113 protein-coding genes and 3 pseudogenes are annotated in these 106,679 nt (G+C 39.9%); 64 read left to right on the top strand and 52 right to left on the bottom strand.

The annotated features are described in order from the left end of the window. The 4 genes from BA81_RS15530 to BA81_RS15515 all read left to right on the top strand — a co-directional run. Positions 1-497, top strand: a 497-nt coding sequence (locus BA81_RS15530) for a CdiA family toxin C-terminal domain-containing protein (RefSeq protein ID WP_162176182.1), incomplete at its 5' end; no start/stop codon positions are given. Between the two features lie 19 nt (positions 498-516). Next, positions 517-876, top strand: coding sequence for a ribonuclease toxin immunity protein CdiI (cdiI, locus tag BA81_RS15525; protein WP_226340878.1), 360 nt, complete (start codon positions 517-519; stop codon positions 874-876). Between the two features lie 143 nt (positions 877-1,019). Then, positions 1,020-1,382 carry a hypothetical protein gene (locus BA81_RS15520; protein ID WP_034283531.1) on the top strand — a complete coding sequence of 121 codons (363 nt, stop codon included), beginning with the start codon at positions 1,020-1,022 and terminating at the stop codon, positions 1,380-1,382. Positions 1,383-1,514: 132 nt separating this feature from the next. Next, positions 1,515-1,934 carry a hypothetical protein gene (locus tag BA81_RS15515; protein WP_034283530.1) on the top strand — a complete coding sequence of 140 codons (420 nt, stop codon included), beginning with the start codon at positions 1,515-1,517 and terminating at the stop codon, positions 1,932-1,934. Positions 1,935-2,187: 253 nt separating this feature from the next. Here the strand turns inward: BA81_RS15515 and BA81_RS15510 are convergent, their stop codons facing one another. After that, positions 2,188-2,652 carry a hypothetical protein gene (locus tag BA81_RS15510; RefSeq protein ID WP_034283526.1) on the bottom strand — a complete coding sequence of 155 codons (465 nt, stop codon included), beginning with the start codon at positions 2,650-2,652 and terminating at the stop codon, positions 2,188-2,190. Between the two features lie 21 nt (positions 2,653-2,673). Next, on the bottom strand, positions 2,674-3,153 hold the full coding sequence (locus BA81_RS15505) for a GyrI-like domain-containing protein (protein WP_034283524.1): 480 nt from the start codon (positions 3,151-3,153) through the stop codon (positions 2,674-2,676). A gap of 108 nt (positions 3,154-3,261) precedes the next feature. On the opposite strand from BA81_RS15505, the gene BA81_RS15500 reads away from it, so the two are divergent. The 16 genes from BA81_RS15500 (at position 3,262) to BA81_RS15425 (ending at position 22,345) form a co-directional block, all read left to right on the top strand. Beyond that, positions 3,262-4,224 (top strand): helix-turn-helix transcriptional regulator, encoded by a 963-nt coding sequence (locus BA81_RS15500; protein WP_034283523.1) that lies wholly within the window; start codon positions 3,262-3,264, stop codon positions 4,222-4,224. Positions 4,225-4,313: 89 nt separating this feature from the next. Next, entirely contained in the window at positions 4,314-4,754 is a 441-nt protein-coding gene (locus tag BA81_RS15495) for a hypothetical protein (RefSeq protein ID WP_034283522.1), read from the top strand. A 269-nt stretch (positions 4,755-5,023) separates the two neighbouring features. Further along, positions 5,024-7,096, top strand: a complete 2,073-nt coding sequence (locus tag BA81_RS15490) for a BglG family transcription antiterminator (RefSeq protein WP_108909007.1) — start codon at positions 5,024-5,026, stop codon at positions 7,094-7,096. A gap of 15 nt (positions 7,097-7,111) precedes the next feature. Continuing rightward, positions 7,112-7,378: a PTS sugar transporter subunit IIB gene (locus BA81_RS15485; RefSeq protein WP_034283517.1), complete on the top strand. Its 267-nt coding sequence runs from the start codon at positions 7,112-7,114 to the stop codon at positions 7,376-7,378. 25 nt (positions 7,379-7,403) lie between these two features. Continuing rightward, a complete protein-coding gene (ulaA, locus tag BA81_RS15480; RefSeq protein ID WP_034283515.1) occupies positions 7,404-8,666 on the top strand; it encodes a PTS ascorbate transporter subunit IIC in 1,263 nt (420 codons plus the stop codon). A gap of 17 nt (positions 8,667-8,683) precedes the next feature. After that, on the top strand, positions 8,684-9,376 hold the full coding sequence (gene alsE, locus BA81_RS15475) for a D-allulose 6-phosphate 3-epimerase (protein ID WP_034283513.1): 693 nt from the start codon (positions 8,684-8,686) through the stop codon (positions 9,374-9,376). Positions 9,377-9,562: 186 nt separating this feature from the next. Further along, positions 9,563-10,603, top strand: coding sequence for a LacI family DNA-binding transcriptional regulator (locus tag BA81_RS15470; protein ID WP_025093198.1), 1,041 nt, complete (start codon positions 9,563-9,565; stop codon positions 10,601-10,603). A 218-nt stretch (positions 10,604-10,821) separates the two neighbouring features. After that, positions 10,822-12,078, top strand: a complete 1,257-nt coding sequence (locus BA81_RS15465; protein ID WP_034283512.1) for an ABC transporter substrate-binding protein — start codon at positions 10,822-10,824, stop codon at positions 12,076-12,078. Positions 12,079-12,108: 30 nt separating this feature from the next. After that, positions 12,109-13,041, top strand: coding sequence for a carbohydrate ABC transporter permease (locus BA81_RS15460; protein ID WP_034283543.1), 933 nt, complete (start codon positions 12,109-12,111; stop codon positions 13,039-13,041). Then, positions 13,041-13,871, top strand: a complete 831-nt coding sequence (locus tag BA81_RS15455; RefSeq protein ID WP_034283511.1) for a carbohydrate ABC transporter permease — start codon at positions 13,041-13,043, stop codon at positions 13,869-13,871. Before BA81_RS15460 ends, BA81_RS15455 begins: the two co-directional genes overlap by 1 nt. Before the next feature lie 31 nt (positions 13,872-13,902). Next, positions 13,903-15,243, top strand: coding sequence for an alpha-glucosidase/alpha-galactosidase (gene melA, locus BA81_RS15450; RefSeq protein ID WP_034283510.1), 1,341 nt, complete (start codon positions 13,903-13,905; stop codon positions 15,241-15,243). 327 nt (positions 15,244-15,570) lie between these two features. Beyond that, on the top strand, positions 15,571-17,031 hold the full coding sequence (locus tag BA81_RS15445; RefSeq protein WP_034283509.1) for a CoA-acylating methylmalonate-semialdehyde dehydrogenase: 1,461 nt from the start codon (positions 15,571-15,573) through the stop codon (positions 17,029-17,031). A gap of 220 nt (positions 17,032-17,251) precedes the next feature. After that, positions 17,252-18,790 carry a glycoside hydrolase family 43 protein gene (locus BA81_RS15440; RefSeq protein WP_034283506.1) on the top strand — a complete coding sequence of 513 codons (1,539 nt, stop codon included), beginning with the start codon at positions 17,252-17,254 and terminating at the stop codon, positions 18,788-18,790. Positions 18,791-18,825: 35 nt separating this feature from the next. Beyond that, positions 18,826-20,091, top strand: coding sequence for a glucuronoarabinoxylan endo-1,4-beta-xylanase XynC (gene xynC, locus BA81_RS15435; RefSeq protein WP_034283503.1), 1,266 nt, complete (start codon positions 18,826-18,828; stop codon positions 20,089-20,091). Positions 20,092-20,231: 140 nt separating this feature from the next. Beyond that, positions 20,232-20,939, top strand: a complete 708-nt coding sequence (locus BA81_RS15430; protein ID WP_034283500.1) for a response regulator transcription factor — start codon at positions 20,232-20,234, stop codon at positions 20,937-20,939. Between the two features lie 2 nt (positions 20,940-20,941). Next, positions 20,942-22,345: a HAMP domain-containing sensor histidine kinase gene (locus BA81_RS15425; protein WP_034283497.1), complete on the top strand. Its 1,404-nt coding sequence runs from the start codon at positions 20,942-20,944 to the stop codon at positions 22,343-22,345. Between the two features lie 55 nt (positions 22,346-22,400). On the opposite strand, the gene BA81_RS15420 is transcribed toward BA81_RS15425, so the two are convergent. Next, positions 22,401-22,709 (bottom strand): magnetosome magnetite crystal formation protein family, encoded by a 309-nt coding sequence (locus BA81_RS15420; RefSeq protein WP_034283494.1) that lies wholly within the window; start codon positions 22,707-22,709, stop codon positions 22,401-22,403. Between the two features lie 263 nt (positions 22,710-22,972). Between BA81_RS15420 and BA81_RS20215 the strand changes: the two genes are divergently transcribed. The 21 genes and pseudogenes from BA81_RS20215 to BA81_RS15315 all read left to right on the top strand — a co-directional run bounded on the left by BA81_RS20215 (position 22,973) and on the right by BA81_RS15315 (position 45,142). After that, positions 22,973-23,182, top strand: a complete 210-nt coding sequence (locus tag BA81_RS20215) for a MerR family DNA-binding transcriptional regulator (protein ID WP_051149979.1) — start codon at positions 22,973-22,975, stop codon at positions 23,180-23,182. Further along, positions 23,172-23,500 (top strand): annotated as a pseudogene (locus tag BA81_RS20110) (alpha/beta hydrolase); the annotation flags it as partial. The gene BA81_RS20215 and the pseudogene BA81_RS20110, both read left to right, overlap by 11 nt. 686 nt (positions 23,501-24,186) lie before the next feature. Then, positions 24,187-25,083, top strand: coding sequence for a myo-inosose-2 dehydratase (gene iolE, locus BA81_RS15405; protein WP_024427121.1), 897 nt, complete (start codon positions 24,187-24,189; stop codon positions 25,081-25,083). 22 nt (positions 25,084-25,105) lie between these two features. Further along, positions 25,106-26,527, top strand: a complete 1,422-nt coding sequence (locus BA81_RS15400) for a sugar porter family MFS transporter (protein WP_024427120.1) — start codon at positions 25,106-25,108, stop codon at positions 26,525-26,527. Between the two features lie 16 nt (positions 26,528-26,543). Beyond that, complete coding sequence (locus BA81_RS15395) at positions 26,544-27,377, top strand: sugar phosphate isomerase/epimerase family protein (protein ID WP_024427119.1); 834 nt, start codon at positions 26,544-26,546, stop codon at positions 27,375-27,377. Between the two features lie 37 nt (positions 27,378-27,414). Beyond that, positions 27,415-28,272 carry a class II fructose-1,6-bisphosphate aldolase gene (gene fba / locus BA81_RS15390; RefSeq protein WP_024427118.1) on the top strand — a complete coding sequence of 286 codons (858 nt, stop codon included), beginning with the start codon at positions 27,415-27,417 and terminating at the stop codon, positions 28,270-28,272. A gap of 60 nt (positions 28,273-28,332) precedes the next feature. Next, on the top strand, positions 28,333-29,097 hold the full coding sequence (locus tag BA81_RS15385; RefSeq protein ID WP_024427117.1) for a DeoR/GlpR family DNA-binding transcription regulator: 765 nt from the start codon (positions 28,333-28,335) through the stop codon (positions 29,095-29,097). A gap of 104 nt (positions 29,098-29,201) precedes the next feature. Next, positions 29,202-31,127, top strand: coding sequence for a 3D-(3,5/4)-trihydroxycyclohexane-1,2-dione acylhydrolase (decyclizing) (iolD, locus tag BA81_RS15380; protein ID WP_024427116.1), 1,926 nt, complete (start codon positions 29,202-29,204; stop codon positions 31,125-31,127). A gap of 30 nt (positions 31,128-31,157) precedes the next feature. Beyond that, positions 31,158-31,985 carry a 5-deoxy-glucuronate isomerase gene (gene iolB / locus BA81_RS15375; RefSeq protein ID WP_024427115.1) on the top strand — a complete coding sequence of 276 codons (828 nt, stop codon included), beginning with the start codon at positions 31,158-31,160 and terminating at the stop codon, positions 31,983-31,985. 2 nt (positions 31,986-31,987) lie between these two features. After that, on the top strand, positions 31,988-32,998 hold the full coding sequence (iolC, locus tag BA81_RS15370; RefSeq protein WP_024427114.1) for a 5-dehydro-2-deoxygluconokinase: 1,011 nt from the start codon (positions 31,988-31,990) through the stop codon (positions 32,996-32,998). A gap of 25 nt (positions 32,999-33,023) precedes the next feature. Then, positions 33,024-34,484, top strand: a complete 1,461-nt coding sequence (locus BA81_RS15365) for a CoA-acylating methylmalonate-semialdehyde dehydrogenase (RefSeq protein ID WP_024427113.1) — start codon at positions 33,024-33,026, stop codon at positions 34,482-34,484. A 49-nt stretch (positions 34,485-34,533) separates the two neighbouring features. Continuing rightward, on the top strand, positions 34,534-35,724 hold the full coding sequence (locus BA81_RS15360; protein WP_024427112.1) for an MFS transporter: 1,191 nt from the start codon (positions 34,534-34,536) through the stop codon (positions 35,722-35,724). 27 nt (positions 35,725-35,751) lie between these two features. Continuing rightward, positions 35,752-36,786 carry a bifunctional inositol 2-dehydrogenase/D-chiro-inositol 1-dehydrogenase gene (gene iolG / locus BA81_RS15355; RefSeq protein ID WP_024427111.1) on the top strand — a complete coding sequence of 345 codons (1,035 nt, stop codon included), beginning with the start codon at positions 35,752-35,754 and terminating at the stop codon, positions 36,784-36,786. A 32-nt stretch (positions 36,787-36,818) separates the two neighbouring features. Next, positions 36,819-37,685, top strand: coding sequence for a sugar phosphate isomerase/epimerase family protein (locus tag BA81_RS15350; RefSeq protein ID WP_034283486.1), 867 nt, complete (start codon positions 36,819-36,821; stop codon positions 37,683-37,685). A gap of 588 nt (positions 37,686-38,273) precedes the next feature. Further along, complete coding sequence (locus BA81_RS15345) at positions 38,274-38,939, top strand: helix-turn-helix transcriptional regulator (protein WP_034283483.1); 666 nt, start codon at positions 38,274-38,276, stop codon at positions 38,937-38,939. Then, positions 38,936-39,310, top strand: a complete 375-nt coding sequence (locus tag BA81_RS15340) for a RidA family protein (RefSeq protein WP_024427108.1) — start codon at positions 38,936-38,938, stop codon at positions 39,308-39,310. The genes BA81_RS15345 and BA81_RS15340 overlap by 4 nt, the downstream gene beginning before the upstream one ends. A gap of 72 nt (positions 39,311-39,382) precedes the next feature. Continuing rightward, positions 39,383-40,486 carry a threonine synthase gene (locus tag BA81_RS15335; RefSeq protein ID WP_034283481.1) on the top strand — a complete coding sequence of 368 codons (1,104 nt, stop codon included), beginning with the start codon at positions 39,383-39,385 and terminating at the stop codon, positions 40,484-40,486. A gap of 28 nt (positions 40,487-40,514) precedes the next feature. Continuing rightward, positions 40,515-40,856 carry a hypothetical protein gene (locus BA81_RS15330; protein WP_034283479.1) on the top strand — a complete coding sequence of 114 codons (342 nt, stop codon included), beginning with the start codon at positions 40,515-40,517 and terminating at the stop codon, positions 40,854-40,856. A gap of 181 nt (positions 40,857-41,037) precedes the next feature. Beyond that, the gene (locus BA81_RS15325; RefSeq protein ID WP_034283477.1) at positions 41,038-43,200 is read left to right on the top strand and encodes an MMPL family transporter; all 2,163 of its coding nucleotides are present in this window, start codon (positions 41,038-41,040) and stop codon (positions 43,198-43,200) included. 101 nt (positions 43,201-43,301) lie between these two features. Next, the gene (locus tag BA81_RS15320) at positions 43,302-44,486 is read left to right on the top strand and encodes a sensor histidine kinase (protein ID WP_034283474.1); all 1,185 of its coding nucleotides are present in this window, start codon (positions 43,302-43,304) and stop codon (positions 44,484-44,486) included. A gap of 5 nt (positions 44,487-44,491) precedes the next feature. Then, positions 44,492-45,142: a response regulator gene (locus BA81_RS15315; protein ID WP_034283472.1), complete on the top strand. Its 651-nt coding sequence runs from the start codon at positions 44,492-44,494 to the stop codon at positions 45,140-45,142. Between the two features lie 581 nt (positions 45,143-45,723). Here the strand turns inward: BA81_RS15315 and BA81_RS15305 are convergent. Beyond that, positions 45,724-46,068 (bottom strand): winged helix-turn-helix transcriptional regulator, encoded by a 345-nt coding sequence (locus BA81_RS15305; RefSeq protein WP_034283468.1) that lies wholly within the window; start codon positions 46,066-46,068, stop codon positions 45,724-45,726. Between the two features lie 122 nt (positions 46,069-46,190). Between BA81_RS15305 and BA81_RS15300 the strand changes: the two genes are divergently transcribed. Beyond that, complete coding sequence (locus BA81_RS15300) at positions 46,191-46,772, top strand: NAD(P)H-dependent oxidoreductase (protein WP_034283466.1); 582 nt, start codon at positions 46,191-46,193, stop codon at positions 46,770-46,772. Between the two features lie 353 nt (positions 46,773-47,125). On the opposite strand, the gene BA81_RS15295 is transcribed toward BA81_RS15300, so the two are convergent. Then, positions 47,126-47,713 carry a TetR/AcrR family transcriptional regulator gene (locus tag BA81_RS15295; RefSeq protein WP_034283465.1) on the bottom strand — a complete coding sequence of 196 codons (588 nt, stop codon included), beginning with the start codon at positions 47,711-47,713 and terminating at the stop codon, positions 47,126-47,128. A 226-nt stretch (positions 47,714-47,939) separates the two neighbouring features. Here BA81_RS15295 and BA81_RS15290 point away from each other — a divergent pair, with 226 nt between their 5' ends. The 4 genes from BA81_RS15290 to BA81_RS15275 all read left to right on the top strand — a co-directional run bounded on the left by BA81_RS15290 (position 47,940) and on the right by BA81_RS15275 (position 50,777). Continuing rightward, complete coding sequence (locus BA81_RS15290; protein WP_034283464.1) at positions 47,940-48,584, top strand: NAD(P)-dependent oxidoreductase; 645 nt, start codon at positions 47,940-47,942, stop codon at positions 48,582-48,584. A 155-nt stretch (positions 48,585-48,739) separates the two neighbouring features. Next, positions 48,740-49,360 (top strand): FMN-dependent NADH-azoreductase, encoded by a 621-nt coding sequence (locus BA81_RS15285; protein WP_034283463.1) that lies wholly within the window; start codon positions 48,740-48,742, stop codon positions 49,358-49,360. An 89-nt stretch (positions 49,361-49,449) separates the two neighbouring features. Continuing rightward, entirely contained in the window at positions 49,450-50,163 is a 714-nt protein-coding gene (locus BA81_RS15280) for a DsbA family oxidoreductase (protein ID WP_034283462.1), read from the top strand. Between the two features lie 179 nt (positions 50,164-50,342). After that, positions 50,343-50,777 (top strand): VOC family protein, encoded by a 435-nt coding sequence (locus BA81_RS15275; protein WP_034283460.1) that lies wholly within the window; start codon positions 50,343-50,345, stop codon positions 50,775-50,777. A 136-nt stretch (positions 50,778-50,913) separates the two neighbouring features. Here BA81_RS15275 and BA81_RS15270 read toward each other — a convergent pair whose 3' ends face one another. Further along, on the bottom strand, positions 50,914-51,483 hold the full coding sequence (locus BA81_RS15270; RefSeq protein ID WP_034283458.1) for a sugar O-acetyltransferase: 570 nt from the start codon (positions 51,481-51,483) through the stop codon (positions 50,914-50,916). Positions 51,484-51,708: 225 nt separating this feature from the next. On the opposite strand from BA81_RS15270, the gene BA81_RS15265 reads away from it, so the two are divergent. From BA81_RS15265 to BA81_RS20090, 3 genes are all read left to right on the top strand, one after another. Then, positions 51,709-52,881, top strand: coding sequence for an MFS transporter (locus BA81_RS15265; RefSeq protein WP_034283457.1), 1,173 nt, complete (start codon positions 51,709-51,711; stop codon positions 52,879-52,881). Positions 52,882-53,075: 194 nt separating this feature from the next. Continuing rightward, complete coding sequence (locus BA81_RS15260; protein WP_034283456.1) at positions 53,076-53,411, top strand: hypothetical protein; 336 nt, start codon at positions 53,076-53,078, stop codon at positions 53,409-53,411. 43 nt (positions 53,412-53,454) lie between these two features. After that, positions 53,455-53,580, top strand: a complete 126-nt coding sequence (locus tag BA81_RS20090; protein ID WP_255222231.1) for a hypothetical protein — start codon at positions 53,455-53,457, stop codon at positions 53,578-53,580. A gap of 53 nt (positions 53,581-53,633) precedes the next feature. Here the strand turns inward: BA81_RS20090 and parC are convergent, their stop codons facing one another. The 4 genes from parC to BA81_RS20085 all read right to left on the bottom strand — a co-directional run bounded on the left by parC (position 53,634) and on the right by BA81_RS20085 (position 58,952). Continuing rightward, positions 53,634-56,072 (bottom strand): DNA topoisomerase IV subunit A, encoded by a 2,439-nt coding sequence (gene parC / locus BA81_RS15255; protein ID WP_034283455.1) that lies wholly within the window; start codon positions 56,070-56,072, stop codon positions 53,634-53,636. A 2-nt stretch (positions 56,073-56,074) separates the two neighbouring features. Further along, on the bottom strand, positions 56,075-58,042 hold the full coding sequence (gene parE / locus BA81_RS15250) for a DNA topoisomerase IV subunit B (RefSeq protein ID WP_034283454.1): 1,968 nt from the start codon (positions 58,040-58,042) through the stop codon (positions 56,075-56,077). A gap of 417 nt (positions 58,043-58,459) precedes the next feature. Next, positions 58,460-58,873 carry a CoA-binding protein gene (locus BA81_RS15245; RefSeq protein ID WP_034283453.1) on the bottom strand — a complete coding sequence of 138 codons (414 nt, stop codon included), beginning with the start codon at positions 58,871-58,873 and terminating at the stop codon, positions 58,460-58,462. Next, positions 58,824-58,952: a hypothetical protein gene (locus tag BA81_RS20085; RefSeq protein ID WP_257995200.1), complete on the bottom strand. Its 129-nt coding sequence runs from the start codon at positions 58,950-58,952 to the stop codon at positions 58,824-58,826. Before BA81_RS20085 ends, BA81_RS15245 begins: the two co-directional genes overlap by 50 nt. Positions 58,953-59,027: 75 nt before the next feature. Here BA81_RS20085 and plsY point away from each other — a divergent pair, with 75 nt between their 5' ends. Next, entirely contained in the window at positions 59,028-59,609 is a 582-nt protein-coding gene (plsY, locus tag BA81_RS15240) for a glycerol-3-phosphate 1-O-acyltransferase PlsY (protein WP_024425146.1), read from the top strand. Positions 59,610-59,706: 97 nt separating this feature from the next. Beyond that, positions 59,707-59,994 carry a HesB/YadR/YfhF family protein gene (locus tag BA81_RS15235; protein WP_024425145.1) on the top strand — a complete coding sequence of 96 codons (288 nt, stop codon included), beginning with the start codon at positions 59,707-59,709 and terminating at the stop codon, positions 59,992-59,994. A gap of 39 nt (positions 59,995-60,033) precedes the next feature. Here the strand turns inward: BA81_RS15235 and BA81_RS15230 are convergent, their stop codons facing one another. The 7 genes from BA81_RS15230 to acnA form a co-directional block, all read right to left on the bottom strand. Beyond that, a complete protein-coding gene (locus tag BA81_RS15230; protein ID WP_034283451.1) occupies positions 60,034-60,345 on the bottom strand; it encodes a hypothetical protein in 312 nt (103 codons plus the stop codon). A 3-nt stretch (positions 60,346-60,348) separates the two neighbouring features. After that, complete coding sequence (locus BA81_RS15225) at positions 60,349-60,771, bottom strand: acyl-CoA thioesterase (protein WP_034283449.1); 423 nt, start codon at positions 60,769-60,771, stop codon at positions 60,349-60,351. Positions 60,772-60,878: 107 nt separating this feature from the next. Next, on the bottom strand, positions 60,879-61,121 hold the full coding sequence (gene tlp, locus BA81_RS15220) for a small acid-soluble spore protein Tlp (RefSeq protein ID WP_024425142.1): 243 nt from the start codon (positions 61,119-61,121) through the stop codon (positions 60,879-60,881). A 13-nt stretch (positions 61,122-61,134) separates the two neighbouring features. Next, on the bottom strand, positions 61,135-61,278 hold the full coding sequence (locus tag BA81_RS15215) for an acid-soluble spore protein N (RefSeq protein WP_008357830.1): 144 nt from the start codon (positions 61,276-61,278) through the stop codon (positions 61,135-61,137). Positions 61,279-61,328: 50 nt separating this feature from the next. After that, positions 61,329-61,454 (bottom strand): FbpB family small basic protein, encoded by a 126-nt coding sequence (locus BA81_RS19400; protein ID WP_003211002.1) that lies wholly within the window; start codon positions 61,452-61,454, stop codon positions 61,329-61,331. A 73-nt stretch (positions 61,455-61,527) separates the two neighbouring features. Continuing rightward, complete coding sequence (locus tag BA81_RS15210; protein ID WP_024425141.1) at positions 61,528-62,031, bottom strand: TlpA family protein disulfide reductase; 504 nt, start codon at positions 62,029-62,031, stop codon at positions 61,528-61,530. 67 nt (positions 62,032-62,098) lie between these two features. Continuing rightward, positions 62,099-64,828 (bottom strand): aconitate hydratase AcnA, encoded by a 2,730-nt coding sequence (gene acnA, locus BA81_RS15205; RefSeq protein WP_034283443.1) that lies wholly within the window; start codon positions 64,826-64,828, stop codon positions 62,099-62,101. 220 nt (positions 64,829-65,048) lie between these two features. Between acnA and sspO the strand changes: the two genes are divergently transcribed. The 4 genes from sspO (at position 65,049) to BA81_RS15185 (ending at position 66,553) form a co-directional block, all read left to right on the top strand. Further along, positions 65,049-65,195, top strand: a complete 147-nt coding sequence (gene sspO, locus BA81_RS15200; protein ID WP_034283440.1) for a small acid-soluble spore protein SspO — start codon at positions 65,049-65,051, stop codon at positions 65,193-65,195. 16 nt (positions 65,196-65,211) lie between these two features. Beyond that, positions 65,212-65,358, top strand: a complete 147-nt coding sequence (locus BA81_RS15195) for a small acid-soluble spore protein P (protein ID WP_003211331.1) — start codon at positions 65,212-65,214, stop codon at positions 65,356-65,358. Between the two features lie 102 nt (positions 65,359-65,460). Further along, positions 65,461-65,862 carry an Hsp20/alpha crystallin family protein gene (locus BA81_RS15190; RefSeq protein WP_034283437.1) on the top strand — a complete coding sequence of 134 codons (402 nt, stop codon included), beginning with the start codon at positions 65,461-65,463 and terminating at the stop codon, positions 65,860-65,862. Between the two features lie 262 nt (positions 65,863-66,124). Further along, the gene (locus tag BA81_RS15185) at positions 66,125-66,553 is read left to right on the top strand and encodes a DUF2621 domain-containing protein (RefSeq protein ID WP_024427086.1); all 429 of its coding nucleotides are present in this window, start codon (positions 66,125-66,127) and stop codon (positions 66,551-66,553) included. A gap of 222 nt (positions 66,554-66,775) precedes the next feature. Here BA81_RS15185 and BA81_RS15180 read toward each other — a convergent pair whose 3' ends face one another. Next, positions 66,776-67,258 (bottom strand): CcdC family protein, encoded by a 483-nt coding sequence (locus BA81_RS15180; protein ID WP_024425136.1) that lies wholly within the window; start codon positions 67,256-67,258, stop codon positions 66,776-66,778. 94 nt (positions 67,259-67,352) lie between these two features. Further along, positions 67,353-68,060: a cytochrome c biogenesis CcdA family protein gene (locus tag BA81_RS15175; RefSeq protein ID WP_034283434.1), complete on the bottom strand. Its 708-nt coding sequence runs from the start codon at positions 68,058-68,060 to the stop codon at positions 67,353-67,355. Positions 68,061-68,268: 208 nt separating this feature from the next. Between BA81_RS15175 and BA81_RS15170 the strand changes: the two genes are divergently transcribed. Beyond that, on the top strand, positions 68,269-68,442 hold the full coding sequence (locus tag BA81_RS15170; RefSeq protein WP_369810454.1) for an aspartyl-phosphate phosphatase Spo0E family protein: 174 nt from the start codon (positions 68,269-68,271) through the stop codon (positions 68,440-68,442). Positions 68,443-68,703: 261 nt separating this feature from the next. Here the strand turns inward: BA81_RS15170 and BA81_RS15165 are convergent, their stop codons facing one another. The 6 genes from BA81_RS15165 to yneA all read right to left on the bottom strand — a co-directional run bounded on the left by BA81_RS15165 (position 68,704) and on the right by yneA (position 73,119). Continuing rightward, a complete protein-coding gene (locus tag BA81_RS15165; protein ID WP_003212379.1) occupies positions 68,704-68,922 on the bottom strand; it encodes a YneF family protein in 219 nt (72 codons plus the stop codon). A gap of 84 nt (positions 68,923-69,006) precedes the next feature. After that, positions 69,007-69,453, bottom strand: coding sequence for a sporulation inhibitor of replication protein SirA (gene sirA, locus BA81_RS15160; RefSeq protein ID WP_024425134.1), 447 nt, complete (start codon positions 69,451-69,453; stop codon positions 69,007-69,009). A gap of 198 nt (positions 69,454-69,651) precedes the next feature. Further along, a complete protein-coding gene (gene tkt, locus BA81_RS15155; protein ID WP_024427083.1) occupies positions 69,652-71,655 on the bottom strand; it encodes a transketolase in 2,004 nt (667 codons plus the stop codon). 187 nt (positions 71,656-71,842) lie between these two features. Continuing rightward, positions 71,843-72,073: a DUF896 domain-containing protein gene (locus BA81_RS15150; RefSeq protein ID WP_034283429.1), complete on the bottom strand. Its 231-nt coding sequence runs from the start codon at positions 72,071-72,073 to the stop codon at positions 71,843-71,845. Between the two features lie 69 nt (positions 72,074-72,142). Further along, the gene (locus BA81_RS15145; protein WP_034283427.1) at positions 72,143-72,790 is read right to left on the bottom strand and encodes a YneB family resolvase-like protein; all 648 of its coding nucleotides are present in this window, start codon (positions 72,788-72,790) and stop codon (positions 72,143-72,145) included. A 17-nt stretch (positions 72,791-72,807) separates the two neighbouring features. Next, positions 72,808-73,119, bottom strand: a complete 312-nt coding sequence (yneA, locus tag BA81_RS15140) for a cell division suppressor protein YneA (protein ID WP_034283425.1) — start codon at positions 73,117-73,119, stop codon at positions 72,808-72,810. Between the two features lie 158 nt (positions 73,120-73,277). On the opposite strand from yneA, the gene lexA reads away from it, so the two are divergent. Beyond that, positions 73,278-73,898 (top strand): transcriptional repressor LexA, encoded by a 621-nt coding sequence (gene lexA / locus BA81_RS15135; protein WP_034283422.1) that lies wholly within the window; start codon positions 73,278-73,280, stop codon positions 73,896-73,898. A gap of 45 nt (positions 73,899-73,943) precedes the next feature. Here lexA and BA81_RS15130 read toward each other — a convergent pair whose 3' ends face one another. Continuing rightward, complete coding sequence (locus BA81_RS15130; RefSeq protein ID WP_034283419.1) at positions 73,944-74,387, bottom strand: hypothetical protein; 444 nt, start codon at positions 74,385-74,387, stop codon at positions 73,944-73,946. A gap of 296 nt (positions 74,388-74,683) precedes the next feature. On the opposite strand from BA81_RS15130, the gene BA81_RS15125 reads away from it, so the two are divergent. Beyond that, entirely contained in the window at positions 74,684-75,226 is a 543-nt protein-coding gene (locus BA81_RS15125) for an IseA DL-endopeptidase inhibitor family protein (RefSeq protein ID WP_034283416.1), read from the top strand. A 31-nt stretch (positions 75,227-75,257) separates the two neighbouring features. Here BA81_RS15125 and BA81_RS15120 read toward each other — a convergent pair whose 3' ends face one another. The 7 genes from BA81_RS15120 to BA81_RS15090 all read right to left on the bottom strand — a co-directional run bounded on the left by BA81_RS15120 (position 75,258) and on the right by BA81_RS15090 (position 84,957). Further along, complete coding sequence (locus tag BA81_RS15120) at positions 75,258-76,106, bottom strand: STAS domain-containing protein (protein WP_034283414.1); 849 nt, start codon at positions 76,104-76,106, stop codon at positions 75,258-75,260. A 145-nt stretch (positions 76,107-76,251) separates the two neighbouring features. After that, positions 76,252-76,680 (bottom strand): NucA/NucB deoxyribonuclease domain-containing protein, encoded by a 429-nt coding sequence (locus BA81_RS15115; RefSeq protein ID WP_034283541.1) that lies wholly within the window; start codon positions 76,678-76,680, stop codon positions 76,252-76,254. A gap of 211 nt (positions 76,681-76,891) precedes the next feature. Further along, a complete protein-coding gene (locus BA81_RS15110; protein WP_024425124.1) occupies positions 76,892-77,800 on the bottom strand; it encodes a trypsin-like serine peptidase in 909 nt (302 codons plus the stop codon). A 193-nt stretch (positions 77,801-77,993) separates the two neighbouring features. Further along, positions 77,994-81,137, bottom strand: coding sequence for a bifunctional cytochrome P450/NADPH--P450 reductase (locus tag BA81_RS15105; protein ID WP_034283410.1), 3,144 nt, complete (start codon positions 81,135-81,137; stop codon positions 77,994-77,996). A gap of 21 nt (positions 81,138-81,158) precedes the next feature. Continuing rightward, positions 81,159-81,737: a TetR/AcrR family transcriptional regulator gene (locus tag BA81_RS15100; RefSeq protein WP_034283407.1), complete on the bottom strand. Its 579-nt coding sequence runs from the start codon at positions 81,735-81,737 to the stop codon at positions 81,159-81,161. A 228-nt stretch (positions 81,738-81,965) separates the two neighbouring features. Further along, the gene (locus tag BA81_RS15095) at positions 81,966-82,676 is read right to left on the bottom strand and encodes a DUF421 domain-containing protein (RefSeq protein WP_034283404.1); all 711 of its coding nucleotides are present in this window, start codon (positions 82,674-82,676) and stop codon (positions 81,966-81,968) included. Positions 82,677-82,740: 64 nt separating this feature from the next. Continuing rightward, positions 82,741-84,957 (bottom strand): RNA ligase, encoded by a 2,217-nt coding sequence (locus BA81_RS15090; protein ID WP_034283402.1) that lies wholly within the window; start codon positions 84,955-84,957, stop codon positions 82,741-82,743. 110 nt (positions 84,958-85,067) lie between these two features. Here BA81_RS15090 and BA81_RS15085 point away from each other — a divergent pair, with 110 nt between their 5' ends. Next, complete coding sequence (locus BA81_RS15085) at positions 85,068-85,259, top strand: hypothetical protein (protein WP_034283400.1); 192 nt, start codon at positions 85,068-85,070, stop codon at positions 85,257-85,259. Positions 85,260-85,271: 12 nt separating this feature from the next. On the opposite strand, the gene BA81_RS15080 is transcribed toward BA81_RS15085, so the two are convergent. From BA81_RS15080 to BA81_RS15050, 7 genes are all read right to left on the bottom strand, one after another. Beyond that, entirely contained in the window at positions 85,272-86,180 is a 909-nt protein-coding gene (locus BA81_RS15080; protein WP_034283398.1) for a DMT family transporter, read from the bottom strand. 145 nt (positions 86,181-86,325) lie between these two features. Then, positions 86,326-87,048 (bottom strand): LutC/YkgG family protein, encoded by a 723-nt coding sequence (locus BA81_RS15075; RefSeq protein ID WP_034283395.1) that lies wholly within the window; start codon positions 87,046-87,048, stop codon positions 86,326-86,328. Continuing rightward, positions 87,048-88,469 (bottom strand): LutB/LldF family L-lactate oxidation iron-sulfur protein, encoded by a 1,422-nt coding sequence (locus tag BA81_RS15070; RefSeq protein ID WP_034283393.1) that lies wholly within the window; start codon positions 88,467-88,469, stop codon positions 87,048-87,050. The genes BA81_RS15075 and BA81_RS15070 overlap by 1 nt, the downstream gene beginning before the upstream one ends. 15 nt (positions 88,470-88,484) lie before the next feature. Next, positions 88,485-89,207: a (Fe-S)-binding protein gene (locus tag BA81_RS15065; protein ID WP_034283390.1), complete on the bottom strand. Its 723-nt coding sequence runs from the start codon at positions 89,205-89,207 to the stop codon at positions 88,485-88,487. Between the two features lie 189 nt (positions 89,208-89,396). Then, positions 89,397-90,248 (bottom strand): SDR family oxidoreductase, encoded by an 852-nt coding sequence (locus BA81_RS15060; RefSeq protein WP_034283387.1) that lies wholly within the window; start codon positions 90,246-90,248, stop codon positions 89,397-89,399. Positions 90,249-90,347: 99 nt separating this feature from the next. Next, positions 90,348-90,761 carry an Rrf2 family transcriptional regulator gene (locus BA81_RS15055; RefSeq protein ID WP_034283385.1) on the bottom strand — a complete coding sequence of 138 codons (414 nt, stop codon included), beginning with the start codon at positions 90,759-90,761 and terminating at the stop codon, positions 90,348-90,350. A gap of 48 nt (positions 90,762-90,809) precedes the next feature. Then, positions 90,810-91,283, bottom strand: a complete 474-nt coding sequence (locus BA81_RS15050; RefSeq protein ID WP_051627366.1) for a VOC family protein — start codon at positions 91,281-91,283, stop codon at positions 90,810-90,812. 160 nt (positions 91,284-91,443) lie between these two features. Between BA81_RS15050 and BA81_RS15045 the strand changes: the two genes are divergently transcribed. Then, the gene (locus BA81_RS15045) at positions 91,444-91,887 is read left to right on the top strand and encodes a DUF2188 domain-containing protein (protein ID WP_034283382.1); all 444 of its coding nucleotides are present in this window, start codon (positions 91,444-91,446) and stop codon (positions 91,885-91,887) included. Positions 91,888-91,908: 21 nt separating this feature from the next. Here BA81_RS15045 and BA81_RS19390 read toward each other — a convergent pair. Both BA81_RS19390 and ku read right to left on the bottom strand, forming a co-directional pair. Further along, positions 91,909-92,043 (bottom strand): annotated as a pseudogene (locus BA81_RS19390) (spore germination protein); the annotation flags it as partial. Positions 92,044-92,192: 149 nt separating this feature from the next. Continuing rightward, entirely contained in the window at positions 92,193-93,041 is an 849-nt protein-coding gene (gene ku / locus BA81_RS15040; protein WP_034283380.1) for a non-homologous end joining protein Ku, read from the bottom strand. Positions 93,042-93,156: 115 nt separating this feature from the next. Here ku and BA81_RS15035 point away from each other — a divergent pair, with 115 nt between their 5' ends. Together BA81_RS15035 and BA81_RS15030 are read left to right on the top strand one after the other, a co-directional pair. After that, on the top strand, positions 93,157-94,989 hold the full coding sequence (locus tag BA81_RS15035) for a DNA ligase D (RefSeq protein WP_034283377.1): 1,833 nt from the start codon (positions 93,157-93,159) through the stop codon (positions 94,987-94,989). Between the two features lie 67 nt (positions 94,990-95,056). Then, positions 95,057-95,752, top strand: a complete 696-nt coding sequence (locus BA81_RS15030; protein ID WP_034283375.1) for a YoaK family protein — start codon at positions 95,057-95,059, stop codon at positions 95,750-95,752. A 34-nt stretch (positions 95,753-95,786) separates the two neighbouring features. On the opposite strand, the gene BA81_RS15025 is transcribed toward BA81_RS15030, so the two are convergent. Next, on the bottom strand, positions 95,787-96,020 hold the full coding sequence (locus tag BA81_RS15025; RefSeq protein ID WP_034283372.1) for a hypothetical protein: 234 nt from the start codon (positions 96,018-96,020) through the stop codon (positions 95,787-95,789). A gap of 454 nt (positions 96,021-96,474) precedes the next feature. Further along, positions 96,475-97,587 (bottom strand): response regulator aspartate phosphatase, encoded by a 1,113-nt coding sequence (locus BA81_RS15020; RefSeq protein ID WP_034283371.1) that lies wholly within the window; start codon positions 97,585-97,587, stop codon positions 96,475-96,477. A 543-nt stretch (positions 97,588-98,130) separates the two neighbouring features. On the opposite strand from BA81_RS15020, the gene BA81_RS15015 reads away from it, so the two are divergent. Then, positions 98,131-98,502 (top strand): iron chaperone, encoded by a 372-nt coding sequence (locus BA81_RS15015; RefSeq protein ID WP_034283369.1) that lies wholly within the window; start codon positions 98,131-98,133, stop codon positions 98,500-98,502. A 52-nt stretch (positions 98,503-98,554) separates the two neighbouring features. Here the strand turns inward: BA81_RS15015 and BA81_RS15010 are convergent, their stop codons facing one another. Beyond that, positions 98,555-99,136, bottom strand: a complete 582-nt coding sequence (locus BA81_RS15010) for an undecaprenyl-diphosphatase (RefSeq protein ID WP_034283366.1) — start codon at positions 99,134-99,136, stop codon at positions 98,555-98,557. Between the two features lie 228 nt (positions 99,137-99,364). Here BA81_RS15010 and BA81_RS15005 point away from each other — a divergent pair, with 228 nt between their 5' ends. Beyond that, positions 99,365-99,826, top strand: a complete 462-nt coding sequence (locus tag BA81_RS15005) for a macro domain-containing protein (RefSeq protein ID WP_034283365.1) — start codon at positions 99,365-99,367, stop codon at positions 99,824-99,826. A gap of 63 nt (positions 99,827-99,889) precedes the next feature. Here BA81_RS15005 and BA81_RS15000 read toward each other — a convergent pair whose 3' ends face one another. The 7 genes and pseudogenes from BA81_RS15000 to BA81_RS19670 form a co-directional block, all read right to left on the bottom strand. Beyond that, positions 99,890-100,372 carry a TIGR01741 family protein gene (locus tag BA81_RS15000; protein WP_034283363.1) on the bottom strand — a complete coding sequence of 161 codons (483 nt, stop codon included), beginning with the start codon at positions 100,370-100,372 and terminating at the stop codon, positions 99,890-99,892. 4 nt (positions 100,373-100,376) lie between these two features. Next, positions 100,377-101,105 (bottom strand): annotated as a pseudogene (locus BA81_RS14995) (DNA/RNA non-specific endonuclease); the annotation flags it as partial. 170 nt (positions 101,106-101,275) lie between these two features. Beyond that, on the bottom strand, positions 101,276-101,758 hold the full coding sequence (locus BA81_RS14990) for an antitoxin YezG family protein (RefSeq protein ID WP_034283361.1): 483 nt from the start codon (positions 101,756-101,758) through the stop codon (positions 101,276-101,278). Positions 101,759-101,763: 5 nt separating this feature from the next. Next, entirely contained in the window at positions 101,764-103,689 is a 1,926-nt protein-coding gene (locus tag BA81_RS14985) for a T7SS effector LXG polymorphic toxin (RefSeq protein WP_034283359.1), read from the bottom strand. Between the two features lie 125 nt (positions 103,690-103,814). Continuing rightward, positions 103,815-103,949: a hypothetical protein gene (locus BA81_RS20080; protein ID WP_257787571.1), complete on the bottom strand. Its 135-nt coding sequence runs from the start codon at positions 103,947-103,949 to the stop codon at positions 103,815-103,817. Between the two features lie 2 nt (positions 103,950-103,951). Next, complete coding sequence (locus BA81_RS14980; protein WP_034283357.1) at positions 103,952-105,043, bottom strand: Rap family tetratricopeptide repeat protein; 1,092 nt, start codon at positions 105,041-105,043, stop codon at positions 103,952-103,954. A gap of 871 nt (positions 105,044-105,914) precedes the next feature. Next, complete coding sequence (locus BA81_RS19670; protein WP_080701235.1) at positions 105,915-106,514, bottom strand: hypothetical protein; 600 nt, start codon at positions 106,512-106,514, stop codon at positions 105,915-105,917. Positions 106,515-106,679: the final 165 nt, after the last annotated feature.

Here is a 106,679-nt window from a genome sequence, read left to right as displayed (position 1 = left end):
CGGCTCTGGGGATGCTTTTGCCGTTTGGGGCGAAAGGCTTTCGGGGGAAGATGGGAATTACGGGTAGGGAAAAAGTTAAGTTCTCATCTAGCTTAGAAGATCATATAAGAAAAGTTGATCCCAATGTTCCAAGGAGAAGAGGAATTGGTGGGGCGCATAACAAAGATGAATTTATGAAAAATGATGTAAATATATTAAATGTTAAGAAGCATGATGCTTTGCCAGGAGTGGAAAAAATAACTTACCAAGTTCCTTCTTTAGATGCTAAAACAGGTCAAAAAATTGGATGGAAAGCAAAGCCATTTGATAAAACTGTTTATGATCCTAAGTTAATTTCTGATGAAGATTTTATTAAACGAGGAAAAGAAGCTGTAAATAATGCTTCTTCAAAAGGTGTTTTAGGGAGAGAATGGGAAGGTTATGATGGACAAGGTATAAAATGGAGAGGTTATACAGATAAGGATGGGGCAGTGACCTCGTTTTATCCTGAATTATAGGTAGGAGGATTCAGATAGTATGTTAAAAAAAATTTTAGAAACTCAAATGTTAAGAGATGAACACTTTCCTGTGGTGGCTTTTTTCAATGCCATTACTGATGATAGCTTTGTAAATATTGTTCAGCATTTATCTACGGGGGTAGGTTATGGAATTAACGATGTGGATTGCACATTTCCAAATGATCTGGAACCCGACGAGGAGCCCTTTCATGGAGTACTATTTGCACTTCATGATGATGAGGTTATTGTTGATTATCAGACATTCTACTATTATCTTGAGCAAGCCTGTAACACGTACATTACAGAGTATCCTCAGGATAAGAAAACTATTAGCGAGGTGTTAAGGAAGGTTTTTGAAAAATATAGATTGGCCAATTGACAGAAGCAACCTCTGAAAATAGTTGAGCAACTAAGTATTGAAATTAGTAGAATGATTAAAGACAATTCTAATTGATAATTTATAGGCTAAATAATAAATTAGGACTTAAATTACTATCAAATTTATGAATAAGTTGGAGAATAATGAGAAGAAATATAAAACTCGAAGTCCCTGTATTCAACATTCATCCTTTAAGAATAACTGAAGGTTGGATTGTACGTTATAATAACTTCAGGGAAATTGACCCTAAAAAGTTAGAAACAGAAGATGATAGATGGTTTATGTTCACTGAAAGTTTATTACAACTTTATCATGAGAAATCATCAATAACGTTGGATTTAGGGTGGTATCCCGATTTATCTTCTGATGGTAACTATATTGTTCTAATAGTTAAAAATACAGATTGGGACAATCCTATTCAGGAATTCAGCTCGGATGACTATACCAAAGTGATTGATTTTATAGAATTTCATTTGAAAGAAATTACATCCAACTGGTGGAAATAAAATAGTAGATACTTAATTACTAACAAATTAACATCGCTAGTTTCTTCAGTTTTTACTCGTTTATGATCAATTTTTGGGGCTGTAGGTACTCGAATGTGTCCTCAGAGTAATTTCATAATTAGGGGATTCAATATGTTTAGAGAATTAGATAATCTTTTATCTGTTGATACAACAGTAGATTCATGGTATGATGACGGGTGTTTGATTGCTAGTGAGATACTCTCTGATTTTAGCCTAAATGACTGGGAAGAACTATCAAATCAGGTGCTTAATAAACCAATAGAGTGGCAGCGTAAAATTGCTTATTGCCTGGATAATGAGTGCAATGAATATGAGTTAAATATTTTAATAGATTTGTTGAATACTAATGATAAAGAATTATTTGAGATTTGTATTGATACATTGAGAAGTTTCCCAATTGAAGAAGGAAAGAAATTGATATTGAAGCATCCTCAAATTTTAGAACGTGTAAATCATGTAGTGGCTACTACTGAGAATTCACTAGTAAAAGTAATTTTTCAAGACTTTCTTTCAAAGATGAATTCAAATTAGTTCGTTTTTAATGAGATTACGCAAAAAAAACTTGATTGGCTTAATGCCTTACAAGTCTTTTTGTGTTATTGGACTTCAAATTAAAAAAACGACCAAAAGGGGATCGACCTCATCGTATAACTTCTTCATAAGAAAATAAAGTTGGTACAATAAACAGAAAAATATCCTCTAATAATGCATAGAGAATGCTGCTCTGTTTAGAAGGGGGAAATAATTTTAATTTATTTGTTTCATCAGATTCACAAATTCGAGTTCAATATTCCCCTTTAATTTTAAAAAATGACCCACGAATCGTTCCAGCTAGTTTAGACTTCTGCCTAGCAAATTTAAATTTCCCTTCTAATTCCTTTGGTACTTCCATCCCTTCAGAAAGCTTAAAACCAACAGCACGTTTTTTCGGGTCATCCACTGTATACAGGACGTTAATTGCAAGACCATCTTCATAAAAGACGTAGGTCCATTTGATATTTTCTACTTGAAAACTTGCCGTTTCTAAAGGTTTGGCTGCAAACTCTAGTTCACGTTCTTCTTTTAACACTCGGTTCACATAATCAAGGGTCTCCTGACTTTCGCTGGCAGGTAATACTGTCAATTCATGCTTATATTTGTTCATAAAGTAACGAGCCTCATTCGCTCGTAAGCCAGCAAGTGCGTCTGCTACAGGTGAAGACTCTAAACCAATCGTAGACACATTTTTAAAATCAACGATATAGGCCATTTCTATCCCTCCATATCCTTCTTATTTTCGTACAACAGGAATCCACATCTCACCAAGTAATAAGCCGTTACGCTGCCCCATCTCTACCACTGCATTTGGTCCACCAACATAGGCGAAATTCTTTGCTTCAGGCAAGACTTGACCAAATGCAATACCAGTAAGCGTTTGATGCAAGTCATCAGCGGTTTTAGCTTCCCCTTTAACGATTAGATATTCCCCTTTAGGAAATTGAATCACTCTGTCCGCTTCTGGTAACGATTCCTCTGTCATGACCCCGACATAATGCATCAGCTTGTTATTTATCGCTTCGTTTACGATAAAAATATAGTCATTTGAGGCAATGGCTTTTAAGGTGTCAAGCTTACCTTCTTTTGTGACTGCTTGCCAAAAGTCTGCTTTTTCCTTCGTTATGCCCGCATAGTCTGTGTAATGACTCTTAAGTTCAGTTCCAATACCTAACACGTGAAAGCTGTCTTTTTGTTCTAGTATATAATCTGTCATATTCTACACATCCTTTTGAAAAATTGATCAAATGTTTTTTCTTTTCACTTGATAAATATATAATAGGCTTAAACCATGTCAAAAAATGATACTGTTTAGGGGGGCCAGATGAAAAAAGTTGAACGGATTAATACCATCATGCGGTATATCAACAACCGCGCCAACTTTACAATTTCTGAAATCATGAGAGAATTTAATATCTCTCGTTCGACAGCAATTAGAGACATCAGAGAAATTGAAGCTATGGGGATGCCGCTTGTCGCAGAAGTCGGAAGGGACGGGGGGTATTTTGTGATGAACAATTCCGTCCTGCCAACTGTTCGTTTTACCGATAATGAGATTAAAGCTCTTTTTATTGCCTTTATGGCCACAAGAAACCAACAACTCCCTTATTTAAAGAGTCGCCAGTCTTTAGCTGAAAAATTACTAGGACTCATCTCAGAAACCCAGCAAGATGACCTTGTTCTGTTAAATCGCCTCTTGCTATTTGAAGGGACTAATCCAAATAATCCTGATCTGCTTGATTTGACAGATCTCCCTCATCCCATGTTAGAAAAATTAATCCAACTGCTTATTTTGGATCGATATTTACTGATTACCATGAGAGAGGAGAACGTGATAAAGTCCTATCCTATTTACCTCTTGAATCTTTATCGTGAAAAAAGCCTTTGGCTGATTGAAGGCTTTGATTTAAAGGAAGAGAAGAAACGGATTTTGCCTGTCGACAACCTCACAGATGTAGAACCATGCTCTACAAAAAATAGATTAAGCAGGAAAAAGATTTTAGAAAAACTAAGTAAACAGGAGGAAGTAATCAACCTTGTCCTTGAACTTGGTCCAAAGGCAATTGCACAGTTCAAAAAATACCATCCTTTCAAAATGTCAATTTCTTATACGAATCCTTACCAAACTACAGCCATTTTAAAGACTTTTATCGATGTTAATCATTCAGAAGAAATAACCGAAATAACAAATTGGCTATTTTTCCTAGGCGATGATATCAAGGTCAGGGAAATGCCTGTAGAAATCTTGGAAGGTTTACAAGAGAGACTCCTCCTATATTGTCCATAATCAATGCTGGTTAGACCTCACAGCGATTCCTATGAATTTTGACAAGAAGGTAGTTAAATAAATACATTTAGATAAAGGGGTTCATTTTATTGAATTCTTATGATGAAGATCTAATAAAGGATTTGGAATTAAAAGACCTACTTAAATATGTCAAAGTACATGAAAATCCAGAAATTTATTTAGATTTAATAGAACAAAAATTTGTTTTTGCTGTTTCAAAAATAAATTGGTTACAAACCAATAAACACCATAGTAAGAGCTCAAATAATGAATCGTTACTTTCTGATGCTCCTCTATTTATAACTGAATTAAAAGAAAAATATTTAGCTAATGACTTACAAGTAATTTACATAGGGGATAACCTTACAGAGTTTGGGTACCAGTTTGAATTAAAACATTTAAAAGAGTTACTAGTCTATTTTTTAGATATCCCACAGCATCACTACTTTATATCATTAGAAGGGGATTGGTGTATCTGTCTTTCATTTGAAAACTATTTGGATTTCGGATTTAGTTTAAACAACAAATAATTTTGATCGTCACGTATAGGAAAAATAAAAGATGATAAGAAGTGAAAAAACCTTGAATGGCTTTATACCAATCAAGGTTTTTTGCTTTTATTGCTCCTTAAACACGTAAAAAAGACAAAGGACTCTTTGTATACAAGCCTTATAGTGTGTTTTTCTTAATGAAAAGAGCACACAATCGCTGCACAGCACGTGCTGAAGACATTTGGGCTTCTTTGATGCATGTGAGTTGATTAGACTTATAACCAAAGGGAAGAAGGGAGGAATTCCAACTGTACTTAACCAAAAGGGGCACGACGTTACTATCTATGCTGCTTCATACGACATCTTATCTATCAATAGAAGATTTACAGAATCGAATGAATGTCTCGACTCGAACCGTTTACGCTGAAATCAAACGAATGAACAGCTGGCTGGAAACTCATCAGCTTAGTGGTGTGCAGCGAAAAGGCCAACTTGGCTATTATTTAAACCCTCATGAAAAAGAAGTCATTATTCAAAAAGCTGATACCATTCTTATTGGTCACGATTATGAACCATGTGTAAAGGAACGAAGGGCCATTTTGCTTTTATCCATTGCATGCAGCGAGCATTGCCTAAGAATTGATGATTTTATGAAGATGACAAAGGTGAGCCGAAATACATTGCTCGAGGATATGAAACAGCTAAAAGAAGCGCTTTCAAAGCAGGAGATCACACTCCGCTATCAATCAGCAAGCGGCTATGTAATGTCAGGAGACGAAAGGGCCATTCGATTGGCACTCAAACCTTATATACATTTCATTCGCACCATGATAAAAAACGAAAAAACGTTTCCGTCGTTTTGGTTAAAGGGACCTATTTCATCCAAACGGGTACACCATCTCCTCCAGCAGTCAGAACAAGAACTTAAGCTTGAATTTGCAGATGAGATGCTGGAACAGCTCTCTTTGGATCTCTTTTTCTACTTCAAGCGGATGAAGCTGGGGCATGCTGTACACATTTCAAACGAAGAAAAGCGAACATTGCAGGAAACAGAGGAATGCTTGGCTGCTATTCGTTTCATGGCGCAGATTCAAAAAGAGGCCAGTCTCATTGTTCATGATGATGAGATCTATTTTCTTAGCACCTTATGGCTCAGTGCCAAAAAACAAAAACTTCCATCAATTAAAAAACCAGAAGAACATCTCATTCGCACCATCGCCAGACAAATGATACTTGACTTTCAGAGATATGCTTGTATTACCTTTCAAGAACCAAAAGCATTGGAGCAAAACTTAACAATGCATTTAATTCCAGCTTATTACAGGCTCATCTATCACATTGGTATCATCAATGAATTGACGGATTCTATAAAAAAGGCACAGCCAGAAGTGTTTGAAATCACTCAAAAAGTTGCTTGTCATTTAGAAAAGGCGGCCTGTTCAAAGTTGAGTGACCATGAAATTGCATATCTCGCCATGCATTTTGGCAGCTGGATGAGAAGAGAAGGAATTTCATCCATTGTCAGGCGTTCTGTATACATTGTCTGCGGAGAAGGAATCGGCACAAGTAACATGCTGAAAACTCAGCTTCTCGAATTAATCGGCTACATTGAAGTACGCGGACTGTTATCAAAGCGTGCATATGAAGAATTAACAGCCGTTGATGCAGATTTCGTTGTGTCCACAACACCTATTTCGTTTAAAGGAAAACCAGTTCATCTCGTTCATCCTATTTTAACTGCCTATGAGAAAAAAACATTACTTCAATACGGGAAAGGCTCAGAAACGAAGATTGAAGAGAAGCATGTAAACGCTTTATTTAACATCATTCAGCAGCATACCATCGTACAAAATAAACAAGCACTGCTTCATGATATTCGGGAGCTGCTTTATCCCACATATGTATCCTATCAGAAAGGGTGGAATCCAGTGTTAAATGATTTATTAACAGAACAAACCATCAAGCTCCACCAAACAGCAGACACATGGCAAGAGGCGATTACAAAAGCGGCGCAGCCTTTACTTAATCAACATGCTATTAAACCAAGTTATGTAGAAGCCATGATACAGTCTGTTCATCAAAATGGTCCTTATATTGTCATTGCACCACAAGTGGCCATTCCACATGCAAGGCCCGAGGACGGCGTGAACAAATTGAGCATGACACTCATGTCATTCAAACAGCCCATTTCGTTTTCAAAGGATGGAAAAAAGCAGGTGCGGCTCGTCATAGTGCTAGCGGCTATTGACAGCATGAGCCACCTGAAAGCACTCAAACAGCTGACCATGCTGTTAAGTGAAGAGAAACGGACGAAACAATTGATTGAAGCAGAAGATTTAGCATCGGTTCAAAAACTAATCGACCAATTTTCACAAGTATAAAGGAGGAGTAAGAAAATGAAAAAAATTCTTGTTGTATGTGGAAACGGGTTAGGAAGCAGCTTTATTGTAGAAATGAATGTCAAAAAAGCATTAGAAGAATTAGGTCTTAAAGCTAAAGTGGATCATACCGATCTCAGTACAAGTAAAAATGAACAAGCAGACCTTTATATCGGAGCAGCTGATATTATTGACCAGCTGAATGACGGCACAAGAAATGTGGCTGGCTTAAACAATTTGTTAGACCAGGAAGCCATTAAAGACGTCCTTCGTCAACATATTTAAGTCATGAAAAAGGGGGATTCACATCATGATAGAACTGATCATGAACGATATATTGGGCACACCTGCCATTCTCATCGGTTTGTTTGCACTAGCCGGTTTACTTTTACAGAAAAAATCAGCTGCAGACACTGTGTCAGGCACCTTGAAAACAACCATGGGTTTCTTAATATTAGGGGCGGGCGCTACAGTCGTCTCTGATTCACTCGGGGTTTTTCGAAAGATGTTTGAAGCAGCCTTTCACATTCAAGGGGTTGTCCCAAATACAGATGCTATGGCCGCCATTGCTCAAAAGGAATTCGGTACACAGACAGCACTTATCATGATTTTTGGTATGCTGGTCAATTTGTTACTTGCAAGATTCACACCCTTTAAATACGTCTTTTTGACTGGTCACCACACGTTGTATATGGCGGCGATGCTCGCCGTCGTTCTCTCGACAGCCGGCATGCACGGGTGGCTGCTCATCTCCACTGGCTCAATGATATTAGGTGCAGCTATGGTCATTGCACCCGCAATCCTTCAGCCGTTTACGAGGAAAGTCACCGGAAGCAATGATCTCGCGCTCGGACACTTCAGTACTTTCGGTTATTTTACTGCGGGAATGATCGGCAAATGGGTTGGATCTCCTGAAAAATCAACGGAAACCATTCAAGTGCCTAAATCACTCGGTTTTCTAAGAGATACATCTGTTGCCATTTCGATTACGATGGCTTTACTGTTCTTTGCAATTGCACCGTTTGCAGGAATTCCTTATATAGAACAAATTAGCGGGGGCACGAACTTCGCTGTCTTCATTCTCATTCAGGCGATTACGTTTGCTGCTGGTGTGTACATTATTTTAGCAGGGGTACGGATGGCCATTGGCGAGATCGTGCCTGCATTTAAAGGGATTGCCGATCGATTCGTGAAGGGGGCAAAGCCGGCACTTGATGCGCCAACCGTTTTTCCATTTGCGCCTAATGCGGTCATTATCGGTTTTTTATGCAGCTTTGCAGGAGGCATTGTATCCATTTTTCTTTTACCTTTGTTTGGTTTAACTGTCATTGTCCCTGGTCTTGTCCCGCACTTTTTTTGCGGTGCTACAGCAGGCGTGTATGGCAATGCAACAGGAGGGGTAAGAGGTGCAGTCGCTGGGGCCTTTGTAAATGGATTGCTTCTTTCCTTTTTACCTGCCTGTTTATTACCTGTGTTAGGAACCCTTGGCTTTGAAGGGACAACGTTTGGAGATACAGACTTTGGTATCATCGGAATCTTGATTGGATTGATCAAGTTTTTATTTCAACTGTAAAAAGGAGGAGCCTGAGAATGACAGCCGTTTTTTCACCTTCACTGATGTGCATGGATCTAACGCATTTCCGTGAACAAATTCATCTTCTCAACACGAGAGCAGACCGGTACCATGTTGACGTGATGGATGGGCATTATGTGAAGAATATTACGTTATCACCCTTTTTCATTGAACAGCTTCGGAAACTGACAAATTTACCGATTGATGTTCATCTAATGGCCGAACATCCGCAGGAATTTTTAATCGATGCATGTATTGATGCAGGCGCAACGATGATTTGTTTACACCCAGAAGTCGTGCAAAAAGATGCCTTTCGAATCATACGCCATATTCACCAAAGAAAATGTGAGGTTGGCTTTGTTCTAAATCCCGCCACACCTGTTGCAGCATTAGATTCCTTTATTCATTTAATAGACAGAGTGACGATCATGACGATCGATCCAGGCTTTGCCGGACAGCCTTTTATTAAAGAAATGCTTCAGAAAATTAAACAGGTGAAAGATATCAAAAAACACGAAGGATACTCGTTTTCAATTGAAGTAGACGGCTCTTGTAATGAGAGCACGTTCCGGCTGCTTGCTGAGGCTGGAAATGAGATCTACATCATCGGCACCTCAGGTTTATTTGGACTTCATAAAGAACTCGACACTGCTTGGGAAAGAATGAAGCAAATATTTGCAAAAGAAACAGCCTCAATCGAATCACGTTAGTAAAAGAGAGGATGAAAACCATCCTCTCTTTTTACGCAAATTTTACTAAAACACAATTCATTCACCAAAACTTACCCAAAAACAAAATAAAAATCAAAAATTCATAATTGAAAGCGCTTTATTTATGTGTTATCCTTCATATATCTTTAGTAAATATTTAGTCAAATAACGATGAGGAGTTTGCCTATGACCACACTCAAAGATATTGCTCATGATGCAAAAGTGTCCGTTTCCACTGTATCCCGTGTGTTAAATGGCGATCAAACGCTTGCCGTTTCACACGCAACGAGACAAAACATCCTCGACATTGCTAAGAAGTTAAACTATACCCCAGTGAGAGCAAGAAAAGCCGATCAAGCAGAAGAAAAAAGCCCATCTGAATCCCCAGTCATCGGTGTCGTTGTCGCTCAATCCATTGACGAAGAATTAAATGATCCCTTTTTTTCATCGATTCGAAAAGGAATTGAAAAAGAATATGCCAAACAAGGCCTGTCCACTCTCCATACCTTTCGCCTAAGAAGCATGGATAAAGGGGCGATGCTAAAGGATATTGACGGCTTGATCGTCATTGGACGAATCAGCCCCGATACGGTTGAAAAAATGACAAATCGAATGGAACACATTGTTTTTATCAATCATTATGCGGATGAAGATCTGTATGATTGTGTACATGTGGATTTTGTCAGAGCGGCAGATCGCGCCATTCGTCATCTGCAATCTCTCGGCTATACACATCTAGGCTATATTGGCGGGAAAGAGCGGGAGCATTATTTTGAAGGTAATGCTGTGATTGAGGACGAAAGACAAACGACGTTTATGAAAAGAATGCAGGAGGCGGGCGCTCTTCATATGGAAGACATCCACATTGGTGAATACTCCATGCAAGAAGGCTATACGCTTATGCAGCAAGCGATCAAAAAGGGAAAACTGCCGCAAGCCTTTTTCATTGGAAGTGACTCTATGGCAATCGGCGCAATGCGCGCTCTGCATGAAGCCGGTCTACACGTACCTTCAGATGTATCCATTGTTGGGTTTAATGACATTGAAGCCGCGTCATTTTCAAGCCCGCCGCTTACGACCGTCAAAGTATATACAGAAGAAATGGGGGAAGTCGGTCTGAAGCTTTTGCTTGAGAGAATAAACGGAAGAAAACTTCCTCTGAAAGTCGTCGTGCCAACAACACTCATCGAGCGAGGCAGTACATGTCTCATCCATGAAAGGGGGTGAACCATAGATTTCAGAACACAAAAAAGAGACAAAAAAGCAGAAAGCAAGCTGCTTAGCATGATGGCCAGATCATGCTAAGAACAAGGCAGCCTGCCGCTATGCTCTCTTATCTCTTTGAAAAGAATAGAATTCCAGTATAATGGACTTCCTTTGTTTCCGCAACTGCATGAATTCTACCGATAATCGTCTGAATTTTCAGTGATCAAAAGGAGGAAACCATGAATAAAAAAATCATGCTGCTGACTGCAGCCATGTTCTTGACCATGATTTTGTCTGCTTGCGGTAATAACAGCTCATCTGAAGCAAATGGAAAGGTCACCTTGACGCTATTTTCAACAATGAGCAACAGCGGGGAAAGAAAAGCGTTTGAAGAAGTCATTCGTGAGTTTGAGAAGAAGCATGAGCAGATTCGAATCGATGCTAATTTCCCAGGCAACAGCTATGAAGATATGATCCGCGTCAAAATGGGAGCAAACGATATGCCAGACCTGTTTGATACACATGGCTGGGCCAAACTGCGCTATAGCGAGTATGTGGCTGATTTAAAAGAGATGGATTGGGTCAAACAGCTTGATCCTTCACTCGACCAAATTTTAAAAGACCAAGATGGGAAAGTGTACGCTTACCCGCTGAATCAAGCAAAAGACGGGCTTAGCTTTAATGCCAATCTATTAAAAGAATATGGCATAGAAGTCCCTAGAACACTTGATGAATTAAAATCTGCTTTGCTGACAGTGAAAGAAAAGAGCAAAGGAGATGTTGTGCCGCTCTGGATACCAGGAGGAGATAACTCAAATATTGCCCAAGTCTTTGATGAGCTGGCGACGCCTTTATTAATCACCGATCAAAAGCATCAATACGGAAAGGAACTTGAAAACGGATCATTTGATTGGTCTCTCTATACCCCGCTTGCACAATTCATGAAAGATCTGAAGGATCAAGACCTTTTAAACAAGGATGTCCTGACAGCGAAACTCTCTCAAGCGCCTGAACTCATGGCACAAAACAAAATCGCCTTCACCTTTGTCGGAGGATCCTTAGGACCTGAAGCAACAGAGCTGAATTCATCGATCAAAGTAGGCACGATGCCTGTTCCAGCCATTCATGAAGGAGATGAACAAAGCTGGATTGGCGGAGAACGTTTTACTGTTGCTGCTTGGAAAGACTCTAAGCATCTAAAAGAAGCAAAACAATTCATCGATTTTTTAGCAAAACCTGAAAACGCAAAAAAAATCGCCGAGGGCACATCCTCTGAAACAGCTCTAAAACAAGTGAAAGCGAAAAACTATTACTCTGCAATTTACGATCAATACGAACAGGTGAAGATTGAACCGTATTTCGATCGAAAATACTTACCAAGCGGAATGTGGGCGGTCATGGCAACAACGGGTCAAGAATTATTAGCAGGCTCCATCACACCAGAACAGTTATCAAAGAAAATGGAAGAGGAATATAAGCGTTTGAAAAAACAATAGCCGATGGATGCTGAAACAGGAGTGAAGCCAATGAATGACATCACAAAAGCAAAGCAGCCAGCCGCATTCACCTCTTTACCAAAACAAAAGATACAAAAACGCCAGAATTCATCACTTTGGTGGATGTACATGCCAGCTGTTCTCGTCGTCAGTACCTTTATCATTTATCCTTTTTTGAACGGCATTCAGCTTTCTTTTACGAATTGGAACGGTTTCTCACAAACTTATCAATGGATTGGTCTTGGGCAATATGGGCGGCTGCTTCAGGATCAAACGACATGGCTTGTTGTCAAAAACACGCTTCTCTATGGAATCGGGAGCACTGTCTTACAAAATATCATCGGACTTGGATATGCTCTTTTATTAAATCAAAGCTTAAAGATGAAAGCCATCACAAGAACGGTCATCTATTTACCTGTCATGATCAGCCCGATTGCGATGGGCTATATTTGGTATTTTGTGTTTGCTTACCAAGGCGGTGCCTTAAATGATGTGGTGACGCTTTTTGGATTTGATCAAATAAATGCGCTCGGCAACCCGCAATTCAACACATGGATCATTGTGCTTGTCAACACATATCAATTCGTCGGGATTGCGATGATCATTTATTTAGCAGGACTTCAAAGTATTCCTAAGGATTATTATGAAGCGGCTCAATTAGACGGCGCATCGAGCTTCCAGCAATTCAGGCGGATTACATTGCCGCTGCTTATGCCGTCGATCACCATTAATGTTGTGCTGAATGTCATTGGCGGGCTCAAGCTCTTTGATGTCATTGTAGCACTCACGGGCGGCGGACCTGGAGATTCCTCGCAATCCATGTCGACCTTTATGTATGATCTGTATTTCAAACGTCAGGATGCAGGCTATGCAGCGACGCAAGGGGTGTTTATGGCGGTCATCATCCTTGTCATTAGTGTCGCAGCGCTGATTTATTTCAAACGAAAGGAGACCGAGGTGTGATGGATAACGCCTACAAACGCAAGAAAAGATGCTACTCCTTCCTCGCACTATTGATCACATTGCTGCACCTCATTCCATTTTATATTTTGGTGACGACATCATTAAAGGGGATAGGAGATTTCAGTTCAAAATGGCTGTTTCCGAAAGCACTGCATCTTGAAAACTTCCGCACAGCATGGACAGAGGCTCAGCTTGGCCAGTCCTTTTTGAATACAGTGATCATTACGTTCAGTTCCGCTGTATTGCTTATTATGTTTGGATCTCTTGCAGCCTATCCGCTCGCAAGAAGGAACACAAAGCTGAATAAAGCAGTCTATGTTTTATTTATTGCCATTATGGTCATTCCACCGCTTACAGCCCTTGTCCCGCTCTATAAAATGGTCGTTCAAATCGGGATGATGAACACCTATCAAATTGCTGTTTTAAATAATGTGGCTGCTTTTTTGCCGCTGACAATTTTCTTATACGCAGGCTTTATCCGGTCGACAATTCCAAAGGAGCTTGAAGAAGCTGCCCGTATTGATGGTGCAGGGACACTCAGAGTTTTTTTCACAGTCGTTTTTCCGCTTCTGAAGCCCATTACCGCTTCTGTATTAATTATTGCCTGCGTGTATATTTGGAACGACTATCAATTTGCTATCTTCTTTTTGCAAGATAAAGAGATGCATACACTCACAGTCGCCTTATCCCATTTTTTTGGTCAAAATCAGCATCAGCTTCAGCTCGTTGGGGCAGCTGCACTCATTGCGATGCTGCCAATGGTCACGATGTTTTTACTTTTGCAAAAATATTTTATCGCAGGGCTTTCACAAGGCTCTGTCAAAGGCTAGCCCAATATAGATGTAAAAAGGAGAATCGTCTATGTCTAAAATTACATTTATCGGTGCAGGGAGTACCGTGTTTGCTAAAAATATATTAGGAGATTGTCTGTCTGTTCCCGCCCTTGCAGGCTTTGAATTCGCATTATATGATATCGACCACAACCGGCTGAAAGAATCAGAAACGATGCTCCGGCATTTAAAAGCAAATTACGGTGCAAATGTGACCATCCAGTCCTATCACAACCGGAAAGAAGCCTTAAAGGATGCGAAATATGTTATCAATGCCATCCAAGTTGGAGGCTACCGGCCAAGTACTGTCATTGATTTTGAAATACCAAAAAAATACGGATTAAGACAAACGATTGCGGATACGGTAGGGATCGGCGGCATCTTCCGCTCCCTTCGAACGATTCCTGTCATGCTGGAATTTGCAAAGGACATGGAAGAGGTTTGTCCAAATGCTTTATTGTTAAATTACACGAACCCAATGGCCACACTGACAGGTGCGATGCTGCGCTATACTCAGGTTCAAACGATTGGTCTCTGTCATAGTGTGCAAGTCTGTACAAAGGACCTATTTGAATCTCTTGAAATGGAACATGAAGGCATTGAAGAAAAAATCGCCGGCATTAACCATATGGCATGGTTATTAGAGGTAAAACGGGATGGAAAAGACTTGTATCCAGAAATCAAAAGACGAGCAAAAGAAAAACAGCAATCGAGGCATCATGATATGGTACGCTTTGAACTGATGGATAAATTCGGCTACTATGTCACAGAATCCTCAGAGCACAATGCCGAATACCATCCATATTTCATCAAATCACGGTACCCAGAACTAATCGGTCAGTTTAACATTCCGCTCGATGAATACCTGAGACGCTGCGAGGAACAAATCAACAATTGGAATACAATGAAGCATGATCTAGTGGGGAACACACAGATCACACATACCCGCTCAAAAGAATATGGTTCACGTATCATTGAAGCGATTGAAACGAACGTTCCCTTTAAATTTGCCGGGAATGTGCTGAACACAGGTGGCCTCATTCACAACCTGCCTGAAAAAGCGTGTGTCGAAGTGCCGTGTGTTGCAGACCGGAGCGGGATCATGCCATGCTATGTCGGAGAAATACCTGAACAACTGGCGGGACTGAACCGGACCAATATCAGTTCACAGCTCATGACCATCGAAGCAGCAATCAGCGGAAAAAAAGAACACATTTATCAAGCGGCATTACTAGATCCACACACAAGTGCTGAACTGTCGATTGATGACATCATCAAATTATGCGATGAACTCATTGAAGAACATGGTGAGATGCTCTCGCATTTTGCAGATCCGAATCAATATGCCGCATCAACCAATTTACAGAAATAAACCAGCCTCTACCTGATGCAATGCGCATCAGGTTTTTTTATGCTGCAAATAGAGGATTGACTGAAAGCGTTTTTAATATTATGATTTTTCTAAAGTTAACCAAAAGTTAATCAAAAACAAATCATGAGTGAATCACATTCCGGAATCATTTCTCACAAACAAATGGCTGGGCGGCAACCTATCACACGTTAGAGCAAGCTTTTATCACAACGTAAACCAAAACAACAATAATATTTGACAAAGAGTGTATACAGATGGGCGCCCGTTAGATGAGACAATGACAACTAAACAAATCCTACATTTTTTCATAAAAAGGAGAGAGGGAACATGACCAAAACAGATGTACAAATGTTGAAAAATTATATTGGCGGACAATGGATTGAGGCAGAAACTAGTCAAACAGAGGAAGTATATAACCCAGCTACTGGCGAGATCATCGCAGAAGTGCCGCTTTCAACAAAAAAAGATGTCGAACATGCGGTACAGGCAGCACAAGAAGCATTTGCCACTTGGTCGAAAACTCCCGTTCCCCGCCGTGCACGCATTTTATTTAAATACCAACAGTTACTCGTTGACAAATGGGATGAGCTGGCTGAACTCGTAACGATTGAAAACGGAAAAAGCATCACAGAAGCAAAAGGAGAAGTGCAGCGCGGAATTGAATGTGTCGAATTTGCCGCTGGTGCACCAACCTTAATGATGGGAAAACAATTACCAGATATCGCATCTGGACTCGAATCTGGCATGTACCGCTATCCAATTGGCGTCATCGGCGGAATTACACCATTTAACTTTCCGATGATGGTTCCTTGCTGGATGTTCCCGCTTGCCATTGCCTGCGGAAATACGTTTGTTTTAAAACCTTCAGAGCGCACGCCGATTCTTGCCGCACGATTAGCCGAATTATTTGAAGAAGCTGGTCTTCCAAAAGGGGTTCTCAACATTGTCAATGGAGCTCATGATGTCGTCAATGGTCTGCTTGAACACCAAAAGGTCAAAGCCATTTCATTTGTCGGCTCTCAGCCAGTTGCAGAATACGTCTATAAAAAAGGCACAGAGCATGGCAAACGTGTCCAAGCACTTGCTGGCGCAAAGAATCACTCCATTGTCCTCAAAGATGCAGATTTAGACGCGGCAACGAAACAAATCATTGGTGCTGCCTTTGGATCAGCAGGAGAGCGCTGCATGGCCGCGGCCGTTGTCGCAGTGGAAGAAGAAGTGGCAGATGATCTCATTCAAAAATTAGTTGATGAATCGAATGAGCTTGTCATTGGAAACGGAATAAATGAAGAGGTCTTTCTTGGTCCAGTCATTCGAGAGGAACATAAGGAGCGAACGCTTCAATACATTCAGTCAGGGATTGAAGAAGGCGCAAGTCTCATTCGAGATGGCAGGAAAGATAACGAAACAAATGGAAAAGGGTATTTCGTTGGACCAACGATCTTTGACCATGTGACAAATCAAATGAAAATTTGGCAGGACGAGATTTTCGCCCCAGTCTTATCAATAGTTCGTGTCTCTTCACTGACAGAAGCGATCGACCTGTCTAATCAATCAAAATTTGCGAACGGTGCCTGCCTGTACACAGACAGTGCATCAAGCATCAGAGAATTTCGCGAAAATATTGAAGCAGGGATGCTCGGCGTCAATATCGGTGTTCCCGCACCAATGGCATTCTTCCCGTTTTCCGGCTGGAAGGATTCTTTCTACGGGGATTTGCACGCCAATGGAACAGACGGAGTGGAGTTTTACACAAGAAAGAAGATGGTGACCGCTCGTTATATGTGATCAACACTCATCAATTAACTTAGAAAATGCAGTTCCAAAAGGAGAACTGCATTTTTTGTTGTCTTCTAGTCAAAAAGTAAGGGTTTTCATCGTGATTCTAGCAAGGATTTGCACTAGAAATCATTCTTTCTATTCATTCTTCATCAGTATCTATCAACATATTTTGAAATTGGGCCTAAACCCCAATATTAGGAAGATGAAAACAGGAGGAAATGAAACGATGAGGACGAGGATGAAGTGCGGCGTTGGTTTATTGATTTTTGTTTTGGTACTGAGTTGTTTACCGGTATATGATGCGAGTGCGGCAAGCACAACAATTGCAAAACGTGTAGGAAATGCAAACCCGCTCATAGACCACCACTTGGGCGCTGATCCGTTTGCGCTCACCTATAACGGAAGAGTGTACATTTATATGTCGAGTGATGACTATGAATATCACAGCAACGGTACGATTAAAGATAATTCTTTTGCCAATTTGAATAGGGTCTTCGTCATCTCTTCAGCAGATATGGTGAACTGGACAGATCATGGCGCGATTCCAGTAGCCGGTGCAAATGGGGCAAATGGCGGCAAAGGGATTGCTAAATGGGCAGGTGCTTCCTGGGCTCCATCAGCGGCGGTGAAAAAAATCAATGGGAAAGATAAATTTTTTCTTTATTTTGCGAACAGCGGCGGAGGGATTGGTGTTCTGACAGCAGATTCCCCAATCGGTCCATGGACAGATCCTATCGGAAAAGCGCTTGTCACGCCAAATACACCAGGAATGTCCGGGGTTGTATGGCTGTTTGATCCAGCCGTTTTTGTAGATGATGACGGCACTGGTTATTTATATGCAGGTGGAGGCGTACCAGGCGGTTCTAATCCAACGCAGGGACAATGGGCCAATCCTAAAACAGCAAGAGTCTTAAAACTAGGGCCTGATATGACAAGTGTTGCCAGTAGCGCCTCGACCATTGATGCTCCTTTTATGTTTGAAGACTCAGGGATGCATAAGTATAACGGAACCTATTACTATTCCTATTGCATCAACTTTGGCGGCTCCCACCCAGCAGATAAACCACCTGGTGAGATCGGTTATATGACGAGCTCAAGTCCGATGGGTCCCTTTACGTATAGAGGGCACTTCCTGAAAAATCCGGGTGCATTTTTTGGCGGCGGCGGTAACAACCATCATGCGGTGTTCAATTTTAAAAACGAGTGGTATGTCGTGTATCATACCCAAACGGTCAGCTCTGCTTTATACGGGGCAGGAAAAGGCTACAGATCTCCGCATATTAATAAGCTTGTGCATAATGCTGACGGCTCCCTTCGAGAGGTTGCAGCCAATTTTGAAGGGGTCAAACAGCTTTCCAACCTGAATCCTTATCAGCGGGTAGAAGCTGAAACATTTGCATGGAATGGACGCATTTTGACAGAGGCCTCTTCAGCTCCAGGCGGACCGGTCAATAACCAGCATGTCACAAACATTCAAAACGGAGATTGGGTGGCTGCCAGTAACGTCGATTTCGGATCAAACGGCGCAAGAACATTTAAAGCGAATGTAGCATCAAATGCAGGCGGAAAAATAGAAGTACGCCTCGGAAGCCCTGACGGCAGACTCGTCGGAACATTAAATGTCCCTTCCACAGGCGGAACGAACAACTGGCGAGAAGTAGAAACAACTGTAAACGGAGCAGCTGGCGTGCACAACGTATTTTTTGTCTTTACTGGAACAGGTGCAAACCTATTTCAGTTTGATTCCTGGCGGTTTACTCAATAACAAAGGATGAGAAAATGATAGGAGAGTGGAAAAATTTGATGTCAATGATCAAAAAAACAATCTGTACTTTATTGATCTGCTTCACCATGCTGTCTGTCATGTTCATCGGACCTGGCGCAACTGAAGTTTCAGCAGCAGATGCCAATATTAATATCAATGCAGAAAGACAAGTGATTCGCGGCTTTGGCGGAATGAACCACCCGGCTTGGATTGGTGATTTGACCGCACCTCAAAGGGAAACCGCTTTTGGCAATGGGCAGAATCAATTAGGGTTTTCCATTCTAAGAATTTTTGTAGATGAGAACAGAAATAATTGGCACAGAGAGGTCGCCACAGCCAAAAGAGCAATAGAGCATGGAGCTTTAGTGATCGCTTCACCTTGGAATCCTCCAAGCCATATGGTCGAGACTTTCAACCGTAATGGTACAACTGCAAAGCGGCTGAGATACAATCAATACGCTGCATATGCTCAGCATCTGAACGATTTTGTGACGTATATGAAAAATAATGGCGTCAATCTCTATGCGATATCAGTACAAAACGAGCCTGATTATGCACATGAATGGACATGGTGGACTCCTCAGGAAATCCTGCGTTTCATGAGAGAAAATGCCGGCTCCATTAATGCCCGCGTGATTGCGCCAGAATCCTTTCAATACCTTAAAAATATATCAGATCCTATCTTAAATGATCCGCAAGCGCTTGGAAATATGGACATTCTCGGAGCCCATTTGTACGGAACTCAAATCAGCCAGCTTCCATATCCTCTGTTCAAACAAAAAGGAGGGGGGAAGGAGCTTTGGATGACAGAGGTCTACTACCCGAATAGCGATAACAATTCAGCGGACCGCTGGCCTGAGGCATTAGGGGTTTCAGAGCATATTCACCATTCGATGGTAGAAGGGGACTTTCAGGCATATGTTTGGTGGTACATCCGCAGATCCTACGGCCCTATGAAGGAAGATGGCCTGATCAGTAAACGCGGTTACAACATGGCGCATTTCTCCAAGTTTGTACGCCCAGGATACGTCAGAATTGATGCAACGAAAAGTCCTGAACCAAATGTTTTCGTATCTGCCTACAAAGGAAACAATCAGGTTGTCATTGTCGCGATTAACAAAAACAATACAGGAGTCAATCAGCACTTTGTGATGCAAAATGGAACTGCTTCGCAAGCATCAAGATGGATTACAAGTAGCAACAGCAACCTTCAGCCCGGTACAGACTTAAATATATCAGGTAATCAATTTTGGGCTCATCTCCCGGCTCAAAGTGTGACAACATTTGTAGTCAAACGCTAGAATCAATTGAATCACCAAAAGCCAATTTTCTCATTTCAAAAGAAAATTGGCTTTTTTTATGCAAATAGGAAGTTGATTTTTTCACTATGTTCTTACATTGGGTATAATAATGGCAATGACTTCAGGAGAGTGATCAATGTATGCCAAAGCATCAAAGCAAAGTATTAATGATCGATGACGAAAAAGAAATTTTAGAATTAATCAACACAGTATTAACAAGAGAAGGCATTGATCGCGTTATAACAGCTTCAACTGCCCGTGATGGGCTCACGAAATTCCATCAAGAACAGCCTGATCTTGTCATACTTGATATTATGCTGCCAGACGGTGAAGGCTATGATATTTGCAGACAAATTAGAGAGACCTCCCATGTTCCGATTATCTTTTTATCAGCAAAGGGAGAGGAAACAGACAAAATTGTAGGACTTGCCATCGGCGGGGATGACTACATTACAAAACCGTTCAGTCCAAAGGAAGTTGCCTACCGGGTGAAAGCGCAGCTAAGACGGCTCTCATACTTGCAGTCATCTCAAGCGGATCCCGTCATCAAAAAAGGGCCGTTTGAGTTAAACGAGCAGCAAGCAGAACTGAAGAAAAATGGCGCGGTCATTGAGCTCACGCCGAAAGAGCTTCTGCTGATGACCTACTTCTTGCAGCACCCGAACCGCATCATCAGTAAAGAAACGCTTTATCAAACTGTTTGGGGGGAAGACTTCTTCGGTTCTGACAATACGGTGATGGTTCATATCCGAAGACTTCGGGAAAAAATAGAAAATTCCCCGTCCACACCAGAGTTTCTCGTCACAGTCAAAGGGCTTGGCTATAAATTTGTTGTAAAGGATGCGTAAGGATGAAATGGCGATTAACAGGCAGGTATATGGTCTCTGTCATTATCGTGACCATTATCACGGTCTTTATCAACTTATTCGTATTTATGATTTGGCTCGTACTTCAGGCAAACAGCCAGCATAACGAGGAAAATACGCCCGAAACCTTCACAAGATCATTTGAACAATACATCTCTTTTTCTGATCAAGGGATAACCGTAAACAAAGAAGGGCAGAAAGCCTTAAAACAACAGAATGCATGGATTCAAATTTTAGACGAAAATGGCCAAAACGTGTATCATGCGCAGGCACCTAAAGGATTAAAGAACAAATATACACCGATAGAAATCGTGAACTTACATAAATATAAAGATAAGCAATTATTATCGACCATTTATGCTGGCGGAAAAAAAGTAAAGGGCAAAGAATACAGCTACTTTATCGGTTTTAAAGACCCTTCCATCGGAAAATACCTATTCTCGTTTGACACGAAGGATTTAGTAACAAGATTCAATATCGGGACGATGATTTTATTATCAATTGATGCCATCATAGCATTACTCATTGGTTACTTATTCAGCCGGCAGCTCACAAAACCGCTCGGCCGTGCCATTCATAGCATCCAGCGGCTGGCAAATGGAGATTACACGACAAATCTGCCTGCTAAAGGAATTTATAAAGATGTCTTCTATAATGTCAATCACTTATCAGAGCAGCTCGCTTCAAGCAAAAAAGAAAAAGACAAACTAGAACAAATGCGTGAAGAATGGATCAGCCATATTTCTCATGATATTAAAACGCCATTATCCTCTATTCAAGGCTATGCTGAAATCATGAAGGATCGAAATTATCCTCTTTCAGATCAAGAGATGATGCATTATGCCAGCATCATAGAGAATAAATCACTGTACATTAAAGATGTCATGGAGGATCTAAATTTAACAACAAGGCTGAAAAATAACGACGTGATGCTACATAAAGAGCTTGTGAACATTGTGCCGTTGCTGCGTAAAACGTTAATTGATATCCTAAACGATTCGAGATATGCAGATCAAAGCATTGAGCTGCAAACGAATGTAGACAAGCTCATGCTGAATATTGATACGGTCCTCATACGAAGAGCAGTCACCAATCTCATTTTAAATGCCCTTGTCCACAATGATGCTGATGTGAAAATCATTGTACAGCTTGAGCAAAAAGAACATACCCACATCACAATTAAAGACAACGGCAAAGGAATTGAAGAGGCAGAGCTAGAAAAAGTGTTTGACCGCTACTATAGAGGGACGAATACAGCAGGGACACATGCTGGCTCTGGTCTTGGAATGGCGATTGCAAAAGATATTATCCAAAAACACGGCGGAGATATTACGATACAAAGTATAATTGGAGAAGGAACAACGATTGATATCCAATTACCCACTTGAATAGACATACAAAAAACGGTTCTGCTCAATGACAGAACCGTTTTTTCATCTATTATTATTCTGAAAACACTTTAATGCCTTTCACAATGTTCCAAATGAAGAAGTAAATCGCCACAAGGAATGTCAGAGCATACGTAGCAATTAAGAACGGACCAGCATGACTGATATCGTTCATGCCAAGTAAACCTGAACCGACAATACCAATACCGAAAATCAAATAAGGAATAACATGCGTCCATAGTGACTTTTTCGCATGATATTTCACTTCATCCTTTCCTAAGAAGTAGACGATAATCGGAAACAGAAACGGTGCAAAAAAGATACTGAAGTAACATAATGAAGACAAAATTTTATTTTCTCTCAAAACTTTTCACCTCTATGATTAATTTAGAAGGGAGGAGAATCATTCGACTCATCCCTCACTTCCTTACAAACCCATTGTACAACCTCAACCTTAACCTGTATTAATCCGAACCTTACAGCAACCTTAAAAATGAATAAATAGTGGCATTTCCGTTTCAAAAGGCTAAATTGAAAATCACATATCTATATTTTTGACCTTATTCTTGACCTTGTAGTATACTTCAACCTTTATAATGGAAATATCAACAGGTGACTAACCTATACATGAAAAATACGAACATAGGAATAGAGCTGATGACAAAAGGTGAACTTGCAAAAAGAACAGGAATAAGCGCTGCTGCCATTCGGTACTATGAAGAAAACGGCATTTTACCTGTCCCAATACGCTATTCTAATGGTTATCGATTATATACAGAAGATGACCTATTAAAAATTGAATTCATAAAAGGGGCTAAATCGTTAGTTACTCCCTGAATATGCTGAAAAAAATCAGATGCTGGCTCGTGAAGGAATGGAAGTCATTACAAACATATGGGCTGCTGATAAACACCCAACAGACTCATTGATCAGCCCAATCTACGGAGATTTTAAAGGACTGGGGAAAATCACTCATTTATTGGCACACACGAAGCTTTATATCCAGATGCGATAAAACTTGATGAAAAACTAACAGAGCAAGGAATTGAGATCAACACCTACGTTTATCTGGAAATGCTTCATGTGTTTGTTGTCATGCTAATCCCAGAAGCAAAAGATGCTAAACAAAAAATCATTCAGATCATTAATAGCTAGGTATCGTCCTTTTATGTCACGAAATAAATGAAACACACTCAATTCAATATTTGATGGAAACACCTTTCCCGAATCCTGAAAAAATTAAATCAGTGTACTCCGATAGAATACCGTCACACACTGGCAATTTTAAGTTTTTTATATTCGCCAAGTTGACAAGGCTAAGAACAGATTAGTGATCTTTTTCAATGAATATTCACAAGTAAAGAAAACCTGTAAAAATTGCAGGAAAATGAGACATGCATAAGTTTTCAAGTGTTGTTTGCGTTTTCATGAAGAATGTTGGCGCATACATTGACTTTGCCAAACGAAATCATCATCTTCATAATGAAAAGAGAATGAAGCATAAAGGGGTCATGAACTTTGAAAAAAAATGTTCAAGCTATGCTGAAAGAACTCAATCGTGCCATGAAACAATATGGAGAAGCTATCATTAAAATTAAATCCAATGTATAGCCTTTAATTTTAATAGGTGTCTAGTCTGGTGCAATTGCATCAGGCTTTTTTTCGTGATGAATAGTTAAAATAATGAAAAAATTTCGAAAAACAATTGACTGAAAGCGCTTTTGATATTATGATTATTTCAAAGTTAACCATAAGTTAACCAAAAATATGATTATTTTTTGAAAAACTTATGGTTAACTCTATTTTTCAAGTATTTAGTCATAAAGGAGGCTGACAAACGCGTGACCAACCCGAACTGTATTTCGTGGGGCATTGCTCCGATTGGCTGGAGGAATGATGATATTCCAACGATAGGAGCTGATAATACATTATCTCACTTATTAAGCGATATATGTGTCGCTGGTTTTCAAGGAACTGAAGTAGGTGGTTTTTTCCCCGAACCCAACATTTTAAATAAAGAGCTTCAATTACGTAATCTAAAAATTGCAGGCAAGTGGTTTAGTAGTTACATCATACAAGACGGACTAGAGATGACGAAAAAAAAATTTACTGATCATTGTCGATATTTACAAGAAGTAAATGCAAGTGTAGCGGTTGTATCTGAACAAACGTACTCTATTCAAAAAAAAGAAGTGAGTGTTTACAAAAATCAACCCACTTTTTCGGATAAAGAATGGGACTTACTCTGCACAGGAATAAATGAGTTAGGCAAAATTGCTAACGCTTTCAATCTGAAACTTGTGTACCATCATCACCTTGGCACAGGGGTTCAAACCTTATCAGATATTACTCGTTTATTAGAAGGAACGGACGAAAAATATGTTCATCTTCTATATGATACTGGTCATATTTTCGTATCAGATGGCGATTATATGCCCCTATTGCATACACATATTGACCGCATACATCATGTTCACTTTAAGGATGTTAGAAAAGAAATAATGGACCTTTGTAAGCAAGAAGATTTGCCTTTTCTACAATCCTTTCTTAAAGGTATTTTCACTGTTCCAGGTGACGGATGTATTAATTTTGAAGAAGTATACCGCGTTCTATTAGAAAATGGTTATAACGGATGGATTGTGGTTGAAGCTGAGCAAGATCCTTCAATTGCACATCCACTTGAATATGCGCTGTTGGCTCGTAAGTATATTGATGAGAAATTAGTGATCCATACTTAAAATAGAACAGGAGAAAACGAGCATGAATAAACAAGTCAACCAACACCAAAATCTTAGGGCGATTATTTTAATTTCGACTTTTGGCGGACTTCTTTTCGGATATGATACTGGCGTCTTAAATGGGGCATTACCATATATGTCACAACCAGGGCAGCTCAATTTAACAGCGCTTACACAAGGTTTAGTGACAAGTGCATTACTTTTTGGGGCAGCATTTGGGGCAGTGATATGCGGTCGGTTATCAGACCGTTATGGCAGGCGTAGAACGATTTTTTCTCTCGCAGCGATGTTCTTTTTTTCCACGATCGGTTGTACAGTTTCACCGAATGCAGAAATTATGATTATTTTCCGATTCCTCCTTGGCCTAGCAGTTGGGGGAGCATCTGTTGCAGTGCCAACTTTCTTAGCAGAAATGTCACCTGCGAATCAGCGCGGAAGAATCGTTACACAAAATGAATTGATGATCGTAACAGGTCAATTACTTGCGTTCGTTTTCAATGCTATCATTGGTAACTTATTAGGAGAGAACCCATTTGTATGGCGAATTATGCTACCGATTGCTGCTCTTCCAGCGATCATTTTATTCTTTGGCATGTTGAGAGTCCCTGAAAGCCCAAGGTGGCTTGTCACTAGTGGGAAAAGAGATGAAGCCCTGCAAGTGCTACAAAAGATTCGCTCAAAGGTAGATGCAGAAAGAGAGCTTAGTGAGATTGAAAATGCCTATGAAAAAGAAAAGAACCTTGACAAAGCAACCTTTAAAGATTTCTCTATTTCTTGGGTTAGAAGACTTGTACTCATCGGAGTAGGGATTGCGATTGTCCAACAAATAACTGGTGTCAACTCTATTATGTATTATGGAACCGAGATATTAAGAGGTGCCGGCTTTGATACAAAAGCAGCGTTGATTGGTAACATTGGAAATGGTATTATTTCGGTTATCGCGACAATTGTAGGAATTGTCTTGCTAGGCAAAATCGGACGCCGCCCTATGCTCATTACAGGATTAATCGGTACAACGACAACATTACTTTTTATCGGAATTTTTTCAAATCTTTTTGCTGGGTCAGAATTACTTCCATATATCGTGTTATTATTAACCATTACCTTCCTTGCGTTCCAACAAGGTGCAATTTCTCCAGTGACTTGGCTCATGTTGTCTGAGATATTCCCACTCCGCCTTAGAGGGCTCGGCATGGGTGTCACAGTTTTCTGCCTTTGGATTGTTAATTTCTTAGTCGGTCTAACGTTCCCTATTCTACTATCTCAACTTGGGTTGTCTGTGACATTCTTTATCTTCGTTGGATTCGGTATCTTGTCAATATTGTTTGTTACTAAATTCTTGCCAGAAACGAAAGGGCTTACATTAGAAGAACTTGAAGCGAATTTCCGAAATCATGGTCATTCAGGCGTTGATGTTACATCAAATAATAAAACGATTTCTTAATGAAAGAGGTATATAAATGAAACTTGCATTTAACCAAGCGACAACTCTCAAAAATTCTAATTTATCAAAAGATTTAAACCTTTGCGAAAAACACGGTTATGATTTTATTGAAATTCGAACAATGGATAAATTACCAGAATACCTTGAGACTGCTTCACTTGAGGATCTAAACAACTATTTTCAATCAACCACAATTAAACCACTTGCCTTAAATGCTCTCGTCTTCTTCAATAATCAATCAAAAGAACAATACGAAGCGACAATTCAAACATTTAAAGACATGCTTGAAACGGCCAAAACAATTGGTGCACCTTACATAGTTGCAGTTCCACTTGTAACAAAAGAAAAATTTCTCAAATCAGAGATTCATAAAAGTTGTGTAAGCGTGTTAAAGGAACTTTCTACGCTCGCTTCTCCTTATGAAGTAAAAATCGCTTTAGAATTCGTAGGTCACCCTGAATGTACTGTCAACACATTGTCTCAAGCATACAAAATCATTGAAGAGGTTAATTGTGACAACGTAGGGCTTGTTCTAGACTGTTTTCATTTCCATGCAATGGGCTCACGTTTAGAGGATTTACAAAAGGTTGATATTTCAAAAATTTTTATCGTCCATATCGATGATACAGAGGATTTCCCAATCGGCTTTTTAACAGATGAAGATCGCGTATGGCCAGGTGAAGGCGCCATCGATCTTCAAGGGATTTTCAGCATCTTAAAAGAAAAAGGATATGACGGTGTGGTATCTGTTGAGCTATTTAGACCCGATTATTACAACCTTGATGCAGAAGTAGTCATTAAAAAAGCCAAACAAACGACAAACAACGTACTTACAAAAATGGGGGTCTAATTGCCATGAAGGAGTGTTCATAATGACTGTAACTGATGTGAAATTAGTTTCAATGAAAGAGATGTTAAAAGAAGCGAAGCAAGCAAAATATGCTATTGGGCAGTTTAATATCAATGGATTGCAATGGACGAAAGCCATTCTACTTGCCGCAGAAGAAGAGAACTCTCCTGTCATTGTTGCAGCTTCTGATCGACTTGTTGATTACCTAGGTGGCTTTCAAACGATTGTTGGAATGGTAGAGGGATTGATGAGAGATTTATCGATTACAGTTCCAGTTGCTTTGCACCTTGATCACGGGGCGAGCGTTGCTAGGTGCCAATCAGCCATTGAAGCAGGTTTCAGCTCTGTCATGATTGATGGTTCATCCTTTTCTTTAAAAGAAAACATCCGTATGACAAACGATGTTGTCAGCTATGCGATGAAAAGAGGTGTATCAGTAGAGGCAGAAGTTGGCTCAGTCGGTGGTATGGAAGATGGGATGATTGGCAACATTGTATATGCTAATCCATTAGACTGTCATCGACTTGTACAAGAAACCAATGTAGACGCACTTGCGGCAGCACTTGGTTCAGTACATGGGCCATACCAAGGTGAACCAAAGCTTGGATTTGAAGAAATGAAAGATATTTCTGAACGCACAGATATCCCATTAGTACTCCACGGTGGTTCTGGGATTCCGGTCGAACAAATTCAGCGAGCGATTTCATTAGGGCATGCGAAAATTAATGTCAATACAGAATGTCTACTAGCTTGGAATCAAGCTATACGCTCTAAATTAAAAGAGGATGCTGACATATACGATCCACAAACCATCCTAACGCCAGGTACAGAGGCTATTAAAAGTGTGGTCAAAATGAAAATGAGGGAATTCGGATCTAGCCAGCGCATCAGATAAAAAACCCATCACATCACATGAAGCCGCCTTCCATAAGCCATGATGAAAAGGAAGATCACGATGTTAAAAATGAAAAGAATTCAACAAATCAAAGAATATATCTTGAAAAATCAGTCTGTATCTTTAGACGACCTTGTCGAGACATTTGACGTTTCCAAAAATACCATTCGGCGTGATGTCCAAAAATTAGTAAACGAAGGACATATTCAAAAGGTCTACGGAGGAGTTGCTGCAAATCATGCGAAGCTTGAAGCCTTTCAAGACAGACAAATTAGAAATCAAGCGCAAAAACGTCTGATTGCAAGAGAGGCAGCAAGCTGGGTGAAGGATGGAGATGTGATCTTTATTGATTCTGGTACGACAACACTGGAGCTCATACATTTCATTCACAACAAACAGGTAACAGTTGTGACAAATAACGTGGATTTCATCGTTCAAGCAATGCCTTATAAACAGCTACAAGTGATTTCGACAGGGGGACAATTAGAACGAAAGACGAAATCCTTTTCCAACTATTCTATAGCTGAGGAGTTAAATCTATATAACTTTGATAAAGTATTCATGGCATCTACAGGTGTCTCCATCTCTAATGGTGTCACCAACTCATCACCTGTCGAAACAACTATGAAGGAGCTAGTTGTAAAAAAAGGAAGAGATGTTTTTTTACTTGTCGATCATACGAAGTTCGACAAATATGCAATGGTTACCTACTGCGGTTTGGATGAGATAGACTATTTAATCACTGATGATCCATTAAATACACAGTATGTCAACTTTATTGAACAAAACGATATTAAATTGATTGTAGCGACAGACAAAGAATAAGTATTGACATGATGATTGACACGTTTGAAACAAGCGAGGCTGTTTGAGTAAGAGAGACCCTCTCAAGAGCAGAAATAAATTTATACGATAAGGTAGGGAGTACGATGGAAACAATTAGATTGACAATGAGTCAGGCATTGGTCAAGTTCTTAAATGCCCAATATGTTGAGTTCGATGGAAAGAGAGAACCATTTATTAAAGGAATCTTCACCATTTTTGGTCATGGAAACGTTGTAGGAATTGGTCAAGCACTTCAAGAAAACCCAGGAAGACTCGAAGTCTATCAAGGAAGAAATGAACAGGGAATGGCTCATGCGGCAATGGCTTTTGCAAAGCAAAAACACCGGAAACAAATTATCGCTTGCTCTTCATCCGTTGGCCCGGGCTCAGCCAATATGGTGACAGCGGCAGCAACAGCAACAGCGAACCAAATTCCACTTCTTCTTTTGCCAAGTGACGTCTTTGCTACTCGTCAGCCAGATCCAGTGTTACAACAAATGGAACAAACGCATGATCTGAGCTTATCTACAAATGATACGTTTCGAGCCGTCAGCAAATATTGGGATCGCATTACACGTCCAGAACAGCTGATGAGTGCAATGGTCAGCGCCATGCGCGTGTTAACAAATCAAATGGATACAGGTGCTGTTACCATCTCTTTACCTCAAGATGTACAAGGCGAGGCATGGGATTATCCTATGTCATTCTTTAAAGAACGTACGCATTACTTAGATCGGCAGGCGCCTTCTACCAGAAGCATCGAAGAAGCGGCTGAGCTGATCAAAACGAAGAAAAAACCACTCTTAATTCTTGGCGGAGGCGTTCGCTATTCAGAGGCTGCTGACGAATTCAAACAATTTGCAGAAACGTTCAATATTCCATTTAGTGAAACACAAGCTGGCAAGAGCGGAATTGAAAGCACGCACCCATTAAACGTTGGCGGACTTGGTGTGACAGGAAATAGTTCGGCAAACGAAATCTCACATGATGCTGATCTGATCATCGGTGTAGGCACTCGTTTCACTGACTTTACGACATCATCCAAACGTTTTTACGCAGAAAGAGATGTCCTGACAATTAATCTATCAGACTTCCATGCTTCTAAACTAGAAGCGACAAAAATCATCGCTGATGCGAAACTAGGACTTCGTGCATTAAGAAAAGCGCTAGACGGCTATCAATCTGGTTATACGAACGAGATTAAAGAAGCAAAAGCGAAGTGGGAGCAAGAACTTGAAAGACTCCGCAACATCGAATACTCAGGCGATGACTTTGAGCCAGAGATCAAAGGGCATTTCAAAGAAGAAATGGAAGAATACAAAAAAGAATTAAACACAACACTCCCGCAAACAACCGTTCTTGGTTGCATTAACGAATGGATTCCAAAAGATAGCATCATCACTTGCGCAGCAGGGAGTTTACCAGGTGACTTGCAACGTATGTGGGTCGCAAAAGAGAGAAATACGTACCACTTAGAGTATGGCTATTCTTGTATGGGATACGAAGTCGCATCTGCATTCGGTGCAAAAATGGCTGCACCTGACCAAGAAGTATATGCGATGACTGGAGACGGGAGCTACTTAATGCTACACAGTGAGCTTGTCACGAGTATTCAAGAAGGTTATAAAATCAACATTATGCTTTTTGACAACTCAGGTTTTGGCTGTATCAACAACCTTCAAATGGATAACGGAATCTCCAGCTTTGCAACAGAATTCCGTATGAGAAATAAAAAGACAGGTCAGCTTGATGGCGAGATCATGAAAATCAATTTTGCTCAATCAGCAGCAGCTTACGGTGCAAAAACGTATGAAGTGTATACACTTGATGAGCTAAAAGCAGCGATTGAAGATGCAAAACATCAAACGGTCAGCACATTGATTGATATCAAAGTGCTGCCAAAAACGATGACAGACGGTTACGGTGGTTCATGGTGGCATGTTGGCATCGCAGCTGTATCAGAGCAGGAGTCTGTGCAAAAAGCATTCGAAGCAAAGGAAAATCAACTAAACAAAGCAAGAAGATATTAAAAAGCTAAAAAAACGAAAGGTGTGATCATCATGACTGATCTAATCGTACCAGGACAAAAACGTGATAAAGAGGGAAAGGTGCTGAGCATCACGCCTGAATCTGCAGGTTGGACGTATATTGGATTTGATGTGTATACCCTCTCAAAAGGTGAAACGCTTCATCACGAAACGGGAGACAAAGAGGTTTGTGTTGTCATTCTTTCTGGTAAACTCCACCTTTCAACAACAACAGAAAAATGGGAGAACATCGGAGAGCGCATGGATATTTTTGAAAAGATTCCTCCATATTCTGTCTATGTACCAAATGGTGACAAGTTTGATATCAAGGCAACAACAGATGTAGAAATAGCCATTTGCTCTGCTCCAGGAAAAGGCACATACAAAGCGCGCCTCATTACCCCAGAACATATAGGGGTTGAACATAGAGGAGCAGGCAATATTGCAAGGCAGGTTCATAATATTTTACCAGAGCAAGAGCCTGCAGATCATTTGCTTGTAGTCGAAGTATTTACACCAGAAGGAAACTGGTCGAGTTACCCGCCACATAAGCATGATCAAGATCATTTACCATATGAATCTTACTTAGAAGAAACGTATTATCATAAGGTAAAACCAGATCACGGATTTGCGCTCCAAAGGGTGTATACAGATGACCTTTCTTTAGATGAAACAATGGCTGTCAAAGATGGCAGTGCTGTTTTAGTACCAAAAGGGTATCATCCAGTATCAGCGCCCCCTGGTTATGACATTTACTATTTGAATGTGATGGCAGGGCCTGTTCGGACATGGAAGTTTCATAACAGCAAGGAACATGAGTGGATTATGGAACACAAATTAGCTGCGAGCAAGGAGAAGTGACAATGTCCTATTTAACTTTTGAACAAGATAGAAAACTAGACGTCATTGCGATCGGTAGATTATGTATTGATTTAAATGCAAATGAAATCAACTGTCCAATGGAAGAAACAGTGACATTTACTAAATATGTCGGCGGGTCTCCTGCGAATATTTCCATCGGTCTTGCGAGACTTGGCATGAAGTCAGGCTTTATCGGAAAGGTTGCCGATGACCAAATGGGGCGTTTTGCGACACACTATTTGCAAGAAAACAACATTGATACTGAAGGAATTGTCATTGATCGAACAGGCGCGGTGACAGGCCTTGCATTCACTGAAATTAAAAGCCCTGAAGAATGCAGCATTTTAATGTATAGAGACAATGTCGCTGATCTTAAACTTGAAATCAGCGAAGTGTCTGAAGATTACATCAAACAAGCGAAAGCCATTCTTATCTCAGGAACAGCGCTAGCAAAAAGTCCTTCTAGAGAAGCCGTTTTCGTTGCGCTAGATTATGCAAGAAAACATCAAGTGACCATCATTTTTGATGTCGATTATCGTCCATATACTTGGCAGTCCGAAGAGGAAACATCAATTTATTATAACCTTGCTGCTGAAAAATCAGATTTGATCATCGGGACAAGGGAAGAGTTTGACATGATGGAAAAATTGACAGTTGACGGCCCATCAAACGATGAATCCACTGCAAATAAATGGTTTTCACATCATGCAAAAATTGTCATCATTAAACATGGAGGAGAAGGATCAATCGCCTATACAAAAGATGGTCTTTCCCATCGCGGGGGCATTTTTAAAACGAAAGTACTGAAAACATTTGGCGCTGGCGATTCATATGCATCTGCTCTCATTTATGCACTAATGAATGGGTTGACAATTCAAGAAGCAATGCGCTTTGGCAGTGCTTCAGCATCAATTGTTATTTCAAAACATAGTTCATCTGATGCGATGCCATCTGTAGAAGAAATCAAAGCGTTTATGGCAACAGCAGAAGAATTCATTCTAAATCAACCATAACAGTAGTAGAGGAGAGAGAAAAAACATGGCAAAAACAACCTTAAAAACAGTGAAAAATTATATTGGTGGCAAATGGACCGAAGCTGCAACAACGCAAACAGAAAAGGTTTTCAATCCTGCAACCGGTGAAGTAATTGCAGAAGTACCTTTATCAACAATAGAAGACGTAGATCGTGCTGTCCAGTCAGCAAACGAAGCATTCAAAACTTGGTCCAAAACAGCTGTACCAAAACGTGCGCGTATCCTTTTCAAATACCAGCAATTGCTTGTGGAGAAATGGGAAGAATTAGCTGAGCTTGTGACGCTTGAAAACGGAAAGAGCTTAACAGAAGCTAAAGGAGAAGTACAACGCGGCATAGAGTGTGTGGAATTCGCTGCTGGTGCACCAACCCTCATGATGGGGAAACAACTACCTGACATTGCAACAGGACTTGAGTCTGGTATGTATCGCTACCCCATCGGTGTCATTGGCGGGATTACACCGTTTAACTTCCCTATGATGGTTCCTTGCTGGATGTTCCCACTCGCCATTGCTTGTGGAAACACATTTGTCTTAAAGCCATCTGAAAGAACACCAATCCTTGCCGCAAGATTAGCAGAGCTATTTGAAGAAGCTGGTCTCCCAAAAGGCGTACTTAACATTGTGAACGGTGCACATGATGTGGTAAATGGGTTGCTTGAGCACAAAAACGTCAAAGCGATTTCATTTGTTGGCTCTCAGCCAGTGGCAGAGTATGTATACAAAAAAGGAACAGAGCACGGCAAACGCGTTCAAGCGTTAGCTGGAGCGAAAAACCATTCTATCGTCTTAAAGGATGCTGATTTAGATGGGGCAACAAAACAAATCATCGGTGCTGCGTTCGGATCAGCTGGTGAGAGATGTATGGCAGCTGCTGTTGTGGCAGTAGAAGAAGAGATTGCGGATGAATTCATTGAAAAATTAGTAATTGAATCAAATCAAATTGTCATTGGTAATGGCATTGAGGAAGATGTGTTCCTTGGACCTGTCATCCGTGAAGGTCATAAAGAGCGCACGTTACAATACATTCAATCAGGAGTAGACGAAGGCGCATGCCTCATTCGTGATGGAAGAAAAGACAGTGAGACAGAAGGCGAAGGCTACTTCGTTGGACCAACGATTTTTGATCACGTTACAGAAGAAATGAAAATTTGGCAAGACGAAATTTTCGCACCTGTTCTTTCTGTTGTACGTGTGAAATCACTTGGTGAAGCGATTGACATTGCCAACCATTCAAGATTTGCAAACGGTGCTTGCCTTTACACTGACAGTGCATCAAGTGTCCGAGAATTTCGTGAAAACATTGAAGCAGGTATGCTAGGCGTTAACGTGGGTGTCCCAGCTCCAATGGCATTCTTCCCATTCTCCGGTTGGAAAGATTCATTCTACGGTGATCTTCACGCCAACGGGACAGACGGCGTAGAATTCTATACTAGAAAGAAAATGGTTACAGCTCGTTATATGTAAACGAGCGAACAGGCGGCTGTGTCCCTTCTGATCACAGCCTGCCAAATAAATGGATGTGGTCATCGCGAAAGACAAAGTCCTATTTTCTATCATTTCATTTTTCTTTTGGTTTACACAGTTTCTCTATGTCCCGATTTTATCACCTTATTTAAAAACACTTGGTGGACACTATACCTTTATTGGTATCGTGTTAAGTAGTTACGGGCTCATGCAGCTTTTTTGCAGGCTACCTGTGGGGATCTTTTCCGACTTCTTAAACATGAGAAAACCGTTTATTGTCTTCGGCATGATGACGGCCACTTGTAGCTGTCTTTTATTTGCCTTAACGGACGCCTTCATATGGGGGCTTATTGCGAGGTGTCTTGCTGGCTTAGCAGCAGCAACATGGGTTGCCTTCACAATAATGTATGCGAATTATTTCAAAGAAAATGAATCACAGAAGGCAATGAATTACATTTCATTTATCGTTGTCCTCGCGCAGTTGTTAGGTATGAGCTTTAGTGGTTATATCGTCGATATCTTTGGATGGAAAGCACCGTTTTGGATTGGATCCTTCATCGGCTTGATTGGTCTTGTTTTATCACTTTTTATTCTCGAACAAAAAACAGAAAACAAGACCCAATTGAAAATGAAGCAACTCATTAAAGTCGCGAAAGAACCAGCGTTACTAAAGATTTCACTGTTGTCTATTTTAGCGCACAGTATGATTTTTACGACGATGTTTGGATTTACATCAACGTATGCACTCACCATCGGCATGAAACAAAGTGAACTTTTTTACGTTGTCTGTTCTTTTATGATGCCGCACACCTTAGCACCTTTATTACTTGCGAGACTGCTTAAGGAGGCGAATAAAAGAAACATCTTAATCGGTTCATTTACGGTTGCCTCATTTTCGATCTTTATGATTCCTTTTATTCAACAAAAGGTCATCTTTTATATCAACCAAGGAGTAGGTGGACTTGCATTAGGTTTTATTTTTCCAATACTTCTAGGAATGGCCATTGAATCTGTGTCACAAAGTTTTAGAGCGACTGCCATGGGTGCATATCAAGCATTATATGCACTTGGTATTTTCGGTGGTCCGTTTATTGCAGGAATGGTCAATCATGTATTTGGCATCGCATTTGGATTTTATTTTGAAGCCATCTTAGGGGTATGTGCAGTCGGACTTATTATGACAAAGACTTTTGAAAAGATACAAAATCATGATACACACACGATTAAGCGCCATACATAAAGCGCTTTCATTCAGGGGGACTCTCAAATGAAATTAAGAATTGGTGTTATTGGTACTGGAGCAATTGGTCAAGAACATATGAAAAGAATCACAAATACATTGTCAAAAGGAAAAATTGTGGCAGTAACAGATGTGAATCAAGCGCAAGCCCAAGCGATTGTAAACGCATTACATTTAGATGCAACAGTCTACAACGATGGCCATCAACTCATTCAAGCTGATGATGTTGATGCGATTATCGTCACTTCTTGGGGACCAACACATGAAGAGTTTGTATTAGCTGCGATACAAGCAGGAAAACCTGTTTTCTGCGAAAAACCACTTGCGACAACAGCAGAAGGGTGTAAGCGCATTGTGAATGCTGAAATCGAAGCAGGGAAGTTATTCGTGCAGGTTGGATACATGCGCCGTTATGACCCAAGCTATCTAGCATTGAAAGCAACTCTTGATCAAGGAACTGTTGGTGAACCATTAATCATTCATTCTGCACATAGAAACCCAACAGTACCTGAAACTTATACTGGTGATATGTCAATTGTCGATACATTTATCCACGAAATTGATATTCACCGCTGGTTACTAAACGACGACTATGTGTCAGTACAAACAATTGCACCAAAGAAAACAAGTCAAGCAGCCGATCACCTTCAAGATCCAATCATAGTCTTGATGAAAACAAAACGTGGGGCACTCATTAGTGGAGAAATTTTTGTCAATTGTGAGTATGGATATGATATTCAGTGCCAAGTCGTTGGAGAAAAAGGAATTGCCAGTCTTCCTGAGCCTGCTACGGTTGTTTTGCGTACTGATGCAAAACATTCAAAAGATATTTTAGTAGACTGGCAAGCTCGTTTTAAAAGCGCGTATGATGCTGAACTACAAGATTGGATTGATTCTACATTAAAAGGTGAAGTCAATGGTCCAACAGCATGGGATGGTTATGTCGCAGCAGTCACATCTGATGCATGTTTAGAAGCGAAAGTATCTGGTGAAGTCACTCCGATTCACCTTGATGACCGCCCAGCATTTTATGATCAAGCATTAACAACCGTCCAAAAATAAATACTTAGCTGAAAAAGAAAGGGAGATTGAACATGATTTTAGCATACGACCCGTCTCATTACCGTGATCATACAAATTTAAAAGATACAATTGATAACGTTGCAAGACTCGGCTATGAATATGTAGAGCTGTCCCCGCGTAAAGATTTCATTTGGTTTTATGAATATCCAAAAGTTGATAAACATTTGATCAGAGACTTAAAGAGATATTGTCGTGATGCAGGTGTAAAAATTTCTTCTGTACTTCCTGTTCAACAATGGTCTTCACCAAATGAGCAAGAGCGGCAAGCGGCAGTGAGAAACTGGAAAAGATGTATTGAGATCACATCAGAACTTGGTGTTGATCTCATGAACAGTGAATTTAGTGGAGACAAAACACGCCCTTTAGAAAGTGAAGCAGCATTTGTCAGATCAATGGACGAACTGATGCCAATCTTTGAAAAAGAAGGGATTAAGCTAAACCTTCAGTCACATCCACATGACTTTATAGAGTTGAACATTGAAGCGATCCGCATGATTCGTGCACTAGATAAAGAATGGATCAAACTTGTGTATTCTGTTCCCCATGCGTTCTTCTATGACGATGGGATTGGTGATGTAGAGAAGCACCTTGATGAGGCAGGAGATCTGCTTGCACATGTATTAATCGCAGATACACTAAATCATAAAGCAGCTTACGGGCTACGTTATATCGTGAATCCACCAGATGCCAATGTAACCGTTCACCAGCACTTGAATCCTGGTGAAGGAGAAATTAATTTTGAAGCACTTTACCGGAAATTACGCGAAATGAAATTCGATGGAATCGTTACAAATGCAGTCTTTGCATATTCTGATCGCCCAGAATGGTCGAATGAAATCACGTTAAAGTCCATTAAAGAAGGATTAAACATCAAATAATAAAAAAAACCAGCGTTTATTCTCAAATAAGGGAACGCTGGTTTTTCATATGTGTCGATTGCATATTTTCAGTGCTTGTGCTCGATGCAAATGTGTCTTTAACACCACGGTCGCGATGGCGCCATTCGACCTTGAGAAAAGTTCCAATGGATTTGTCAAATCGAATAACACAAAAGTCTTTTATCATAAAAAGTGAGAGGTTAAGCAGCCGGGCTTCCCGATTGCTTTGCTTGTTTATAATTGAAAAAGGAGATGATTAAATGAATTACTATAAATTACTTGTATCAATTTGCACCATAAAGAAGAGGAGATGCATACGATGACGGCATTTCTTTCATCCATAGCGTAAAAGAAGAAATGTTTGCAGGTGATACCGTATCAATGGAACGGTTCAGGTGGGGAATTGAAGTCATTTTGTATGGAATCCAGCAAGAAATCAATTAGAAAGGAGCACGAGCAAAAAGCAGTCAATGGCTGCTTTTTTTACATTTTCTCAACCTTTTCAACATATATAAAAAAATCTATATATTGTTTTTATATATAAAAAATTATATAATCTAGTGGAATAAATAAATGAGGTGCTTAGGCATGGAAAATACGAAGAATTTATTAGAGAGCTATATTCCTTTAGCAAAATCTACGGCAAAAATGTTTGGACCAAATTGTGAAGTAGTGATTCATGATTTAACGAACCCTCAAGCATCTGTCATGTTTACAGTCAATCATCATGTGACGGGAAGAAAAATCGGTCAATCATTTGATCATTTGGTAAAGACTGTTTTACAATCCGGAGATTTTAAAGAAGATTATCTTGCTGGGTATACATTTAAAACAGAAGACAACCGTACCATTCGTTCTTCGACTTCATTAATTCGTGATTCTAAGAAAAAGGTGGTTGGAGCATTCTGTATCAATTTTGATGTTGAAGCATTGAATCAAATGCAGCAATTTATGGATACTCTTCTTTCTACAAAAGTTGAAGTTCAAGAAAATGAATCAACATCAAATGATGAACTTGAAAATGTGGAAGGAATAGTAGATCAATTGATTCAACAGATCATTCAAAACAGTGTCCACCCAGTTATGAAACGTCATGAAAAAATTGAATTAATAAGGTTCATGGATGAAAAGGGAATCTTTTTAATGAAAGGTTCGGTTGAGAAGGTCGCATCTATGTTAGGTATTTCTAAAGTCACCGTCTATAGCTATTTGGATGAAATCAAACATAAATCGAATGAAGGGGAAACGAAATGAAAAGTATCCTTGAGGTAGGGAATCTAAAATCCAACGGACACTATGCATTCGCAACCATTCATCAAAACACGGTCTACGTTTCAGGACAATTTGCCATCAATCCCGAAACGAGAGAAAAAGAATTCGGCCCCATTGAAGAAGAGACATTACAAGCGCTTAAGAATGTGGAGATGATTGTAGAAGCAGCCGGAAGTAAAAAAGAAAAGATTTTGCGTATGACATTATACATTTCGGATATTGAACTATGGGACAAAGTAGATGCGGTTTATACTGAATTTTTCGGGGAACATCAACCAGCACGTACTGTTGTACCAACGAATGAATTACATTTTGGTTTCAAAATTGAAATTGATGCGATTTCTTATATTTAGAATATTTTTTTGCCCATGTTATATAAAAAAATATATTTCATATAAAAAATTATTCAAAGGGGCTGATGATTGATGGATCAATTGATTTGTAACCAGTGCGGCAAAAAGTATGAGATGACACCAACTTTATGGAAATGTGATTGTAACGGCGTATTAAATCTGGTGAAAGATACCCCTAAAATAGATATAGAGGCTTGGAATCACTACCCAAACTCCTTATGGCGTTATGTTGAAACCATGCCATTTTCAAAAGATTCTAAGACTTGGGAATCTGTGACAATGGGTGAAGGTCAAACTCCGTTAATCGTTTTAGATCCTAATGAGCCAAACACTTATGTAAAAGTTGATTATATGATGCCTACGCTATCCTTTAAAGATCGAGGAGCTGCTGTTTTAATGACAAAAGCAAAGGAATTAGGGGTATCAAAAGTCATTGCGGATAGCAGCGGGAATGCAGGAACGGCGATTGCCGCTTATGCAGCTCGCTGCGAGATTGCATGTGACATCTATCTAAGCGATGAAACTTCACCTAAAAAGGTCGCTCAAATAAAAGCCCATGGAGCAACGATTAAAGAAATTCGCGGTACACGAGAGGATATTGCAGCCGCGGCCCAAAAAGCAGTAGGCGACGAAAACGTTTTTTATGCAAGCCATGTGTATCAACCTTATTTTTTTGAAGGAACAAAAACATACGCCTATGAAATTTATGAACAAATAAAAGGAGCACCTGATGCTATAATCATTCCGGTTGGAAATGGTACTCTCCTCCTAGGTGCGTATTATGGTTTTAAAGAGTTATTTGAAAATGGTTTGATTCATCAAATACCGAAAATCATTGCCATACAAGCGAAAAACTGTGCACCTCTTGTGAAAGCTTATCAAAATGCGAAAGAATCAGCATCGCCTGTTACGAATACAGGAACCTTGGCAGAAGGGATAGCCATTGCTGCCCCGGCGCGCTCCAAACAAATTCTAGAAGCTGTACAAAATACCAATGGCACATTTATAGATATTGAAGAAGAAGAGATATTGAATGCACGCTCTAAGCTAAGTGAGAAAGGATTTTATGTGGAAGTGACATCTGCAGTCAATTTTGCTGGCTACATGAAATATAAAAAGAAATCAAAAGAAACAATCGTCATACCTCTTTGTGGTGCAGGAATTAAATCAAAATAACCCAAACTTGAAATCGGAGGAATGTTTCATGGGTTTGGATTTTACTCATTGCGAAGCATATTGGTCATACAGTGACTTCCATGGTTTTAGAAAAAGGTTAGCTGCTTGTTTTGGTATGAATTTAGATGATATGGAGGGGTTTGGTGGGGAAATACCCTTTAAAAACTACCAAGATGACATCATCCCATTGCTGGAACAGCCCGATTCTGATCGTTACTTATCACCAGATGTTTGTCAGACCGTTGCAGCTAGATTGCGTCAACTGATCCGCCATTGGCCAGATGATGATATAGATAAATTGAACGCTCTCTATCTAGCAGAGGGAATGGAACTAGCGCATCAACAAAATGAGATATTGGGATTTATATAAAAGAAGATATGTTGTCATATGGCAGATCTTCAATATATATGAAGGGTATCTCAAGAGAGATGCTCTTTTTCTTGCCTGAATGTACAATCCCTTTTGCCCAAAAGTACAATTTTACTTCACTATTTCATTGCGTAGAATAAAGAGGTGAATATCATGAATTCGATGAAAAAGGAGTAAGTGAATGGCTAAATTTTTATATAACTTAGGAAACTTTGCTTTTATGAAGCCTAAACGAATGTTAATCGGTTGGTTACTTATTTTAGTAGCTGTAGTTGCAGCAACAATAGGGACAGGCGTTTCATTTAATGGAGATATGTCGATTCCAGGAACAAAATCTGAAAAGGCGATGGATCTCTTGGAAAAGAAGTTCCCAGCAGGTGATGATGGGGGAACGATTCGTCTGATATTTAAAGCACCTAAGGATGAAACATTAGAAGCAAAGAAAGTAAAACATAAAATAAATGAGACGATGAAAGAAATTAAAAAGGATAAAGCAGTTAAGCAGGTGACCGATTTATATCAAAACTTTACGATAAGTAAAGATAAGAAGATAGGATATGCGGATATTACGTATCGAGTGAAAGCGGATAAGGTAAAGGAATCCTCAAAAGAGAAAGTATTAAATAGCATAAAGATTTCAAGAGATGCCGGCATCCAAACGGAATTAGGCGGCTCCGTCACATTCTCTGAAATTGAAGTAGGTGGGATTTCTGAAATCATAGGGATTGTCTTCGCCTTCTTGATTTTAGTCTTTACATTTGCTTCACTTTTGGTCGCAGGATTACCAATATTGACGGCTGTGATCGGGTTAGTCATAGGTGTTATGGTCATTTTAATCACCTCAAACTTTGTAGAAATGTCTGCATTTAGTCTCACATTAGCGGTGATGATTGGTCTTGCAGTAGGAATTGATTATGCACTGTTTATCATTTCAAGATATCGACAGCTGTTAGCAGAAGGCTACAATTTGAATGAGGCTGCTGCTAGAGCAGTGGGTACCGCAGGAAGTGCTGTATTATTTGCGGGCGTCACTGTTATTGTTGCATTATGTGGACTTGTATTAGTTGACATACCGTTTCTAGGTATCATGGGCCTTGTGGGAGCCTTTATGGTACTATCTGTTATGCTTGTTTCTCTGACGATTGTTCCAGCTATACTAGGGCTTCTTGGAGATAAGGTGAGTCCTTCCAGACAAAATAAGTTATTTTCTAAATTACAGCCAAAAAAAGAGAAAAAAACAATGGGCTGGGGAAGATTTATTCAAAAGCATCCGGGTAAAATAATGCTAGGTGTCATTTTATTGACAGGATTGGTAAGCTGGCCAGCACTTCATATGGAGCTTGGCCTTCCGGATAACGGTATGAAAGGCAAAGAAACAACTGAACGTAAAGGATACGATCTTTTAGCAGAAGGATTTGGCAAGGGGTTTAATGGACCACTTGTTGTCATCATAGATGCCTCTCAAGCAGATGAAACGAGGAAGTCCAAGTCCATCGAGGAATCATCAAAATTGTTAGAAAAAATGGATGGTATCAAACAAATCACGCCGGCGATCCCTGATCAATCGGGTGAGTACGCAATGTTAACAATCTTACCTAGAAGTGGTCCGGAGGATAAAGAAACGAAGCAATTAGTAAAAGACATTCGAAATGAATCGAGTGTGACTGACACAAAGTTTCTTGTGACTGGTTCTACTGCCGTGAATATAGATATTTCAGATAGACTCAGTCAAGCATTGCCAAAATTTGCAGGAGTCATTATTGGATTTGCTTTTGTGTTAATGATTCTTGTATTTAGATCATTCCTTGTTCCATTAAAGGCTGTACTAGGGTTTTTAATGACATTAACTGCTACATTAGGTTTTGCTGTCTTTGTTTTACAGGATGGACATCTTGCCCCATTGTTTGGAATACCTGCAGCAGGTCCTCTGTTGAACTTTATGCCTGTACTAGTAACAGGAATATTATTTGGTCTTGCAATGGATTATGAAGTATTTTTAGTTAGTAGAATGAGGGAAGAATTTCTTCTATCTCAGGATGCAAAGAAATCTGTTATTTCTGGATTACAGCATAGTGGCAGGGTTGTAACTGCAGCAGGCTTAATTATGATTTTCGTTTTCGCAAGCTTTATTTTTGCTCAAGACTTGATTATTAAAACAATGGGATTAACATTGGCATTTGGGGTTTTATTCGATGCATTTGTTATTAGAATGACCTTTATCCCCGCTTGTATGATGCTATTAGGGCGTGCAAATTGGTACTTACCTAAATGGCTGGCACGATTGCTTCCGCATATTGATATTGAAGGAGAGTCAATTGCCCAAAAAGAAAAGAAGATTATATAATTTATTCTTCTTTAAATGTTAAAATTCTAATACCGCCATTGCCTCTTTCAAAGGCGGGCGGTATTTTTCGTGTTATGATGGGGTTTGGAAGGTGAACGTTTATGGATAAGAAACGGATAGACCCATTTAATGAAATGATCTATTCCCGAATTCCCACGTTATTATGGGGTATTCTTGTGTATGTTGCAGCGATGATTTTTCAGTTTTTAACAGTATCTCTATCGCTTTCAAGTTTGTTTTTTTCTGGCCTTTTTGCAATACATCTCATTTTTCATTGGTGGTCTTTTTATTGGTTCCAGAAGAAGCCTTGGATTTATTTCTTCATACAAGGAATCGTTATTCTACTTTGTGTTTTAGCTATGCCAGCTGCCTCTCCTGTTATTTTAATTGGTCTTTTACCGGTATTAATTGCTCAGAGCATCGGTGTATACTATCATACATTAAAGATTATTTTGACAGGACTTTGTTTTTATGTGCTTTTTTTTCTAGCTCTTATTTTGGCTAATGATACAGATGATCTGACTGTCTACATTCCGATTTTATTTCTTATCCTTATTGTGGTCGTTGCATACTCTATCTTATTTTTTAGACAAGTAAAGGCTAGAATTCGAACTCAAACGTTTCTAAAGGAACTCGAACTCGCACATCAGCAGGTGGAAGAGTTAACCCTTGCTAATGAGCGTCAAAGAATGGCTAGAGATTTACATGATACCCTTGCACAAGGGCTTGCAGGCATTATTATGCAATTGGAAGCTGTTCAAGCACATTTAGAGAATCAAAATACCCAGCGTGCTCAAAGCATTATCAAGGGCTCAATGAGCCAAGCGCGAAAAACACTAGGTGAGGCACGGATGGTGATTGATGATCTTCGGAAGGATCGTCATGATCAATACGATTTAACCGAAACAGTAAAAAATGAAGTAAATCGATTTACGACAGCAACGAATATCCCAATTCGCACAAAGATCTCTGTACTTCAGAATATGTCGCCTTTTTTTATTGAACATACTGTTTACATAATAAAAGAATGCTTAACGAATGTTTCAAAACATGCCAAAGCAAGCCATGTCGAGTTAGTGATCGTACAACAAGGTGATCACATCCATTTGGAAATAGCAGACAATGGAGTGGGGTTTGATGAGAAAAAACGAGAATCCACTTTTGGACATTACGGCATCATTGGTATGTCAGAACGTGTCCGGCTGCTTGGTGGAGAGATCCATTTGAAAAGTAAAAAAAATGAAGGTACACAAGTAATAGTAAACATACCTTTGAAAAAGGAGTAAATACAGTGTCTTATCGAATTGTGATTGTGGATGATCATTATGTTGTGAGAGAAGGATTAAAATTAATTCTTGAAACAGACGAAAGATTTGAAGTTGTTGGAGAAGCAGAAGATGGAGGAAAGGGGTTAGATGTCATAAAAGAAAAATCCCCAGACCTTGTATTACTTGACCTCAACATGCCTATGATGAGCGGGCTTGATATGCTTAGAGAAATGCAGTCTCTTCAAATAAAAGTTCCCGTACTCATTCTGACTACTTATAATGAAGAGAACTTAATGATTCAAGGGTTACAGCTTGGTGCAAAAGGCTACCTCTTAAAGGATACCAGCAGAGAAAACTTATTTAATACAATTGAAGCAGCCATCAGAGGAGACATTTTACTTCAATCAAATGTGGCCTCAAAGGTGTTTGAATCAACCGCACACAAAGAACCTCAAGAAAAATTGAAAACAGACAACCACTCGCTTACCGAAAAAGAGATGCTCGTTTTGCAAGCAGTAGCTAGAGGGTTCCGGAGTAAGGAAATTGCATTCGATATGGGAATTTCTGAAAGAACTGTAAAAGCACATTTAACAAACATTTATCAAAAACTAAATGTGACATCAAGAGCTGAAGCAATTAAAACATCAATAGAATTAGGAATCATTCATTTTTAGATTTCATTCTCTTCATAGGGGCATAGGGGAAGTCGAATAAGTATAAGATTGTGAAAGTGCAATAAGGATTTACCCGAATGAGCTATATATTGATCTGCAAAACATAACCTCAAGCAGGTACAAGAAAGGAAGGACAAAATGTCCTTCTTTGTTCGCATTGATACAAATTCCAAGTGGTACCGTTGTGCAGCAGCTTCTTAAAAGGCACCCTTCAAGACAAAAACTGGTTTATCGTATCCTCACACTCAATCAGGAACAAACTCTTGGGAGAGAGGGGCCTCGAACCACAAAGCCAAGAACGAAATTGGGTGGATTCTTAAATATCCCACATGGAGAACAGGCTTTTCAAAGTCTTAAGATCAACTTTATATGATTAACAATAAGGAGCCAGCAAAGGCTCTTTTTTTGTGCTCATCAATTGCAACACAAAAACTTCAGCCTCTGTTATGGAACCAGAAAGAGATTTGGTCAAACGGATAGCTCAAATTGTCATCGGAACGAGGAAAGATATAGCACGTTTTGAGAGAAATGAACTTAAAATTAAAAAGGATGTGTTTGAGGAGAAAGATTTGCCAGCCTAACTATTTCATTTTCATTTGTTCTTCCCCCCAATAACAAATCGCATCTAATACAGGGATCAATGATAATCCCTTTTCCGATAAACTATATTCTACTTTTGGAGGCACTTGAGGATATTCTTTACGATTAATTAACTGATCTGCTTCAAGTTCTTTTAGTGTATTGGTTAATGTTTTAAAAGAGATTGCCCCAAGCAATCGCTTCAACTGATTATAGCGAATAGGAGCATTGTTTGCATATAAAGCATACAGTACCGTCATCTTATATTTCCCACCAATTAATGATAAAGTGTACCCAAATCCAGTTTCTTTTAGATCAACATGAGCTGTAAAGGATTCTTCGGTCATTTTACACTCTCCTTTAGGTTAGTATCGCACTTTAATTACCGTACTTGTAGTACGTTATAGCATACAATAAAATGAATGTACATCAAAATATGATGAAAAATAATAAAAAGGGTGAATGAATCATGAAAACAATTGTCTATGCACATCCTTGGGACGGAAGCTATAATCATGCCATTTTGACTTCCATTACAGAAAATCTAGAAACAAAGAGAGAACCATTTCAAGTGATCGATTTATATAAAGATGGGTTCAATCCCGTTTTTTCAGCTGAGGAATTGAAGTATTTTCATAAAGGAGAAACGCCTTATCAATTAGTTAAGGATTATCAAAAGAAATTAAGTCAGTCAACTGAATTAATATTTATATTTCCTGTCTGGTGGTGGGATTTACCTGCAATTTTAAAAGGATTTATTGATAAAGTCATGTTAAGAGGTTTCGCATTCTTGGAAGATAAAAACACTGGGGCTTTAAAAGGTTTATTGACACATATTAAAAAAACAACCGTGATCTCAACATCTACAACAGATAAGGATTATATAGAATCTGAAGGCGGGAATGCGATTCAAAGCGTTTTTATTAACAGAACTCTTGCTGACTTGGGAATTAAAAATGAATCCACGAAATGGATTCATTTTTCGGGAGTTAACTTAACAACAGATGAAAAGAGAAAGCAATTTTTAAAAGAAATATCCCAGAATATTTGATTTACAGTACCAACAAATTCGGTAACAAATCAAGGAAGCCCAAAAAGGCCCAACCTCTACGACCGATTTAATTTATTGAGAAGGTCGTAGAAGTTTTTGAAATTTAAAAGAGGTGAGATTTAGACAAACAAAAGGATAGACCTGTACAAGAAGGTAAAGCTTTGTAACTTAAGTTCTATACGTTCAGCAGACTCTTAATCACCAGTCCTTTAAGCAAAAACAAATCGAGCCTGCTCATAACCGGCAGCTAAAGAATGCCCACTGCCAATTACAGCAACTGTTTTATTCTAATAACGATTTGTTGCGTAATTAATAAAGGCTACTTTAAAATGGCTGAAAATAATTGATATTCATTAAAGAAAATACTTACTCATACCATTTTTAAAGATAGGCAGGGTCTTAGTCACTAGCTCTTCTGATGAAATAGGTCTACCATCCTTATTCCATGTGTATGCAGCTCCGTATATCCCCCAACTTAGCATAGTAGATAGGATTGTTATCAATTGTTTATCCTCTAATTCAATCGTATTTTCAGTTCCTTTTAGCACAAGATCAGCTATGAGCTTCTGTAACTCCTCTTTAATTTTACTTTCTATAATCGTTCCTAAAGAATGATAACCTTTAGGACATAATTCGCTTAGCTCTTTATGGTGATCACACATGGCTAGAAAAATATTTGCAATGACTTTTTCATTGAATCCATCGTGATCATTTAGTCTTTTTTTCAATTTGTCTGTAAATGTATTGGTGATTGTAGAATGTAATAAATCAAATTTATCGTCAAAGTGCGCATAAAATGTAGCGCGGTTAATAGTAGCCTTTTCTGTGATATCACGTACCGTTATATTGTTGAAATCTTTTTCACTAGCTAACGAAAGAAAAGAGTCTACAATCAATTGTCTTGTACGAAGTGTTCTTGGATCTTTTTTTGGCATAATCATTTTTTCTTCTCCTTTTAAGGGTTCATATGGTGTTTAAAAACGACAATACAATAGAAGTGTTGCGTAAACAACATATTGGCTATTTTGGTTATTGTTTATTATTCTTTTTCATCTTATTATCAAATTATACAACGCGCGTTGCTTAAATAACACATGTTATTACGAAAAAGTTTTGATCAAGGAATTAATTGTGATCATTCAGAATAACAAAAGGAGATAGAAGACCATGAACATCACTATTTTTGGGGCAACTGGTGCAATCGGTCAACTTTTAACACAGTTTGCATTAGAAAACGGAGATTTCGTTACGGTATATGTTAGAAACCCTGAGAAAATCAAGCAAAAGCATTCGAATTTACGCATTGTAACGGGGGAACTAACGAACACTTCAGCTATTGAAACGGCAGTTTCAGAAGCTGATGTCGTGATAAGCACCTTAGGCCCCGGGATTGATTTGTCGCGAAAACGAAAAGGCACACCGATTGCCGACGGACATAACCGGATTGTCAAAGCGATGAAGAAGTTCACCAAAAAAAGATTGATTACACTCGCGACGCCAGCCTTGCAATCTGAAGACGATAAGAAAAGCTTATCGACGATACTGCCGAGAATACTGCCTAAACTTTTCATGCCAAATGGTTATGCCGAAATGAAGAAGATAGGAGAACTGATTAAACAATCAAACCTGGATTGGACAGTCGTTCGAATCATTAATCCTAATATCAAATACAAAGGGCAATCTTACGGTTATTCATTCGGCGATCAGCCAGCTAAAATGTCCGTATCAAGGGAAAATGTCGCTAAACTCATGTATGACGCCGCTAGGCAAAGCCAATTAATCGGAAAAATGCCCATTGTCTATAATCATTAATTCAGCTTTTTGTGTGAGGGTGTTGATTCAGCAAAAATTATAGGAATCATACCGAAAATATTGTTTAGATGAAACATGTAAATTCTTTTTATAAGTATTCAAAAAATGTTTAGGCATAAAAAACATTCATCAAAATCATAGAGGAGACAATAATCATGTCAAAAGTATTATTTGTTAAAGGAACACCCCAAAGTGAGGAACAATCAAGAAGTACGCAAGTTGCTAGAGCATTTATCAATGAATATAAGGAAGTAAATCCAACGGATGAAATAATAGAAGTAGATGTCTATTATGCAAATGTTCCATTAATTGATGCTGATTTTTTAACTGGACAAAAGAAGTTAAGAAGTGGCGAAGCGCTAACAGATGTTGAAGCACAAAAAATAGAAGCAGTGAATGCATTCACAAAGCAATTTATGGAAGCAGATAAATACATCATTCAGTCTTCAATGTGGAATTTAGGAATCCAACCATTATTAAAAGCCTATTTTGATACAATCATGAGTGCTGGAAAAACGTTTAAATATACAGCAGAAGGTCCAGAAGGATTGATCAAAGGAAAAAAAGCAGTCCATATTCATGGAATGGGAGGATTTTATTCGCAGGCAATTGGAATGGAACATTCCGATTCTTACGTGAGAGGTGCGCTAAAGTTTGTTGGAATTGAAGTGGAACCAACGATTTTTGTTGAAGGTATTGACTATGATCCAACTAAGAAAGAAGAAGTTGTTGCTGCAGCAATTGAAAAGGCAAAAGCGGCAGCACGAACTTTTTAAAAAAGAGCTTTGGTGGGATTCGTTAAAAAGATGTTTATTAACATAATCCCCCTCGCACATTCATCAAAATCATAAAGGGGGAACATATGATGAAAGTAGAAATTTGGTCTGATTTTGTTTGTCCGTTTTGTTATATTGGCAAACGTCAATTTGAAATAGGGTTAGAACAGTTTGAACATAAAGAAGAGGTAGAAGTCTTATTTCGTCATTTTCAATTAGATCCATATGCGAAAAAAAATACAGGAATGGATATCCATCAAGTATTATCCTCCAAGCATGGTGTCCCATATGAAAAAGCAAAAGTACTGAACAATCAATTGAAACAGAAAGCAAAAGATGTTGGATTAGATTATCAATTTGATACAATGATTCCCACGAATTCATATGATGCACTTCGTCTTTCTTATTATGCAAAAGAGAAAGGGAAGATACGGGAGTTTATGGAGCGTATTTTGAAAGCTCATTTCACGGATTCACTAGATATCGGTGATCACGCAACACTTGCTCAACTTACAAGTGAAATAGGTCTTGATGGCAACGAAGCTTTGGATGTTTTAGCAAATGATAAATATAGCGAGAATATTGCAGCTGATAGAGCCGAGGGATCAAAAATTGGGATTCAGGGCGTTCCCTTTTACGTAGTGAATGATAAATATGTCATCTCAGGAGCACAACCTAGCGAAGTATTTTTAGAAACATTACAACAGGTTTGGAAAGAAGAGTACGCGAATGCTAAGGTTGAAGAGCATAAATTAGAGTCGTTGCTCGATGATTATTGTTCAGATGGAACATGTAAATTTTAATGGATAATCAAAAAAGATAGAAATTACAAAAAAATAATATAGTATCTCAAGGCTCAGGTATTGTTGTTCTAAATCTTGTAGTAGTGCCAACATCATCGGTGCTTGTGTTATATAGCTGCATTAAATACTACTTTATAATTAATCGTTTACTTCCAAAAAAATCAAAGGGGTTTAGCGATATGAAAAATACAATTTTTCAAGGCACAATAGAGCATTCAGGATTTGTAGTACCCGATATCGAAGCAGCAGTTGAATTCTTCACTAATATTTTGGGTTTTGAAGTCTTGTTCCGGCCAGGACGGATGCACTTTGAAGACGATAGTTTTAAAAGATACTTTGGGGTTCACGATCATTCAGTTGTAGAAGGGGCGGCATTTTTGCAATACGGCGGTAGAAAGATCGAACTGGTCCAATGGTCGACGCCAGATCAACAGAATGTTGACCTAAAACCGAGTGATATCGGTGTAGCTCATTTAGCTATTACAGTGACCAATATAGAAGAGGCTTTGAAATATTTTGCAGAACAGTCTGATGTTAAAGTTAGAGAGCTGAGCCCTCTTGGATTTTTCTATATCACAACATCATGGGGGATGGAGATTCAAATAATGGAATGACGCTAATATGTATTCTCATTTCCTAGTTTACATAATATATATTCTAGGAAGTTATCCATTAAACGAATTTCTCTTGTCTCATAATTAAGTATACTTATCTTATTGAGACAAAATAGAAAAAATCAAAATCTGCCGTTTATTCGCCAGATTTTGATTCATCAAGATATTTAATGATTTTCGCAGGATTTCCGCCAACCACCACGTTTGCTGGAACACTTTTTGTCACAACGGCACCAGATGCAATGACAGCATTGTCACCAATTGTGACACCTGGATTAATAATAGCACCGCCGCCAATCCATACATGGTTTCCAATGGTGACTGGTTTGCCGAATTCAATGCCCTTTGCACGTTCTATCGGATCAAGCGGGTGTCCAGCCGTATAAATATGTACATTCGGACCTAATAAACAGTGATGTCCAATGGTAATTTTGCAAACGTCTAAAAATACTGCATCAAAATTTGCAAAAAAATGCTCACCAATCTCGATATTGTATCCGTAATCGCACTGCAGTCTTCCTTCAAAAACGACATCATTTCCGCAAGCGCCTAATAATTCCTTTAAAATGGATGTTCTTTTTCTTTGCTGATTGGTTTGCTGATATGCGTATGTCAATTGTCTGGCTCTTTCACGATCTGCGATCAGTGTTTGGTCACTAGATACATAATGTTCTCCTTGGATCATTTTTTCCTTTTCACTTTTCATGTTGATCTCCTCCTCCCTTCTATTTATACCGATGCGATATGATTACATCCTACCGCCCCCTTTATGTTTATTTTACCTTCTCATCATAAGAATTGGGAAGGAATGATTTCTTTTGACTAGAATTGACCTTGTTCCTCCAGCAAGTTATTTACGAATCAGCAAGTCTCATTTATAATCGAGTAGATTTGTTCAATAACATATATATCTTTAAATGTGAGGGATTTGATGGAATTAAAGTGGTATAAAGCAATTATTGTGATCTTTACGATGTCTGGAATCTCCATTTCTACATGGTTTTCACGGACACCGGAAGTGAGAGATTTATTACAAGCAAACACAGGAACAATGGGTCTTATTTTACTTGGTTTATCCGTTGGTTCAATTGTTGGGCTTGTTCTTTCAAATGTATTCGTCCGCAAAAAAGGCGGCCGAGTGGCGATTGTGATCAGTGCTTTTTTGATGTTCCTTGGATTTACTACTCTTGCCATTGGTTCAACACTCTCTTCTATCTTTGTCGTCACTTCTGGTCTTTTTCTTTTTGGCGCAGGCTCTGGCATGTGTAATGTAGCGATGAACTTAGAAGGAACAGAGATTGAATACAGCATCAAGAAAACCATTCTGCCTATATTGCACGCTTCCTTTAGTATTGGGACTTTAATTGGAGCAGGTGCTGGTATTCTTTTTATCCATCTAGGCATCTCTGTATTGATACACCTTCTCGCTATTGCCCTTCTGCTGTTCCTCAGCATATTGATTTGTACACGGTTTATTCCGCATGGGACAGGAAAGGATCAGCATGAGAAGCTGCCCGATACAGTTGAGTCTAGTCAAACGGCATGGCTGAACAAACGAACGATATCTCTTGCGATGATCGCCTTATGTCTTGCGTTTGTCGAAGGCTCGGCCAATGATTGGATTCCACTTGCAATGGTAGATGGCTACCAAGTTTCACATTCCATGAGTACAGTCATCTATGCTTTGTTTTTGTGCGGCATGATTAGCGGCAGACTGATCAGCGGACGTTTGATCGATCGCTTTGGCAGAGTGTTATTGCTAAGAGTTGCGATTTTATCAGCAGCTGCCGGCCTATTTTTAGTCATTTTAAAAATTTCACTTGTTGTATGTATGATATCGATCTTTTTATGGGGACTTGGCGCATCTTTAGGCTTTCCGCTGACCATTTCTGCAGCTGGCGATGATAGCAGGTACGCTGTCAAACGCGTCAGTATTGTGACCTTATCTGGTTACACAGCCTCCCTTTCCGGTCCTCCTATATTAGGGCTGCTTGCCAATCAAGTAGGACTGCTTCATGCCTTTATCTTTGTTCTATTTGCCATATGTATTGCAGGAATCTTTACTAAAGCTGTAGCAAAACCGCATTCATTACAAGCTCACTAAAAGTGTCTGATCCATGATCATGGCACTTTTTTTAAATTTAAAAAATAAAATTGAAACCTTTCATGAAGTGAAACAGTCCTATAGATGTCCTGATGTTTATCGCTTTTTTAAAGAGGGAAAGTAAAAAAATAAGACTTTTCAAATAACTGAAAACGTGGTAAGATCATGAAAATAACCAGGAAGGGGTGAGAAAAATGAAAAAAAATATGCTATTAAAATTAGGTGTTTTATGCATAGCACTTGCAAGTTTTCATTTGTTCTCAATGCCTCATTCCGTTCAGGTATACCATCATGCAAAGGTGGTTGCCGATCAAGAATCACATGAAATGAAAATCGTTCAGACAATGGGCGATGAAAAGAAACAAAAACATGTGAGCGCAGTATTTGCCGCATTTACAGCACTGCTGATTATTGGCAGTATGACAGCTGGATTTGCACGCATCACTCATACTGATCGATTTGACCGGAAAAAGAAGCATTTACTTGCAGTGTTCTACCAATCTTCTTATTTCCGACTAGCTCGTGTTTAACCCAACCATCTAAATCAAAACAAAAATTGGGAGGTTTTACACGATGTTATTTTTCTTAAGAATTTTCATTCTAGGTCTATTCTCTGTCACTTCACTTTCTCTTTTCGTCTACCAAGGAATTGAAGTAGTGCACGCCATTTCAAGCATGTTTGGCAACCACGAGAGCTAAAAGACCCGTATATAAAAGAAACCCCCTGCGACTGGCAGGGGGTTTTCGTTTGCTTATTTATTGTCATCTGGCACACGTTCAGGCGTCAGAAGGACATGAGTCACTTCTCCCTGCTCTTCCTCATCTACAATAAACGATCCATTGCTATAACGGTCATTTGCTCTTAGAGTAGAGATTTCAAGCGGAATCGTTGTACCCTTTTCTGTATCTATTTCAAGTGTATCGTGCAGAGATGCAGCGATCACAGCCACAATACGGTGCGGGTTTTTCTTTAATTCTCTCAGCATAAGAACCCCGCGTTTCGCTCTTGATGTTTTATCAAACTCAGAGAGGTTCATTCGCTTTACAGCCCCTCTTTGTGTCGTGAGCACAAGGACATCGTTTTTCGGATCGATGATCTGGCCAGAGACTACCTCGTCCCCTTCCTTCAAATTGATTCCTTTGACGCCGGCCGCTCTCGGTCCAACAACACTTACTTCTTCTTCATCAAACCACAAACCGTAACCATTTTTCGTTGCAATAAACAATTCCTGCTGTCCTGTTGTGACATGAACATCGACGAGTTCATCGTCACCTTTTAGGTTCAAGGCGACAAGCGGTTTCGAATAACGCTGCGCTTTATATTGAAGAAGCTCTGTTTTCTTCACCATTCCACCTTTCGTAAAGAATAAAAGATATGATGTTTCATCAAATTCTTTTATTGGAATGGCTTTTTGGATTGATTCCTCGCGATCAATCGAAATGATATTCGTAATATGCTGCCCCATGTCTTTCCAGCGTATATCTGGCAGCTGATGAACAGGACAATAAATGTAGCTTCCTTTATTCGTAAACAGCAGAAGAACATCCGTTGTATTCATTTCAAACTGATGAATCAAACGGTCAGTATCCTTCATGCCAAAGTCCTTACCGTTAGAGGCAGCATAGGAGCGCTGGCTTGTTCGCTTGATGTAACCATCCTTCGTGACTGTCACATAAACATCCTCTGATGCGATCATCACTTCAAGGTTAATCTTAATTTCTTCGATTTTTTCCTCAATAACGGATCTTCTCTCATCAGCATATGTCTTTTTGAGCTTTTTCAGGCTGTTTGTAATGACCTTCAGCAGCTTTTTCTCGTTCGCTAAAATGTCTTCAAGCTCTGCTATCCGCACATCTAGCTCTCTTGCTTCGTCTCTTAATTGCGTAATATCTGTATTCGTTAAACGATATAACTGGAGTGAAACAATCGCTTCTGATTGTGCTTCTGTAAAGTCATATTTCGCCATCAAGTTGTTCTTTGCATCACGCTTATCATTAGAGGAGCGGATTGTGGCAATGACTTCATCTAAGATGGAAAGTGCCTTAATTAAACCGTCGACAATATGGTGGCGTTCCTTCGCTTTTCGAAGCTCGTACGCTGAACGGTTTGTCACCACTTCTTTTTGATGGGCAATATATGCATCTAGTATAGTTGTCAGCGTCATTAAGGTCGGTCTTCGATTATGTATCGCTACCATATTAAAGTTATATGGGATTTGCAGATCTGAGTTTTTATATAAGAAATTCAGCACGCCATTTGCATCTGCTTCTTTTTTCAGCTCTACTACGATTCGAAGCCCAGTACGGTCTGTCTCATCTCGGACCTCTGAAATGCCTTCTACTTTTCTTTCAATTCGGAACTCGTCCATCTTTTTGACAAGGTTCGCCTTATTCACTTCGTAAGGAATTTCTGTGATCACGATTTGCTGGCGTCCGCCGCGGATGGTTTCAATCTCCGCTTTGCCTCGAATCATAATCTTTCCTTTTCCTGTTTCATACGCCTTCTTAATACCGTCTACACCTTGAATGATACCGCCTGTTGGGAAATCTGGCCCTTTGATGACCGTCATTAAATCCTCAACCGTACAATGCGGCTGTTCGATTCGTTTAATAACGCCATCAATAACTTCTCCCAAGTGATGCGGAGGGATATCAGTGGCATAACCTGCTGAAATCCCTGTTGATCCATTCACGAGAAGGTTTGGGAACATCGCTGGTAATACAACGGGCTCTTTACTTGTATCATCAAAGTTTGCGACAAATTCGACCGTTTCCTTGTCTAAGTCCTTTAAAAGCTCTGAAGCAATAGCAGACAGCCTTGCTTCCGTATAACGCATGGCAGCAGGCGGATCTCCATCGATACTCCCGTTATTCCCGTGCATCTCAATCAGTACATTCCGTACTTTCCACTCCTGACTCATTCTTACCATCGCTTCATAAACAGATGAGTCTCCGTGCGGGTGATAGTTACCAATCACGTTACCGACTGTTTTAGCGGCTTTACGGAAGTTTTTATCCTGCGTATTTCCTTCTGCATACATCGCATATAAAATTCTTCGTTGTACAGGTTTTAGTCCATCACGTGCATCTGGAAGCGCACGGTCTTGGATAATATATTTACTATAGCGGCCAAAGCGGTCACCGATTACTTCTTCTAATGGTAAATCATGAAATCGTTCTTGTTGTGCCATGTTTAAACCTCCTCAGCTAGCGACAAGTTTTCATTTTCAAGAATGTTGCTTTCCTCATCAAGTCCAAAGGCGACATTCTTTTCAATCCATTTACGGCGTGGTTCTACTTTGTCACCCATTAGAGTTGTGACGCGGCGTTCCACACGTGCAGCATCATCAATTTTGACCCTGACAAGTGTTCTCGATTCTGGATTCATTGTCGTTTCCCATAGCTGGTCGGCATTCATTTCACCTAACCCTTTGTAGCGCTGAATCGTGTACCCTTTTCCAACTTTCTTCAGTACGTCATCCATTTCTTCATCAGACCATGCGTACTCAATAATCTCTTTTTTCCCTGAGCCTTTGCTGACTTTATATAAAGGCGGGAGTGCAATAAACACTTTGCCATGCTCAATCAGCGGCTTCATATAGCGGTAGAAGAATGTTAAGAGAAGTACTTGAATATGCGCTCCATCCGTATCCGCATCTGTCATGATCACGATTTTGTCATAATTGATGTCTTCTACATTAAAATCGACACCGACGCCTCCACCAATTGCATGAATAATGGTGTTGATTTCTTCGTTTTTGAAAATATCAGCAAGCTTTGCTTTTTCTGTATTGATGACCTTTCCGCGCAGCGGCAGTACCGCCTGGAATTTACGGTCGCGCCCCTGTTTTGCTGACCCGCCCGCAGAGTCACCCTCTACTAGATATAGTTCGTTTCTTGCTGGGTTTCTAGATTGAGCAGGTGTTAATTTTCCGCTCAGTGTTGCTTCAGACTTTTTCCGTTTCTTGCCGCTCCTCGCTTCTTCACGTGCTCTTCTAGCAGCCTCTCTTGCCTGCTGCGCTTTAATCGCTTTTTTCACAAGAAGAGTGGCTGTTTCCCGGTTTTCTTCAAGGAAATACGCAAGTTTTTCAGAAATAACAGCATCAACAGCTGAACGTGCCTCACTTGTCCCAAGCTTTCCTTTTGTCTGCCCTTCAAATTGAAGCAGCTCTTCAGGAATTCTGACAGAAATAATAGCAGACAGTCCTTCGCGAATATCAGTGCCTTCTAAATTTTTGTCTTTTTCTTTTAAAAGAGCGACTTTGCGAGCATATTCGTTAAAGGCTCTCGTCATGGCCGTTTTGGCACCAGACTCATGTGTACCGCCATCTTTTGTTCTGACGTTATTAACGAATGAAAGGATATTTTCCGAATAGCCATCATTAAATTGAAAAGCAAAATCTACTTCGATGGACTGATGCTCTCCTTCAAACGAGACGACTTCACTTAGAACATCTTTTTCTTCATTTAAATAAGCAACAAAGGCTTCAATGCCTGTCTCATAATAAAAGGTCTCCTGTACATCATGCCGTTCATCGATCAGCTCTATTTTTAATCCTTTTAATAAAAAGGCAGATTCTCTTAAACGCTCTGATAATGTATCGAAATTATAAGTCGTAACACTGAACATGGTAGGGTCCGGCTTAAAATGAATCAGTGTTCCCGTTTTTTTCGATTTTCCGACTTTTTCAAGTGATGTGACAGGTTTACCGCCGTTTTCAAAGCGCTGATGATAAATAAATCCGTCACGTTCAATTGTGACAGTGAGCCATTCTGACAGCGCGTTCACAACAGATGCCCCAACTCCGTGAAGGCCACCACTTGTTTTATATCCGCCTTGACCAAATTTTCCGCCTGCGTGCAGGACCGTTAAAATGATCTCAGGTGTCGGTTTTCCAAGCTTATGCATACCAGTAGGCATTCCACGCCCTTTATCTTGGACGGAAATGCTGTTATCTTTATGTATTTTGACAATGATATGATCTCCATGGCCAGCGAGCACTTCATCAACAGAGTTGTCTACAATCTCATAGACAAGGTGATGAAGACCGCGCGAATCCGTAGATCCAATATACATCCCTGGACGTTTACGGACCGCTTCAAGCCCCTCTAGCACCTGAATAGAATCATCGTTATAATCTACTTGCTGCTTTTTAACCAAATGCTTAATCCCCTTTCACTAACAAACATAACCGGCTAATCATCAAATGATCTCTCTAGATTTTAATGATGATCATGCTGCTCATTACTGTCCACTTTAATAAGCTGCATCATCATCATGCATGTGTAATTCACCAATACATGCTCTTTTGCACAGCTATGAGAATCATTCTACATTCTGCAATCAGAACTAGAAGTCCATTATAAACAAGACTGTTTCATAAGCCAAATGCAATCATATGATGGTTTTAGCAAAACAGAACAAATGTTCTATATTTATCTTATCGCTCTTTTTCTCGATATGCAAGGCCGCCGATATGTCCCTGTCGCCTTATTTTATCGCTTTCTTTCAGAATCGCAAATATATTTCTTCAACAAAAAAGCAAAAATCCTTGAAAAACCAAGGATTTTTGACGATTTAATGAGTTTTTGTCATCGCATGAGCCACCTTGATACATAAATCCATGATGGCGACCTTGCCATTTTCCTCAATCAGCCTTTTCGCTTCTTCGTGATATATGCCTTGCTGCGCCCAAAAAACAGGTGCGTCTATTTCGAGAAACTCTTCTGCCACCTCTGGCAAAAACTCTGAACGTCTGAAAACATTGACGATATCAACAGGCTCTTTTATGTCTTTTAAAGAAGCGACTGCTTTCACACCGAGAGCTTCATCAATCGTTGGATTCACTGGAATGATCTCATACCCGGCATCCTGCATCGCTTTAGACACCATATAAGACGTCCGGTGCGGCTGATCTGATAAACCAACAACAGCAATTCGTTTACTGCTCTTTAATATACGGCCAATTTCTTCTTTCGTAGGATTGTTCATCAAGACACTCCTTTTCCTCTATTTTAGCGAATTTCTGCTTAAAAACAAAGCTGAATCCATCTGCTTTCGATTTTTTCAAAAAAAGTTCCCCATGTTTTTCACAAGATCATGTTAAAATGTAAGACAAGAGGGAGAATATAAAGGAGTTATGCAGATGTTAATTGCTTTGATGTTTATTTTGGCTTATCTTCTCGGCAGTATTCCATCCGGTCTCATTGTCGGGAAAGCTGCAAAGGGAATCGATATCCGTGAACATGGCAGCGGAAACCTAGGTGCGACGAATGCATTTCGTACACTTGGCGTAAAAGCAGGGTCTATTGTGATTACTGCTGATATCCTAAAAGGGACGCTTGCTTCAGCTCTACCGTTTTTCATGCAGCTGGACATCCATCCCTTATTAGCAGGAGTTGCTGCTGTTATCGGTCACAGCTTTCCTGTCTTTGCAAAATTTAAAGGGGGAAAAGCAGTCGCTACATCAGGCGGTGTGCTGCTATTTTATGCCCCATTCCTATTTATCACGATGATCGCTGCTTTTTTCTTATTTTTATACATTAGTAAATATGTTTCACTATCATCTATGCTGACCGGGATCTATACATTCATTTACAGCATATTCACCAAAGACCTATTCTTAATCATTGTTGTTGCCGTTCTTGCTGGCTTTGTGATCTACAGACACATCGCCAACCTCAAACGAATTCTCAACAAAACTGAACCGAAAATCAAATGGCTCTAGCCGTTTCATCCATTTAAATATGTGGTAAAAGTAAAGAAAAGCTGTTTTTGCATCCTGCATTTTAAAAACAGCATGACTTCAAAAAGGGGCGATCACATTGAAATTAACGATAAAAGAAGATGCACTCAATTGGTACAAGGATGAATTAGATTTAGAAAAAGGTGATCAAGTTCGCTTTTTTGTGAGATATGGCGGGTGCAGTAATGTACAAAAAGGCTTTTCTCTAGGCGTCGCAAAAGATGAACCTCAAAATGCCGGCGCAACCGCTGAAATAGAAGGTATTACTTTCTTTATTGAGGAAAGTGATATTTGGTACTTTGACAACCATGATCTGCATATTGATTATAACGAGTCCGTGAAAGAACCAGAATTTCATTATGAATAAACAAAAAAGATACCTCATCCCTCGGGTATCTTTTTTGTTTTACACTTCAATATACAGCCCATACTCCTGAATGTTTCCTAAAGATCGTTCCTTTTGCAGAATTCTTTTTTGCGGCTCACCGATTAAGTCAAAATGAGGAAACCCTTCGCGGTCATGAATCCATTCTTTTTTTAGTCCATGTCTTTCTCCCCACTCAACTAACCGCTTCATATCCTGACAGGCTGCTTTTGTGACAGTATTGGCATTTGGAAAACGGTCATCAAGCCAGTAGTGTGTTAAAAAAGCAACTTTTCCTTGCTGGACAGCTGTTTTCCAAGCATTTAAATCGCTTCGTTTAATACCAAAAGCCATAAATTAAACCTGCTTCTTCGACTGTTCATATACTTTATGCCAGGCAGGAAAGGCTTTTCTAAATTGAATAGGTCTAAAGGTGTCTTTATCGACACAAATATGTGAGGTTGTCCCTGTAATCGCTGTTTGTCCATCAGGTTTTTGAATTTCATAGCCATACACCGTTTTGACCCCATTATATTCTTCAATCCATGTATGAACGGTTGCTGTTTCACCATACAGCAATGGTTTTTTATATTGAACCTGCAAGTCTATAACAGGTGCAAGAGCGCCGTCTGCTTCTAGCTGTGCATAGGAAAAACCTAATTCTTTTATCAATGCTGTTCTGCCAACTTCCATCCAAATTAAATAATTGGCATGATACACGATGCCCATTTGATCTGTTTCTGCATAACGGACTTCTATTTCTTTTTTGGATATATACACGTTTTCATCGCTCTCCTATCAAAACCTAAGGTCTGTCTCTGCCATTTTACCACATTCCAAATGGTTCTTCTAAAAAGAGGCAATAAAATAAACCAGGAATCCCTGGTTTATTCGGTATAGCCATTCTTTCTTGCTGCTTCTTCGTCCTTGATCTCAGAACGCATCGCGTCAATACTCATTTTGCGGTTTTCGTTTTTTTGTTTGATCATTTGCTTTTCTGTCTCTGTTGAAACGGACATCGCTGCTTCAGATTCATCAATATTGTCAAGAGTGTTCTCGATCATATCTTGCAGCTTTTCAACATTATCAGAACGATCATCTGGATTGGATTGATAGGACTTGTCATTCATCATGATTCCCTCCTTATTCGCCCTTCGTCTGTATCACATCAGGCTGTTCATTTGATTTATTATGCATCTTTTTACCTTTATTACGTTTGTATGCTACAGGTTTTGTCCCTAAATGGTCTGGTGTAAACTGAGCTTGTTTATCATGCTCTCTACCCATTATCATCCCTCCCTCTTCTTTAGGATGAACGAAAACGGATAATTCATAACTTATTTCTGTCTAAATCGCTCTTCCAACTTTTCTTCAAGCTGGTTTAAAAATTCCTCATTGCTTAATAATTCTTTTTTATTTTCAAGCACAAGCTCTTCAAATGTGCGTCGTTTTCTTCTTCTCATTCCACTCACCTCCATATATGTATGATTACATTTTCGCCAAAACATTTAGAAAATAAGCAAAAGAGCTGAATCATTATAGATCCAGCTCTTTTTCAATTTCTTTTTTTGTCAGCATTTGATGCTTCACAGACATGATGCGTCCTTTTTCGTCTAATATGTATGTCGTTGGGTATGAGAGCACCTGATATCTTGCTTGAATGCCTTTTTGGTCCAATAAAACAGGAAAGCTCACCTTTAATTCTTTTGTGAATGCTGCCACATGATCCACACTCTTTTCAGTGGTCGTTAAATTCACCGCTAGTACTTCAACTTGGTCATTTTCGCTCCTAATCGCGTCTAAATCCGGCATTTCCGTCCTGCACGGCTTACACCATGTCGCCCAAAAATTGACGAGCACCTTTTTCCCTCGGTAATCAGATAACGAGGCGGTTTTGCCGTCAAGGGTTTTCAGTTCAAAATCAGGAGCTTGATCGCCTTTTTCAAGACCGATTGCGGGCTCTTTTGGCCCAAATAAATTCCACGCAAGTAAACCAATCAACACAAGTAAAACAGCGCTTGCCATTCCTTTTTTCCACATGATTGATCCTCCACTATTTTAAAAAAGAAGAGAAAGCTGTTTAGATCGCCTTCTCTTCTTTGCTGTATTAGTTGCTTGCCAATTTTTCGCGAAGCACCATTTGAAGGATACCGCCATGACGATAGTAGTCAATTTCGACTTCACTGTCAAAGCGAACCACCACTTCAAACGTTTTCTCGTTTCCATCTGTGTCAATTGCTTTCACAGTGACGAGATCACGTGGACGAACTGTTTCGTCAACATGAACTTCAAATGTTTCTGTTCCTGTTAGACCATGAGTTTCTGCACTTTCTCCGTCTTTAAACTGCAAAGGAAGTACGCCCATGAAGACAAGGTTACTTCTGTGGATACGCTCAAAGCTTTCAGCTAGAACAAATTTAATTCCAAGAAGGTTTGTTCCTTTAGCAGCCCAGTCACGTGAAGAACCCATTCCGTAGTCTTTACCTGCTAAGATCGCAAGACCTGTTCCATCCTCTTTATAACGCATGCATGCATCATAAATCGATGTCACTTCACCAGTTGGCCAGTAAGTTGTATAACCGCCTTCTGTTCCTGGTGCAATTTGGTTCTTAATACGGATGTTTGCAAAAGTCCCTCTCATCATGACATGGTGGTTACCACGGCGGGATCCATATGAGTTAAAGTCTCTAGGCGATACGCCTCTTTCTTGCAAGTATTTGCCCGCCGGTGTGTCCTTACCAATCGCTCCAGCAGGAGAAATATGGTCAGTTGTGACAGAGTCACCGAACTTCGCAACGACGCGCAAGCCTTTAAGCGGTTCAACTTTACCAGGTTCAACTGATAGGTTTTCAAAGAATGGCGGGTTATCAATGTATGTGGAATTTTCATCCCATTTGTACAATGCATCATCCGTCGTTTTAATTTCATTCCATCGTTCATTGTTGTCAAAAACTGTTTCATACTCTGAACGGAATAGCTCAGGTGTGACAGTGCTTTTAACGACGCTGTTGATTTCATCCATTGATGGCCAAATGTCATTGAAATAAACGTTCTCGCCATTTTTATCGACACCGATAGGATCTTTTGTTAAATCAATATTCACCGTACCAGCAAGTGCATAAGCCACAACTAATGGTGGAGATGCAAGATAGTTCCCTTTCACAAGCGGATGAATACGACCTTCAAAGTTACGGTTACCTGATAAAACAGAAGTGATCAGCAGGTCATTTTCAGAGACTGCATCTTCAATTTCTTTCTCAAGCGGTCCAGAGTTTCCGATACATGTTGTACAGCCATATCCAACAATGTTAAATCCGAGGTCTCTTAAATATGGAAGAAGTCCCGAATTCACAAGGTAGCCTGTTACAACTTTAGAACCCGGTGCTAGTGACGTTTTGACGTAGTTTGGCACTTTCATACCGAGCTCACTTGCTTTCTTCGCAACAAGACCTGCTCCGATTAACACGTATGGGTTCGATGTATTCGTACAGCTTGTAATCGCTGCAATCGCAATCGCACCTGTCTTCATCACAGCTTTTTCACCGTTTGCAAGATCAAATTCGATTTGTTTATCAAGCTCTGATTTATCTAAGCCAAACCCTTGGTTACCAGCTGGGCTTTCGATGTGTTGATGGAACGTTTCTTTCATTTTAGAAAGTGGAATCAAATCTTGTGGACGTTTTGGTCCAGATAAGTTTGACTCAATTTTAGAAAGATCAATTTCCACAACATCAGTAAAAATTGGCTCTTCTGCATCTGGCGTATAGAATAAGCCATTTGCGCGAGAATATTCTTCAACGATATTAATTTGCTCTTCATCACGTCCAGTGAGGCGCAGGTAAGCAAGCGCTTCTTCATCTACTGGGAAGAATCCGCAAGTAGCACCGTATTCTGGCGCCATGTTCGCAATCGTTGCACGATCTGCTAACGGCAGTTGTGCAACACCAGGTCCGAAGAACTCAACGAACTTGTTCACTACGCCTTTTTCACGAAGGACTTGTGTGACTTTTAATGCAAGGTCGGTTGCAGTTGTTCCGTTTGGAAGCTCTCCAACTAATTTAGCACCAATCACTTCTGGTACTGGGAAGTATGAAGGCTGACCAAGCATACCAGCTTCCGCTTCGATACCGCCAACGCCCCATCCAAGTACACCGATACCGTTAATCATCGTTGTATGAGAGTCAGTTCCAACTAATGTATCTGGGTAAGTGATGATCTCGCCATCTTCTTCAATCGCATGAACAACACTTGCAAGATACTCTAAGTTCACTTGGTGAACAATTCCTGTTGCAGGCGGAACAGCTTGGTAGTTATTAAACGCTTTCTTTGCCCAGCTAAGGAAGTTATAACGCTCTGCGTTACGTTCGAATTCTAAGTCCATGTTAATGTTTAATGCATCTTCAGTTCCAGCTTTATCAACTTGTACTGAGTGGTCAATCACAAGGTCAACTGGAATTTCAGGGTTGATTTTATCCGGATCCCCGCCTACATCTGCCATTGCTTTTCTTAAAGAAGCAAGGTCAACGACTGCTGGTACACCCGTGAAGTCTTGTAAAATAACTCGAGAAGGTTTAAATGGAACATCAATTTCTTTTACCTCGGCAGTTCCCCATTTTGCCAAGTTTTCAACGTGTTCCTTCTTGATCACTCTACCGTCTACTTGGCGAAGCACTGATTCTAAAAGTACCTTAATGGAATAAGGCAGCTTAGAAACATTTCCGATTCCTTGTTTCTCTAGTGCTTCTAACGAATAATAGTGATACGTTTTCCCATTTGTCGAAAACGTTTTTCTAGATTGAAAAGCGTCTTGTTTAGCGACTTGCTGCTGTTTCGACATGTCCAAAATCCCCCTTTTGATGATCAAGATCAATTTCAATTCTCAGAAAAATCGTCGTATTTCACCACAATTTTCTCACAATTTCATCTTAAAACAAATTCATACATAAGTAAATAACAATGCTTTTATTAAATTCAATAAGTTTAACTTATCATTAGGAAATGATTACTCTTCATAAACGAAGCGGGGCGGGCTCATACTATAAATGAGGTGATAAAACATGACAAAACGCAAAGCGAATCATGTCATTAATGGCATGAACGCAGCCAAAAGCCAGGGTAATGGCGCAGGCTATACGGAAGATGATCAGCTCGTTTTAACAGAAGAACAAAGGCAAAACAATAAAAAACGTAAAAAGAATCAATAAGAAGGAGCCAAACATCATGACGAATAAAAACACAGGGAAAGACATCCGTCAAAACTCTCCTAAGGAGCATCAAGGCGGTCAGCCTGAGCCGTTATCAGGCAGTAAAAAAGTGAAAAACCGCAACCATACAAGACAAAAGCACAATTCTCATCATGATATGTAATTATCCCCCTCTCATCCCGTGACCACACGGGATGTTTTAGGTCTTTCACACATTTCTATTTTCATCATATGATTTATTATGAGATGTGATGGAGGAGTGTTTATGGAGAATGAAAAGCAATCGAATTCCTCTGATTTTATTGAAATAGATGATTGGCTCAATGTTTTAATGGATGATCCATTTGCCTGGTATGATGAACACCTCCCAATTGATCTTTATGAAACAAGCCGTGATTATATTATCGAAATCGATGTCTCCACCTTATCGATCACTGATGTAAAGCTGACCTTCGCTGGACATGAGCTGACGTTGACTTACACAGTACAACATGCAAATGGTGAAGGCGAACAGCCAATTGAAAAAAGCGTGATGCTCCCTTTTTATTTAAACGACAAAGACATTGAAACAGATTATGAAAACCAAGTCATATCGATCAAAATTAAAAAATGTTCCGACCATCCAAACGGTGCATTTTCCTTTCAAATCCCGCACTTCAAACATTAAGAGCCCACCTTTATATAGGTGGGCTCTCTTCCCGTTCGTTTCAAGTCAATACCTTTTGCGAACCACCATGGCCAAATAGTAGAGTCGCTATATGATAATGTATTCTTTTTCTATTAATTGGTTTGGGTCATTCTAGTAAATGGGCGGCTATCAATGAAAAAGGGCATTTATAGAGATCATAGACATACATTTTTGTTATTTTCTTCTATCCTCTCTTCATGTAATATAAAATAGAGAGATAAGGGGTATAAGGAGTGAGAACATGTTAAGCGGCTGGTTTTTGTGGTTCATTTTATTTTGGGGTACAGTGATGATCGGATTACTCGCAATCGGTGGCTTTTTTATGTTTCGCAAGTTTTTAAAACGATTGCCAAAGGAAGATGGGAAATCAGAGCTTGATTGGCAGGATGAATATATTCAAAAGAGCCTTCACCTATGGCGGGATGAGGACAAACAGCTGTTAAATGAACTCGTATTACCTGTTCCAGAGCTGTTTAGAGATGTTGCCAAAGAAAAAATTGCAGGTAAAATCGGTGAGCTGGCATTAAAAGAACAGGCTGCCAGCATTAATTTAGACTTAATCATTCGCGGCTACATTATGGCCACACCAAAGCGGGATCATAAGTTTTTACTGAAGCGCCTTCAAGAAAAAAACATTGATCACTCGCCATATGAATCGTTATTAAAATAACCTCCTTTTATAAAGGAGGTTTCAGCGTTTAGACAAACCCTCGCATTCTTTGTCAGTCCTGCGCGCTGGTGCTCACGTATGTTAAATTCGCTCCGCGCCAGTGCTCGTCCTTCCTAGACTTCAAAGGTTTTCAATAACGCTGAATAGAAGACAAAGGGCTAAAATAAAAGATCATTTTAGCCCTTTGTCAACAATATGTAACCTCCTTTATTAAAAGGAGGTTTAATTCATTTGAATCTGCTGCGGATCTAATTGTTTAGACAGCTTTCTAAACGATAAATACATGGCAACCCGCCAAGGCACGATCATGCCAAAGGCAAGAATCCAAAACATCCCGCTTAATGAACCATAATCAATAGAAGAACTCAAGATGGTCTTCATCCCGATACGAAGGACAAGAAGTCCAATGAGAATGAACACAAATGCTTTTGACCGTTTTAAGTAGATGTCATTACCTCTAATTTCAAACTTCGATGTTTTGATTAAAAATATAGAGAAAAACATCCCCACTGTGATCGCTTCTAGAAATTCAGCTCCAGTTACCCGAAACATAGGAACAAAAAACATCAGTGCGCCAGTGCTCATGAAAATAGGAGGTAAAATAATTTTTTTCGCAGTTGCAGGTTTTGCAGATGACTTAATGCGAATAAACATGACGGCCACCGCCATACATACCGCAATTATAGAAGAGATCAAGATCATCATATCAAATCATTCCTTTATTCTTTAAGGTCAGCCTATGTATAATATACTCCAATTGACGAAAAAAAACCATTCGCCGCGACTGTAGAAAACGATTTCAAAAGCCTGTAAAGCCGCCAAACAATGATGAGAACATGATGATAATCCATGTCAGAAGATCAAAGAACAGCAAAATCCCTACCACAATCATAATGATTCCGCCAATTCGCATGATGAGCTGCTGACGTTTTCTGATCCACGCCATTTTCGTAATGAAAAAGGAGAGAATAAAAAACGGGACGGCAAATCCGAATACATACGCAATCATATACATGACCGCCGACTCAGGATTGTTACTCGCCAGTGTGATGACAGCAGATAAAATAGGTCCTGTACAAGGTGTCCATCCAGCGGCAAAGCCCATTCCGATGAGAATGGATCCAAAAAAACCAGCAGGACGATTTTTGAACTGGATTCTCTTTTCGCCCATGAGAAAAGAGGGCTTGAATACACCAAGAGTCATAAAACCAAAGAAAATAATGAGGATGGCTCCAATTTGACGAATCGCTTGATGATAATCATTAAAAAACTTCCCGACAAACGATGTCCCAAAGCCAATCGCAATAAATATAATAGAGAACCCAACTAAAAAGAATAAAGTATGAAGCAGACTTCTTCTTCTCAGCATCACCTTCTCGGATTTCACTTCATCTATACTAACGCCCGTAATATACGATAAAAATGCTGGATAAAGCGGCAGACAGCACGGTGAAATAAAAGAAAGAAATCCTGCTCCAAATGCTAAAAAGTAATTCAAATCTGTCAAAAGAACACCCCCTTCTTACAATATACAATAAGAGATGACAAAATCATTTCATTTTTTTTACATCACCTCAATAAAGATGGTCTATTCTCTTAAAACCTTATATAATTTAATTTGACATCAAGATAATGAATCCTTTAAATTTGAAAATAAACCTTAAAATGGATATAATAGAATCGATTCTTTTTATCAAGATTTGCATGAAAGGAACATGACTTTGGTAAAAACATCATTATTAACTCAAATCGAAGAAAAAAGAGAAGAGCTGATGAAAGTTGTCTTGCATAATGGGATGACATCAACAGTGACCATCGAACATAGCCAGCAGCTAGATCATCTCCTCTTACAATATCAACGACACTTACACTCAAACTCAGCCAACTAATCATACTTCATGATATCAAACATGCCGCACCATTTTTAGAACAGTTGATATGTGTGACCATAAACGAAACAAAAACCTCTGACATAGGGGTTTTTTGTTTTTTACATACTCTTGACGCCATAATAAAAACCACCTTCCCTGCTTCATTCATGCAAGTACAGTGGTTTTAAGCGTCTGATGAAGGTGAATTGAATAAAGAAAGGACAATGCTTGTCCATTCTTTAAAACCATGTTCCATCTATGATCATAATATCGTACGTATTATTTCGCTTGGTTGTTCATGGCTTTCATCATTTGATTGATTTTCTTCTGGGACGGTTTCATGCCCATTTGCATCATCATCATTCGAAGCATTTGTTCATTAATCGGTGGATTCTTTTTCAAATAGCTCATCATATACTTACGAGCAATAAAGAATCCGAGTGCAACTCCTGCAAGCAGTGCAACAACGCCTACAAGGATGACAACCCATAAATCCATAATTCTTCCTCCTTCATGTTGTCTCGTATAAAGTGTACTAAACAAAAGGCTATTATACAACATTTCACGTTCAATTTTATTTTTTTAAACAAAATTCCTCACTTTTACTGGATTGAGCCATCCGTGTTTCTTTGAACTAAAGTCCATCGCAAGAAAACAAGGGCTGATTTTTCTCAGCACTTCAAAAAACACCGCTTCTGCCTCATAACTGCCAGTGGCAGACATTTGAATATACCGGTCTTTAATAATAAATGCTGCAGTTCCTTTTCCATCTGGTAAGGAAGCGCTGTAAATCGAGCCTATTTGTGTATAGTGAATGTTCGTTAAGTTATTCATTAGACGCTGGTGCATATGAAAAGCAGGGATTCGTTTCGTCACATAATCCACTTGCTTCACAAGCATTACAAGTTCATCGTCAGTGCGGTTCGTCCAATGTAACGACTCAAACAAATGAAACAAAATCGATTCTCTGCCAAAATAGTGATGCGCAAATTCATCCTCAATCCAATAAATATAATAATGACGTTCCATGTCTATCCCTTCCTTTCACATTTCGTCAATCTCGTTTATTGCTTGTATTATACAAAAATGTGAAAGAAAGAATTGTCTATATATGAAGCAAGAAGAAACTAGTTTTGTCAAAAAAACAAGAAAAAAGAAAAAAGTTTGCAGAGCGGATGAAAATGCTCTGCAAACAGATAGCAAAAAAGCATGATGCTTGGAGTTCGTTTATTTATTCAGCTTCGCTTTCACACGGCTGACTACATTGCTGACAGTAAAGCCGTATTTCTCGATAATGGTTTCTCCTGGTGCAGAAGCGCCAAATTTATCAATTGCAATCACGTCACCATCAAGCCCCGTGTAACGCTCCCAGCCAAGTGAAGCACCCATTTCAATTGCAATACGTGCACGTACTGCTTTAGGAAGAACGGATTCTTTGTATTCGTCTGACTGCTGATCGAAGCGATCCCATGCAGGAAGGCTGACAACAGACGCGCGGATACCTTCTTTTTCAAGTGCCTTTTGTGCTTCAATGGCTAAACCAACCTCAGATCCTGAAGCGAGTAGAAGTGCTTCCGGCTGTGCATCAGCTGCTTCAACCACAACGTATCCACCTTTTTCTACTCCCTCATATGCCTTCTCTGGTGCCTGGTCAATTGTTGGAAGGTTTTGACGAGTAAGAACTAGTGCTGTCGGTTTATCCGTTGAAGATACAGCTAGTTTCCACGCTGCAGCTGTTTCATTTCCATCTGCTGGGCGGATAACGGAAAGATTAGGCATCGCACGCAGTGAAGCAAGCTGTTCAACCGGTTCATGCGTTGGACCATCTTCACCAACAGCGATACTATCATGAGTAAAGACGTAAGTGACTGGAAGTCCCATTAAGGCAGCAAGACGAATCGCTGGTCTTAAGTAATCTGAGAAAACAAAGAACGTTCCGCCGAATACACGAAGACCGCCGTGAAGTGCCATACCATTGAGCGCTGCACCCATTGCAAATTCTCTGACACCGAACCAAATGTTTTTGCCGGCATAATTATTTTTCCCGAAATCATCTGTGTTTTTAATCGTTGTTTTATTTGATCCAGCAAGGTCAGCAGACCCGCCAATAAAGAAAGGTACTTGCTTTGCAATGCCATTTAACACTTCACCTGAAGATGCGCGGGAAGCAAGGCTTGAACCTGCTTCATAAACAGGAATTTCTTGATCCCAATTCTCAGGAAGCTTTCCTTCAATCGCAAGCTTCAGCTGTGCTGCCAGCTCTGGATATTCTTTTTCGTATTGCGCAAACAATTCATTCCACGCTGCTTCTTTTTTCTGTCCAGCGTCTTTGACAGCTTCTTTGAAATGATCGTACACTTCAGAAGGTACATGGAAATCTTCTTCAAACGTCCAAGAGTAAGCTTCCTTCGTCAGCTTTGCTTCCTCGCTGCCAAGCGGTGCACCATGCACACCAGACGTTCCCGCACGGTTTGGAGATCCGAAACCGATCGTTGTTTTCACTTCGATTAATGTAGGTCTGTCTGTGCTTTGCTTCGCCTTTTCAATAGCAGCTGTTACTTCTTCGATGTTATTGCCGTCTTTCACGTAAAGAACTTCCCAGTTCATCGCTTCAAAACGATTCTTCACATTTTCAGAGAATGAACGATCTAAATCGCCATCTAAAGAAATGTCATTTGAATCGTAAAGAACGATTAAACGGCCTAAGCCTAAATGACCAGCAAGTGAAGCTGCTTCAGAGGAAATTCCCTCCATTAAGTCTCCATCTCCGCAAATGCTGTATGTATAGTGGTCTACAACATGAAAGTTGTCTTTGTTATACGTTTCCGCAAGATGTCTTTCTGCAAGTGCCATTCCTACTGCCATAGCAATTCCCTGGCCTAGTGGACCCGTTGTCGCGTCTACGCCTTCTGTGTGTCCAAATTCAGGATGTCCAGGTGTTTTGCTTCCCCATTGGCGGAATTGTTTTAAATCTTCAATGCTCAGATTGTATCCGCTTAAATGAAGCATGCTGTATAGAAGCATAGAACCATGGCCCGCAGATAAAACAAAGCGGTCTCTGTTAAACCAATTTGGATTTTGCGGACTTACGTTTAAGTGATTCGTCCATAAAGCGTATGCCATTGGTGCAGCACCCATCGGCATTCCTGGGTGACCGGAATTCGCTTTTTCAATTGCGTCTATGGAGAGAGTACGTATTGTTGCAATAGATTTCAATTCAATCGTTTCCATATAAATCCCCTTCCGTATCTTGTGTACACCATTATCATAAATCTACTGTCCTTTTTTCACAACTATTTCACGCTGAAAAAGAAGGATTTTGTCACATTTAGTTTATCGATCACCTAAAAAGTTATGCAAATATGAAAAAAGACGAGAATATTCTTCCCATCTTTTCAAAATTCAAGAAATCACAGCCTTAATGAAGGTTCTGATCTTTTTCTCTTTTTAATTTTTCTGGTGTGACATCGTTTCCTTCAGGGTCAACGATTTTGACAGTTTTAAGTGTATTTTTCATAGAAGAACGAAAAGCTTTTAAATACTCTTCTCTCAACTGCTTTTGTTCTGTTTTTTCAGCGTCTGATAAACCGGTTTCTTTCGACTTTTTTGAAAGCTCATTTATTCTTGAAAGCTGTTCTTTAGAAATCATGACAAACTCCTTTAAAGCATTTTCTCTACATACTACTAAATATCAATCATTTTGACAACAAATCACGCTTTAGGTGGTAAGGCCTTTTTCATATTCTTGATACCTTCTATGCACTGTTGCTTTTGAAATGTCAAAACCTAATGCCTGAAGAGTTGCGGCAATTTCGGCGAACGTCATGTTATTTTTTCTTAATCGAACAATTTCTGAAATCGGCACTTCAATACGCTCACGGCCAGGTGCATGGTCCTGCTGCCTTAAATTTAGTTCAGGCTGATATCCGCGCTCAACAGCCCTTTTCATCCCCCGCTTGATTTTCAGGTTATGAATTTTCCGTTGGTACTCTTCGACGACTCCTACAATCTCGATGACCATTTCATCTGCTTCTGAAAGCTCAAGCTCTCCTCTATGAAACACGCTGTATACCTTTACGTTCTCTTTAAATAGACAATGAAGAAGCGCAATTTTAGCTTGTCCTCTTCCAAGACGTGTTTCATCTTGGATAAGAACGGCATCGATCGACTCTTCCTTCAGTGCAGCAAGCATTTCAAATACGCCATCACGATCTAGCTCATATCCACTTGCTTTTTCTTTGATGACTTTGACCACATTCATCTTGTGCATGGCAGCTAAAGCCAGCAGTTCTTCTTCTTGTCTTTTCAGCGAGGTTTCCTGCTCTTCTTTCACAGTGCTTACTCTCGCATAAATGATTGCGTTCATGTCTTCAATCGACCTTTCTACTGTACTGTTGCAAGCTGATATACGACTGGATGCTCTTTTTTCACGGGTATGACAAGAATGTCTCCAGGCTGGATTTCTGTTGAAGCAAGATCATTGTGTTCTGTTACCCAGTCAATAAATGCATTTTTGTCGATTGATTTGCTGTCATTTACTTGATCAGCTAATCCCCAAAGAGTATCTCCTGATTGAACCTCTATTTTAACATATTGATTTGTATCATTATGGCTTGTGACTGCAATAAGTGAGAGAAATATGCCAACGATGAATGAGAATACCCCAATAAAAATAATAGATTCTTTTAACCTCATAATGTCATCTCTCCTAATAGAATGTGTGTTCGCTCTTTCTGTCTCTCATTATAAATACGAACAAACGTTTCTGTCAAACGTTTTTTCGAACCTATGTTTGTACTGTTAGGAAAAACATGCTATAATTTCTTTAAAATTGACGTTTTGAGGTGCAAAAGATGACGAAGCTATCAAAAAGACAACTCGATATCCTGAAATTCATCAAAGATGAAGTAAAAAGCAAGGGTTATCCCCCATCCGTCCGTGAAATTGGAGAAGCTGTCGGTCTAGCATCCAGTTCAACGGTCCATGGACATTTAGCTAGACTGGAAACAAAGGGCTTAATAAGAAGAGACCCGACAAAACCTAGAGCGATCGAAGTACTAGATGAAGAGGAAATGAATATTCCAAAGAGTGCTGTAATGAACGTTCCAGTCATCGGAAAAGTAACCGCCGGCCTTCCTATCACAGCTGTTGAGAATGTAGAAGAATACTTCCCTCTTCCAGAGACTTTTGCAGCACCAGACGAACAAGTGTTTATGCTTGAAATTATGGGAGAAAGTATGATTGATGCAGGTATTTTGGACAAGGACTATGTCATTGTGCGTCAGCAAAGCACCGCTAACAATGGAGATATTGTGGTCGCCATGACAGAGGAAGATGAAGCGACAGTGAAACGTTTCTATAAAGAAAATACACACTTTAGATTACAGCCAGAGAATCCATCTATGGAACCGATTATTTTACAGAATGTGAGTATACTAGGTAAAGTGATTGGCGTATTTCGAAATATTCATTAAAAAAAGCCGGTATTTCATCAGCAGCTGATGAAAACCGGCTTTTTCTTATGCACAGGAATATGCAAGAATACTTGAACTTGGGAAGGAGCCAAAAGTAAAGTTCGGCCATATAAAGCCAGTTGTTCTGCCAAATGGCTGTGAGGAAAGGACAAACATTAAAAATACTTGACCGTTTCTCAAAAGCACAATCGTCCATCTTCTATTACAGCCCGCTGCAAAATGAACAGCTTGATGGCCTCCTGCACTTTGCGCAGATATAAGCGACTGCATACTTTGAGGCTGAGAGAGCGCTTGCTGATACTGCGAAATGATATGCTGCGGCGGAGCTGGCGGTGCCGATTGCCCGCCTGACCCTTGACCTGGCCAAGTACCTCCTCCAATCGGAAACCCAGGAAAACCTCCAATTTGAGGAATAGAAATCGATGGCAATCCCTGCATCTGCCTATCATATGAGTAACCATTCCACATATCTTCATACGGTTGATACATACGAAACACCACTTTCTTTAGACTTTCATCACGACAGTATATGTCATAAATAAAAAAGAGTGTTAAACGTCTAAATAGAAATTTTTCCAAAAGACGTTTCGTTCTTCTTTAGAACGGTTAAATAATGATTAAGAAGAAAAATAAAAAAAATGAAAACTTTTTGTCTCCCTCAAACGTTATATAATTAGAAACAAAAGAAATAAAAAAACATTTAGATTTAATACTTGTAATATCACTGTAATTATTGTAACATTTGTAACATAAGAAGTTTTCATTGAGAAAAGGAGGCAATCGCCTTGAAAAAATTATTTGTTTTATTAACAGCTATTATGCTTATGATCTCATTACAAACAACAACATTGGCCGCTTCCAAGAAATCAGCCGCTTTGACAAATAAAGAAGCGTTACATATTGCCCTTGATGCAAGAGAACATTTTTGGAGTGCAATGTCAGGCTACAAAATTAAAGACCATTCTAATGTCAAATTAAAATCATTTACCTATAAAGATATGACATACAACTATCTTTCTAAAACATTTGATACAAAGAAAAAATTAAACAGCTACCTATCTCAAGTTTTCACTCAAGATGCCATCAAACATGGTTTAAAAGATTATCAGTTCATTGTTCATAAAGGCAAAATGGCTGTTCCAGTCGGTGACGGAGACAACATGCTCAATTGGGAAAAAGCCACACCTAAACTTGTTTCAAAAAATCAAGCGGTCCGCACATATGAATTCACAGTCCCAACACTTGATGGACGCAAAGTAAAACGAACTGTAACGTACGAAAAAGTACAAAAAGATTGGAAAGTCACACAAATTGACGCTGTCATCTAAATAAAAACCAGGCCGTTCATCGGCCTGGTTTTTATTTTGGAGAAAATTCAGTCATGCGGTCCAGCGCGTGAGCAAGTGATGATGCCGTGCGAAATTCATTAAAAGGAAGCCCGAGCTGCACTGCTGTTTGGGCAATTTCTGGTCTAATCCCTGAAATGGTCGTCTCTACTCCAATTAACCGAAGTGACGTGACAAGATCAAAGATTTGATGAGCCACCATTGTATCAATAATGACCACACCCGATAGATCAATACATAAATGCTGAACACCTTTTTGCGAGCACTGATTTAGCGTATTTTCTAAAATAATCTTTGCTCTCGCTGTGTCAATGTCACCTACTAAAGGCAATAACGCAATCTGGCTTTTTAAGACAATCACCGGTGAGCTCAATTCGTAAATCATATCTCTTTGAGCCACGAGTTTTTCGGTTGTATTTTTCACATATTGCTGGATAAACACATGGATTGAAATATTAAACGCTTCGGAAATTAAATCATACCAATAAAAGATGCGGTCAATATCAATTTCATCTTGACGCTGTTTGATAAATTCTTTTAAGTAATGCAGAACCACTCTTTGATTGGACATGTATTCTCTCACGACATAATCTAATGGTGTATTTAAATGCTTTGGGTCACTGGCTAATTCCTCAGACCATTTTTTAAATTCAGTATGTAAATACGTCTTATCTTCAATAATAGCTCGTATAAAATGCTGGTAATAATCTTGATTCTGCCGTTTTAGCTCTGATATGATGCTGGAATCTGTTGAACGATATATGGATTCTGGATCATCGTCCTCAATTGATTCATACCATGTTTCGGTCAGCTCCTCTGCATGCTGCATAAAAAAATCGTATAATGCACGGTTCTTATCCATAAGCAAATGTCCCTTCACATTTTCTTCTTGTCAGTCTTTGTACCTTATAGATTGATTGTACCACTGAATCTTTTGTCCCTGCTAGCTCGAATAGGCTCTGATGATAAACAAAAGAGCCCCCCACTCTAGGGAGACTCTTTCCGATTTATTTCACAATGAATAATATTCTTTTCCCATCAGGAAACCTGCTGATTTGGTGGCCGACCCATGAGCCTGCTCCCCTATTATCAGATGGACTGACATATTGAACGCTTGCGCCTTTTCCTCCCTCAAGACAAACCGCCATTGGCCATTCATCCCGGTCAAAGCCAGGTTTTGTCGGAATTCCTTTTAATGATTCTTGCCTGCGGGCATCTGCTCCATTTCGGTCAATGGTACACACATCTGAATGCCCTTTTCGAATGGCTTCTTGAATATGACTGCCTGTTTCAGGGTACCTTTCCTTTGGAAATTGAACGACATGATCATATCGATCAGCCCCTTTTGCTGCCTGCTTCTCTCCAAATCCACCTAACAACGTGCCCATCCATATCACAAAACATAAGGTGACAGCAGCGATCCAGCCTCTTTTCATCTTCAAAAGCGCGTGACCCTCCTCATCCATCTTAAGCATCATCTTGACTGAAAGGAAATGTGTCATTTTAATGTATGAGTGGTGCGCAGATGACATGAGAAAAAAATGATGAGGCTCTCAATCTCAAATCTCTCAGGTTAGAAATATGAATCCTATCAAATCGATTCATACAAAAAAGCTTGTCCCCTATGAAGGAAACAAGCTCTATTTTTTATTGCGCTTTCGCATAGTTTATAAACTCAACAAAAGCAGCTGTCGCTTTCGGACCGCCATTTATCGTTCCGTTTGAATACCCAGCGTTATGAACGCCAACGATTTGCTGGTTCTGATCCAGCATGGCAGAACCTGAATTCCCGCTGAATGTATCAATCGTATAGTACGCTAGATTCGTATCTTCTCTCGTCACAGGACCTGACATCTCCCACTGTGACACCTTGCCAGTCGATCTCATTTTATCACCAGGATATCCTGAGATTTTAATGGTTGTCCCAGTCAAGTTTGTCACCTGGCGGATGGATCGGTAGCCGACCGTATTGCCAATGTTCGTATCGGTTTTGATCACGGCAAAGTCATATTGGCTTGCTCCAGTATTAATATATCCGCTTGGCACATAGAACTCAGTCATTTTTGCTGAACCATTCACCGCAGTACTATCATTCATACCAGGATATACAGTCCCTTTCTCACTATAGCTTCTCGATGCCGTATTATATACGCAGTGTCCGTTTGTCAAAATTTTGTTAGGAGCAATGAGTGTTCCCGTACAGCTTGAGCCGCCAAATGTAATATAAGCAATCGAATTGTATGGTGCCACTCTTGTATTTGCTACTTTGGTTCTACCATCGTCTCCAATGACGACTTTCGTTTGAAAATCTTTTAAATATTTTGATAGTGGTTTTACTTTTTCGCCAACAGTAGAAGAAAGATCATCCACTTTGTCAAAGGATGAGGGGGCTTTCGTATCATTGTGGAAATCACTTGAAGAAATTACTTTACCATCAGAAGTCACCATGTCATAATCAGACGTTAGTACTGAATCCGATGCGGCATGGGCAAAACTAGGCACACTTAAAGCACCAAAAACGAGAAGAGAAGGGAGTAACATTTTCACCTTTTTCATCATATTCCTCCTTTATGTCCTATATCAAAAATCATACGATTGTTTCATATTGGAGTAAATGAGAGAATATTCTTATTTTTTACAAAATATTTCATTTCCAAATTAGGTGTTTTGTATCTTCCCAATCTTCATTCTATCGATCTCTTTCTATGAGAACAAAAAAAACCGCCTAATAGGCGGTCTTTCCTCTTTGTCAGCTCCACACATCTTTTACATATCTATTGTCATTTGCGAGGGTTGTCAGCCATTTTTCAGCTGCTTCTCTCGAGCATTGTTTCTCGTTTTGATAAAGATCGATCAGTGTAGCCTCTACATCTGGGGCCATAACTTTTCCGTCTCCGCACACGTACAGATAAGCACCTTGATCAAGCAATTCGATCAGCATGCCGCCGTCTTCTTTCAACAAATGCTGGACATATACTTTTTGCTCATCGTAACGAGAATAAGCGCGATGGATATGGACAACTCCGTTTTGCGCTGCAAGCTGCATTTCATCATAATACAGATCATCTTCCTGAGGGTGACGGCAGCCAAAATATAGGTGGGCTTCGCCTAGCTGCTTCCCTTCCTTCTGCCACACTTCTCTTGCCTGAACAAATCCTCTAAATGGAGCGATTCCTGTACCTGGTCCAATCATAATCATCGGTATGTCTGATGAAGGGGGCAGCTGGAATCCGTCTTGCGCTTCATGCAGGAAGCAGGCTACTTCTTCCCCTTCTTTCAAACCACATAAATAGGTTGATGCGACTCCGGCATATTCTCCGCTTCCGCTCCATGCTTTACCTTTTACAACCGCCACTGTGATACTGACTTTTTCTTCATCTACCTTTGGCGAGCTAGAAATCGAGTAATAACGCGGCTTCAAACCTGGTAAAAGCGCCAAAAAGTGCACAAACGGCAGCTCACACGCTTCATATTGATCTAATAAATCCAGCATGGTTACTCGTTTCTTTAAGATGGCTTCTTGATATGCTTCACCAGCCATTTGTTCAAGCTCCACGCGGTGAGGCGGACATACAGTATGTGCTGCGAGCTCTCTTAACTGTGTACGTGTTGCAGGCTCTTGAAGCTCAACATGCGAGGCAAGTAATTCTTTGATTGGAATCGGCTGATCTAATGGTAAATGACTTGCCTCTTTCTCAGATGAAAGCTTAATGTGCTGCTCAGGATCTAGTTTAAAGCGGCGGGTCACACGCTGGACGAGTGCATCACTATTTTTCGGTACAATCCCAATATGATCCCCTTCTTTGTATGCTTTTCCAGCAGGTAATTTTAATTCAATATGTCTTGTCTGCCGTGTGTTTTTTTCTGATTGTAATTCTTCATTTTTCAATACAACAGCTGAAAAGGCATCATATATTTTAGCTACAGGACGTTCCACTAGCTCATTAGTATAAGCAAATGATAGGTTTGGTTTTTCCTTACCTTTTTCTTTGAAGGTGAGCTTAAATTCTTTTGCAAGCTGTTCGAAGACAGTTTTCTGGAAGATTTCTTTATCCTCATCCATATCACCGCCTGCATCGCCTTCACCTATATCCGTTACACGCTTCGCCCCTTTTCTTTCAAGTGCTTCATCAATCAGACGAGGAATACGCTGGTACGTACTCGCCCAATTTCGATCTCCGCATCCAAAGACAGCAAATGTCACATTTGATAAATCCTGCTCCTCATCCTGCGCCAGCCAATCCACAAATTGCTTCGCATTGTCAGGTGGATGTCCGTTGTATGAAGCGGTCACGATGAGGACAGCACCTGTATCTGGCAATTGGCGTGTAAAGTCATCAAGCGGTGCAGTGGTCACATCAAACCCTTTTGCTTTCCCGTCTTCAGCCAATTCGTTCGCTATTTGCTTTGCTGTGCCAAGATTTGATCCGTACAAAACTAGCAGCGGTGTACCGTGACTCGCCACTTTTGACTCACTAGATTTGGTGCTTTTCTTCGGTTCTTCCTTCGGTGGTGCCATAAAGAATTGCTGCTTCCTTGGCCGTACTTTGATTTTAAAATCGTTAGGTTTAATTGTGAGAGATTCTTTTAAATCTAGCTCATAAGATGTGTGGTCAATTAACTCTAAATTGTGCAGAACCATCGCGAGAACCATCGTAGCTTCATGCAGGGCGAACTGCATACCGATACATGCACGCTGGCCATTTCCGAACGGTTTATAGGCATGCTGCGGAATTTTCTCAGGGTGCATAAACCGCTCTGGTTTAAAGTCTTCTGCATCCTCTCCCCATACCGCTTGATCACGGTGTAGTTTAGGGAGCAGAACAGAGACACTTTGATTCTTTTGAATCGGATATTTCCCCCCGATTACTGTGTCCTCTTTCGCATAAAGAGAGAACGTAGGCGCTGTTGGCCAGAGGCGGAGAGCTTCATTTAACACCATACGAGTGTAGCTTAGCTTTTGCACCTGTTTAAATGCCGGAAGCCCGCCCTGCAGCACCTCATCTGCTTCCTGGACGGCTTTCTTTAATTTCTCTGGATTCTTCAGTAAGAAATAAATCGCAAATGATAGCAGCCCGCTTGTTGTTTCGTGTCCTGCAATTAAGAAGGTGATGATTTGATAACGGATATTTTCATCGGATAAACGTTCACCTGTTTCAGGGTCCTCTGCATGCAGCATAAGAGACAGTAAATCATCGCCCGTTTTATCTTGTTTTCTTCGTTCCTGAATAATGTCATCTACTAATTTCTTCATAAAATCGACATGCTGGTCAAATTCTTTTCTTCTTTTGATCATCAGTTTATCTGCAATTGGCAATCGGCTCGACTGCTCCATTGCTTCATTTAAACCTTTCAGCATGCTGTCGATGAACGGATGCTGATTTTCTTTATAAAAGCTGTTAAAGCGAAAATCAAAACCGCAAAGGCCGATTGTATCTAAAGTCAGCTTTGTCATATCCTCAGCTACTTCAATTTCTTCATCGCGGCCTGTTCTTTGCCATTTTTGCACAAGCTGTGTGGCAATATCGAGCATCATTTCATGATAGCCCTTCATGGCCTGCTGGCTGAATGCAGGCATCAAAATTTGATGAGCCTTTCTCCAGTTCGGTTCTTCTGTCCAGCTTGTAAATAGTCCATCCCCTGAAAATGCTCTAACTTTACTCAGACTAGTCCCAATATATTTATCAAAACGGCTCTCGTCACATACTTCTTTGACAAGTTCATGGCTGGAAACAAAAATACTTGTTGCATTTGAAAATTCAAACTGAAAGATCGGTCCTAATTCATCTGCCAGCCGCCAAAAGGTTTGAGAAAGCTCTCCCTTTTTTATATGGGGAATATTTTTAAAAGGTCCGTATGTTTTTGGTTTTGGAATGATTGATGTTTGCTTCATATGCCCACTCCCTTTATCTCTTTAAGATGCAACGCTGATGGCGCGCCATAAACATTGCTCAATATCCTCTAAAAAATCAATCGTTGGCTCTATTTCTTCTGCAAGAATTTGTTTATGCAGCTGCACGAAGGCACCAAATACAATAGATAAAATGGTTCTGCCTGAGAGATTTGGATGTATTCCATCCTTTTTCCCTTCTTCAAAGATAAGGAATAGCTCATGTAACAAATGCTGCATTTTCTCTTTGCTCGTCTCGTCTAAGTAATGAGACCGTTTATCAATCTCTAAGAAATACAGGCCGCTTGGATTCTCCTTTGTAAATAAAACCAAGCAATAAAATACATGCTTAAAGTACGCCCGGATACTTAACTTTGGATCTGGACTGTTTGTGTTCATTTTTTCGATAAATGCTGAGAGACTGCGCTGGTACAAAATATTGACGAGCGCCTCCTTGCTGTCGAAATAACGGTAAATGGTGCCCGCTCCGACGTTTGCTCTTTTTGAAATCATCGGCATTGTGGTGCCGTCAAAGCCTCGTTCAATAAATAGTTCCAGCGAAGCCTTCATGATCTGTTCTTGTTTATCAGTCACTGCTGGCATTTCATCCCCTCCTTATAAAAATATAGGAATGAACGTTCATTCCGCCTTCGGTATATTATATTAATATTTTAATTTCATCTATTTATACTTAAACATACTTATTTTAATCCGTCATCACATTTTCTGAAAATAATAATAATTAAGAAATGCTACCTAGTCGTATGATACCCAAAGGACTTATAAAGATTGTCAAATGTGTGTCACACAGGTGTCATCAGCACTACACATTCATTCCTGATCGATTGGAGAATGAATATGGTCGTCATATGTATCAATATATAAGTTTCCATTACTTGAACGGACAGCATAAACAATGTCCTTTAAGGACAGCTGCCTTTTTTTAAGCTCTTCTTCTATCCATTGCTCTGTTAATTGATTTTCTTGTATGTTCTTTTGGATAAGTTTCCCGTCCATGATGACTTCAATCGGCATGTAACGCTCTGCCTCCATGAATAAATGAAGGTCTTTCCGCGTGACTTTTTCAAACAAAGGGTATTTTTTCACTGACATATGCCCATCTGTTTCAATCATCGCAAATTCAACTTCGCTAATATCAAAGATGTCTTTTTCTCTCAGCTGTTGATTTAAATAATCAAGGGTATATCTCATCCCTTTCATATTTGCTTCAAGAATTTTTCCATTTTGTATGACAAGGGTTGGTTTACCAGCCATAAACCCTCTCATCGTCCGGCTTCTTAATGCAAGCAGGGAAATCACATAAATAATCATGACAAGTGACACAAAGGAAATCGTTGTGTGCTGAAGCGGGAGCGTTGTATTAAACGCCAGGTTCGCTGCAATTGAACCTAAGCTGATGGCTGCTATAAAATCAAAAATATTCATTTGCACAATGGTTTGTTTTCCTAAAAGACGTGCTCCTCCAAATAAAATTGCAAAAGCAAACATCGTCCGAAGAATGACTTCAATATGGTCAGGCATGCAAGTGTCCACCTTTCAATTGCATCAAAAAAAGCCTTTTCCTTAGAAAAGACTCTTTGTTAGACTATGCATTTATCCCATCATTATTCAATTGGGCAGTACCGCTTTGTTCAAATTGTGACCGCAGTTCAATAATTGAGCTATTCCTCACATGATCTGCTTCTTGCTCAAGAAGCCACGTATAGAACCTAGCTTGCTCCGCTGTCTGCAACGCCTGCATAAATTTTTGCGAGGAACGCTTCTCTGCAACGCGCTGCTTCATCCCGCGCATCTGCTTCCAGAATTGATAATAAGGAAGCTTGAGTTTGGTCATAAAGCCGCGAGCATCCTCAATGACATATCCCTCTTCTTTTATTGTGTCATCATGAGAGACCGCCTGATACCATTTATAAAAAGACGTCCAATCATGGAAAACAGCCACTTCCTGCTTACAGGATATTCCCAGCTGTTCACTTAATCTTTTCACTTCAGCGAATGGTGCTTTTTCATAGCTTAACTGCCGCTTCACTATATCGAGTAAAATGAGTTGATCTTGTTCATATGTGATAATATGCGGATCTTTTTCTGGCAAAATGACTTCAAACACAAGAGATACATGGTGGTCACGGACGTATGATTTGATGTAGTCAGCCTGCACATCACCGAAGGTTTTATAAAATAGCTCTTCGACCCAGGAAGCATGCTGATTTTGTTTCACATGTGATGTATACGATTTGGACGTAAACACCAATTCATCTTCCATTTCGTTATACCCAACAGTTCCTAAGTATCCATTTGCTTTATCATATACGGCGACAGGGAATTGAAGATGGTTCACTAAATGCTGCATTCTTGTCTCCGGACGCTCATCAATGTTAAAAAATTTATTATAGCTTCTAGACACAATCTGCTTTGAAACCATATTGACAAACAAACCTCTTGCCTTCACATTCACATCATCCCACTGACGTTCACTAAAAGCCTTTTTCGTAAAATTAAAAGATGAAATATGGTGTGGAAGCTTTAATTCCTGAACGTATTCATGCTGATCTAAATGAGCTAAAAAATCATCCAGTGAAATATCTGGCTGAACAGCAGCCGATTGTTTTTTCTCAGAGGCTCTGTAGACTGGATTGTCAATTTCATGAGTCTCAATCCCGTCAGCTGTGATTTTCAACACCCTCAGCTGCCCCCCAAATTCAACCTGGCCTTCTAGGTTATAAGATCTTTCCGCTGCGTGAATAGGCAGTCTGTATAAATTGCGATGCCCGTGAATTTGGATGATATCCAGCCCAGCTGTGTTTTGAACAAATAAGTGATCAATGTCATCTGAATATTCTCCTACGCCGTGAATGAGCTGCTGTGTTGAGACATGAAGAAGCTCTTTCGGCAAATGAGCAAGTCCGCCATGGGTAACAAGAAATGTCTGATCATGGTACGTAAAATAAGTCAGCTGATGAAAGGTTCTGACAAACTTTCGTACTTCCTTCAAATCAAAGTCTGCTGCTTCAATTTCAGGCGCAGTATGCCGGTTAAACATATTGCTTCTGACTTTTTCACCATGTGCAAACCGGTATAAATGCTGATCATGATTGCCTTCAATGACAATGACATTCCGGCATTCTCTATGGGCGAGCATCCAATCTAATACTTCTTTGTTTTCTATTCCCCTATCAAGTAAATCCCCTGTAAAGATATAAAGTTCGTTTTCTTTGATGTCTCCTTGCAAATAGGTGGTAAGTGCGGTGTAACAACCGTGAATATCTCCGAAAACATGAATGGCCTCATATTGATCAAAGGATCGAGGCTGATAGGTCATCACTTGCGGATATTCCTCCGGCTGCAAAACAGTCACCCATGACGGGACCTTTTCTGTTTTTAACCGCTCGTTCATTTGATACAAAACAGATTCCCGCACCACTTTGTGAGATTCACGTGAGCGATTTTGCAAAAGAGCTGTTTCAAGGGGCACCTGCGTGAAATCGACGACATATACCCTGTAACGATACGAAGTCGCTAAAGACTTATATTGAGAAATCGATTTACTTGAAATATGTGTCGCATCAATCACAGTAAAGTCCCCGCGTTCCATACGGGCCGTGAGTAGATCGAATAATAAAGACCAAATTTTGTGGTCATGCTTGCTTGAAATGTCTAGTTTCCCATTGACTGATAGCTGCGGCGGCTGCGTTAACAGCCGGATTTGATCCGCTGATAAAGTGTAAGGCTCTAAGCCTTGTTCTTTGATCCATGTTGATTTACCTACGCCTGGGAGACCTCGTAAAAGGACTAAAGTTCTCATATTGGTTCTCCTTTAATGAGTGATATTTTACCTATTATAGATAAATTATGGATAAATCTCAATCTTTTAATGATTATGGTAATATATAGATAGAAAAGGAGGTTTTACGTATGTCTAATAGAGAGGATATGGCATTCAACATGGGAGATCTTCTATTTCAAATGTTCTCTCTTCTATTCATTGCCTTTATTGTGACAATCATTGTCATCGCGTTTCGCATGATCAGAAGAAAACGAATGGAATTGAAAAAAATCGAGGCAAGATTAAACAAAGTGATTGAAAAAAACGATTTAAAAGAGTAAAAAATCCGGAAGTTAACCGGATTTTTTTGTTTTCATCACGATTCCTTGACGCTGCTGCATCAAAAAGAAAAAGACGCCTAAAAGAACAAGCAGGCCGCCAAGCATTTGAAGCAGTGTGACTTTCTCTCCAAGCAGCCATACAGCAAGGATCGTTGCCCCAACAGGTTCACCAAGAATACTCATTGAAATGGTTGTCGCATTCACATAGGTTAAAAGCCAATTATTAATGACATGAGACATGGTGGGAATGATGGCGAGCAATAAAAAGATTCCCCACTCTTTACCCGGATAGCCTGTGAAAGGGGTTTGCTGAAGCAGGTTGAATAAAATTAAAAAAAGACCGGCAAAACCAAATACACAAAAACTATAAATCCAATGAGATATTTTTCTTACAGCCTGTTGGCCTATTAACAAATAACAAACAACAGCAATCACACTCAAAAAGGATAAAATATCTCCTAAGATGGCTTCCTTGCTATGACCAATATCTCCCCAGCCTATCATGAGGGCACCAACAATCGCTGCACACATCGTCAATAGAGCAGACATTGTTGTTCGTTCACGGAAGATGAGGAATCCGCCTAATAAGGAGACCATCGGCTGAAGGGCGATAATAATGGTAGAGCTTGCCACTGTCGTCAGCTTCAGTGAGCCAAACCACAACACAAAATGGAGCCCTAAAAAGAAGCCTGACATACATAAGAAAAACCAGTCTCTTCGCTTTATCGAGAGAAATTCTTTTTTTCTAGGCAGGATAAACGGCAGCATGAGAGCCGCCGCAAAGATCATTCGATACATACTTAAAATAGCAGCAGGTGCATTTGACCATTTCACAATAATTGCAGAAAACGAAATGGCAATAATTGAAATCACAAGCGGTAGTGCAATTGATTTCGTTTGAGCAGTTGTCTTCATTTCCATTAGCAGCTTCCTTTACATCAGCAGTAGATGAGCAGTTCATCTTGTATGTCGTCATCTTACTATGTCCATTCACCTAGTGGCAAGATGATTTTTTAAAACTGGCTCGAGCTTTCTGGATGAAAAAAAGCTTTCATGACGAAAGCCTTCATTCATCATCTATTAACAGATAAACGGCCTGAACTGGGCCATGAACCCCCACCACTAAATTCATTTCAATATCGGCAGAATTACTTGGACCTGATATAAAATGGATGGCGCCTTTCGCCTGCTCCCCCTCTTCTACTGAGCGATTGAGAGCCGAAACAGCCTGAATCATCCGCGGAACAATTGAGCTTTTCTCTATACACACGATATATATCATCGGTAAAAAATGCAGCGCTCTTCCTTGACCTTGGTGGGATGAAAGGACAACTGTACCTGATTCTGCAAGGGTATAATCACTGAACACAACTGCATATTTCGCTTGTTCTGCCTGCCTTAATTTTTCTTCTCTTGATGCATCTGTATTCCAGCTGGTGATGGAGATTCCTTCCTGTTGCAAGCTGTCAAACATAGGGAGGAAACCATATTGTTCAAAACGCCGTTCACGCGATGTCATCACAGCACCCTCACCATATTCTGTTATCAATAATCGTAATACAGAGGGCGCTTCCTCCGGTGTTGTTTCGACCACTCTTGTGTGAATTTGCTGACATTGCTTTTTCAATTGCTCGACTAGCTCTTCTTTAGACAAACTTCCGTTTGTTTCCCACTGGACTTGATGCCTCCATTCCGGACGCTGAATTGATGCAGTTGGGGAGGAGTTTTTGCCTAATTGCTGCTGGATATGAGATAGAAACGACTCTCGGTGAGATATGGTCCCCTTCATCACTTCTCCTCCTTTTGTCTCTTTTTAAACCAATCCCTGAATCTTTCTTTACTTGGAACTGGCAGGTCACGAATATCTGTCCAATTCTTTAAAGGGCCTATCCCTTTTGAAATTTGTCCGTTTGAAGCCATACGATTCAAGAGCGCAGGGGCTGCTTTTGTTCCAAATTGATACATTCCGGGAGACGATGCCCCCATACCAAACATTTTCATCGCCATCATTTCAGCTTTAGGCGCTCTGCCCTCTTTTTCTACGATCACCTGTCTATGTTTAATCAATAACTCGTGAAGCGGAATCTTCACTGGACAAGCATCCGTGCAGGCTGCGCACAGACTTGATGCAAAGGGGAGCTCTTTATAGTCATCATAGCCGCCAAGAAGCGGCGAAAGAACAGCTCCGATTGGCCCCGGATAAATCGAACCGTACGAATGTCCGCCAACATGCCGGTAAACCGGGCATACATTGATGCAGGCTGCGCACCGGATACATTGGAGAACAGGCTGAAAGGCCGTTCCTAATATATTTGACCGCCCATTGTCCACAATGACCAAGTGAAATTCTTCTGGTCCATCTACTTCTCCTTCTCCTTTTGGTCCCACGACAGAAATATAACTAGTTAATTTTTGACCGACTGCGCTCCTGCACAAAAGACCCACAAGGACATCCAGTTCCTCCATTGTTGGAACAAGCCGCTCCATTCCCATAACGGCAATATGCGTCTTCGGTATAGCCGTGACAAGATCTGCATTCCCTTCATTTGTCACAAGGCAGATGGACCCTGTGTTGGCCACTGCAAAATTACAGCCGGTCACACCAATATCAGCTTCGAGGAATTTTTCACGCAAGAGGGCTCTCACAAAACTCGTCATTTCTTCAGGTGTGTCTGACATCTCATACCCAAGCCTTTCATGAAATACTTCCCGTATTTGTTCTTTCGTCATATGAAGGGCGGGTGCCACAATATGTGAAGGCGGTTCATGGTCATCCACTTGCAGAATATATTCACCAAGATCGCTTTCGACTACCTCGCAGCCGATCTCTTCAAGCGCTTGATTCATCTCGATTTCTTCTGTGACCATTGATTTTGATTTGACGACCTTTTTGGCTGCTTTTTTCTGTGCCACGTCTTGAATATATGCTGATGCCTCTTCCTTTGTTTTCGCAAAAAAGACATGGCCTCCGCGTGCACTTACATTTTCACTTAATTGATATAAGTAATCATCAAGATGCGTCAGCGTATGCTGCCTGATTTCCTCGCCAAGCTCACGCCACTTTTCCCAATTGCCAAGCTCTTCGCTCGCAGATAGCCGCCTTTCATACAGGCGTTCCTGTGCTGAGGAGACAGCACCTCTCATGACAGCGTCTTCTAAGCCATCCCCGATCCGTTCTTTAAAGGCCTTTTCTCCAATTTTCATACTCATGTGCCGTTCCTCCTCTTAAAGTCCGCGGCTGTTTAATACTTCTGCGATGTGCATGACCTGAATGGGTTTATCAAGACGGTTCAGCCTCCCGCCAATGTTCAGCAGACACCCGCAGTCAGCACCAATGATATATTCGGCGCCTGTCTCCTCTATGCTTTGTACTTTTTCATCAACCATCTGCTCAGAAATAGGGGTCATTTTCACTGAAAAGGTTCCTCCAAATCCGCAGCAATTTTCTGCGCGGGGCAATGGTTTCATCGTCAAATCTTTGACATTTGACAACAGTGTAAAAGGCGCCTCCTTAATGCGCAGCAGTCTCGTCATATGACAAGAGGTGTGATAGGTTGCGTTTCCTTTCAGGCTCGCGCCTACATCTGTCACGTGTAATATATCAACAATAAACTCTGTTAATTCATATGTTTTTGCGGCAAGTGCCTCAGCCTTGGCCGACCACACTCGGTCTTCTCTTAAAAGATGAGGGTATTCTAAAAACATCGCCTTGCACGAACCTGATGGTGTCACAACATATTCAGCTGATTCAAAGGCTTTGATCATGTTTTTCGCTGCTTTGATTGCCTCTTTTGTATAGCCGCTGTTAAAGGCTGGCTGCCCGCAGCACACTTGTGTTTCTGGAAATTCCACTTCAACACCGAGTCTTTCCAATACTTCCACTGTCGCCTTTCCAACATTTGGCTGCATCGTGTCAATTAAACAAGTAACGAATAAATGGACTTTCATCGGCGAACTTCCCTTCTATTGCTGCATTTTGATTCATCATTCTGGTCATCTGATGACTCAATATCAGACCTTAATTTCATTTTAATCCCAAATTTCTGAAATTTCAACGAAGTGATTTGTCTAAAATTTGTCCTTATGATTCGTGTGACTAAATGAAAAAACGCCCTTTTCATAGGGCGTTTTTGATGTTTATTTTGAAATCAATTCACGAATTCTTTCTTCAATAGGTGTTAACGGACGGCCTAGTAATGTTTCGAAATCTTGGCTTTCAACAGCTAAAGCACCATCGCGAATGCCGCTTTGAATGGCTTTGACAAATGGCACTGCTTCTTTTGGTACACCATTTGAACCTAAAAAGTCTCCAAATGTGTCTACATCTATTTTTTCTACTTTGATTTCTTTTCCACTCACCTTACTAACAATTTGTGCAAGTTCACTATGCGTCCGAAGCGGTCCTGACAGTTCATATATCTCCTGATCATGTACGGCAAGTGTTAACGCATTTGCTGCCGCTTCTGCGTAGTCATTTCTTGTTGCCCAGCCAACCTTTCCTTCGCCAATAGGGCTTAAAAATGGCGCGCCGCTGACTGACGCCAGAATCGTATCTTTTTCGTTTTCAACATACCAGTTGTTTCTTAAAAATACATGAGGAATGCCAGAGGCCAGAATGGCTTCTTCCGTTTTTGCGTGGTCATGTGCAAGGACAAGCTGACTCTCTCTTGCATTGACAACACTTGTATAAGCAATAAACCTCACATTTGCTGCTTTCGCCGCTTCAATTGCTGCTTTATGCTGCTCGACGCGGTCACCATCCGCTGTTGAAATGATCAACAGACGATCAATGCCCTTAAATGCTGATGTCAGGGTGTCTGGCTGAGTAAAATCTCCACGGCGTACATCCACCCCAGCATCCTTCAAATGTGCTGCTTTTTGCGGATTTCGAACACTGACTGCAATTTGTTCAGCCGGTACTTTTGTGAGCAAATGCTTGACGACGAGCGATCCGAGTTGTCCTGTTGCGCCTGTTACTAATAACTTCATTTGTTTGACCTCCTCATTTTTCGTTCAACGGTGATGGCATTCGTTATAATCAAAATGGTTACAACAAAGGTATAAAAAAGCTCTGATGTACGAGCTTTTTTATTCCGCCTCTGTTAATAATTGCTGAATTGTCACTTGCTTTAGGTGATTCTCAAGTGCAGCTTGTGCTTCTTTTAGTTCATGCCGCAGTCTCGTATCCATCGCTTGACCAATCGGGCATGCGATGACGGGCTGATGAAAGTTAAATAATTCTTCATCCTCGCTTACATCCACAGCACGGTACACATCTAAGAGTGTGATGTCCTCAGCCGGTCTTTTTAAATAAGCACCGCCTACTCCGCGGCGAATTTCAATGAGACCCGCCCGTTTGAGCATTGCCATCATTTTTCGAACAATGGCAGGATTTGAATTCACGCTCTCTGCAATAAAATCACCTGTACACTCTTTTGGAACACCTGCAATAAATGACACAATATGAACAGCAATCGGATACCTGCTGCTAATTTGTTTCACAATCTTTCACCACCGTTGTAATCACTATAGTTACAATGAGTGATTTTGTCAATCAATAAACGGATTTTTCTTTCGATCCCAGTTCTCATATGTCATGATATCGTAGTTGTCTGCTGTATCAAGTTCAAGCGGCGCAATGCATTCAAGCAGATTCTCATCTGGGTCAAGAAAATAGATCGCTGCATGAAATTGCGGCGGATTATCGAGAACTAAAGGCTGTTTTTCTTCTGAAAAACCAAACATTGGGTGAATGTTGATGCCTCTTTCAATCAGCCAGGTCTTGATCTGTTCGATACTGGACGTTGTAATTTGAAAGGCAACGTGCCGAGTCGAGGGATGGTATGGAAAATTGTTTATATCTACTTTCCACAGGCCAAGCCAGCTTTTTCCTTTCTCAATCCATAAAAAAGCAACTCGTTCATTTTCATGAGCAAGTGTCAATTCCAATTTTTCATAAAACGCAATCGATGCCTTCAAATCACTCACAGGTAAATGTGCTTCATACAAACCTTTCATCATCATCAAAATCACTCCTTTTCTACCTTCTATTCTGCGGGAATTGATGAGATTCTGCCTCAGCAAAACGATGTATTTTATCCCCATCATTGGTTTGAGAGAACTTGTATGTTTGATCCATTACAGATGGGGGAAGGTGTTCAAATAAAAGAAAGGAGCGTTTCTTATGCCTTGGACGATGAACGATTATCCAGCTTCATTTCAATCATTAGACAACGTCATTCGAATAAAAGCGCTTGAGATTGCCAATAAAATGATTCAGGAAGGCTATGAGGAAAATAGAGCCATTCCAATTGCAATCAGTCAAGCGAAAGAGTGGAAAAAGAACGCAACGGAGAAAGAGGTAGAAAATTTCTCCTCTCATGGTTCTGTCAAACCTTCTGAGAACAGCAGCTCCGCAAGACCAGAGCTCATGGATCAGGCGCAGCATGTTGTGAAACACAAGGAAGGCTGGGCGGTTCAAACAGAGAAAGCGAAACGAGCAAGTGAGGTCAAAGAAACAAAACAAGAAGCAATTGACCGGGCCAAGGAGATTTCAGCTAATAAAGGAACATCCGTTGTCATTCATCGAAAAGATGGGACGATTCAGGATGTGTTAAAGCCGCAATAAGACCGCTCGTCAGCGGTCTTATAAATATGGCACCCCTAGTGATTCTAGGCGGCATAAATTCATGAGAATAATGGCGAGCCCAAATGAAATGCCAATAAATCCAAACATCGATGCCATAAACATGAGCGGGAAACGGAGCATCCTGATGGTGGACGTCTCACGAATGTCAAATTCGCTCCACTCCGGTACTCGCCCTTCCTAGGGCTGCAAAGGTTTTCTATCACGCTGAATGAAAACAAAAGGCTAAAATAAAGATCATTTTAGCCTTTTGTCAACAATTTAAGACCGCTTGTCAGCGGTCTTTTTTATGCATTCTTTTCTTTTTTCGCTGGTGTTTTTCTTTTCTTAGGTGCTGCTTTTTTCGGTTTGGCTGGTTTTGATCGGTCGATCGAAGCCTGTAGTGCGGCCATTAAATCTGTCACATTGGCTGCAGGATCTTTTTTGCCTGTCGTTTCCGGCTGAACGGTATGTTCTCCAGATATTTTATCGCCAATTAAATTCATCAGCTGATCTCTGTATTCATCTTGATATGCCGCTGGATCGAATGTCGTGGTCAACTGCTCGATTAAAAGGAGCGCTGTATCTAACTCTTTCTTTACAATGTTCTCCTCTTGGGGGATATTCGGTACATCTGATACTTGTCTAATTTCATCAGGGAAATGAATGGTCTCCATCAGCAAAATATGTTCATAGCACCTAACGATTGCTAATTGTTCCTTTGAGCGGATCATAATTTTTGCGACACCAATTTTCCCCGATTCCTCTAAAGCTTTTCTTAATAATGAATAAGCCTTTGCTCCGCCAGTATCCGGTGATAAGAAGTAACTTCTTTCATAATAGATGGGATCAATCTCTTCAATCTTCACAAAATCAATGATTTCAACGGCTTTTTCTTCATTTTCTTTTCTCAGTTTTTCCAGCTCTTCATCGTCCAATTCAATAAATTTATTTTTCGCATATTCATACGCCTTGACGATTTGTTCCGGCGCTACCTCTTCACCGCAATTGGCACATACTTTCTTGTAGTTAATGGGCGTGTGACACTCTTTATGCAGCTGTCTTAATTTAATGTCTTTGTTCTCTGTAGCGGTAAACAGCTTGACTGGAATATTGACCAATCCGAAACTAATGCCGCCTTTCCATACTGTATGCATCGCGCTTCCTCCGTTCTTTTCTCCTTACTATGTAATGTTTTCATCAGACTTATGTATGTGATTGAAAATTTCATCCCACTCTAAGAACACATGATATAAGGAAGTGACATGCACAATGAAACCTATGCGATTAACACCTGCACATGATATACCTGCCGGTGCAGACTGGGTATATGAATTAAAATATGATGGCTTTCGGGCTATTCTTGTATGGGAAGAAGACGAGATGCGTTTAGAAAGCAGGACCGGAAAACGGCTAAATGAGCAATTTCCTGAAGTGATGGAGCAGTGCGAACAATTAAGAGACCAATTTGCTCCTTATTTACCGCTGACGCTTGACGGAGAATTGGTCTTTTTACTGAGTGAACAGCAAAGCGAGTTTGCGAAGGTTCAGCAAAGAGGCAGGCTGAAAAACAAAGAAGCCATCCAAAGACAGGCTGAACGATTTCCATGTCATTTTATTGCATTCGATCTATTAAGCTGCAAAGGGAAACCTATCGTTGATTCACCGTTGATGGAAAGAAAAAATCAGCTGCAGCAATTATTCCAAGAAGCAAAGCTCCCCTCATCAGTTCAGCTTGAGCACCCTTCCCTTTTGCAGGTCATTCATACAGATCCAGACTCTGAATACATGAAAAACGTGATGACGATGTATTTAGCAGAAGGACTAGTAGCGAAAAAAAAGATGAGTAAATGGCATGACAATACTCGTTCAAAAGAATGGCTGAAAATGAAAAACTGGCGGTATGTCTCTGTCATTGTCACCCGTTTTGACAAGGAAAATGGCTATTTCCAAGGTTCCATTTATCAAGATGCGGCTCTCATCGAGGTTGTACAATTCAAGCATGGATTTTCTAAAGAAGAAGAACAAACACTGCGTACGCTATTTCAGACAAAAGGCCAGTTAACAGGAGGATCATTATACGAAATCCCTCCTTCTATCGTTGCCAGCATTGCTTGTATATCCTTTGATGGATCGGCGTTAAGAGAGCCGCGTTTTTCTTCCTTTTTACTAGATGCTGATCCAGCAGCATGTACATTTCAGCACATGCTCAAACAGCTGTATCCACTCCCTGCTGCTATAGACGTCACTCACCCTGAGAAACCGATTGTCCCGGCTCTTCAACTAAACAAGGCAGATTACTTACTTTATTTAAGACAAGCGGCTCCCTACCTTTTGCCCTTTTTACGTGAAAGGCGTCTTACTTTAATTCGGTATCCGCACGGCACTGGAGATGAATTCTTTTATCAAAAGTCGACACCTGATTATGCGCCGGATTTTGTTTTGACAGATGAAGTTGATGATATTTCTTACACGGTCTGTAATGATCCTCGTACGCTTCTTTGGCTTGGCAACCAGCTGGCAATGGAATTTCATATCCCTTTTGAAACAAGAGATACGGATCGGCCGACAGAAATCGTCTTTGATCTGGACCCGCCATCTGTAAATGAGTTTCATCTAGCCATAGAAGCTGCTAAACGAATCAAAGCGCTTTTAGACGGGCTTTTCCTCACAGCCTTTATTAAAACAAGCGGAGGTAAAGGGCTTCAAGTCTATATTCCTTTAAAGAAAAACGCCTTCACATACGAAGAAACAAGACAATTCACCGCGTTTATATGCCAATTTTTATGTGAGCAAGCACCGGATCTTTTTACTCTGGAACGTCTTAAGAAAAACCGCGGCAATCGCTTGTATTTAGACTACATTCAGCATGATGCTGGGAAAACAATCATCGCTCCATATTCCCCAAGAGGAAATGAGCTTGGACTTGTTGCGACACCGCTTGAATGGGACGAACTCTATCATGATGAGCTTCATCCTTCTCTTTTTACGATGCCGGCTGTTATAGAGCGTTTAAAGGAAAAGGGCGATCCGTTCCGCCGCATGAGGCACCTTGTGAATGATGATACTTTTAGACAAGTCTTACATCAGCTTGCACACATGTGACCATCTCATCAGATGGACATTCGCGGTCATAAAGCGTTACACTTATTCATTAGAGAGGAAGAAAGGAATGACTATTTTGACCGCACATTCATTTCGAAATACAGCTTTGGTTTTCTTATGTCTTTCCGCAGGAATTGTTGATGTGATTGGCTATTTAAGCCTAGGGCATGTGTTTACAGCCAATATGACAGGTAATATTGTGCTGCTTGGCATTGCAGCAGGAAGCTCCTTGCAGCTAACAGCCCTTCATTCCATCATTGCTCTAAGTGGGTTCGTTTTAGGGGTTTTACTTGCAGTTGTGATAGGCGGAAAGCATGAGAAAACGTTTTGGCCAAAAGCCGTTACACGCATTTTTATCATCGAATTGATGATTTTGCTTCTATTTGCTCTCATGACCTTTTTCCCTTATACACAAGGTGCTTACTTTATGCTGATCATCCTTTTAAGTATGGCTATGGGCATGCAGACAGCAGCCGCTCGTAAATTGAATGTTGCTGGCATTTCCACAACCGTTCTCACGAGTACACTTGCTAACCTATTTGAAGATGCAGCTCAGCGCATATCATACCGGGAAAAAAGAAAGGCCCCTATCCAGCTTGTAAGCTTGATGCGAATAGGCTCTATTGTCTTCTACTGCCTAGGTGCAGCTATTGCTGCATATACAGATCGTTACGATCCATTTATCATCATCTGGCTGCCTATCATCATCCTAGGGGTCATTGTGATAACTGCTGCATTAAAGCACTTTCACCAATTGAAATAGCCTCTCTGGCTATTTCAATTATTGTGCTCTTAAACTAATAACTCCTCACATAAAAACCAGGAGGGCGTCCCATGATGAACGTAGAGCCATACGGATATCCAGAAAATGTCCCGAATCCCCCGTACCCCGGAAAACCTCCCAAGCCAGAGAACACACCAGGGCTCAAATAATACCCGCCGAAGCCGATATGGGAACCAACCGGCCCAATATGTGCTCCCCCTCCTGTAAATCCGCCTCCATGAAAACCACCATAAACCCGTGGATACATACAATCACCTGCCTTCGAATTAGACCTTATCTCATCATATGCATGACAAATGGGGCGGTGCTCCTGCTTTTTCTTTCCTTCTATGTACATTAGACCAATTTGATAAAATTTGAATGAAAAGTCCTGCAAAAAATTAAATTAAGCAAAGAAAAGTGACCTTTTTAACTTGTTGCTCTGCCCTATGTTTATTTAGAATAATAGAGCAGGTAATAAATTTGCACACCCCCTTTGTTGCGAATTCTTCTTATTAAACGTTCTTGCAGCGTTTAATAAGAAGAGCCTATTAAAACACAAAAAACCCTTGCTGACGATATCAACAAGGGCGAGAGATAAATGGTATTAACCACCAATGATTTTTTCTGCAACTTCGAAAGAACCTGTAACGTTTTGCGTCAGAACAGTCGCAGCGACCGCTAAACCTACAACGAATAATACTTTTAATCCTGTTTTCATCTTAAATCAACCCCATTCTTTTCATATGTAAATCCGCTTCTAAACTTTTGTTCAAGTAAAAAACAGACTGCTCATAAAGTGCTTGCTTTTCACAATATTTTGCTGCAAATTGTGATAGCTCTTTTACTTCATGATATTCATTCTTCTCTTCTAACTTTCTTAATTTCTCATCAATTTGCTGAAATCTTTGCGGTGCATGCGTTAAGTAAAGATCATGTACGATGCCTATTTTTAGCTGAAACACTTCATGAGAAGCATCTTTCATTCTGGCATATGCAGCCTCTATATATTGGCTTGCACGCTGCTTTTCACCAATCACACAGAGTTCTCGGCTGATCAGATACGTAGAATGGAAAAAGAAATCTGAATCATAATACTCTTGATGAGACAGTGCTTTTTCAAGATGACGTATCGATTCCTTCGGTTTATTCCAAAATGAATATAAAATGGCCACATTGTGATGAAGCTGAGCCAGCATAAAATCATCCTGCTCGCTTGTCAAAACTTTTTCTGCCAGACGATAATTCTCAAGCGCCTCTTCATACCGGCCGATCTCTGTTAGATTCGCTGCTATAAGAGAGTATGAAAGGGCCGTTCTTCTTTCATACTGCTTGTGCCGCTTATAGACGTGGAGCGCTCTGCGGATATAGCTTAGTGAGAGCATAATATGACTGAGCCGGTAATAAAGCCATGCCACTTTAAAATCGAAATCAGCACGTTCGATCTCACTTGGAATTTTATCTAAGAGCTTTTCAGCACTTTGATACATCTGCAATGCAACCTCATAATTACCTTGATGCTGCTCATACACACCCTCATAAAAATCAAAATAATAGGCAAGACGGTTAGACAGGTCATCTTCTTTTTTTCCATAATGACCCTCTATGCTTTTCGTTGAAACATTGCCCTTTTGCCCTCTTAAATTGTACATCAGAATGTGATGCCTCTTCTCAAGAAGAGAATAGTATATGAGGATATCCGCATCGTCAATTTCCTCTACCGCTTGTTTCGCTTTGGCAAATAACCGTTCTGCCTCATCTGCATGATCTTTTTTGATTTCCATGTTCCAGTCATTTAATAGTGATGCCAATTCCGCAACAGGAACTTTGCTCATTCTACACCCCCAATCACCTTCAGCTAAAACACATGAATTCACTAAATATGGAACTTCTATTAGCAATTGCTAATTAGTCCATTTGACATCATTTTAATATGAATCACTTGAATCTTCAACAACCGTTTCCATTGAAAGTGCGTTTCTTTCTCCTAGTCAACGATATTTGCGAAAAAATTCCGCCTTTTTTTAAAATAAACATCTCGAGATGAAATGAAAAAAGCCCAATGTCGAGACTTTCTAATCTTATGTTGGTTCATAGCAGCTTTTCATTTATCCAATTTCTTTATATAATATGATCAATCACTTACACGCCTCAGTAGCTCTAGAAGGGAAGAGCGCCGTAAAACAAATTGTAGCTGGCGGGTCGCAAGGCAAGGGTTTCAGAAGCACCGAAAAGCACATGAGCTGAGACAGGTGAAATTCCTGTCGGTGAAATTCCGTAGGGAAGCGTGTTGCCCCTAGCCTATGCTTACGAAAGGAGTGCGGGTTCGAATCCCGTCTGAGGCTTATGAGGTAGATGGATTGGGAGGATAAAATATCATGCATGTGTTTGAAGAATATATCAGCAAAATCGGTAACCCAGAGCTGAAGCAGCGCACTCAAGACATCTTACAATGGGTAGAAGACACATTCCCTCAATTAGAGCCAAGAATTGCTTGGAATCAGCCCATGTTCACAGATCACGGCACATTTATTATTGGGTTTAGCGTGACAAAACATCACATTTCTGTCGCACCAGAAGCAAAAGGAATTGATCAATTTTCAGCTGACATTGTACAAGCTGGGTACGATCATGGGAAAAATCTGTTTCGCATGAAAGAAAGCTTGCCAGTTGATTATCCTCTCCTAAAAAAAATCATCGAATTTAATATAGAAGACAAAGCGGATTGTTCAACGTTTTGGCGAAAATAAACAGTACCCCGATCTCAGCGTTAACAGATCGGGGTATTTTGCTGCAACAATGTTATTTTGTTCTCTTCCCTACCAATTTTTGTTCAAGCCATTCATAACATGACAAGAGGGCATCTACGCTCTTTTGGCATAGCGGCAAATATACAACGGCGGCGGCTGTTAAACACGCTATAGCAGCTCCTGCTAAGACATCTAATGGATAATGAACACCTACCCAAATCCTTGAAAAACCAACAGCACACGCAATGATCAGCCAATACATATGGCGTTTGTGAAACAGCCAAAAGATCAGGCAAATTGAAAAAATAAAGATGGTATGATCACTTGGAAACGAGTTATTCACTTCCTTTTGAATCAAAAGATTGACGTGGCTCATTTCTGCAAAGGGCTGCTGATTGAAATAAAGGAGCCCTGCGATTTTCCCAAGTAACTCTGCCAATATGAAGGTCACTCCGGCAGATACGACCATCGCCCTATTGTACCTGCTGCGATTTTGAAACCATACGAACAGACACATGAGCGCTGCCAGCAGCACTGTATATTCAGCTAGTCCAATAAATATCGGATTCAAGTAACCATGATCGATACTGAACTGATTCACCCACCTAAATAAATCTTCATTAAGTCTCTGCATCTCATTTCATCCCTTTTTACTTGATTTATGATAAAGATAATTGAAATGAGATGTCTGCCTCCATCGATCGAACGAACAAACTATGGAATCATATGACATGTTTGTCACTTTGCTGTCACCTGAACATCGTGTACTAACTAAAAACTCATCAAAAGCTATTAAATCACAGGAACAAAACTGTTATAATAGAACATAAGTTTGCATTTTATCAAAAAGGGGTTACATCATATGATCAAAACGGTGGATGGCAACATTTTAGAGGCAAGCGAAGACATCATCTGTCACCAGGTGAACTGTAAAGGAGTCATGGGCGCTGGATTAGCAAAACAGATCAAAAGCAAATATCCGAATGTGTACAAAGATTATAAACAGTTATGTACAGAACAAGGAGATGACTTGTTAAGCTCCGTTCAACTCATCACAACAAAAGACGGAAAAACAATTGCCAACTTATTTGCCCAAGCTGGATACGGAAGAACAAGAAAGCAAACAGACTACGATGCCTTACGCAGCTGCTTTCAACACCTAAAGGATACAGTGACACAATCACCTGCTGAGAAAAACCAAACATCCATCGCCATTCCATACGGGATCGGCTGCGGATTGGCTGGTGGCGATTGGACGATTGTGGAAGAGATGATTGAAGAGGTGCTGGGTGATTGTGAAGTGACGGTTTATCGGTTTAGATAATGGAAATGAGGTTTTATGAAACATATATGACAAATACCCTCCTTAATCGGAGGGTATTGTGCGTTAGTTATCGTCTTTATTTTTTATATAATTTAATACGGCTTCTTTATCTTCCTCATCATCGGGTAAAAATCCAAACGTTTCATATTCCCAAACTGCTATTCTCTGTATATTGTCAATACCTAAAGAAAATACATCATCGTAACCAAAATCTGTTGACATTTTTCCTGAATAAGTCAATTTCATTTTTACAGTTGTCCATTTATCTGATTGTTCTTTAGTATACTCTTCCCTCAACTGTCTTAGCTTTCTTTGTAAGTTAATCAACAGGCTATCATATATGTCTTCACTAACCTGATATTGATCTGGGATATTGTGTGAATAAAAATATTCCTCTTTATTAGGAACCGTAAAATAAAAGAGAGCAGATGCAGAGTCATCTAACATTTCTGCATACATCCAAATTGTATCCCACTCCACTGGAATCATTTCATTTAAATTTCTGGCTATTTCTCTATATAAGCTTTCCATCTCTTTTGTTTCCATTTGTTCATCCTCCTGGTCTGTTATATATTGTGTCTGTATAAACTCTTCCGTCTATCTTGTATTTGACTAGGAATTCAGATGGTCTTAACGAATCGGATTCATAAAATGCTTTTATTGAAACAGTCACAGTTTTAGGTGGATCGGTTTTCAAAGCTTTCAACCACCGTTGCTCCATCTCATACCATTTCCCGCCACTTCTATTAATCTGTGAACTCATCGGAACAAGGTTATCAATATCCCCAGACCCTTTAAAAATAGAGGCAATCAAGTGACCTCCGTCATCTTTTGATAATCGATCCGGCTTTCCTGAATTGGATTGGGCATATTGGTTTCTTTTGATCTCTCCGTATTTTAAATCCCTTGCTTCGACTTTGACAATGCGTCCGTAGTGATCGGTTGTGTAGGTGTAACCTTGCTTTGTTGAATAAACAACATTTGGTTTTAAAACTTTTTTACGTTTCCATCTCACATAATGATCTCCGTAACTGACAACGGTTGGCGGGGATTTTGGTGCTGGTAAGCGTCTGCCTGTCTTAGAGATACCGTAGCCTGAATTGTTGTCTAGACGCTTTGCCATAGAGAGGAGTTTATTTTTGAGATTTTCTCCGTCAAACACGTTATACGGCAGCTTCGGGCCACCAGCCATTTGAAATTTTGGTGAGTAAGGCAATAGATTCGGAATAGAGACTCTTTCTAATGATTTCGCTCCTTGTTCAAGGCCTTTCTTCATCGTACAGAAAATAGCCAATAAAAATAAGACACCCCAATAGAGGGTGTTTTTTAACCTCTCACCTTAAACACTTTCAAGAAAACGTCACTAAGTAAGATTCCAAAAGCTCCTGTATCACTTTCAACATCTTCTTCAACAATAAATAACCCTCCTTAAATTAGGAGGGCAATGTGTTAGTTGTTTTCTTCTTTATTTTTTATATATTCTTCGAGAAATTCCCTAACCGATTTTCTTTTTGGGTATATTCCTAAATTCTCATATGCCCATATGGCTTTTCTTTGTGATCCATTTAAACCTGAATTTAAGACATCATCATAACCAAATTCAATTGATAGCTTTCCTGTGTGATCTAGTTCAAGGGTAGCTGTTGTCCATACCTGTTCATTATGTTTTATAAATTCTTCTCTCAATTGTATGAATAACTCTTGCATTCTAATTAAAATATTAACGTATACTCGTTCACTAACTTGAAAGTCGTCAGGAATATTATGGCCATAGAAATATTTCTCTTCATCAGTGCAAAAATAAAAAGCAACCTCTGATGAATCATTTAACACTTCGGAGTAAAGCCAAACTTTATGCCATTCAGTTGGTATGATTTCGTGTATATTCTCGGCAATTTCTTTATAGAGTTCTGACATTTTATTTGTTTCCACTAAGGTTAACCTCCATACTCATTTTTTATATAAATATAATCTGTGCTTTCCCCTATTTTATATTTTACTTCGAAAGCTGAAGGCCTTAAGGAGTCTGAATGGTAGACTGCCTCAATATAGACAGAGACTTTTTCAGGCGGAACCTCCTTGAGTGCAGACAACCATTCCTGCTCCATCTGATACCATTTCCCGCCGCTTCGATTAATCTGTGAATTCATTGGAAGTAGATTATCAATATCGCCTGATCCTTTAAAAATAGACGCGATTAAATGACCTCCGTCATCATCTAGTAATCGATCTGGCTTACCTGAATTGGACTGAGCGTATTGGTTTCTTTTGACCTCTCCGTATTTTAAATCACTTGCTTCGACTTTGACAATACGTCCGTAGTGATCGGTTGTGTAGGTGTAGCCTTGCTTTGTTGAATAAACGACATTCGGTTTTAATACTTTCTTCCGTTTCCATCTCACATAGTGATCTCCGTAGCTAACAACAGTCGGTGGTGATTTTGGTGCCGGTAATCGTCTGCCTGTCTTAGAGATGCCGTATCCTGAATTGTTGTCTAGACGCTTTGCCATATAGAGGAGTTTATTTTTGAGATTTTCTCCGTCAAACACGTTATACGGCAGCTTCGGGCCGCCAGCCATTTGAAACTTTGGTGAGTATGGCAATAGATTCGGAATAGAGACTCTGTCTAATGATTTTGCTCCTTGTTCAAGTCCTTTCTTCACCGTTGTTTTGGCCGCTGTTGTCCCCGTTTTTGTGATGGCACCTGCCCCTTTAGAACCAAAGACGATTTCTGCTAGAGAGCCAGTCGCATAGGCGAACCAGTGTGATCGAGAATATGCATCACCATTGACGACTTCTTTTTGGAATGAGTCTGAAATCGACTTTCCAATCGCTTTCGACGTTTCAATTGGATGAGAAACAGCCGTTACGACCGATTCAACGGCACCTCCAGGATCTGTCACAAGATCGTAGATGCCAACTACTGTATCTTTGGCCACATCATATAGACCAACTGCTGCACCTTTTACAACATCAACGAACCCCTCTGATGCTTCTTCCTGCGCTTTGATCTGGAGAAGCTGGCTGTAATACATTTTTTGATCGTAAGAAAGATTCTCATATCCAATTTCGTTTACAATCTCAAAGTATTTCTCTTCTGATATACACGAAGGATCGTTGAGTTTTTCTTTCAATTCTTTGATTCTTCGTTTCTCTTTTTCTTCTTTTTTCAATTTTAAATATGCTTTCACCTGTGCATCGATTTTATCATGATTCTTGTACACATCTGTCTCATGAAATGCTTTTGCATCGTAATACATTGGCTGCGCATTTTTCCCTTTTCCTGTAGCAGCCATCATTTTTGCATAAAAAGTTGCAAGATGTTTCTCAATCGCTTCTGATTTTTCGTATTCTGTTTTTAGGGCATGATCTAATTTATGTACAGCATCAATTGCCTCTTTTCTTTTTTTATTGGCATCGTCTAAATGTTCATTGACCTCTTTACTTGAAAATACATTCAGTTCTATGAGATCACTGATGTCATCAAAAATAGTGGATAGGGCTTCTTTTTGTTCCTTGACCATATCTTTATTATTCTGAATCCCTTGTTTCAGTTGAGCGTCTAAGAAATGCTCATCAATAAATGTACTCCCGCCTAACGATTCATCATCAAGCTTTCCTTTTACCCCATCTAAAAAAGCTTTTTGCATATCAATAAAATCAAGATAAGTGTCTGTGTAAAGCGCAAGATCCTCATAAAAGGCTTTGATATTGTCTGCACCTTTTCCAGTAAATTCATCACCTAATCCCGACACACTTTTTAATGCTTTTTTCACATGCTGCATTTCGTCTCGAAGCTCCTGATAGGCTTTTGACCTTTGTTCGACAGCTGACAGTAAAGATGGAGCATCTAATATTTTCATATAAAAAAGACTCCTTTTATGGAATATTCTTTTACTAGAATACCATAAGGAGTCTGACACTTTAATCCACTTTATCGTTTTTTAACCAATTATCTTCTGTAGTGATGGATTAAATCTTATCCTTTCTATGACCCTGCACCTCTAGAGAAAAGCAACACTACCTCATTTTTAGCATCTGCCTGAGTTTGTTGTCCAGTAGGCATTCCAAGAATTGCACCTAATAGCAAAGCGGTAGTAATCATCATCATTATTTTTTTCATGATCATATGACCTCCTTTCCTATAAGCGTACAAGATTTCAAAGCCAATTCCAAGAAGTAGTTACTTTCTTCATAAAGATTTAACTTTTTATATATGGAGGCAACATCAGGAGCTAAAGCCTCTATATCAACATATGCCTTTCTTTCTTCCAAAAGACATAGCCCTTTCTTGATGTCCTCATAGCTTTCCCGTGGTGTTGTATAACATTTCTCAAGGATATTGAATTTCAAAATAAAGTTTGTGTTTTGCTGTTCTTTAGAGAAGCTTTTCCCCTCAGCAACCCAACTTATTGCCTGATTCAACTGATTTGATTTGTAGCTTGATCTTGCAAATTCGTACGCACATTGTAAGTATGAAACAGGAGCTGACTGTTTTAGATCATCTGCGCAAATTGCTTTGTTGAAATATTCAATTGCTTCTATATGGTGGTCATCCTGAATTTTGAGGAAGCCTAAATCATAATAAGCCAACGCTAACAATCTCTTATCATTCTTTTCAATCAGTCTATCGACACAATCCAAAAGCATTCGTTCAGCTTTGTCTAGTCTACCATCATCAATCAAATTCAGTGCCAACAACATATTACAGTTTATGGTCTGTATGCTGTAGCCTTCATGACCTTTGTAGATGTCCTTTGCTGTTTGTAGATGATGGTGAGAAAGGAGCGTGACCTTATTGAAATAGTAGAGTGTGCCAATTTTATAATGGAACTCAGCCTTTTCAATTTCATCATGTACCTTATCTAATTGTCTCTCAGCTACTCTGAATAGGACTAGGGCTTCTGAATAGTTATTCTTTGCACTCTCATACATACCTTTGAAAAGATAAAAGTAAAACCTTAGCATGTCATCTGTTTTGACTCTTTCACTTTCTGTTATTGTTGGTTGACCCACTAAATCTTCCATAAGCACCTTAAATCTGTAATCAAGAATATTGAAATAGAGTAAAACATCTTGATTTTCTTCCATTTCGCCTAACATTTCTTGAATCTCATCCCTCAACTCTACTGCTTGTGAGACTTCCCTCTTTTTAATATGTAGATACCATTTGTTGAGAGTGTTTGCTACATCTACAGAAGAAATCAAATTCGACATACCATTACCCCCTTGCTGTCATTTCCTTTGTATAATTTTAACATGATATTTACAACATATGTAAAGTCAAGGTGTTCATTTTAAAAGTTTTCGGTATCCCGCAAAATGCAAACATACTTATCTATAAAAGGTATGTTTATGTAGAGTGTATTAAAAGAGGATTAACATGGCAGTACAGAATTATACATAGGGATCTTGTAACACAAGAAATAACATAGCTTTCTAAAAATAGATTTAGTACAAAAAAGAAGAGAAAGTACTGATAGCGTTCCTACGGGTGTACTTGGGTGCGGATCATAACTTATATTATCTTTATATGTCTTTGTAGATCATCAACCTTGATTTATAGAGGTTTTCATACTAAAAAATAATACAAGATCATAAAATATTTTTAAATTTTGGGTGATTCGTGAGCGTTTTGTGGGTATTAAAGGAGCATGAAATGAACATACTCTAAAAGCTATGCTAGAGTCAGCGACCTCTACGCTGGCAGAGTGAACGACATCACCCGAAGCAAACTTACGTTCTCTGAAAAAGACTGATTTAATAAGGTTCTATGATGAGCCTTTCTGAATAAATATTTTCATTTCTGAACAAAACTGAAAGGGTTGGTCCCCAATCCGTCCCCATAAAAAAGCAGACCATGTAGGGTCTGTTTTAATTTTGCCTATACGTTTTGTAAAGTTGTGTTTCGTTCATTTTTTATTTACACTGGTTGCTCTTAAATATTATAATTACAAGGATAGATTACGAAACATAAATTTTTTGTGGTTTTCCGAGTTTTCTCTCTTACAACAGAATTGTGTTATTACGCTTATTATACAAAAAAGCTTGTAGACTTTGTCTACAAGCTTTTAACTATTTTTATATTTTATGATGATCCATCTGCAAATTTAATGATAGTTATATATGCACTACGAAGTGTACTATCTCCTGTTATTGTCCTATCTCCTCCAGAACGATTTGTTAGATTTATAGTATATGGTGTTGTTGTAACTATAATAATATTAGAAGAACTTAAGTTACCGCCTCCAGCATCAATACCAAAGGGACTTAGACCACCATCATTTTTAAGTAACCCAAATGCACTTGCTGGACTACCTGCTTCTAATTTTACACCCCAACTAGCATAGTAAAGACCAGGTTCTCTAATTGTAATTGTATCACTACCTTGTTGGTAAAAAAACGCACTTCCTGAAATAACTGCACCCGTTGTAAATACAACAAATCCATTATGTGGTATCACTTGATTTGTATCAGCAACTGTGTATACTCCGCTAGAAAGAAAAGGGCCTGTTGGGCCTGTTGGACCCGTGGATCCTGTCACACCTGCGGCTGCCAACAACGTATAATCTGGAGACGTACCTGGTGTGCCGGTTGGTGGTGCTGTATTTACGACATAAGTTCCGCCTTCATATGTCACCACTTGACCTACAGGATAGGTTGGATCTGTTGCTGGATCAAGTGCCACGATGCCAGTTAATCCTACTCCGGTTGCTCCGGTTGAACCAGTTACTCCGGTGGCTCCCGTATCTCCTGTTGCACCAGTTACTCCGGTGGGGCCGGTATCTCCGGTTGCACCAGTTACTCCGGTTGGACCAGTATCTCCGGTTGGACCGGTATCTCCGGTTGCACC

Source organism: Bacillus safensis FO-36b, from assembly GCF_000691165.1.
GTDB classification, from domain to species: domain Bacteria; phylum Bacillota; class Bacilli; order Bacillales; family Bacillaceae; genus Bacillus; species Bacillus safensis.
This window is presented reverse-complemented; position numbering and strand designations above follow the sequence as displayed.

Excerpts from the sequence above, each read along its gene's own strand:
- cdiI (WP_226340878.1), top strand. The coding sequence starts at position 517 with ATGTTAAAAAAAATTTTAGAAACTCAAATGTTAAGAGATGAACACTTT.
- BA81_RS15520 (WP_034283531.1), top strand. The coding sequence starts at position 1,020 with ATGAGAAGAAATATAAAACTCGAAGTCCCTGTATTCAACATTCATCCT.
- BA81_RS15515 (WP_034283530.1), top strand. The coding sequence starts at position 1,515 with ATGTTTAGAGAATTAGATAATCTTTTATCTGTTGATACAACAGTAGAT.
- BA81_RS15510 (WP_034283526.1), bottom strand. The coding sequence starts at position 2,652 with ATGGCCTATATCGTTGATTTTAAAAATGTGTCTACGATTGGTTTAGAG.
- BA81_RS15505 (WP_034283524.1), bottom strand. The coding sequence starts at position 3,153 with ATGACAGATTATATACTAGAACAAAAAGACAGCTTTCACGTGTTAGGT.
- BA81_RS15500 (WP_034283523.1), top strand. The coding sequence starts at position 3,262 with ATGAAAAAAGTTGAACGGATTAATACCATCATGCGGTATATCAACAAC.
- BA81_RS15485 (WP_034283517.1), top strand. The coding sequence starts at position 7,112 with ATGAAAAAAATTCTTGTTGTATGTGGAAACGGGTTAGGAAGCAGCTTT.
- ulaA (WP_034283515.1), top strand. The coding sequence starts at position 7,404 with ATGATAGAACTGATCATGAACGATATATTGGGCACACCTGCCATTCTC.
- alsE (WP_034283513.1), top strand. The coding sequence starts at position 8,684 with ATGACAGCCGTTTTTTCACCTTCACTGATGTGCATGGATCTAACGCAT.
- BA81_RS15470 (WP_025093198.1), top strand. The coding sequence starts at position 9,563 with ATGACCACACTCAAAGATATTGCTCATGATGCAAAAGTGTCCGTTTCC.
- BA81_RS15465 (WP_034283512.1), top strand. The coding sequence starts at position 10,822 with ATGAATAAAAAAATCATGCTGCTGACTGCAGCCATGTTCTTGACCATG.
- BA81_RS15460 (WP_034283543.1), top strand. The coding sequence starts at position 12,109 with ATGAATGACATCACAAAAGCAAAGCAGCCAGCCGCATTCACCTCTTTA.
- BA81_RS15455 (WP_034283511.1), top strand. The coding sequence starts at position 13,041 with ATGGATAACGCCTACAAACGCAAGAAAAGATGCTACTCCTTCCTCGCA.
- melA (WP_034283510.1), top strand. The coding sequence starts at position 13,903 with ATGTCTAAAATTACATTTATCGGTGCAGGGAGTACCGTGTTTGCTAAA.
- BA81_RS15445 (WP_034283509.1), top strand. The coding sequence starts at position 15,571 with ATGACCAAAACAGATGTACAAATGTTGAAAAATTATATTGGCGGACAA.
- BA81_RS15440 (WP_034283506.1), top strand. The coding sequence starts at position 17,252 with ATGAGGACGAGGATGAAGTGCGGCGTTGGTTTATTGATTTTTGTTTTG.
- BA81_RS15430 (WP_034283500.1), top strand. The coding sequence starts at position 20,232 with ATGCCAAAGCATCAAAGCAAAGTATTAATGATCGATGACGAAAAAGAA.
- BA81_RS15425 (WP_034283497.1), top strand. The coding sequence starts at position 20,942 with ATGAAATGGCGATTAACAGGCAGGTATATGGTCTCTGTCATTATCGTG.
- BA81_RS20215 (WP_051149979.1), top strand. The coding sequence starts at position 22,973 with ATGAAAAATACGAACATAGGAATAGAGCTGATGACAAAAGGTGAACTT.
- BA81_RS15400 (WP_024427120.1), top strand. The coding sequence starts at position 25,106 with ATGAATAAACAAGTCAACCAACACCAAAATCTTAGGGCGATTATTTTA.
- BA81_RS15395 (WP_024427119.1), top strand. The coding sequence starts at position 26,544 with ATGAAACTTGCATTTAACCAAGCGACAACTCTCAAAAATTCTAATTTA.
- BA81_RS15385 (WP_024427117.1), top strand. The coding sequence starts at position 28,333 with ATGTTAAAAATGAAAAGAATTCAACAAATCAAAGAATATATCTTGAAA.
- iolD (WP_024427116.1), top strand. The coding sequence starts at position 29,202 with ATGGAAACAATTAGATTGACAATGAGTCAGGCATTGGTCAAGTTCTTA.
- iolB (WP_024427115.1), top strand. The coding sequence starts at position 31,158 with ATGACTGATCTAATCGTACCAGGACAAAAACGTGATAAAGAGGGAAAG.
- iolC (WP_024427114.1), top strand. The coding sequence starts at position 31,988 with ATGTCCTATTTAACTTTTGAACAAGATAGAAAACTAGACGTCATTGCG.
- BA81_RS15365 (WP_024427113.1), top strand. The coding sequence starts at position 33,024 with ATGGCAAAAACAACCTTAAAAACAGTGAAAAATTATATTGGTGGCAAA.
- BA81_RS15360 (WP_024427112.1), top strand. The coding sequence starts at position 34,534 with ATGGATGTGGTCATCGCGAAAGACAAAGTCCTATTTTCTATCATTTCA.
- iolG (WP_024427111.1), top strand. The coding sequence starts at position 35,752 with ATGAAATTAAGAATTGGTGTTATTGGTACTGGAGCAATTGGTCAAGAA.
- BA81_RS15350 (WP_034283486.1), top strand. The coding sequence starts at position 36,819 with ATGATTTTAGCATACGACCCGTCTCATTACCGTGATCATACAAATTTA.
- BA81_RS15345 (WP_034283483.1), top strand. The coding sequence starts at position 38,274 with ATGGAAAATACGAAGAATTTATTAGAGAGCTATATTCCTTTAGCAAAA.
- BA81_RS15340 (WP_024427108.1), top strand. The coding sequence starts at position 38,936 with ATGAAAAGTATCCTTGAGGTAGGGAATCTAAAATCCAACGGACACTAT.
- BA81_RS15335 (WP_034283481.1), top strand. The coding sequence starts at position 39,383 with ATGGATCAATTGATTTGTAACCAGTGCGGCAAAAAGTATGAGATGACA.
- BA81_RS15330 (WP_034283479.1), top strand. The coding sequence starts at position 40,515 with ATGGGTTTGGATTTTACTCATTGCGAAGCATATTGGTCATACAGTGAC.
- BA81_RS15325 (WP_034283477.1), top strand. The coding sequence starts at position 41,038 with ATGGCTAAATTTTTATATAACTTAGGAAACTTTGCTTTTATGAAGCCT.
- BA81_RS15320 (WP_034283474.1), top strand. The coding sequence starts at position 43,302 with ATGGATAAGAAACGGATAGACCCATTTAATGAAATGATCTATTCCCGA.
- BA81_RS15305 (WP_034283468.1), bottom strand. The coding sequence starts at position 46,068 with ATGACCGAAGAATCCTTTACAGCTCATGTTGATCTAAAAGAAACTGGA.
- BA81_RS15300 (WP_034283466.1), top strand. The coding sequence starts at position 46,191 with ATGAAAACAATTGTCTATGCACATCCTTGGGACGGAAGCTATAATCAT.
- BA81_RS15295 (WP_034283465.1), bottom strand. The coding sequence starts at position 47,713 with ATGATTATGCCAAAAAAAGATCCAAGAACACTTCGTACAAGACAATTG.
- BA81_RS15290 (WP_034283464.1), top strand. The coding sequence starts at position 47,940 with ATGAACATCACTATTTTTGGGGCAACTGGTGCAATCGGTCAACTTTTA.
- BA81_RS15285 (WP_034283463.1), top strand. The coding sequence starts at position 48,740 with ATGTCAAAAGTATTATTTGTTAAAGGAACACCCCAAAGTGAGGAACAA.
- BA81_RS15280 (WP_034283462.1), top strand. The coding sequence starts at position 49,450 with ATGAAAGTAGAAATTTGGTCTGATTTTGTTTGTCCGTTTTGTTATATT.
- BA81_RS15275 (WP_034283460.1), top strand. The coding sequence starts at position 50,343 with ATGAAAAATACAATTTTTCAAGGCACAATAGAGCATTCAGGATTTGTA.
- BA81_RS15270 (WP_034283458.1), bottom strand. The coding sequence starts at position 51,483 with ATGAAAAGTGAAAAGGAAAAAATGATCCAAGGAGAACATTATGTATCT.
- BA81_RS15265 (WP_034283457.1), top strand. The coding sequence starts at position 51,709 with ATGGAATTAAAGTGGTATAAAGCAATTATTGTGATCTTTACGATGTCT.
- BA81_RS15260 (WP_034283456.1), top strand. The coding sequence starts at position 53,076 with ATGAAAAAAAATATGCTATTAAAATTAGGTGTTTTATGCATAGCACTT.
- BA81_RS20090 (WP_255222231.1), top strand. The coding sequence starts at position 53,455 with ATGTTATTTTTCTTAAGAATTTTCATTCTAGGTCTATTCTCTGTCACT.
- parC (WP_034283455.1), bottom strand. The coding sequence starts at position 56,072 with ATGGCACAACAAGAACGATTTCATGATTTACCATTAGAAGAAGTAATC.
- BA81_RS15245 (WP_034283453.1), bottom strand. The coding sequence starts at position 58,873 with ATGAACAATCCTACGAAAGAAGAAATTGGCCGTATATTAAAGAGCAGT.
- plsY (WP_024425146.1), top strand. The coding sequence starts at position 59,028 with ATGTTAATTGCTTTGATGTTTATTTTGGCTTATCTTCTCGGCAGTATT.
- BA81_RS15230 (WP_034283451.1), bottom strand. The coding sequence starts at position 60,345 with ATGGCTTTTGGTATTAAACGAAGCGATTTAAATGCTTGGAAAACAGCT.
- tlp (WP_024425142.1), bottom strand. The coding sequence starts at position 61,121 with ATGAATGACAAGTCCTATCAATCCAATCCAGATGATCGTTCTGATAAT.
- BA81_RS15215 (WP_008357830.1), bottom strand. The coding sequence starts at position 61,278 with ATGGGTAGAGAGCATGATAAACAAGCTCAGTTTACACCAGACCATTTA.
- BA81_RS19400 (WP_003211002.1), bottom strand. The coding sequence starts at position 61,454 with ATGAGAAGAAGAAAACGACGCACATTTGAAGAGCTTGTGCTTGAAAAT.
- BA81_RS15210 (WP_024425141.1), bottom strand. The coding sequence starts at position 62,031 with ATGTGGAAAAAAGGAATGGCAAGCGCTGTTTTACTTGTGTTGATTGGT.
- acnA (WP_034283443.1), bottom strand. The coding sequence starts at position 64,828 with ATGTCGAAACAGCAGCAAGTCGCTAAACAAGACGCTTTTCAATCTAGA.
- sspO (WP_034283440.1), top strand. The coding sequence starts at position 65,049 with ATGACAAAACGCAAAGCGAATCATGTCATTAATGGCATGAACGCAGCC.
- BA81_RS15195 (WP_003211331.1), top strand. The coding sequence starts at position 65,212 with ATGACGAATAAAAACACAGGGAAAGACATCCGTCAAAACTCTCCTAAG.
- BA81_RS15190 (WP_034283437.1), top strand. The coding sequence starts at position 65,461 with ATGGAGAATGAAAAGCAATCGAATTCCTCTGATTTTATTGAAATAGAT.
- BA81_RS15185 (WP_024427086.1), top strand. The coding sequence starts at position 66,125 with ATGTTAAGCGGCTGGTTTTTGTGGTTCATTTTATTTTGGGGTACAGTG.
- BA81_RS15180 (WP_024425136.1), bottom strand. The coding sequence starts at position 67,258 with ATGATGATCTTGATCTCTTCTATAATTGCGGTATGTATGGCGGTGGCC.
- BA81_RS15170 (WP_369810454.1), top strand. The coding sequence starts at position 68,269 with ATGACTTTGGTAAAAACATCATTATTAACTCAAATCGAAGAAAAAAGA.
- BA81_RS15165 (WP_003212379.1), bottom strand. The coding sequence starts at position 68,922 with ATGGATTTATGGGTTGTCATCCTTGTAGGCGTTGTTGCACTGCTTGCA.
- sirA (WP_024425134.1), bottom strand. The coding sequence starts at position 69,453 with ATGGAACGTCATTATTATATTTATTGGATTGAGGATGAATTTGCGCAT.
- tkt (WP_024427083.1), bottom strand. The coding sequence starts at position 71,655 with ATGGAAACGATTGAATTGAAATCTATTGCAACAATACGTACTCTCTCC.
- BA81_RS15150 (WP_034283429.1), bottom strand. The coding sequence starts at position 72,073 with ATGATTTCTAAAGAACAGCTTTCAAGAATAAATGAGCTTTCAAAAAAG.
- BA81_RS15145 (WP_034283427.1), bottom strand. The coding sequence starts at position 72,790 with ATGAACGCAATCATTTATGCGAGAGTAAGCACTGTGAAAGAAGAGCAG.
- yneA (WP_034283425.1), bottom strand. The coding sequence starts at position 73,119 with ATGAGGTTAAAAGAATCTATTATTTTTATTGGGGTATTCTCATTCATC.
- lexA (WP_034283422.1), top strand. The coding sequence starts at position 73,278 with ATGACGAAGCTATCAAAAAGACAACTCGATATCCTGAAATTCATCAAA.
- BA81_RS15130 (WP_034283419.1), bottom strand. The coding sequence starts at position 74,387 with ATGTATCAACCGTATGAAGATATGTGGAATGGTTACTCATATGATAGG.
- BA81_RS15120 (WP_034283414.1), bottom strand. The coding sequence starts at position 76,106 with ATGGATAAGAACCGTGCATTATACGATTTTTTTATGCAGCATGCAGAG.
- BA81_RS15115 (WP_034283541.1), bottom strand. The coding sequence starts at position 76,680 with ATGAAAAGAGGCTGGATCGCTGCTGTCACCTTATGTTTTGTGATATGG.
- BA81_RS15110 (WP_024425124.1), bottom strand. The coding sequence starts at position 77,800 with ATGAAAAAGGTGAAAATGTTACTCCCTTCTCTTCTCGTTTTTGGTGCT.
- BA81_RS15105 (WP_034283410.1), bottom strand. The coding sequence starts at position 81,137 with ATGAAGCAAACATCAATCATTCCAAAACCAAAAACATACGGACCTTTT.
- BA81_RS15100 (WP_034283407.1), bottom strand. The coding sequence starts at position 81,737 with ATGCCAGCAGTGACTGATAAACAAGAACAGATCATGAAGGCTTCGCTG.
- BA81_RS15095 (WP_034283404.1), bottom strand. The coding sequence starts at position 82,676 with ATGCCTGACCATATTGAAGTCATTCTTCGGACGATGTTTGCTTTTGCA.
- BA81_RS15090 (WP_034283402.1), bottom strand. The coding sequence starts at position 84,957 with ATGAGAACTTTAGTCCTTTTACGAGGTCTCCCAGGCGTAGGTAAATCA.
- BA81_RS15085 (WP_034283400.1), top strand. The coding sequence starts at position 85,068 with ATGTCTAATAGAGAGGATATGGCATTCAACATGGGAGATCTTCTATTT.
- BA81_RS15080 (WP_034283398.1), bottom strand. The coding sequence starts at position 86,180 with ATGGAAATGAAGACAACTGCTCAAACGAAATCAATTGCACTACCGCTT.
- BA81_RS15075 (WP_034283395.1), bottom strand. The coding sequence starts at position 87,048 with ATGAAGGGGACCATATCTCACCGAGAGTCGTTTCTATCTCATATCCAG.
- BA81_RS15070 (WP_034283393.1), bottom strand. The coding sequence starts at position 88,469 with ATGAGTATGAAAATTGGAGAAAAGGCCTTTAAAGAACGGATCGGGGAT.
- BA81_RS15065 (WP_034283390.1), bottom strand. The coding sequence starts at position 89,207 with ATGAAAGTCCATTTATTCGTTACTTGTTTAATTGACACGATGCAGCCA.
- BA81_RS15060 (WP_034283387.1), bottom strand. The coding sequence starts at position 90,248 with ATGAAGTTATTAGTAACAGGCGCAACAGGACAACTCGGATCGCTCGTC.
- BA81_RS15050 (WP_051627366.1), bottom strand. The coding sequence starts at position 91,283 with ATGATGATGAAAGGTTTGTATGAAGCACATTTACCTGTGAGTGATTTG.
- BA81_RS15045 (WP_034283382.1), top strand. The coding sequence starts at position 91,444 with ATGCCTTGGACGATGAACGATTATCCAGCTTCATTTCAATCATTAGAC.
- ku (WP_034283380.1), bottom strand. The coding sequence starts at position 93,041 with ATGCATACAGTATGGAAAGGCGGCATTAGTTTCGGATTGGTCAATATT.
- BA81_RS15035 (WP_034283377.1), top strand. The coding sequence starts at position 93,157 with ATGAAACCTATGCGATTAACACCTGCACATGATATACCTGCCGGTGCA.
- BA81_RS15030 (WP_034283375.1), top strand. The coding sequence starts at position 95,057 with ATGACTATTTTGACCGCACATTCATTTCGAAATACAGCTTTGGTTTTC.
- BA81_RS15025 (WP_034283372.1), bottom strand. The coding sequence starts at position 96,020 with ATGTATCCACGGGTTTATGGTGGTTTTCATGGAGGCGGATTTACAGGA.
- BA81_RS15020 (WP_034283371.1), bottom strand. The coding sequence starts at position 97,587 with ATGAGCAAAGTTCCTGTTGCGGAATTGGCATCACTATTAAATGACTGG.
- BA81_RS15015 (WP_034283369.1), top strand. The coding sequence starts at position 98,131 with ATGCATGTGTTTGAAGAATATATCAGCAAAATCGGTAACCCAGAGCTG.
- BA81_RS15010 (WP_034283366.1), bottom strand. The coding sequence starts at position 99,136 with ATGCAGAGACTTAATGAAGATTTATTTAGGTGGGTGAATCAGTTCAGT.
- BA81_RS15005 (WP_034283365.1), top strand. The coding sequence starts at position 99,365 with ATGATCAAAACGGTGGATGGCAACATTTTAGAGGCAAGCGAAGACATC.
- BA81_RS15000 (WP_034283363.1), bottom strand. The coding sequence starts at position 100,372 with ATGGAAACAAAAGAGATGGAAAGCTTATATAGAGAAATAGCCAGAAAT.
- BA81_RS14985 (WP_034283359.1), bottom strand. The coding sequence starts at position 103,689 with ATGAAAATATTAGATGCTCCATCTTTACTGTCAGCTGTCGAACAAAGG.
- BA81_RS20080 (WP_257787571.1), bottom strand. The coding sequence starts at position 103,949 with ATGAAAAAAATAATGATGATGATTACTACCGCTTTGCTATTAGGTGCA.
- BA81_RS14980 (WP_034283357.1), bottom strand. The coding sequence starts at position 105,043 with ATGTCGAATTTGATTTCTTCTGTAGATGTAGCAAACACTCTCAACAAA.